Origin of the sequence: Nocardia sp. NPDC051756 (assembly GCF_040681495.1) — a bacterium.
GTDB lineage: Bacteria > Actinomycetota > Actinomycetes > Mycobacteriales > Mycobacteriaceae > Nocardia.
Genome location: NZ_JBFAYV010000006.1, coordinates 113599 through 228941, shown reverse-complemented (window position 1 = coordinate 228941; position 115343 = coordinate 113599). Strand labels below are relative to the sequence as shown.

Genomic DNA, 115343 nt, shown 5'->3' with positions numbered 1-115343 from the left:
CATCGAGGTCGCCGTTTCCGGCGCCGCCGGCCGACTAGCGCGGGCGCTGCTCCGGCTGCGCGCGGTCGACCGTGTACAGCGGGTGGGTGCCGTGCAGGCCCTTCAACTCGACGTCGCGTCCGGCGGTCACCGCGATGTCCGGTTCGCCGGAGATCGACTCGCGCACCGCCTCGCTGATCAGGATCTCGCCACCGTTCGCCTGCCCGGCGACCCGGGCCGCCATCGCCACGTTGCGGCCGAACAGATCGTCGCCGCGGCGCACGGACTTGCCCATGTGGATGCCGATCCGGACCCGGACGCGTTCGCGGCCGATGGGTTTGGACCCGTTGCCGAGGGCGCTCTGGATGTCCAGGCCGCAGCGCACCGCCTGCTCGGGTTCGGCGAACGCGATCATGAAGCCGTCGCCCTGGCTCTTCACGATGTGCCCGTCGTGCTTGGTGACGCAGTTGCGGATCAGCCGGTCGTGGCGGCCGAGCAGTTTGACCCAGGCCTGGTCGCCGAGCCGTTCGTTGAGCGCGGTGGAACCCTCGATGTCGGAGAACATGATCACCACGTGCCCGTCGGGCGTCAGGCCGGCCAGATCCGGTCGCTCGACCTGCGCCCAGCCGGCCAGGTTCTCGATCGAGGTGAGCACCGCGCCCCGGAAGCCCTTCTTGCGCAACAGGTTCGCGGTATCCCACACGGTCTTCACCGCTTCCCGGCCGCTGATCATCAGCAGTTGCCTGCTGTCGACCTTGCGTTGCAGCTCGTCGAGTTCCCGGCGGCTGCGCGTCAGCAGCACGAACAGCACCACCAGACCGACAGCCTCCACCGCGGCAACCGCGGCGAGCGCGAGCTCGATCATCATGGCATCCGTCGCAGGTAGTGGTCGGCCAGAGCGAGTCCGACCCTAGCCGACCGGAGCGGATTCAGCGCAGTCTGGCGACGCAGAACACCCGCGGGATGGACAGGCCGCCCGGGGTGAAGGTGAACGAACTCGTTGCGCCCTGGACGTTGTCGCACTGGTGGCTGGCGCCGACTACCCGCAGGACGCGGTATTTGGCGTCGCTGCCGCCGCAGTCGGTGGTTTCCAGGTTGGGCTTGATAGTCGTATCGCGGAGGCAGTCACCGGTTTTGGCGTTCTCCAGCGCTCGGGCGGTGTCGACTTCCTTGTGCGCCAGGCAGAAGATGAGGTCTGGTCCGAGCTTCGGGAATTTCTTGCCGTCGCCGATCTGTTTCAGCTCCCACGAGTAGGTGACCTCGGTGCCGGTCACGCTGTCGCAGGCGATGGAACTCAGTCCGCCGTCCTTGCGTTCGAGGACCTTGTAGATGGACTGCGGGTCGGTGCACGGCAGTTTGCGCACCGGGGGCACGCTGGAATCGGTCAGGCAATCGCCCTGCCGCGCGGAATTGCTGGCCTGCTGTGGGTCCGCGCCCTTGTCGCCTAGGCAGACCTGCTTGTCCTCGTAGTACGTGTATGTCACCCCGGCCACGTCTTTGCAGGTGTATTCCGAGCCGCTCAGCTTCTTCAACACAACGAACTTGGCCTCGGCCGACGAACAGTCGACCACGGTGAAATCCTCACCGTCCTGCTTCACGCAGTCGCCTTGCGCGACCGATTTCGTCGCCGCCCCGACCAGCGAACACCCGCTCACGACCAACGCAAGGCATGCCAAAACAGCACCGATCCAGTACCGCACGATTTCCTCCCCCTCCGCACACGGCGGATTCCAGCACAATCGTCGAGATTCAATCACGACCCACCGACAGGTGCCCAATCATGGTGGGGCAGGCCGGTGAATGTGGCAGTCGATCGCTATTTGATGGCGGGGAGGTCGCGGAGTTGCCTGCGGGAGTTGATGCCCAGTTTCCGGAAGATGTTGCGTAGGTGGGCGTCTACGGTGCGGGGGCTCAGGAAGAGTTTGGCGGCAACTTCTTTGGAGGTGGCCCCGTCGGCGACCAGGCGGGCGATGTGGATTTCCTGCACGGTGAGGGTTTCGGCGTCGGGGGTGGATCGGCTGCGGGTCTGTTCGCCGGTGGCGCGGAGTTCGGCGGCGGCTCGGCCGGTGAAGGCTTCGGCGCCGAACGCCGAGAAGGCTTCGTGGGCCAGCCGGAGTTCGGTTCTCGCGTCGCGGCGGCGACCCTGGCGGCGCAACCATTCGCCGTAGATCAGGTGGGCGCGGGCGCCCCAGACGGGGAGGTTACTGGAATCGAGAAGCGACACGGCTTTGCGGTAGGTGTCCTCGTCGTCGTCCACCAAAGCTCGTGCGTACGTTTCGACTCCGCGGCCCCATGGTTGATCGCCAGCGCCGGCCCGATCGGTCAGCGTCGTGAGAGCGGCTCGCGCGGTGGGTAATTCGCGGCAGCGCACCGCGGACTCGACGAGTTCCGGCAGCGCGAGGCCGGCCGACCCGAGACTGCCGGTGGCGACGGCTCGCTCGGCGGCCCGCATGGCGGCCGGATAGTCGGCGAGGCCGTTGTTCAGGATGGCGGTGGCGTGTTGCACGCTCAACGACATGTGCGGCCCGACTCCGGCGAACAGTTCCTCGGCTTCGGCGCGCCGACCGCGCAACGCCGCCAAGTGGATTCGCGGGTAGACGAGCGGGGCGGCGCCGGTGGCCTCCGCGATGGCCTCCTCCTCGGAGATCATCGCGGTGGCGGCGCCGAAGTCGCCGGCGTACGCGTTGACGGTGGCGAGCATGGCCAAGCCGATGGGCAGCATATGGAACGAGCCGAGCTCGCGGCCGGACTCGGTGGCCCGAGTGGCGATACCGCGCATGGCCTCGCCGTCCCAAAACTCCAGCGCCAGGAGGAATCCGAGGGTGGGCCACCGAGACCAGGCCGGGTCGGAGCCGTCGGCGACCACCGCGCGCAACAGCTTCGCGGCCGCCTGATGCCCCTCGACCACCAGTGCCACAACGCCATCCAGGATGACGTCCGCGCTCGTATAGGGTTCCGGGCTGGGTGGCCCGGTGCGCGCGGCGGCGACCACCGCGTCGAGACCTCCGGTGAGCGTGGCCATTTCGATCGCGTCCACGTAGCACTCTCGCGCGCGAACCGGTTCGTGCTCGGCCAGCTTGGCGGCGGCCCGGAGCAGATGATCGGTCGGCTGGTCCTCACCGCGGAAGCGGGCGAAGGAGATCCGGCCGCGCAGCAGATCGACGCGCGGATCGCCGGAGTCGAGCGTCGAGAGTAGTTCCGCGGCCACGCCGAAGTCACCGACCGACAGTTTCGCCTCGACCGCGGCGAGTACCCGCTCGGCGCGCATGCCGGGTTCGAGGGTCAGTGCGGCCGCGCGTTCCAGGAACGCCGCCGCGGCGGCCTGCCCACCCCGGGCCCTGGCGCGGGCCGCCGATTGGGTCAGCGCGGCCGCCACGTCCTCGTCGGGGCCCGCGCAGGCCAGCCCGCGGTGCCAGGCGACCCGGTCCGGGTCGGCGACCGGGTCACTCACCTGAGCCAGTGCGCCGTGCGCGCGGCGACGTTCGGCGGCGGTCGCCGCGTGATAGACCGCCGACCTGGCCAGCGGGTGGATGAACCGGACACGGGTACCGAATTCGACCAGCGGCACCTCGCCCGCGGCCGCGTCCTCGATGCCGAGGAGCGCCGCCGCGGCCCAGAGCAGGCCGGGGTCGCCGACCGGCTCGGCGGCGGCCAGCGTCAGCAGCAACCGGACCTCGGGTGACAGCGGTTCGAGGCGGGCCCGGAAGCTCCGTTCGGCGACGCGCGGCGCGGGCAGATCGAAACCGCCCGCCATCCCGGCCAGGCCAGCGGTACGCGGCAGTTCCACCAGGGCCAGCGGGTTGCCGCGGGCTTCGGCCAGGATGCGGTCGCGCACCCGCACGTCCAGCGACGCGGGCACCTCGCGGACCAGCACCGAACGCGCCTCGGATTCGCTCAGCCGCTCGACGTTCACCTGCGGCAATTGATCCAGTGCGGCCAGGCCTTCGCGCGCGGCGAAGACCAGCGCGACGCGTTCGGCGCCGATCCGGCGGGCCACGAAAGCCAGTGCGCGCGCCGAGGCGTGGTCGAGCCATTGCGCGTCATCGATGAGGCACAGCAGCGGTCGATCGGTCTCGAGCAGCAGGCCGAGGGCCGCCGCGCCGGCCAGGAACGGGTCGGGGGTTCCGGTCTCCAGGCCGAAGGCGATCCGCAGTGCGGTGCGATGCGGGGCGGGCAGCGCGTCGAGGTGTTCGAGCACCGGGGCGCAGAGTTGATGCAGGCTCGAATATGGCAGTTCGGTTTCGAACTCGGCGCCGGAAGCGCGCATGACCAGGAAGCCCGAGGAGGCCTTGGCCAGGTGTTCCAGCAGAGAACTCTTGCCGATGCCCGCCTCCCCCAGCACGACCACCGCGCCGCCGCGGGATTCGCGGGCCTCGTGCAGCAGCGCGAGGAGCCGCGCCGTTTCCGCTGATCGCCCGACCAAATAGCTCACGATCGGGCCTCGCCAACGCCCGGCCCGGTCATCCGCCGAAACGCGTCGTACCTCTGGTTCACCCGACGATCTTGCCGCGCCCGCGCCGGCCGCGCCACCCGGCCCCGATCTCCTACGCAGGAGAACGCCCTACGTAATAGGTAGGAATTACCGACGCGACCGAGTTCCCGCCGCCACGAAACTAACTGGTATGGGAACGCGATCGGTCACCACCCCGAACCCGGTGGCCGCTGATGCATCGCTTTCCTGCTCAGCATCTTTTCTCGAAAACATAACCCCGGCAACATAATCCGAAAGGTTCGCCATGGAACAGAACACCACCACCGATGCGACACTCGCCCACCAGCGACTACTCGACGGCTGGCTGACCATCTGGAACGGCGACTACTCCGCGCTCAACGACATCGTCGCGCCGGAGTTCGCCCTGCACGCCTCGATGTTGGACGGCGGCGATGGCAGCGCGGTGCGCGGGCCGGACGGCCTGGTCGGCTGGGTTGCGCAGACCCGCGCCGCGTTCACCGAGATGGTGTTCACCGTGGAGGTCGGGCCCATCATCGACCGCGACCAGCTGGCGATTCGCTGGATCGCCGTCGGCACCTACGGCGGCGGATTCCCCGGCGCGACGGTGCCGGTGGGCACCGCGATCCGCTTCACCGGAACGGACATTCTGCGCATCGAGCAGGACCTGATCGCCGAGTACTGGGTCAATTCCGACGTGCATGTGCTGCTCGCAACGCTCGGCGTTCAGTTCTAGCCGGCTCGGCTCGAAGGAGAAGGCAAATGTTCACCAAAACACCGCGTCGCGAACGCGCCGACCACGAGGCGTATCCCGCCGCCCGGTCCGTCATCATCTCGGCGTGGGCGGTGCCGGTCCTGATCATCGGCCAGTTCGCGATGGTTGCCGTGGTCCCGGTGGTCATCGCGCTGATCGGCACGCTGCGGGATGCGCGGCTGCGCCCGCTGCGCTGTTTCGCCGTCGCGCTGGCCGTGGCTTATGCTGTGCCCCTTGGCATCTGGCGGCTGCGGTCCGATCCGGCGCAGAGCCTGTCGAAGGACATCAATCCGTTCCTCGCCGCGCTCGTCGTCGTGGCCGCCGTCGCCCTCGCGGTCGCGCACCATCTGCTGCGCAGGCGCTACCGGACGGCCGCCAGCACAGATTCCGCGGCGGTCCAGAGTGAGACGAACACCTCCGAAGTGGCGGCCGACGAATCCGGGCGACCGCTCGACGGCCCTGGTCACGGGCCGGTTCCCGGCGTCTGATGGCAAATCGTTGGCCACCGGTTGCTCACCGGTGGTTTAACGGTGTGGCCGGAATCCGCTGTACGGTCGGGCATGACCTCCGAAGTGATCGCCAAGGCGAATTACCCAGGCGGAATTGCAGTTGCCCGGCGATCGACCGCCGACCGCGTACGGGCCTCGATTGTGCTGCTGTTGTCTGCGATACCGTCCGCGGCGTCGATGACGGTGTTGCTCTATGGGCTCGGCCGCGCGCTCGGCGTCGGTGTTCCGGGTGCGTTGCCTGCGGCGTGGTTTGTGGTGTGTTTCGTCTGGAGTGTGGTGTGTTTCCGGAGTCCGCCGCGTCGGTGGCTGCTGCGGGTATTTCGTTTGCGGCAGCCGACGGCCGATGAACAGGGCAAGTTGAGTTCCGCGTGGGAAAAGGTTGCGCACAAGGGCGGAGTTTCCGCGGCGTCGTACACACTGTGGGTGCAGGAGGCCGATCGGCAGTTCGTGGTGCCGCGCCGGATGATCACCATGTCGCCCGAATCGCTGCAACGGCTGAGTCCGCGGGAGTTGGAGGCGGCGATCGCGCATCAACTCGCGCAGCGGGTTCAGGGGCGAGCAGCGTTCTGGCAGTTGGCTTTCCGGCATTACAACCTGCCCGTTGTGTGGATCGAGCGGGCATTGCTGTCGGGTCTCGGTCTGGTCGCGGTCGGTGAGGCGATCGCTCGGCGGATGCCCGAGCGGAGTTCTCGGGTATTCGGGGTCGGCTGGACAGTGTTCAGCCGGGTGCTCGTCGCATGCCCGTCGGTCGCGGCGGCCACGGTGATCATCGGTCTCGCGCCAGCCCTGCTGTTGCGCTTGATACCCGAGATCGCGGCGCTGGCGGTGCGACCGGTCGTCGCCCGCAGCGAATACCGAGCCGACCAGATCGTGGTCGATCTCGGGTATGGGCCGGAACTCGGCGGTGTGCTGCAACGCACGGATGTGCCGCATCCCGCGCAGACGCGATTGAATCCGCTGTCGGTTTCGCTGTTCTCGTCGAAAACGGCACCGGACAAGAGGATTCGACGCATCCGCGATCGGCTCGACGAGCTGGCGCGGCGCTGGAATCCGCCCTCGGCATAGGGCCTAGAGCTGCTCGCCCTGCTCGCGCCGGCGGTCCAGGTCACGCTGCCGGGCCGCTTCCTGACGGCGAGCCTCCGCACGCTGCTGTTCAGCCCGCTCGCGCAATCCGCGCAGGAACGCCGCGTCGGCCTCCGGGTCCTGCGCGACGTAGCGGCCGGGCCGGTCGTATTCGGAATAGCTGGTCGTCGAGCGCGGACCGGACTCGTTCAGCGGTCGGCCCGCGAACAGCCAGAGCAGCGCGCCGATGGTCGGCAACAAGATGACGACGATCAACCACCCCATCTTCGGCAGATGCCGAATCCCCACGTCAGGACAGGTAATGATGTCGATCAAACAGTAGATCCACAACGCAAGCGTCAACAGACCCACAACCGCGTATGGCACGAAAACCTCCTCGTACGCCGGCCAACGACCTGTCCGTGCGGCGATTCGCGGCGAATCTCCCCCAACCGGCCCAGGCATGCCCGCCCGAAACTGGCAAAACAAATATTCAGCGACCCCGATCAACCCCCGCGGCCGCACCCCCGGCCACCCTATCCGACCACCGAACTTCGCGCGACGGGTGCGATGCGCGTCTCACCCGAACCGCTCGCCGCGAGTTCAGCGTCGCACTTGGCCCCAGGGGGTGCGGGTTAGGGCGAGAGTGGAGAGGAGGGTGAGGGCTAGTAGGGCGGCGCCGGTGTCGGTGATCAGGGAGGGGAGGGTGCCGGGCCAGCCGTATTCGGCTTGGGCGGCGGTGAACATTTCTGGGGGGACGGCGATCAAACCGGCTGCCTGGGTGGCGTTTACGGCGAGGATCAGCCAGAACAGCCAGGTTGAGGGGTGGCGGCGGAGGGCTAGGATGCCTATCGCGTTTCCGATCAGGTAAGCGCAGCCGACGAGGCGGAAGGCTAGTAGAAATCCTTCTGCGCCAGCAGGATCGGCGTTGGCCAGGATCATCATTTGGGTCAGGGTGTGGTGGTTGATGATCACGAAGGCCTGGAGTGCGGTGCCGATGGTGAAGACTATCGAGGCCGAACCTGCCAGTAGCAGAAGCGTGTTCGTCCATTTGCCCGGTGCCAAGGTTCGTGCCCGTTCATCTGTGATCGACGACATCAGATCCCTCCCGGAATCAGCTGATTGATCGATCCTGATCCAGTGGGGCGGGGGTGGGTATCGGGATGATCCCCTAACTCCGCCCTGAATTTCGTGGTGCCAGCCCGGATGACAGCGGGGTTTGACCGTGACGTGGCGGCATGGTTTTGACTGGTGGGTGTGGCCGGCATGGAGGTGTCGGCGGAACCGAGTCCAGAGGAGGCCGTCGTGGCGTGGAGTACTCGTCAGGTTGCCGAGCTCGCGGGGACGAGCCTGCGGGCGGTGCGGCACTATCACGACGTGGGGTTGCTGGACGAGCCGGAGCGAAAGTCCAATGGCTACAAGAGCTATGGGGTTACCCACCTGGTGCGGTTGTTGCGGATCAAACGGTTGCGGGATCTCGGGTTCTCGCTGACGCGGATCGCGGAGATGGGTGACGCGGACGAGCATCCGGAGCACGCGTTGCGCGCGCTGGATGGTGAGATGGCCGCGAGTATCGAACGGCTGCAAAGGATTCGGCGTGAACTCGCGCTCGTGCTGCGCGAGCCGACCCCGACCGATCTGCCGCGCGAGCTGGCGGCGGCGACTACGGCGGCGGATATCCCGGACACCGACCGGGCGCTGCTCGTCGTGCTCGCGCGCGTGCTCGGGCCGACGACGCTGCGGGCGTACGCCGAGACGTTGGAGGCCTACTACGCGGACCCGGGCGTGCTCGAACTGGACCGGCTGCCACCCGACGCCGACCAGCGGACCCGCTGCGAGCTGGCCGAACGCCTGCTGCCCGCCTTTCAGACGCTGCTCGCCGACCACCCACAACTTCGGGCACCGATCACCGACGCACCACACGGCACGCACTTCGCCGGCCGGACGATCAGCGCGGCCATCAAGGACCTGTACAACCCCGCACAAATCGATGTCATCCGTCGGATGGAGCAACACGTAGCCGCCGTCTGACCGCTACCTGGACTGCGGCACACCGACCCCGCCCGGCAGCGTTTGCCTCGCCGCCGAGGTGTAGTCGGCTTGGACTTTGTAGTACCGCTCGTCCGGGCCATAGGCGGCATAGAAGGCGAATCCGCGCGGTCCCGGCCCGGCGAACGGCGCGCCTTCCACAAAGCGGCTCAACACCGGATCGATCGCCGGAAAGCTCGCGGCGGTGTAGCGGGCGGGAAAGCAGATCCGCTGCACGCTCGGTTCGGTCCAGTTGAACGTCGCGTATACCGTGTACGGCCAGCCGAGAGCGGCCAGCTCATCCTGGTCGGCGGCGACGAAATCGAGGTCGCGCAGGATCGTGGCTATGCCGGTGGCGGTGAGCTGCCCCGGCGTCAGGATCTGGGTGTACAGATTCAGCGTTCGGTTAACGAAATCCACTGCCATCAAAGCGATTCCACCGCCACCCCACCGGCTCAACTGTTCGGCGTGGTCGCGCGCCGAAGCCGGCATGCCCACGAAACTCATGATCCGGTCCACGCCGATCAGATCCGGAAACGCGGTCCAGATCTTCTGCACGCCACGGTCGACGGCGAGGTCGATACCCACATCCACCGGCACCGCGGCCGAGACCTGCGCCAGCAGCTCCTCCATCGGGTGCCCGACGAAGTCGAGCAGCCCGGCGGCACGCAGCTTGCCGACCGGATCCCCCGCGGTCGGCAGATTCATGAACCGCGCACTGACCTGCCGGACCGGCGCCGGATGCGTCGTTGTGCGCACGGCCAGCCAGCCGTCGGCCCACATGCCACCGAGCGCGTCCAGTACCGCGTCGACAACCCCTGGGTCATAACGGGTTTCGGCCAGCCGCGCGAACTCACGCAGATCCCGCCGGAAGGTTTCCGCTGTCACACCGGATGCGCTCATGGGAACCACCTCGAATTGCAACGGGCAGTACAGGTGTGGGGCGCATCTACGATAGCGCTCGCGACGCCCGGACGGGACGGTACGTTTCCGCGATGGCAATGGTGTTCGACGGGGTCACCCGCCGACCCTTACGGGAACTGCGAGGTCGAGATCACGCCTTCGACACCGACCGGCTCCGGCGTGCGCGTAGGCAGCACGGGTCGCGCGTTGTCGCTGTAGCGCCGCTTGACCATCGCCGCGGCCTGCTCCGGGGTTTCCGGGCGCCACGGCCGGGTCGACAGCTTTTCCAGCACGCAGATCAACAGCATCTGCCGGGTGCGGGTGACCGGATGGCAGTTCATGCCGGCCTGGCCGAAGCCTTCGCCGGCCGCGACCTGTTCCTCGACCGGAACGGTCTCGGTGAGCACCCAGTACAGCTCGGGTCCGAGCAGGACGGACTCGCCGTTGCTGTCGTTGAACCAGCGGACCGAGTATTCGATCAGCAGTTCCGCGATCGGCCCGCTCTGGCGCAGGGCGTCGACGAAACGCGGCAGTCCCCCGCTGCCTTCGGTGTTGCGCTGGATGAGGGTCGCGATTCGATCCGCGACCTCACGTAGCTGTGTGATGTCCTGGTCCGGCCACTGCGGCAAAGTCATCAATTCTCCTAACACGTGCGATGGCGGTTTTCGCCGGCTCGGCCCATTCCCCGTCACCCGGCAAGAATTCAGCATGCATGCGCCAGTTGTCAATGGCGGATTAATAGCAGACGGGCATCACAAAATCGCCGGTCGCCGGCCGTGCCGTATTACAACGAAACCGCTTCGACGCCAGGATGTTTCCCAATATTCCGGACGCGATTTGCCGACGGAGAGCAACACATGCTTTTATTGCTACGTCACATTCCTGCCGCGCGGTTTGCCACTATCGGGACCCGGCGACCGCCGCGATGGCCGTTTGCGCATGTTCGGCCGCATGTTTTTCGTTGGCATAGAGCAGGCCGTAGGTGAACCCGTTCTCCCCCTCCGCCGTGCCGGCCGCGGTCGCCGTTCGCCAGAGGAAATCAGCCGAGACGACGCCGTCGTTGTGGTCGCCGAGCACGCGCTGAAGCCGCTTGTAGTACTTGATATTCGACTTCGCCTCCGCGCTCTTTCGCACCGGCTTGTGCAGTTCGGCGGCGTAGCGGGCGCGTTTGGCGGCCTTGCGCGCCCGGTGCAGGGACTCGTCGCGCCGATTGCGCACGGCCGCGGCCAGCCGCTTGTCGGCCTTGCCCGCGGCGCGGTGGGCGCGCTGCACGAGTTCGCGCTTGCTGATCCGAATCGTGAACGGCGGCTCCGACTTCCAGGATTGCAGCACGGCGAGCAAGGCCAGGTAGCGCGGCGAGTCCATGGCCTCGGCGAGCACGTTGCGGCCGGCCAGCTGCCGCTCGAGCAGCGTCGTTTCGATGCGCGCGGCCACCGGGCCGAGCACGAGTTCGGGCGGCAGCTCGCCGATCTTGCCGGCGAGTCGGGCGCGCTGCACCTGGCAGTCGCGGACCTCGCCGAGCAGTCCCGCGTACCACTTCAGCTCGTCCGCGATGCCGTCGATCGCGGAGCGGTCGAGCAGCTTGCCGAATACGCGCAGCGTGCTGCGTAGTCGCCGGGTCGCGACGCGGGTGTCGTGGATCGGATCCTCGCCGCGGCGCAGTGCGACATCGCCGGTGAAGATCGTGTCGATCTGCGCGGCCAGATAATCGTGGATCGCGCGCTGAGCCTTCGAGCCCGCGATGCGCGCGCTCGGCAGCGGCAATGCGCGCGAAAGTTTGGAGGGATATTTCGCCTTGGCCGCGCCTGCCTCGGCGAGCCGGTCCATCAGTACTGCGGGGACGGCATCGGTGTGCGGGCCGAGTTCGACCTCGATCTCCCGCCAGGCCAGTGCGTCCGTGTCGGCATCGACGGGTGCCGTGCGCACGACGTCGTCATCGATCTCGAGGACCAGTTCGCCGTCCGGGCCGAGCACGCGGTGCCGGTTGCGCAGCGTATGAATCGTAGTGATCGCGCGCAACTCCTGCCCCAACGCGGCGCCGGTGACGACATCGGCCAGCTCGCTCGGCATTTCATCGGACCACTCGGCGACCAACTCCATGCGCCCGTCGGCCTGCGGAACCTTGAGCTGCCAACCCGATTCGTCGGTACCGGCCCGGCGACGCAAGGTCAGATTATGCGTGAGCAGATCACGCGCGGCGGTGTCGAAATACGTGCTGGTGAGTTCGACCGACGTTTCCTCGACGTGCCCGCCGGGCACGATGTCGTCGATCGGCGGCAGCGTGAATGCCCGGTCGACCTCCCATTTCGTCTCGCGTTCTAATACATCCTTCATTCATATAGCCTTCCCGGCCTACCGCGCCCGAAACAGCGCGTCGATGCCTCCGTCAGCGGCGAGCGCGAAATCCCCTCGCCGCTAACGAAATCGGCACCGGTCAGGTGTCGGGGCGGGCGATATCGCCGCGCCACGCGCCGGTTTCGTGGTGCCTGCTCTCGATGAATTGCTTGAAGCGCTGCATATCGCCATTTACGCGGTGCTTCAGTACGCCGAGGACGTCGGCGGCGGTTTCCACGAAACCCTCGGGGTCGACCTCCATTTGAGCGGTGATCCGAGTGTGGGTGTCGTCGAGGCGGTGGAAGGTGATGACGCCGGCGTGCTGCGGGCCGTTGTCGGATTTCCAGGCGACTCGTTCGTCGGGGTGCTGCTCGGTGATGGTCGCGTCGAATTCGCGGGTCGCGGGACCGACGTGGATCTTCCAGTGGGTGTGCTGGTCGTCGAGTTGCTGCACCGCCTCGACGCCCTCCATGAACTCGGGAAACGACTCGAATTGCGTCCACTGGTTATAGGCGGTGCGGACCGGTACCTCGACGTCCACAGTGGCGGCCAACGTGCTGCTCATGTGTACCTACTTCCTTTTCTTGGCGTCCAGCGCTTTTGCCAGTTGGCTCTTGTTCATTTTCGAACGGCCTTCGATGCCGCGTTGACGAGCCTCGTTGTAGAGCTGGTCGCGGGTCGGGCCGGTCGGGGCGTTGCGTTGACGGGCACGCAGCCCGGCGCGCTGCTGCGGTTTCATGTCTTCCACCGACGACCGGCTGGCCGTCTTGGTCTGACCTGCCTGCGCGCGAATCTTGTTGACCGTGCGCGCCGCGATTTCCTTGGCCTCGCGGGCGCTGCTGCCCTGCGACTTCTCCGAATCACGAATGTGTTCGTACTGACGTTCCTGCTTGGCGGTCCATTCCTTCGGCATGATCACACCTCCTGTCCGCCGGATAACCCGCGGGCCCGGCGGCAAACAAGCGCGGGCCCCGCGGGTTCTTCGACGACTACTGGTCGTGCTGATAGCCGGCTTGCCGCGCCTCGTCCACCTTGGCTTCGGCGCGGGCCTTCTCCGCCGCCGCTTCCTTTTGCGCGGCTTCGCGTTCGGATTCGGCCTTGTCCTGCTGTGCCTGTCCCTCGCCCTTGAGGTTCTCGTCTCCGGTGACGACGCCAGCAGCCTCCTTGACCTTGCCCTTCACGCCTTCGACAACACCTTCGATCCCCTCGCGGGGTCCGCTTTCATGCTCCGACACCAAAACCTCCGACACAATCCGATGTACGGTTGACACCGGGCGCATACCCGCTGTCGAAGGCGCTAATCCGCCGCTAGTTCACGGCGGCGACGATGCGGCGGCGGCCGTATTGCCAGATCTGTTCGACGGTCCGGAATCCGGCCGCGCGCAACAGGTTCAGATGCTGATCGAAGGTCACGCCGTTGTCCGCGGGATGCTCCCACCGGCGGTTGTCGCGTTCGGCGACGGCGGCGGACAGTTCCGGTTCGGCGGTGATCGCCGTCCACCACTCGACCCAGCCCTCGCGATCGCCGACGCCCTCGCGTTCGACCTGACGGTTCCAGATCACGTCGTGCAGGTGGACGATATCCGTTGCCTGCGTGGCCATGTCGTCGCCGTTGAGCAGGATGCCGCCAGGGCGCAGCAGCTTGGCGGACTCGGTGTAGAGCGCGGCGAGCTGGTCTCGATCGAGCCAGTGCAGCGCGGTGGTGCTGACGATCGCGTCGACCGGTTCGGCGGGCAGCTCTGCGGTCCAGGCCGGGTCGGCGAGGTTGCGGTCGACGAGTTCGAATCCGTATGCGGTGCGGGCTAATTCGAGCAGCACCGGGTCGGCGTCAACGCCGATCACCCGGGCCCGGGGCAGCCGTTCGCGGATGCGGGCGCCGAGCGAACCGGGTCCGCAGGCGATATCGAGGACGAGCGGGTCGGGGCGGTCGGTGTTGGCGGCGACCGCGTCGGCGATGACCGCGAACATGGTCTCGCGGTCGGGTAGGTATCCCTCTTGCTGACGATCCCAGCGATCGATCCAGGTCTTGGCGAGGGTGGGTGTGAGCGACATGAGCAACTCCCGTTACTGTCATAATGTTCAACGACAGTAACGACTATAACGAGAGCGAGGTGACTGATCAAGTGCATTTAGACAGTCACACTTTGGCCGTGGTCCGGGACGGCGTCGAGCTGGTGAACGTCACCGTGCCCGGCGAACGCCGCGGCAGGCCGTATCCGCCCGCGGCCGACGAGGCAGAACTGCTCGACCGGTTGAACACCGTGGTCTCGGCCTACGGCTATCTCGTCCAGCCCGCGGACACCGACGGCATGGCCCGCGCGGCCGCCCAACTGCGGGACGTGTTCGACGCGGTCGCCGCCGACGACATGGACCGCGCCGCCAACCGGATCAACGCGATGATCACCGAATACGGCGCCCGGCCAACGCTTATCCGGCACGGCACGCGCCCCTGGCACCTGCACTTCCACGCACCGGATGCCGCGCTGGTCGACGGAATCGCCGCCGCGTCCGCGGTCGGCCTGGCCTTCGTGCTCGGCAGCGAACACGCCGATCGGATCGGGGTCTGCTCGGCCGACAACTGCGACCGCGTCTACCTGGACACCTCACGCAACGGCACCAAGCGTTTTTGCAGCACCGCGTGCCAAAACCGGTCGAAGACAGCAGCATTCCGCGCCCGTCGCGCGTCGACCACCTGAGCCGGTCGATGCGCGGGTGTCCGTTTCGATCTGGGTGACCGTAATACTGGCCAGGCCCGACCCGGGATGGTTTCGTCGGACGAGACCATCAGGTTGGAGCGAAAGGCCCTCGTATGTCCGTCGATTACCTACCGGAGACCGACACCGCAGTGCGGGTGGTCAAGCTCGGTGCGCACATCGGCGCACGGATCGACGGTGTCCGGCTGGGCGCCGACCTCGATGCGGAGACCGTCGCGACCATCCGCGCGGCACTGCACGAACACAAGGTGATCTTCTTCCGCGGGCAGCAGCACCTGACCGAGGACGGGCAGTACGAGTTCGCGGAGCTGCTCGGCAATCCGACCAGCCCGCATCCGACGCTCACCTCGGCGGGCGTGAAGAGCCTGGCCATCGATTCGAAGCATGGTCGTTCCAACGTGTGGCACACCGATGTCACGTTCGTCGACCGGGTGCCGAAGGCGTCGATCCTGCGCGCGGTCGCGCTGCCCAGCTACGGCGGCTCGACCACCTGGGCCTCGACCGTCGCCGCGTACAACGCGCTGCCGGAACCGCTGAAGCGGCTGGCCGAGAGCCTGCGCGCGCGGCACACCAATCAGTACGACTACGCCGCGGACACCGACGAGGGCCTGGACGAGAACGGCAAGGCCTACCGGCGCGAGTTCGAGTCCACCTACTTCGAGACCGAGCATCCGGTGGTGCACGTGCACCCGGAAACCGGCGAGCGTGCACTCCTGCTCGGCTGCTTCGTGAAGCAGATCGTCGGCCTGTCGAGCAGCGAATCGCACGCGCTGTTCCGGTTGTTCCAGGACCGGGTGACCCGCCTGGAAAACACCACCCGCTGGGACTGGTCGCTGGGTGACGTCGCGATCTGGGACAACCACGCCACCCAGCACTACGCCATCGACGACTACGACGGCAGCGAGCACCGCAGGCTGACCCGCATCACCCTGGCCGGGAACATCCCCGTCGGCGTCGACGGCTCGTCGAGCACGGTGATCGCCGGCAATGCCGAGTACTACTCGGCCATCGACCCGTTGAAAGGTGCGGCATAGCCGTTGCCGCCACCGTCCTGATTCGGTGCCGCGAACCCATTCCGAGTTGATTCGCACCATTCTGTTTGGCCGCCGGTAGCGGGGGGAATGCCAGCGCGGGATCGGTAATCCGCCGATTCGAACGCCGCGCGTCATCCAGAGCCGACCGCGCGACGTCGATTACTCTTTGACGGCTCGAGCCCGGTGACTACGCACAAACAGGTAACGACTTCGCCTGACGATGGGAATCGCGTGAATCTATGGAATTACGTCCGGGGACGGGGTGAGTTCCTGACGTTTCTCACATATCAGCATGCCTCCCTGGCGTTTCAAACGGTCCTGGTCGGGACGGTGATCGCGGTTCTCGTCGCGGTGGCGGTATATCGGCTCCCGCTGTTGTCCTCGCTCACCCTGACCTCCAGCCGGGTCGCGCTGACCATTCCCTCGCTCGCCCTGCTCGCGCTGTTGCTGGTCCCATTCGGACTCGGCGTCGTCCCGTCGTTCATCATGCTGGCCTTCTTCGCCGCGTTGCCGGTGATCGGCAATGCCATTGTCGGCCTGCGTTCGGTGCCTGCGTCGGTGATCGAATCCGCGCGCGGCATCGGGTTTTCCCGCTGGCGCATTCTGCTGACCGTCGAATTGCCGATCGCCTGGCCGGTGATTCTCACCGGCATTCGGGTGTCCACCCAGATGATCGTCGGCGTCGCCGCGATCGTCGCCTACGTCCTCGGCCCCGGCCTCGGCTCGCTGATCTTCAACGGGCTGTCCCGGCTCGGCGGCGCGAACGCCATCGAAATGGCTCTCACCGGCACCATTCTCATCGTCCTCATCGCGTTGGTGTTCGACGCGCTCCTCGTCCTGCTCGGACGCCTCACGATCGCAAAGGGACTGTCATGACGGAAGTGACCAGCCAGCCCGCTCCGGCCGCGGAGCGCAATGTGACCGGCGCGGCGATCAAGCTCGACGGGGTCGTCAAGCGCTACAAGGGTCAGGACAACGCGGCGGTCGAGCGCCTGGACCTGGAGATCGACGCGGGCGAGATCGTCGCGTTCGTCGGCCCGTCCGGCTGCGGCAAGACGACCACGCTGAAGATGATCAACCGGCTGATCGAGCCGTCCGAGGGACGGATCTTCATCGGCGGCCGCGATGTCACCCGCGAGGATCCGGACAAGCTGCGGCAGTCGATCGGGTACGTCATCCAGTCCGGCGGCCTGTTCCCGCACTGGACGGTCGCCAAGAACGTCGGCGCTATCCCCCGGGTGCTCGGGTGGGACAAGAAGCGGATCGCCGAGCGCACCGAGTACCTGCTCGATCTGGTCGGGCTCGATCCGGGCACGTTCGCCGATCGGCTGCCCAAGGACATGTCCGGCGGCCAGCAGCAGCGGGTCGGCGTCGCGCGCGCTCTGGCCGCGGATCCGCCGGTGCTGCTGATGGACGAGCCGTTCGGCGCGGTCGACCCGATCACCCGGGTTCGCTTGCAGGACAGCCTGATCGCGATCCAGCACGAACTCGGCAAGACCATCGTGGTGGTCACGCACGACTTCGAGGAGGCGACCAAACTCGGCGACAAGGTGCTGATCCTGTCCGAGGGCGGGCACATCGAGCAGTACGCGCGGCCGGAGGAGATCCTCACCGATCCGGCCACGCCGTTCGTGGAGGAATTCGTCGGGTCCGGCGCGAAGCTGGCCTATCTCACCGTGCAGCGGGTGCGAGATGTCGACTACGACAAGGTGATTACGGCACGGGTCGGCGAGTCCGCATCGGGTGTGATCGCCCGCGCGAAGGCGGCCGGGCACACCTGGGTTGTGGTGGTGGACGACGCGGGACGGCCGCGCTCGTGGCCGTCGCTCACGGAAGTGGCGACCAAGCCGGAGGTTTCGGACTTCCTCGATCGGCGGTTGCCGGTCGTAGCGCGCTCCTCGACGCTCAACGACGCGCTCGACGCGATGCTCGCCGCGAGCCAGGGCGCGGCGCTGGTGACCGACGGCCGCGGCGCGGTGGTCGGCTCGCTCAGCATCGGATCGGTGACCGAGACGATCCAGGCCAAGCTCGCCGAGGTGCGCTCGGCGGAGGCGGACCTGTCCTACGAAACCTACGTCGACGGAACCGATCCCGCGCCGACCCCGGTGGTCGCGGCCGACGAGGAGCCCGGATCGGGTGAGCCGTCATGAGTCGCCGCGTGCCGATCGACGTGTGGTTCGAACCGATCATCATCGCGGTCATCGGCATCGGCTACGTGCTCTGGTATCGGTCGACTACGTTCACGCCGACCGAAAAGGCGTCGCTGGGCTGGGACAACCTGCAAACCACGATTCTCGCGCACATCAAGCTGACCGTGGTGGCCACGCTGATCGTGGTGGTCGTCGCGATTCCGCTGGGCATCGCGCTGACCCGGCCCGCGTTGAAGCGGCTCGAACCCATCGCGGTGAACGTCGCCAATATCGGTCAGGCCGCACCTGCAGTCGGCCTGCTCGTCTTGTTCACCTTCTGGCTGGGCACCGGATTCCGCACGGCGATCGTGGGTCTGGTGGTGTACGCGATCCTGCCGATCTTGCAGAACACGATCGTCGGGCTGCGGCAGGTGGATCACCGCACGATCGAGGCATCGCGCGGGATCGGGTATTCGGGCAGCCGCACGCTGTTCCAGGTCGAGTTGCCGCTCGCGGTGCCGGTGATCCTGAACGGTGTGCGTACCGCGCTGGTGATTCTGGTCGGCACGGCGACGTTGAGCACGTTCATCGGCGCGACGAGTCTCGGCACGCTGATCACCACCGGGGTCACACTGTTCCTGCCGAAATTGCTCATCTCCGGGGCGATCCTGGTCGGGTTGCTCGCGTTGATCATCGATTGGCTCGGCCGGCTGGTGGAACTCGCCGCGACCCCGCGGGGGATCTCATGAAGTCGACCCGCGTTGCGTTGCTTTCCGCACTGCTCGTGACGGTGCTCGCCGGATGCGGGCTGGTCAGCTCGTCCGGGACGTTCCACGAGGCGCGGCTGCCCGGTGATGATCAGCCGCTGGATGGGGCGAAGCTGGTCGTGACCTCGAAGAGCTTCACCGAGGGTGTGCTGCTCGGCAAGATCACCGCGACCTACCTGGCCGCGGCGGGCGCCGAGGTGAAAGACCTCACGGGCGCACCGGGTTCCGCGTCCTCGCGCCAAGCCCAGCTCAACGGTGACGCCGACATTCTCTGGGAGTACACCGGCACCGGATGGGTCAACTATCACAACGAGACCGAGACGATCGCGGACCCGAACGAACTCTGGCAACGAGTCAACGCGGTCGAGAAGCGCGATCACGATCTCGAATGGTTGCCGCCGGCGAACTTCAACGACACCTACGCGTTTGCCGCTTCGACGCCGAATGCCGAACGGTTGCAGGTGAAGTCGCTCTCCGATGTGGCGAAGCTACCGGTGCCCGATCGGACGTTCTGTGTCGACGACGAATTCTTCAGTCGCTCGGATGGTTTCATTCCGATGTTGCAGAAATACGGTGTGCCCTATAACGATCCGAATGGTGTTCCGTCGGGGAACGTCACCCGGATGGATGCCGGAGTCGTCTATACCGCGACATCCAAGGGCGCGCCGTGCAATTTCGGCATGGTGTACACCACCGACGGGCGGGTCAAGAATCTGAATCTTGTTGTGCTCGACGATGATAAGAAGTTCTTCCTGCCTTACAGCGGCACCGCCGTAGTGCGCGGGGTGATCCTCGACCGTTACCCGCAGTTGCGGGGGCTGATCGGGACGATCTCCGAACATCTCACCGATCAGCTGATGCAGGAGCTCAATGGTCGCGTCGATATCGACGGCGAGGATCCGGCCGATGTGGCGTATGACTGGTTGAAGAAGGAAAAGCTGATCGCCTAGGGGCCGTGGTCAGGGTTGTCCCGGAGGCGAAGACCGCCCTCCGGGGTGACGACCGGGCCGGTCGGTGCTGCCTACTGTGCCTGCATGACACTTGGGCAGCACGTTGATCTGTCGGCAGCGGATCGGCGTCGAACGGCGCGGCGCGGGGTCGGTGTCTTCCTGGTCGGACTGGTCGTCTTCTCCGCGCCCGCCATGATCTACGCGGTGGTCGCGGAGAACGAGATCGCGATCCTGTTCCTGATGTGGGCGCCCGGCGTGGCGGGGCTGATCAGCCGGCTGATCTTGCGGGAAGGGTTCGGCGATATCTCGCTGCGGCTCGGTGGCCGGCGCACCTGGTGGGCGTTGTTGATCGGGCTCGGCTATCCGGTCGCCATCGCCGCGGCCGCCTACGGTGTGGGCTGGGCGAGCGGGCTGGCCGACTTCACTTCGCCCGCAGGCGCATCCACCGGATGGGTCGCATTCGGTGGCGAACTGCTCGTCGGGCTCGGGCTGGGCACGGCGATCGGATTGGTGTTCGCGCTCGGCGAGGAACTCGGGTGGCGCGGGTATCTGCTCACCCGGCTCATCGATGCGGGCGTGCCCCGGCCGATCTTGGTCAGCGGATTGATCTGGGCCGCTTGGCATCTGCCGTTGATCCTCGGCGGCAGTTACCTGACCGGCAATGGCGGATCCGTGCCGTTGATCGCCGCGCTCTTCGTGGTTCAGGTGACGGTGGTTTCGTACGTGTTCGCCCGGCTCCGGCTGGATACCGGCAGCATCTGGCCGGCCGTCGTGCTGCACGCGTCGTGGAACAGCGTGATCCAGAGCGTGTTCGACCCGCACACGTCGGGATCTCAGGCCTGGCTGTGGCTCGGCGAGCAGGGAGTGCTGACGCTCGCCGCCAATGTGATCGGCGTCGTGCTCCTCTACCGGCTTTCGGGCAGATCACCGCGGCAATCGCCGGCGTGAATCCGCCCGGCCGGCAACGACGATCAGTTCGACGCGGGGTCCGCGGCCGGGCTCAACAGCACCAGCGGGATTTCGCGGGTGGTCTTCTTCTGGTAGCCGGCGTACACCTTCTGCGCGGCGGTTACCCGCGGCCACAGGGCGGCCCGCTCGGCGGCGTCGGCGACCTTGGCGATCATCGGCACGCGCGGTCCGCTACGCACCGAGACCAGGACGTTCGGGTTGTCCCGCAGGTTCAGGAACCAGGCCGGATGCGTCGGGTCGCCGCCACGGGAGGCGACCACCACGTAGGTGTTCCCGTCGACGATCGGCGCGGTCAGCATCACCGCGTGCTCGCGCCCGGACTTGCGTCCGGTGGTCACGAGCTCGACCGACGGCATCCCGCCGAAGTCGTTGCCCAACTTCCCGCAACTGACCTTCAACAGCACTCGATGCGCCGTATTCATCGTCTTGAGAGCGAAATTCGATGGCATGAGGTCCTCACCACGCTGAACGCGACCGAGCTCTGACGTTCCCCAGACTACCGGTACCGGATACCTGCGCAATAGCCGGATCGAACTCCCCCGCGAGCGCTCATCACGGGGTCTTGCTGCCGGCGGATCGGATTGTTGCGTGGATGGCCAGGCCGTCGGCCATGCGTTGCATGGTGCGGCGCATGATTCCGCGCATGAGCCAGCCCAATCCCCAACGGGCGGTGTAGGTTCCGTACCAGTGGATGGTGGTGCCGCCGTCGGCGGTGGGTACCAGGTCGACTACGGCCTGGTAATCGCGGATGGCCCAGTTGAATTCGTCTTCGTAGGTGAGGCGTTTCTCCTCATCGAGGCCGATCAGGCGCTCCGCGGTGACGATTCGGCCGGTGCGGAACGCGCGGACCGTGCCGATCCGATCGTGGCCGTCGGGATCGAGGCCGCTGGAGCGTTCGGTGTCCAGCGCGTCGACGGTCGACCATTCGGGCCAGGTGCGGGCGTCGATGAGCAGGCGCCAGATGACGGCGGGCGAGGCGGCCGAGGTCGCGGTCGCGTCGTAGCTCTGCATGGCGGAGATCCTTTCGTTCACAGCCGGCACAGGCCGTCCGGGGCGCGAGAGTTGCTGCGCCGGTTCGAAACTAAGCGGGCGGCCGCGCACCATGAGTTCCAACGTGCCCGGAACCCAGCGGCGCACCGAGTTCTCGTCGGCGTGTGTCCGCATGACCGCATCGCCCGCTACGCACAGCACGAGGTGCAGGTCGGCCACTGCGGGCAGCGCGACATCTTCGGCCTCGGTGGCGTGATCGAACGTCTGCACCAGCAGCGACCGCCAGCTGGCGTCATGCCAGCTGCAATACGTGGGCCGCAGGTGGGCGGGCATATCGGCGAAGTCCGCGTACGGTGCCAGATCGAGGGTGGGCGAATCGAACACCACACCAGCGTAGGACGATGGGATGACTTCTACTGGACCTTGACCAGCTTGATCGTGCCCGCTCCGTCGGGGCTCGAAATGTAGTCGATCAGCACGCGATCGCCCGCTTTCAACGGAATGTCGCTGTCCACCACCGGATCTCGGGCGATGACTTCCTCGCAGTCCTCGGTGATCAGGACCCCGAAGCCCTCATACCTACCGGCGTACCACTTGTCGACGACCGCCCACATCCGTCAGCTCCCGCCTGTCGTGTTGCCCGTAGGCCCGACTGTAGTGGCAGGTCAGGGCAATTCCAGGGGGTTTGCCGTGGTGTGTCGGGCGGCGCAATCAGGTCGTTGTCCTCGATGCACCGCCGCCCTGGATCAGCGCGCGGAGTTCGTCGGCGAGTTCGTCGGTGGCGGCGACGATGCCACTCCAGCGGCGGGTGAGGTCGGTGTCGAAGACGATCGGGCGATCGAACGCGTCGAGCACGGTGCCGCCGGACGCGCCGACCAGGATCGTGGCGGCGGCGATGTCCATCAGGCGATGGGTGTCGCTACCAGCGTCGACGAAGGCATCGATGGCACCGGTCGCGACGAATGCCGCGTCCAGCGTGCTGCAACTGAGGATGCGGATTCGGCCGGCCGTCTCGGCAACTCGGGACCACGCGTCCCAATTGCGCGGGTGTGGGCGCAGCACGGAGACCGCCGCGCCCTCGACCATCCGGCGGCCGCTGGTGCGGAACTGACTGTGTTCACGGGTGGCCCACCAGCGCTCGTCGGTGTGCAGCCACACGGTCATGGCCTCGGTGAACTCGCCGTCGATGGCCACCGCCGCACTGAAACACGCCAGCGGGATACCCGCGGCGGCATTCGCGGAGCCGTCCACGGGATCGACGACCAAGGTCACCGCCGACCCCACATCCACCCAACCCCGTTCCTCGGACAGCACATTCACCCCGGCGGCGGTCGCCGCGGCGATGATCGCGTCCTCGACCAGCACGTCGATGAACATAGTCGGCGTTCCGTCGGCACCCTCCATTCTGATCGCGCTCAGTTCGGCGGGCGAATGCGTCGCCAGCGCGTCGCGGTGCGCGAGCACGGCCGCGTCCGCGGCGGCGAGCAGTGCCTTGTTCGCTTCGGCGCCAACGGGATTCGAGATGATCATGGATAACACTCCGGGGTTCGGGAAGAATCAGGACAGTGCGCGGCGGACCCACATCGCGACGCCTTCGACGGCCAGCACGACGGCGAAGACCATCAGCACGATCGTGGTGACGACGTCGAACTGGAGGACGCGTGCGGCGTTCATCAGATAGAAGCCGATGCCGCCCGCGCCGACGACGCCGAGCAGAGTCGCGGCGCGAATGTTGACGTCGAGCTGATAGAACACGTGCGCCGCCAACGCAGGCGCACATTGGCGCACCGTCGCCGCGATGAACACCTGCGGCCTGGTCGCACCGGCGGACGAAACCGCCTGCTGCACCCGCACATCGGACTCCTCCAGCGAATCCGCGATGAGTTTGCCGAGCAGGCCGACCGCGCCGACCGCCAACGCCAGCGCACCCGCGGGCGCGCCGAGTCCGGTGATGACGATGAAGATGATCGCGAAGATCAGGTCCGGGATGCCGCGCACGACGACGATGACGATCCGGAAGAACCGCGCGATGCCCGGCGTCGGCGCGACGTTGCGAGCCGCGAGCATGCCGATGGGCACCGCGAGCACCAGTCCGAGAAACGTCGCGGCAAGCGCGATCTGGACCGTGACGAGCAACTGCGCGAACAGTTCGCCGCCGATGCCGCCCGTGCTGGGCGGGACGAACAGACCGAGGGTGGTCCACATCGTGGAAATGCCGTCGGCCATGCGCGAGACATCGATCCCCGCGCCCCACACCGACGCGATCAGGATCAACGCAGTCAGCGCGAAGTATCCGGCGCGACGAATGCGCCCGGCAGACCACGGCGGACTGATCGGGTGCGGCTTGTCCACGGCCGCAACGGCTCCGCCGTCTACCCATCCGCCGGTGACTCGGTGCCGAAGCTTGCTCCACCATCCCGCCCGCGCCGGTGCCTGCGCACCGAGCATGGCCGAGCGCACCGCGCCGGAGATCGTCTCGATCACGATGCACAGCCCGACGATCAACAGCGCCAACGTGATTCCGCGCCGATAGTCCAGGGTCTTCATCGCCAGCGACAGTTCCATGCCGATGCCGCCGACGCCGACGTAACCGAGCAGCACCGAGGCCCGCAGGTTGATGTCGAACCGATGCAGCGCGGTCGCGATGAACGCGGGCATCGCCTGCGGCACAACGCCTCCGGTGATCTGCTGCGACCACGTCGCCCCGGCGGCGCGCAAGGCGTCCCGCGGCCCCGCCGGGGTGTCCTCGATCGCGTCGGCGTACATCTTGCCGACCATGCCGACGGAGTGGATGGCCAGCGCCAGGATGCCCGCCGCGGGCCCGAGTCCGAACAACCGCAAAAACACGATGGCCAAGACGATTTCGGGCAGCGCCCGCGTCACGACGATGACCGCGCGCATGGCCCAGCGCAGCCAGCCGTGCCGATTGGTGTTGCGGGCGGCGGCCAGCGACACCGGCACACTCAGCGCGACGCTCAATGCCGTTGCGCAGGTGACGATGGCGAGCGTCTGCGCGGTCATCCGCACGACCTCGCCGAACGGCGGGAAGTCCAGCGGGAAGATCCGGGACACGAAATCGGCGGCGTTGCCGATGCTGTCGACGAAGGTGGCCAGGTTGAGTTGCAACGAGGCCACCGACCACAGCGAGGCGATCAACCACACCGTGTAGACGGCGGTGACGCCGAGCGCGGTGCCCGACGGCCGCCGCAGCGTCGCCGGGGCCGGCGCGCGAACCGGCAGCTGAACAACCGTGGCGTTCATGCGAATTGGGTGGTCGAGGCGGCGACGCTCGAGTAGATCGACATCGTGTCGTGCCGATCGAGCGCGGAAACCTGCTTGTCGAGCACCACTCGGCCGGAGCGCAGGCCGACCAGGCGATGCGCCCAGGACACCGCCAACTCGACCTGATGCAGGCTGCACAGGACGGTCAGATTGTCTTCGGCGGCGACCTGCGCGATCAACGCCATGACCTGCGCCGACGACTCGGGATCCAGCGACGCCACCGGCTCGTCGGCCAGCAGAATCTTCGGCCGCTGCACCAGCGCCCTGGCCACCGCGACCCGCTGCTGCTGCCCACCGGAGAGGGTGTCAGCCCGCTGAAATGGCCGGTCCGCCAGCCCGACTCGATCGAGCTGCTCCATCGCGGCAGTGCGCACCGCCTTCGGGTACATGAACAGCCCGATCCGCGGACCGCGCAACGTGCCGAGCGCGCCGGTGCACACGTTCTCCAGCACCGACATATTGCCGACGAGATGGAACTGCTGGAACACGAAACCCACCCGGCGACGCAGCGCACGCAACTCGCTGCCGCGCGCCGAGCCCAGGTCCTGGCCGAGCACCGTCACCGTGCCCGCGCTGGGCAGATGCAGGCCGTCGAGCAGCCGCAGCAGCGTCGACTTACCCGATCCGGACAGTCCGAGCAGCGCGAGCACCTCCCCCGGATACACCTCGAGCGACACGTCGTCGAGTGCGCTGAGCTGCGGCCCGAAGTCCTTGCGCACGTGGTCGAGGCGGATCGCCGGGCGCAGGATGCGGTCGATGGTCGCGCCGAGCGCGACGTCCGCGGGCACGCCGGTCACGACTGGCAGACCTTCGCCTTGGTGATCTGGCAGACCTTGCGGACCCCGTCGTAGAGCGAATCCTGCACCACCGCATAGCCGTACGCGGCCTCGGGCAGCTGGCAGCTCTTCTCGTCGGTGCACGTCCCGGCCTGGATCAGCGCGGGCTTGTTCAGCATGTCGCGGAACACCGCGGTGAGCTTGGCCTGCAACTCAGGGGAGAGCGTGCTGCTCATCGCCACCGGGCTCGCGGCGATGGTCTCCGACTTCCACAGCACGGTGATGTCGCCGGCCTTGATCTGGTTCTTCTCCAGCAGGGTCTTGTCCACGATCGTGTCGTAGGCGAATCCCGCGTCGCACTGACCGCTGTTCACGGCCAGCACCGAGGCGTCGTGACCGCCGGCGAAGACCGGCGTGATGTCCTTCTCCGGATCGACGCCCGCCGCCTTCAGCCCGGCGGACGGGTACAGGTAGCCGGACGTCGAAGAGGGATCGACGAAGCAGACCGTCTTGCCGCGGAAGTCGGCCAGGCTCTTGATGTTCGAGCCCGCCTTGACGATGCCGTAGGACAGGTAGCCGGGTGCGGCGCCCGCCTGCTTGATCGGTGCGGCGATCGGCACCGTGGGCACGCCGCTGTCTTTCGCGGTGACGTAGGAGAACGGCCCGTAGCCGGCGAGCTGGATCTTGCCCGCGCGCTGGCCCTCGATCACGGCCGCGTAGTCGGTGGCGTTCTGGAATTGCACGCGGTGGCCGGTCGACTTCTCGATGGCGTCGGCGACCAGCTTGTACTGCTGTTGCAGGCTCTGCGAGTTCTCCGAGGGAATGGACGCGAACACCAGCGTCTGCGGATCCTCGGATTTGCCTGCGTCGGTTTTCACTGCGCTGCTACCGCAACCGGCCAGCGCCAGCACGGCGACCGCCGCGATCGCGGCCGCGGCGAACACCGGGCGAATCTTGCTACCCATGAAGTCTTCTCCTTCTATGCCCCGAGGTCCGGGCCTTGAAGAGGGGGCGGGCGAGACCGCACCGCAGGGTCGAGCGTCCGCGACCGCCGTGTCCCCCGCTCCAACCGCCAGTGAATCCCGGCGAAACGCCCAGGGGCAGGTGGCGCGAGTTGTTCACCACGGCGCGGACTGCTCGACCGCGATATCAGTGCGCCCGCAGCACCGAACGGACGACGGGACAGCCGTGTTCGCGGCTGATCAGCACGAGATCCGCGCGCTGGCCCTGGGCCAATGCGCCGCGATCGGACAGCCCGACCGCGGCGGCCGGGCCGCTGGTGATCAGCGCGATCGCCGCGTGCAGCGGCATGGTCGCGTTGTCCGCCAGATTGAACGCGGCGCCGAGCAGTGAGGAGGGCAGGTAGTCCGACGCCAGCGCGGTGACCAGGTCGAGTCCGGCCAGTTCCGCGGCGGACACGTTGCCCGAGTGCGAGCCGCCGCGCAGGATGTTCGGCCCGCCCATGACCACCGACATGCCGCGGACGCGGGCCTCGCGGGCCGCCTCCTCGGTGGTCGGGAACTCGGCGACATTGCCGCCGCGGCGAGCCAGGTCGGCGATCTCCACCGCGGATTCGGGGTCGTGGCCGAAGATCCGCACCCGGCCGGTTTCGGCCTGCCGGGCCAGCCAGTCCATCGATTCCTCGCGGACCGCGATGTTGCCCGCGCGGTCGCGGATGAGTTCGTCGACGGCATCGCGGGCCTGCTCGGCGTTCATTCCGCGCATGCCGACCATGTACTTCTCGTAGAACGTGCGATCGGCGTACTGCCCGATGCCCGGGGTGTGGTCCTCGTGCGAGATGACGGCCTGGGCGTCGCGGCGGATCCGGTCGGCGGCGACCTGCTGGTCGAAATGACCTTGCAGCGCGGCCAAACCGGCCGCCGAACGCACGTCCAGCCGGTAGAGCACCCGGTGATCGACCAGCTGGCCGACGCTGTCGCGTCCGTTCCATTCGGCGATCGCCCGGCACATCTGTAGCGCGGCGTCCACGCTGCGCCGATCCTTGGCCGACTCCTGGTCGGAGAACGAGGCGCCGTGGAAGACGGTGGTGACGCCGGCGGCGCGCAGCTTGCCCTCGAACGACATCATCGAGAACAGCCAGGGCAGTTCGGCGCCGGGGCGGGGCATGCGCTCGCGTTCGAGCCCGTCGGAGTGCACGTCCACCAGGCCCGGGGTGCAGAGGAGTCCGCCGCCGTCGACGTCGACCGCGGTGCCCGGGCGGGTGGGGCCGACCTCGACGATGCGGCCGTCGCGGACGACGATGCGCGCGTCGTCGAGCACGCGGTCGGCCAGCACGGCGCGGACGTGTCCGAGGACGTAGTCGCGCGGTGACTGCGGTAGCGACCAGGCGCGAGGCTGTTCCAGCGTGTGTGTCATGCCGCTGCTCCCAAAACTTCGGCGGGGGTGCCCTGTTCGGCGATCCGGCCGTCGCGGAAGCGGATCACCCGCGAGGCCAGCTGTCGCATCGCGGCCAGGTCGTGGAAGACGGCCAGGACGGCGACGCCGCGCGCGGACAGCGAGGCGATGAGGTCCAGGGCGCGTTCGCGATTGGTCGGGTCGAGGGCGGAGACCGGTTCGTCGAGCAGCAGCAGGCGAGGCGGATGGACCGTGCCTGCCGCGATGTTCACCCGTTGACGTTCGCCACCGGACAGGACGCCACAGTCGACGTCCCATAGGGTCTCGTCCAAGGCCAAGCGGCGCAACGACTCCACGGCCGCCGCGCGCGCCTCGCCGCGGTCGAGGCCGCGGCGACGGCCCGCTGCCGCAACCACTTCCAGCGGTCCGGTGCGCGGCGGGGCCGAAAGGAATTGGGAGACATAGCCGAGTTCGCGGCCGCGCAGCCGGGCCATCTCGCGGTCGCCGAGCGTGGTCAATTCCACTGGGCCGGTATCGGTTCCGAGGGTGACGGTGCCCGCGTCGGGCAGGTAGCTGCGGTGCACGCAGCGCAGCAGGCTGGATTTGCCCGCGCCGCTGGGGCCGGCCAACGCGACGTGCTCGCCGGCCGCGACGTCGAGGTCGACGCCGTGCAGCGAGGTCACGGTGCGGCCGTCGATGGTGTGCAGGGTGAACGTCTTGCGCAGTCCACGGACGGAAAGCACTGGGACGCCGGGTGATTGATCGTTCATGGTCACCTCCATGGCCATGGTCGGGTTCACCTGCGCGCGGACGCGACGAGGCGCTGGGTGTAGGGGTGGTGCGGGTCCTGGAACAGCTGGTCGGTGAGGCCGGATTCGACGACGCGGCCGACGTTCATCACCAGGCAGCGATCGGTGAGCGCCTCGATGACGGCGAAGTCGTGGCTGACCACCACGGCGGCGGTGTCGCGTTCGGCGAGCAGCTTGCGCAGCAGGTCGAGCACGCCGGCGGCGACCGAGGCGTCGAGGCCGGTGGTCGGCTCGTCGAGCAGCAGCACCCGCGGGTCGGTGGCCAGCGCCTTGGCGATCTGCACCCGCTGGCGCATGCCGCCGGAGAAGGTGTGGACGGCGTCGTCCATTCGATCCAGCGGCACCTCTACCTGTTCCAGCAGGTAGGCGGCTCGGTCGCGGATCTCGTGGTAGTTGCGCCAGCCGGCGGCGGTGAGTCGTTCGGCGATGTTGCCGCCTGCGGAGACGCGCATGGTCAGGCCGTCGGCCGGGTTCTGGTGGACCAGGCCGAGCGTGTCGATGCGCAGGGCGCGGCGGGCGGCGGCGTCGAGGCCGAAGACGTCGGTGCGGCCCGCGCCGACCGTGGTGAGGAACATCGTTCCCGCCGTTGCGGTTTCCTCGCCGACCAGGCAGCGCAGGACCGTGGACTTGCCCGAGCCGGACTCGCCGATCAGGCCGAGAGCCTCGCCCGGTGCGACGTCGAAGCTGACGTCCCAGGCCGCGACGACCGCGCCGGTGCGTGGGCTGATGGCGGTGCCGGTGTCCGGGCCGGTGCCGGGAACCGCTGCGGCGCCGCCTGGTCCGTGCACCTTGCCGACGCCGTGTACGGCGAGGGTCCAGCCGTCGGGAGTCGCGGGAACCGGACGGGTGGCGAGTTCCACCGGGTCGCGGCGGACCGCGTTCGCCGCGGCGCGGACGCGGCGAGCCGGGTCAGGCAGGAAGCGCAAGGGTGCGTGCTCGGCGTGCGTCGTCGCATCTACGTCGCCGGTGAGAGTTCTTGTGCACCATTCGATGTCGCTGCACGACTGGCGACCGCCCGGCGCCTCGACCAGGAACGTGTCCGCGGAACCGCAACGGGCGCAGCGTTGTCCGGCGTCGCCCTCGACCTCGAACGGAACGTCGTCGAAGGTCAGCGGCCGCACATCGGTGTAGGGCGGGACGGCGAAGATGCGCTTCTCCCGGCCGGCGCCGAACAGCGACAGATGCGGGGAATCGTTGAGCCGGGGCACATCCCAGCGCGGGATCGGCGTGGTGATCATGACGTAGCGGCCGTTCACCAGCACCGGGTAGCCGGTGGTCTTGGTGATGACGCCGTTGCGGACCAGGTCCTCGTAGAGGCTCACCCAGATCATCGAGTAGTCGGCTTCGGCGTGCATGCGGGCGCACTCGCGCACCGAGGTCTGCACTCCGCGTAGCGGTTCGGCGACCGGGACCTGCAAGACCAGGGTCTGGCCCTCGACCAGCGGCTCCTCGGGGATGCGGTGCCGGGTCTGCACGACGGTGCTCTCGCGGGTGTCCTGGGTTTGCGCGCAGTGCTCGCTGGCCACGATCAGCCGGCGCAGGTTGGTGGCGTTGACGCCGTCGTCGTCGCCCTGGTCGATGACCTTCACGGTGTCAGCGGTACCGAGCAGGCCCAGGGTGACCTGGAGGCCGCCCGAGCCCCAGCCGCGGGCCACCGGCATCTCCCTGGAGCCGAACGGGACCTGGTAGCCGGGGATGCAGACGGCGGCCAGGGTGGCGCGGCGGATCTCGCGTTTGGAGCCTTCGTCGAGGATGCCCGGGGTGATCGCGGCTTCGTCGATCGCCGCGAATACCGTTGCCATAGTGGTTGTTTCGCTGTGCGTGGCGATGCTGTTCATCAGCAGGTCCTTCCGATCGCGTCGGCGATCCGATCGCTCGCGTCCGCATCGAGGTCGCGCACCGCGCGTTTGCGGTCGATCATCGAGCGGAACGTGACGTAGTGCGGCAGCTTGAGGTGTTCGAGGAAGCCGCAGGAATCCAGGCCGTCCGTGGTCAGCAGCAGGACCTGCTCGAGCCCGTCGACGTCGCCGAAGCGGCGCCAGGCGATGTCGAGGTTGGCCATCGCGATGGCCTTGCGTTCGTTGTGGCCGAAGCAGAGGCCGTAGCCGACGTCGAATCGGCTGCGGTCCTCGTCGACTCCGTCGAGGTCCTCGATGGCTTCGCATTCCGAGGCGCGAATGTGGCCGAGCGACACCGGGTTTCCGGTGTGCGGGTGGGCGACGCGCAGCGGCAGCCGGCCGTGCCGGACCTCGCCGAGGGTGACCTCGTGCAGGTTGCCCTCGGGGCCGCGGATGGAGCGGTACCAGGTGCTGATCAGCGAGCCGGTTTCGGCGCGCGCCATGCTGGCCAGGATCGCCGAGCGTGGGGCGGGTGGGCGGGCCGGGTGTTTGGTGATGTCGAACGGCTCCGGGTCCGGCGCGTCCGCGGCCGGTCGGTTGTCGACCAGGAGGTCCAGCTCGCGCAGCAGGTCGGAGAAGCGGCGTGGGTGTCGTTGTGCGCCCGTGCGTTCGGCGTCGGACGGCTGATCAGCCTCGACGACGACCGGGGTCGGTTGCGCGCTCCGGTCGAGCATGCGGCCGGTGTAGTCGCTGGTGCGGCCGAGTAGTTGCGGGCCGTCCGGGGTGCGGTGGGCGGGGACGATCCGGCGCAGAACCACCATCTCGTCCGGGTCGATCGGTTCGCTCACCGCGAGGCGCGGCAGGGTCGACTGATGGGCGCGGACCAGGTGGGTGGCCTCGATGACGTCGCCTTCTGCCTGACGCAGTGCGTCCGCGGCGGTGTTCTCGTCGTACAGTCCGCCCTCACCCATCACCCGGTCGACGGCGAGGCGCAGGCGTCCGGTGATCTGCTCGGTGGTCAACCATGGTGCGGGGTCGTGGTTTCGCGCGCCGTGCACCAGGGACTCGGCGGCGAGGATCGCGTCCAGACCGCCGCGGGCTCCCGAATATCCCATGTCAGTTGACCTTTCGGGAATCGACGACGGTGGTGCGCGAGAGGCCGACCATGCCGCCGTCGGGATCTACCAGGAGGACGTCGATTCCGGCGGGGAAGCCGGCGACCAGTCGTTCGCGTACCGACCACAGCCCGGAATCGAAGCCCGCCGGGGCGAATTCGATCGGCTCGCGTACTCCGGGGCCGCTGAGTCGAACAGCGGGTCCGCCGGACAGTGCTGCGACGGCGCAGATAACGGTCGCGCCGGACTCGGGGGCAAGGGCGGTGCCGATGGCGACCGCGCCGAGTTCGGCCGCGGTGAGCGGGCGTAGTGCGGTCACATATTTCGCGGACTGCAAGGTGGCAGCGGGTGCTCCGGTGGCCACGGCGACGACGGTGTCCCAGCTGTCGTCGTCCAGGAGATGGATGCCGGTCTCCAGGTCGGCGAGGGACAGCACCGGGAGCAGGGCTGCCGGAAAGTCGGTGTGGGGCAATGTCACTGGAATGCCGGGGCGGGCGAACGCGTCCAGGACGGCGCGAAAGACGCGTTGCGCCTGGTCCGGTCGCAGGGCCGCGCCGAGGGCGGTCACGGTCATCAGGTCAACTCCTCGAATTGCACGATGGTGGGGGCCAATTGCGCCCATTCGCTGCGCTCGGCCGCCCGCTGGTCGTTCTCGACTCGGGCACACAGGTGCAGAACCCGATCGCGCTGTGCGCGTTCGGCTTCGACCTCGGCGGCGCAGACGGCCGCGGCGAGGGTCGCCCTGCGGTTGTCGCCCATCCGCATGGCCCACCCGCGGGTGCCGCCGAGCAGCACCTCGGCTCGGCAGGCCAGGACCGCGCCGAGGAAGAAGCGGTCGTGGGCGATCGGCTCACGCACCTGCGCGGCGATCGAACCGATTTCGGGCGCGGTCAGCACCGCGAACTCGACGCCGTCGGCCAGGCACGCGTCGGCCAGGTCGACCAGGTCGCGCTCCGGCGCCACCGCCAGTAGCTCGGCGACGCGTTCGCGACTGTAGACAGGGGAAGTCACTGCTGTACAACCTCTTTCAGATAGTTCGGATCGTCCGCGGAATGCGTCGGCGCGGTGCCGATCTCCATCACGACGCGCACCGCGTCGCCACGCATCCACGAGGTGCTGTAGGTGAGCGGGCGGCCGGTGTCGGCGTCGCGGTTGACCGACTCGACCACCCAGACCGGGGCGGCCGTGATCAGCTGCAACCGCTCCTGCACCTCGGGGGAAGGGATGTCGGAGGCGACCCGGCACCACGACCTGACCGCATGCACGTGGCCCATCTGGCGCAGCACCTCGTCGAGCGACTCCTCGACGCGCATGCCCGCGGCCAGATCCGGAACCGCCTCGTAGGCAACCCATTCCGAGCCGCACGCGGCGATCGCGTCATTGATGTAGCTCAGCCGCGTCATATGGTGTGCGAGCGTGCCGGGCTCGACCTCGAGCCGTTGCGCGCAATCCGCCGGGAGCGGTGCCAGCGCCGACTCACGGACGACAGAGCGCGGTATGGCACCCGCCGCCAGCACCGTGCGATGCCAGGACGGCCGCCGGTCGCCCGAGATGACGTAGTCGATCCGTTCGCTGACGAACGTGCCCGACCCGCGCACCCGGCGCACCCGCAGTCGGCGCTCCAGCTCCTGCACCGCGGCGCGGGCCGCGGCCCGGCTGACCCCGAAGCGCTCCATCAACGTGTGCTCGCTGTCGAGCCGAGTGCCGGGTCGCAGCCCCGCGATCTCGCCTTCCAGCTCGTCCGCGATAGCTCGGTACCGCTGCTCTGTCATGCCACGACAATGGCCGGACGGGTTGTACGGACAACTGCCCCGTAGGTAACCGGAACGGAAACTCCACTGAACGGGCGGGCAAGTTGTCTCGATGTTCGCGCGCGCAGGCTAGTGCGCGACGTCGGCCTCCGGGGCATCGAAATAGCCGAGCATGCGCGCAGATACGTGGATGTGGGCGATGCGCCGGGCCGCGCCGAGGGCGGCCTCGCCGAGGATGGTCATCACGGCGACACCATCGATCAGGTCGGCGCGGTCGTCGGCGCGCAGCGCGTGCTCGACATCCATTTCGGCGATGCCTTCGGCCGCGTCGAGGTAGGTCACCAAGGCTTCGGAGGCCCAGATCCCGTAGCCGAGCTGGGACATCCGGACCAGCACGCCGACCAGGGTGTCGATGGCCGAGGTGCGGTATTCGATGTTCCAGCCCTTGCTGCCGAACGCCGCGTCCACTTCGGCTCGGGCGCGCGCCCATTCGACGTCGTCGGTCTGCGGTTGCGGCTTGTCCAGCGCGCCCGCGACCACGCCCATCAATTCGAAGGTGGGTCGTTCCGGGCCGTCGGCCGCGGCGAAGACGTCGCCGACGGCGGCCACCGACAGGCCGCCGACCTCGATCAACGCACGGATCATCCGGAGTCGGCGCAGGTGTTCCTGGCCGTAGCCGGCTTGGTTGGGGCTAGAGAGTTCGCCGGGCATGAGCAGCCCTTCGCGCAGGTAGTACTTGATGGTCGCGACGGTCACGCCGCTGCGTTTGCTCAGTTCGGCGATCCGCATTCGTTCATCCGCGGTTTGCCCGTCTCGTGTTGTCGCTTCGGCGGCCATGTGGATAGTGTAGCTATCCGTTAATAGATAGTCGGATTATCCATTTCGAGGACGGTATGACACTCCAGTACGCAGGGACGTTTGCGCGGCAAGCGGTCCGCTGGCATCGGCCGCTGATGCTCTTCGCGGCGGTGAACGCGGCGTTCATCGTGATCGCGGGCATCGGCATGGTGGTCGATCACCGGTTGATCGCCGGGTCGCTCGCCTGGTTCAAGCCGTTCAAGTTCGCGGTGTCGTTCGCGCTGTACTGCACGACGTTGGCGTGGATGATTTCGTTGCGCCGCAAGCGGTCTCGCACCTTGTGGTGGGCGGCGACCGTTTTCGTCGCGTGCGGGGTGATCGAGCAGGTGCTCGCGGTGATGCAGGTACTGCGCGGGACGCGTAGTCATTTCAACGCGACGACCCCGTTCAACGCGGCGGTGTTGAGCGCGCTGGGAGCCACGATTCTGGTGTTGTTTCTCGCCACGGTGGTCATCGCGGTGCTGCTGGCGTTTCAGCGGCTCGACGATGCGCCGAGCCTGTGGGCGATCAGGTTCGGACTGGCGATTTCGTTGGTCGGGATGGGGCTGGCCGTGTTGATGAGCAATCAGCCCTCCGGCGTGGAGGGCGTCGTCGGCGCGCACACCGTCGGGGCTCCGGACGGTGGGCACGGTATGCCGTTCACGGGGTGGAGCACCGCGCATGGGGACCTTCGTATCCCGCATTTCATCGGGTTGCACGCACTACAGGCCCTGCCGTTGTTCGCTACCGCGCTGACCTGGCTGTCAACGCGAATCCCGTTGCTGCGCAATGAAGGAGCCCGCTTGGCGCTGATCTGCACGGCCGCAGCGGGTTACGCGGGAATCGTCGTGCTGACCACCTGGCAGGCGCTGCGCGGGCAATCGCTCGTTCGACCCGACGGCGCGACGATCACCGCGTTCGGGGTTCTCCTCGGCACCGTGATCGCTTGCGCCGCAATCATCGTCGCGACGACGGGCATTCGCCGGTCAGAGGAGTAGGTTGACCCAGCGTGCGGTGCGGACGAAACCGATGTTCTCGTAGACCTGGGCGGCAGGGTTTCCCGCGGTAGCCGCTAGCCCGAGCGCCGGCAGCCCCGCCTCGGCGGACGACCACAGGACGTGGCGCAGCAGCAGAGCACCGATGCCGCGGTAGGCGGGCGCGGGATCGCGGAACACCTCCGAGATCCACGGGCCCTCCTCCGGCGGGCTGCCGGGACAGTCCTGGGCGAGTACCGCGGCGACGCCTACGCCGCGGTCGGTATCGATCAGCACCGCACTGCTGGGCAGCAGCGGACCCATGAGGGTGCCTGCCATCAGCGCTCGCAGATCGTCGAACATGCTGACGTCGTGGTCGGGGTGGCCGGGCGGGTAGGCGGCGGCGCAAGCGGCGCGCAACTGCTCCGGGTCGACGGCGTCGGCGGGGCGCAGAGACAGGTTGTCCGGGAATTCGATTCGCGCAAGTGGTGACGAGAGTTCTTGCAGTCCAAAGGTATAGGTGTCGAACGCGCGCCGCACCGTCGCGCCGAGTTCGACCAAGTGCGCGCTCAGCGAGGCCTCCGCCGTCGCGCCCCAACCCGCCAACTCCCCCATGATGCGCGCCGCCGCCTCGGCAGGCGATGCCCCCTCGGCGAGGCACAGATCGTCCGCCCAGCGGAGATCCCGCCTGCTCTCCTCCGTGTAATAGGCGAGCGAATCTCCGCCACTGCCTCGCACGACCTCAGCGTCCACTGTCGACCCCAACCTCCCATGTGCACGGTTTCAGCAGCGACACTACGGCTACTTCCCCGCCGGGCGTCACCGACACCGCTCGGCCCCACACCGCCCGCGACCCCCCTGAGAATTGCGCCGGCGATTGTTCCGGCTGCGCGGGCCCGGCACTACTGCCAGGATGTGCCCCATGGTCGACAGCGCGAATCCCGATGTACCGGTCTCGAACAACGCCTTCGATTACGACGCGGAACTGCGGCACTACCATCAGCGGTTGCGCGCGGCCATCGACGTGGAACCCGGCGACCAGGTCCTCGACATCGGTTGCGGCACCGGCCAACTCACCCGCGCCGCCGCCCGGCTCGCGCACCGGGGTAGCGCGCTCGGCGTCGACATCTCGACCACGATGCTGGCGACCGCGGTCCAGCTCAGTGCCGCCGAGGACATCGACAACGTGCGCTTCGAACAGGCCGACGCGCAGACCCATCCCTTCCCGCCGGACCATTTCGACCTGGCCGTCAGCCGATTCGGCACCATGTTCTTCGCCGATCCGGTCGCGGCGTTCACCAATATCGGGCGCGCGTTGCGGCCCGGTTCACGGCTGGTGCAGCTGGTTTGGCAAGACGGAGGTCAGCAGGAATGGGTCGTCGCGATCCGCGCGGCGCTCGCGGGCGCGCCGATCAGCGCGCCGGAGGGCGGCGCGTTCTCCCTCGCCGATCCGGCGACGGCGCAGGGGGTTCTCACCGCGGCCGGATTCACCGACATCGAGGTCACCGATGTGTCCGAGCCGGTCTATTACGGCAAAGACCCCGAGGCGGGCGTCGATTCCGTGCTGGCCTTGCGCATGGCCGGTGAGTTGCTCAGCGAGTTCGACGCCGCCGAAACCGAGCGGGCACTCGACCGCCTCCGCGCCGTCATGACCGCGCATCACACCGCCGACGGCGTGTGGTTCGGCTCGCGTGCCTGGATCATCACGGCCGGAATCTGAGCCGCGACGGTCAGGGCCAGTACTGGGCGCGGATCTTGCGTTTGAACAGCTTCCCGGTGTCCTCGCGCGGCAGATTGTCATCGAAGACAACAACTTTCGGCACTTTGTAGCCGGCCAGGTTGGCGCGGATGTGTTCGCGCACCGCATCGGCGGTGACGCCATCGGCCTCGACGTGCGCGGCGACCGATTCGCCGAGATCACTGTCGGGGATGCCGAATACCGCCGCGTCCCGGACGCCGGGAAGTTCGAGCAGGCAGGCCTCGATTTCGGCGGGATAGATGTTCACGCCGCCGGAGATGATCATGTCGATGCTGCGGTCGTTGAGGTAGAGGAAGCCGTCGTGGTCGAGGTAGCCGATGTCGCCGATGTCCAGGAAGCCGTCGCGTTCCATGGCGGCGCGCTTGGCCGGGTTCTGGTGATAGGTGAAGTTGGGCCAGCTCGACGGTGGCCGCATGTAGATCTGGCCGGACTCGCCGGTGGGCAGCAGGTCTCCGGCCTCGGAGTAGATGCGGATCGCCGCGTCCGCGATCGGCGCGCCGACCGTGCCGGGGTGGTCGAGCCACTGTTTGCTGTCGCAGGCGACGCAGCCGCCGGTTTCGGAGCCGCCGTAGTATTCGCGCACGATCGGCCCGAGCCAGTCGATGATGCGGCGTTTGATTTCCGGTGGGCACGGGGCCGCGGCGTGCACGATGACCTTCAGCGACGAGAGGTCGTACCGGTTGCGGACCTCCTCGGGCAGGCGCAGCAGACGGACGAACATCGTGGGGACGGCCTGGAAATGGTCGATGCGGTGGGCTTCGATCAGCCGGAGCAGTTCCTCGGGGTCGAACTTCGGCATGATGGTCAGGTCGATGCCGGCCGCGGCGCTGACGAGGCACTGCACGTTGGGGGCGGTGTGGTAGATCGGCGCGGGCGCCAGGGTGCGCATCCCGGGTTCCAAGCCGAACGTGCCGAACACCAGGCGAGCGAGGGCCTGGCTCTGTTCGGGGGTGGTCGAATCGCGGATGATGCCCTTGGGCCGCCCGGTGGTGCCCGAGGTGTAGATCATCGATTGCGGTGCCTGCGTGGGTGGTTGGGACCACGGCTGCTGGTCGGTGAGCCAGTCCTCGTAGTCGAGGTGGCGGCCGGTCGGGGGCGTGGATTCGCGGCGCACCTCGATCACGGTCCGGTCGCCTGCGACGGCTTCGACGGTCGGGACCAGGTCGGTGTGGGCGAAGATGACCCGGCTGCCGCTGTCGTCGAGCAGGAAGGCGAGTTCGGCGTCCTTCCAATGCCAGTTCACCGGTACCGGGATCGCGCCGAGCAGTCCCGCGCCGAGGCTGGCCTCGACGAAGGCGACGTCGTTGTGCAGGTAGATCGCGACCCGGTCGCCGGCCGCAATGCCCTGTGCGGCAAGCCCACTGGCGACCCGCGCGGCGCGAGCGCGCAGCTCGGCGTAATCACGGACGGTCTGCCCACATCGGATTTCGGCCATTATTCCTCGATCATCGTTGCTCGAAACACGTGCTTCACCAGCATAATTCGATTCAGTCGGCGATTCGCGAGCTACGCCAGATCTCGAAGTTGTCGGCGAACTCGCCGCGGGCGAAGGCCGCGGCCTGGGCGACGGCCTCGTGATCGATGGCCGCGGCGAGTCCGCCGTCGGCGGCTTCGCGCAGTAGGCGTTTGGTCGCCGCCGCGGCGAGGGGGTGACGTGCGAACACTGCCGCGAGTTCCAAGGCCTGGTCCAGGGGGTTCTCGTGCACTTGCGAAACCAGCCCGAGTTGCTGTGCCGCGGCAGCATCGACCGGCCGGCCTTCGAGCAGCATTCGCAGTGCCGCGCCGGTACCGATCAAGCGCGGTAGCAGCCAGGTCGCGCCGCAGTCCGGCACCAGGCCCATCCGGATGAACGACGGAAGCAACATCGCCGAGGGTGAGGCGATCCGGACATCGCAGGCCAGGGCGAGCGACATGCCCGCACCAACCGCCGCACCGTCGACCACCGCGATGCTCGGTTGCGGCAACGCCCACAGCAGCGTCGAGGCCCGCATGATCTGCGACAACCCCTCGGCCACTTGCGATTCGGAGGTCACGCCGAGCGTCGCGATCTGGTCGAAATCGCCGCCCGCGCTGAATACGCCGTCCGCTCCGGCCAGGATCACCACGCGAACGTCGGGGTCCGCGGCGATCGCGGTCAACTCCCGCCCCAGCGCGAGCAGCAGCTCATCGGTCAGGGCATTGCGGCGCTGCGGGCGGTCGAGCACGAGTACGCACACCCCGTCCGGTCGACGCTCGACTCGAAGCCCCTCGTTGTGGCGCGTCTCCGGCATCATTGCACCTCCGATTTACGGGTCAGCTGACCTGTATCGCAGATTACAGGTCAAGTGACCTGTCGTCTATATAGTGATTCCCATGGCTCCCACCGCAGCGCGTAATCCTGCGCAAACGCAGCGCGACCGCAGCGACCAGACCCGCGCGCGTTTGATCGAGGCCACCATCAGTTGCATTGCCACCTACGGCTATCCGGCGACCACCACTCGACGGGTCGCCGAGATCGCCGACGCCTCATTGGGCGCGATCGCCCACCACTTCCCCGTCCGGCTCGACCTGATCAAGACCGCACTCGACGAGGTCGGGCAACGGATGGCCATCGACCTGCGCGCGCAAGCCGCCGCGGTCTCTGCCCGCACCGAAGGCCGCACCCCTGCGCTGCTCGACCTGCTCTGGAGCGCCTTCGCCAGTGATCTGTTCGGCGTATGGGTCAAAGTCTGGATCGCCGCAGCAGACGACCCCGCCCTCTACGACGCCCTGGCACCCCTGGAACCGGCCCTGTCCGCAACCTACGCCGCCATCGCCAATGATCTTGCCCCCGAACGCCTCCCCCGCACCGAATGGACCCGCCGAGTAGCCGTAGCCCTGGACGCCATGCGCGGCCTAGCCCTAACCCTCACCGTCCAACCCCGCCCCACCCCCGTCACCCACGACCCCTGGCCCACCACCCGAGCCGAACTAACCGCCCTCCTCGACCGCTGAAAAGCGCGCCGCCCCAGCGTCAGTCGACATGTGAGCGACCCATGAATGCCAGAAGTTGTTGGTGGACGGCGGCATTCGCGGGGGCAGGGTGTTGGGGGTCGAACAGGCCGGGGCGGCGGAAGGTGTCGAAGTCCATGGCGCGCACGGTGGTTAGTAGGTGGGCGGATGCAGGTTCATCGATGAGATGTTGCTGGTTGGTGGTTACGGCTAGGTCTATGCCGTGGACGAGGACCTCTGTCAGGTGAATGAGAGCGCCTAGGGGGCCGGGGACGGGGCCGAAGCCTAGGCGGATGGTGGTGTCGAGGGCGTCGGGGCGGTGCCAGGCGGCGCGGTCGAGGGTGGCGGCGGTGGTGAAGGCGGCTTGGGGGTTCGCGCCGAGCCAGTCGTCGTGGTGGGCGCCGCCGGGGTCGGTGTGGGTGAGTTCGGCGGCGAAGATTCGCATGCCGCCGACCAGGTGGTTGAGTTCGGTGCGGAGGTCCCAGCCCGCGCAGAGGGAGGGCTCGGCGAGGTCGGGTTCGGTGATGCCGGCGACGATGGCGCCGGTCATCGTGAGGGCGAAGTCGATGCGATCGACGATCGCGGGGGTGGTGATGTTCATGTTCGAGGTCCTAACGCAATTGTTGGCTGCGTTAGTGACTGTAGGTTCGGTGGCACACAAACGCAAGCCGCAACTGCGTTAAGCTGAGGTGGTGGCAGAGAAAGAGACTGCTCGCCGGCCGGGCGGGCGTAGCGCTCGCGTGCAGGCGGCGGTGCATCGGGCGGTGACCGAATTGGTGGCCGAGCGTGGGTATGGCAACTTCACCGTTGGCGAGGTTGCCGCAAAGGCGGGGGTGGCCGATTCGAGCATCTATCGCCGATGGGGCACGCTCGAGGCGCTGACCTCGGATGTTGCCTTGACTTGGCTCACCACCAACTCACCGATCCCGGACACCGGCAGTCTCGATTCCGATCTGCGCCGGTACGCGGCCGGCGTGGCGCGCGATGTCAGCGGACCCGACGGGCTCGCCGTCCTGCGCCTCCTCATCGCCCTGTCACAGGCAGGCACGGCGGGCGCGCAAGCCCGCGACCAGTTCCTGACCGAACGCCGCAGGCAACTCCAGCAGATGCTGGACCGGGCAGCCGCGCGGGGCGAGAACCCACCGGACGCCACCGATGTGCTCGACCACATCCTTGCGCCGATCTACGTCCGCACCCTGTTCGATATGGGCACAACGACTTCCGGCTACGTCGACAAACTCGTCGATCGGATACTCGCCGGCACCCGATGAGATCAGCTCTGCCGTAACCGCTTCGGCCCGATCAGGGCAGCACGGTCAGTGCGCCGTCGCGATACTGTTCGCGGACAACGTATCTGCGGACTTTCCCGCTGGAGGTCAGCGGCACCGAGCCTGCGGTCACCAAAACCACGTCGTCGAGCCGCAATCCGTTGTGCTCACCGACTGCTCGGCGCACGGCGGTGACGATCTCGTCCTTGTCGACCTCCTCGGCGTTGCGGTCCCGATTCAGTTCGGCGACTACGACCAGGGCGGGCTCGTCGCGATCGAGGAATTGGAATGCCACGCAGCGGTCAGGGCGCAGCGCGGGATGGGAGTCCATCGCGGCGGCTTCGATGTCGGAGGGGTAGTGGTTATATCCGTCGACGATGATGAGGTCTTTGCGGCGTCCGGTGACGTAAAGCTGTCCCTCGTGGACGAATCCGAGGTCGCCGGTGCGCAGGAAGTGGCCGTCGCGGCCGGTGATGGTGGCGGCGAAGGTGTCTTCCGTCGCCTCCGGTGCATCCCAGTATCCGAGCCCGATGCTGTTGCCGCGCAAGCAGATTTCGCCGACCTGACCGTCCGGCAGCGGGGTGTTCGTGTCCGGGTCGGTGAGGAGAAGTTCGTAGGCGTCGTTGAGTTCGCCGCTGGCGACCAAGCGGCGGCCGCCGCTCGAGACCGGCTCCACGCGCCCCTTGGCGAGCGCGGTGGGGTCCACCTCGACGGTCGTGAGCCCGCTGCCGCTGGGACCACCGGTCACCAAAAGGGTTGCCTCCGCGAGCCCGTAGCAGGGGAACAGGCTGTGCGCGTCGAAACCTGATGCACGGAAGTGGTCGGCGAAGGCCGCCATGGTGTCCGCGCGGACAGGTTCCGCGCCGCAGAGAGCCACCCGCAGCGGCGACAGGTCATAGGTCGCCACCTGTTCCGCGGACACTCGTCGCACACAAAGGGCGAAGGAGAAGTTCGGCGCAACGGTATGGGTCGCACCGAACTTCGACATCGCCGCTATCCACCGGGACGGCCGCTGCACAAAAGCCAAGGGCGACATACTGATAACGGTCGAGTCGCTGTACACCGGATAGGTGACCATGCTCAGCAGACCCATGTCGTGGAAGGTCGGCAGCCAGGCCACACCGACCCCGGCGCCGATCTGCCCGGTAACCAGCCGGAGGTTGGCGAGCACGTTGCCGTGCGTGAGCGCGACACCCTTCGGCTCCCCGGTCGAGCCGGACGAGTACTGCAAATGAGCGATGGTGTCGCTGGTGACGCCCGGATCGCGGTACCCGTCAGCCTCGGCCAGCTCAACGCGGTCGGTCACCACCGTGCGCAGCCCGGCGAATCCGTCGGCCTCGGCCAGCACCGGCGTCAGCAGCGGCTCGATGTCGGCACTGGTGAGCAGCAGCCGCGCGCCGGAGTTCCCGGTGATCGACGCCAGCCGAGCAAGACTGTCCGCCAGCTTGTTCGGCTGCGGCGGCGCAACGGGCACCGCGATCACACCGGCATAGAGGCACCCGTAGAAGCCGACCACGAATTCCAGGCCGGGCGCGTAGAGCAGCAACGCCCGATCCCCCGGCCTGGCGACCGACGCCAGATGCGCGGCCACCGCGCGCGCAGCGCGATCCAGCTGCGGGAAAGTCATGGTCGCCGTGACCTGGTCCCCGTCACCGAGGTGATGGAACCGGACCTCGTCGGGCGTGGCCGCCGCGCGGGCGGCCAGCATTTCCGCGAGGGTGGCGGGTTCGACCGCGAAATAGGTTGTCATGCTTGCACTCCTGACGTCCGGTGCCGGACAGTCGATTCGGCACTGGCTGATTCGGCCGGGCGCAGCGGATAACGACGAGGCACTCGGTCGCCGACGACGGCCCCGACGTAGCGGGTGCCGAGGCCGAAATGATGGACGTATCGCGCGGGCAGATCGACACCGTCGACCCCCGAAACCACCGCGCGCCCAGCCTGATCGGTGCTCAGCTCGATCGTGTCGGGCGAGACCGTCAGCCCGCTACCCAACCACTTGAGGTAGCTCTCCTTCGCGACCCAATGGTGCAGAAAGCGCCCAGGGTCCGCGCCCACTCGTTCCACCTCGCGCGGCGTGAGCACCCGCGGCGCCAACCCGGCCAGATCGAAATAGGCGTCCAGCGATTCGGCGTCGACCCCGATCGAGCCCAGCCCGGCGATGGCGATCACGGCGAGCCCACCGGTGTGCGTGAGATTGAATGCCGGTGCTGTGCCGGGCAATCCCGGCTTGCCGTGCTCCCCCACCGTGAAGACCAGATCCTCGGGCGGACACCCGACATATGCCGAGAGCACGCGTCGCATCGTCGCCCGGACACGAATGAAGTCGGCGGCGAACGCGGCAGTATCGAACCGGTCGCTGCGCGCCAGCTCCTCGGACGACAGCACCAGACGATCACCGGCCGAACACTTCCCGCTCAACCCGAACCACCACAGAGCGACACCGTCGGGCGCGATCGTCCGGCGCGGGGCGGTGTCGCCGCTCATAACGAGCCAAGCACGCAGTGCCGTACCCGCCGAAGCACGGTGTCGCGGTGCGTGATCGGGAAGAAATGCCCACCCGGCACCAGCCGAATATCGACGCCCGCCGAACCGCACTCGGCCCACGGCTCCAGCTCGGCCATCGACACGTGGGTGTCGGAACTGCCGCTGAGCACGGTGATCGGCACATCCAGCCGCGGCTCCGGCTCATATCGATAGGTCTGGTCGACCCCGAGGTCCGCCCGCATCAAACTCAGCACCTGCGCCCGCATCTGCGCGTCATCGAGGACCTCTTCCGGGGTGCCGCCGAGCCGGTAGACGATCTCCAGCAGCGTCGAATCGGACGCCATGCGCACCCACGGCAGCCGCGAAGGCTTGTGCGGCGCACGCCGTCCCGACACGATCAGATGCGCCGGCCGCGGCCCCGCGCCCGCACTGAGCCTGCGGGCCAATTCGTACGCGACGAGGGCACCCAGGCTGTGCCCGAACAGCACGAACGGTTCGCGCCATTCACCGTCCATCACGGCGAGCAGGTCGTCGAGCAACGGCCCGAGATTCTCGAAAGGCTCGTCGCGCATGCGTAATTCGCGCCCCGGCGGTTGCAGCGGCACGACGTCCACCTCGGGTTGCAACTGCTTACGCCACGGCAGGTACGTGGACGCGCCGGCCCCGGCATGCGGCAGGCAATACAACGTCGTCGCCGCGCCGCCGGGCGGCGGGTACGGCATCCACTTACGCGCGTCGATCGCGGGCGCGTTCATCGCCGGTGCTCCGCGGCGAGCGTCTGCACCGTGAGGTAGGCGGGTGGCGGCGGTGGCGGCGCGGCGGACGCGGCCAGCAGCGTAATGCCGTCCTGCTCACCGATTTCGGTGAACCCGGCGAACCGATAGGTGATGTACATGATCCGATTCCGTTCGGTAGGCACGTATTCCGCGACCAGCCGGGCGCCGTCGGCCTGCGCCAGCCGGACCACATGATTCAGCAATACCGTCCCCACTCCCCGCGAAATCACCCGGCACGACATCAGCAGCAGCTTCAGCCGCCACTGCTCGGCGCCGCGTTGCGCCAGCGCGAGCCCGACCTGCCCGTAAGTCCCGTACTTGTCTTCCAGCTCGGCCATCAACAGCACATGATCATCGGAATCCGCGTGCGCGGCAAGCTCTTCGGCCGAGTACATCACCCCGGTCGAGTTCAGCTGATTGGTCCGCACGACCAGCTCTTCGGCGCGACCGATATCCGCCGGACCCGCCGGGCTGATGGTGAAACGCATATCCAGCGTGGCCAGGAACTCGTCATTGGTACCGGAGAACTGATCCTCGGCCGACGAACGTTCGATACTCGCCCGATACATGTGCCGCCGCACCCGCGAATCGGCTGTCACCTGCTTCGGCTGGAATTCCGGTCGATTCGGCAGATCCGCCGCTTGTTCGGCATCTATACAAAGGACCTCCGGATGGGCGAACCCGACCTCGTCCCGCTCCAGCGCCTGATCATCGACGAACGCGAGCGTATCGATCCCGATATCGAGCCGCTCGGCGATCGTCGCGACCGAGGCGGATTTGTTGTTCCAGCCGATCTGCGGATGCAGAAAGTATTCGGCGATCCCCAGCTCGGTCAGCTTCGCGAGGGCGATCTCCGGATCGTTGCGGCTGGCGATGGAATGCAGGATGCCGCGCTCGTCCAGCGCGACGATCGTTTCCCGGATGCCCGGCTTCAGCTCGGTGACCGCGGCGTTCTCCAGCAGGATCCCCGCCCACAGGGTGTGGTCCAGATCCCAGACCACGCACTTGATGTAGCGGGGACGCTTACGCACGTCTGATGTCATCGGATTCCCTGGCCTCCCTGATCAATCGACCTCGACGACCCGAGCCTGATTGCGGCAGGCGTCGGTAGCGATGAGCACATGTTGCATCTGGGTGCTGCCCTCGATGATCTCCATCACCTTCGCGTCGCGCAGATATCGGCCGACCGGATACTCGTCGCTGCATCCGCGCGCACCGTGCAGTTGCACCGCGTCGTTGGCGGCGGCGACCGCCGAGGTGGCGGCGAATTGTTTGGCAATACAGGTCGCCATGATGGTGTCGGGACTACCGGCATCCTTCAATTGAGCAGCCTGGCGAACCAAAAGCCGCGCCGCCCGCGTATTGGTGGCGATGGTGGAGATCATCTGTTGCACGAGTTGGTGTTCGCGCAGCAGCGACCCGCCCTGATGCCGCGTGTTGGCGTAACTCACGCAGGCTTGCAGACACGCCTGCATGATGCCGACACACCCGGCGGCGACGCTGAACCTTCCGATGTCGAGCACTCCCGTCGCGATGGCCAACCCCATGCCCTCGGGCCCGATGATCGCGTCGGCCCCGACCCGGCAGTTCTCGAACACGATCTCGGCGACCTGGCTACCGCGCGTGCCGGTGATGTGCGCCACCGGAATTCGGCGAATCCCCGGACTCGCCGCGTCGACCAGGAACGCGGCCGGCCCGCGCTCGGTGCGGGCGAACACCAGCAGCACGTCGGCCAGTTGGCCACCGGTGACCCACAACTTGTGGCCGTCGATCACCCACTCGTCGCCATCCCGCTCGGCCGTGGCGCTGAGCGCGGCGAAATCGCTACCGGCCTCGGGCTCGGTGAGGCAGAACGCGCCGAGCACGGCGCCGGTGACCATATCGCCCTTCCACCGCCGCTTCGCCGTCTCGGTCCCCCATCGATCCAGCGCGTACAACGCCATCGAGTGCACGGTCAGCAGGCTGCGCATGGACGAGCAGCCGCGACCCACCTCCTCGTGCGCCCGCGCGAGCGCGATCATGCCCGCACCGGTGCCGCCGTCCGCTTCCGACAGCACCGCACCCCACAGCCCGCGCTCGGCGAACTCGGTCACCATGCCCGGGTCGATCCGCCCCGCACGATCGAACTCGGCCGCCCGCGGCGCAACCACCTCGTCGACGAAGGCGGAGATCGCCGTCCGCGACCAGTCGTGGCGCACCTCGGTCCGCACGGCCATCACGCCACCTCGGTGACCGAGCCACGACCGTTGCCGAGCCGGCCGACCAGGTCGGTCATCACGTCCACGGTGCGGAAGTTGTCCAGCGTCAGCTCGTCATTGGGGATCCGGGCATCGAGGTTCTGCTCGATGAACATGACCAGCTCCATCGCGAACAGCGAGTTGACGAAGCCGCTTTCGAAGATGTCGTGGTCGTCTTGCAGCTTCCCCTCGGGGAAGCGCTTGGCGACGAAGTCACGGAGTTCGGCACGGGCATCGGAGAACATAACTGCGGTCCTGTCGGTTACGGGGCAAATGGTTCGGTGTGCGAGCCCTCTGTTCAGGTGTACGAGAAGAAGCCCTGGCCGGTCTTCCGGCCGTGTAGTCCGGCATCCACCATCTTTTTCAGCAAGGGGCACGGTCGATACTTGCTGTCTCCGTAGAACTCCTGGAGGCCCTCGATGCTGTACAGGATGGTGTCGAGCCCGATGAGGTCCGCCGTTTCCAGCGGTCCCGAGGCGTGCCCGAAGCAGGACCGGAAGATCTCGTCGACCTCGGCCGCCGCGGCGACCCCGTCCTGCAACAGGAATATCGCCTCGTTGACCATCAGCATCAACACTCGGTTGGACACGAAGCCGGGCATGTCGTTGACCAGGATGCCGCGCTTGTCGAGGTCGGTGAGCAGTTGCATCGCGGTGGCGATGGTGGTCTCGGAGGTGTGCCAGCCGCGGATCACCTCGACGGTGGATTTCATCGGCACCGGGTTCATGAAGTGCATGCCGATCACCCGGTCCGGCCGGTTGGTCGCCCCGCCGATCTTGGTGATCGGGATGCACGAGGTGTTGGCCGCGAAAACCGTTTCGGGCGCACAGATCCGGTCCAGTTCCGGATAGATCTCGGCCTTGAGCGCCCAGTTCTCGGTGATGTTCTCGATGACGAACTCCGCCGGGCCGGCCTCGCCGATATCGGTGGTGTAGGTGACCCGCTGGGTCAGATCGCCGTACTTCTCGGTGTCGTGGCCGAACAGGCGCCCGGTGCGGGAGTATCGCACCACCTCCCTCTCCGCCCGGTCGAGCTGTTCGCGGGCGCGGTCCACGAGTACGACCGAAATCCCGTGCGCCGCAAGGGCTTGGGCCAGGCCGGTGCCCATGACGCCGGCCCCGATCACTCCGACGAGCTTCATGTCCGTGCCTTCCTTTCCGCTGTGGTCGTCGTGAGCAGGTAGTCGGCCATGTCCGCGATCGTCGGCGCTTCGAACAGCGCCACCGTCGGGATGACCGCGCGGAACTGCTGTTTGATCGAGTTGATCAGTTGCAGGCCGACCAGCGAGTTGCCGCCGGACTCGAAGAAGTTGTCGTGCGGGCCGACCTGGTCGACGCCGAGGGCCTGCTGCCAGAGTTCGGCGAGCCGGCGTTGGTAGTCCTCGCGGGTACGCTCGGGTGGCGCGGCGGTGATCCGCGGTGCCGATGAGGTGTTCTCGCGCAACGGATCTCCGCCGCCGACCCAGGCCTCGATGCGGTGGTGCAGTTGGCCCGCTGAGACGACCGCGCGGCGTGGGCCGCCCGCGATGAGGCGGTCGAGCACAGCGAGTGCGTCCGTGGCAGCGAACGAGTACTTGTCCAATGACTCTGCGACGCCGGAGTTTTCGCCGGGTTGCACGGTCGCCTGCCAGGTGTCCCAGCAGGCCGAGCGCCAGGCGGATCCGCCGGGCAGGCCGCGCATTGTGGCGAATTGGTCCTGGAAGGCGTTCGCGGCGGCGTAGGCGGCGAATCCGATACCGCCGAGGACCGCCGACATCGAGGACAGCAGGACGACGAAGTCGGGACGCTCGCCGCGGAGCGCGTCGGCGAGGGCGATCGTGCCGTCGACCTTGGCGCGGAAGTGTGCTCCGCAGATCTCCGGAGAGGTCTCGGCGATCGTGGTGAAGGCGTCCGGGGACAACACGCCGGCGGCGTGGATCACGCCGTCGATCGGTCCGAATTGTTTGCGGGCGTTGGCTATTGCGGCCGCTGTGGCGTCTCGATCACCGATATCGCAGGATCGCACGAGTACCTCGGCACCGGCCTTGGTCAGGTCGCGCACGGCGGTCGCCTTTGCCCGCGACGCTTCGCCTGCCTTGGCGACCGATTCCTCGTCGTCGAGATCCGGGAGCGGAGTCCTCGCGAGCAGTACCAGCTTCACCTCGGACGCTGCCGCGGCCAGATGCGCTGCCGCCTGGAGGCCGATACTTCCTGTCCCGCCGGTGATTACGTAGACGCCGCCGTCGCGCACGTACGGTGCGGGCGCGTCGAGCGTGAGCGGCCTGAAGCGTTTCACCAGTCTGCGCCGACCACGGCGAGCGATCGCGGTGTCGATGCCCGGCCAATTCAGCTCGGCGACAACGGATTCGGTCAGCTCATCCCACGAGCCGTCCTCGTCGTCGACGGGGGTGACGATGTCGAAGGTACGCACCGCCAGGCCAGGGTATTCCTGTCCCGTGGTCAGCGCGGGTCCGGTCACGGTCGTCTTGCCCGGATGCAGGTCATCCTCCGGATCGATGATCTGCGCGTGGTCGGTGACGACCAATATCCGGCATCCATCGATAGCCTGACTACCCAACTGACCGGCCAGTGCCATCAGGCTGTCGAACCCGAGACGTCGATGCGCGGCCGCATCGGCATGCGGATCAGTGTTCGGTCCACTCACCGACCACAGATGAAGAACGGTGCGCGGCAACAGGTCCCGATCGGAAAGCGCCGCGACGAGTTCCGCATAGTCGGCCGACACATCGGGCCGGATACGATAGCCGTCCGCGCCGGAAGTACCGAATTCGGTTCCCGGAGCGACGGATACCCAGTCGACGCCGTCCAGGATCTTGGCCAAGTGCCGGGCCAGTTCGGCACTGCACGTGTCGGGATCGATGAAGACGAGGTAGGGACCCTGCCGGTGCACGGCATCCTCGGATGCCGGAGCCGTGACCCACTGCGGTTCGAAGAGTTCCGTTGCCGCCGCGGCAACCGCCCTGACCGGCTGGGCCCGGCTATTCCCCGACTCCGGCCAGAACTGTTGGTGCTTGAACGAATACGTCGGCAGCGACAGCGACGTGCCCGACGAGCCGATGCGCGACCAGTCGACATCCACGCCGCCGACCCACAGGCGACCGAGCGTGCGGGCAACGATCATCTCGTCCGGATCACGCGTCGCCGAGCCCCGCAACGTCGGCAGCGCCGCGGCACCGCCGGACTGCACCAGCACCTGACTGACCAGGCTCGCCAGCTGACCGGCCCCGAGGTCGATCACCACACACGGATCCGACTCGGCAAGCGTGTACACACCCTCGGCGAACTCGACCGTCGAACACATCTGGTCCGCCCAGTAATGCGGGTCGCGCGCTTGCTCATCGGTGATCCACGTGCCGGTCAGGTTGGACACGAACGGAATTCGCGGCGCACGCAACTCGAGGCCGTCGAACAGGTCGATCAACCGCTCCCGCAACGGATCCAGCAGCGGAGAATGCATCGCGCGAGTAGTCGGCACCCGCCGCGCGGCGATCTCGTCCGCGGCGAGACGCTGTTCGAGCCCGACGATGGCGTCCTCGGTACCGGCGACCACAACCGTGTTGGGGCTGTTGATCGCGGCGCAGGACAGCTCCGGACCGAGATACTCGGCAACGCGGTCCGTGGCGGCCGCAACCGTGAGCATCGCGCCGGGCTCGGCCTCCGCGACGAGTTGCGCCCGCCGCACGACCAGCGGCAACGCAACCTCGACGTCGAACACGCCCGCCACGCAGGCGGCGGAATACTCCCCGAGGCTGTAGCCGAGCAGGCCGCTCGGTTCGACGCCGTAGCTCTGCCACATCCGCGCGGCGGCATAGCTCAGGGCGAACACCACCGCGTGCGCCAAGTCGATTCGAGTGACCGGCTCGCCGGCCGCGGCCGGACCGCCGCGCAAGGCCGCGAACGGGTCCGACGCCACCGGTGCCGCATCCGAATACAGGGCGGTGCGCAGGTCCGTGCCCAGCGATTCGGCCGCGACTTCGGCACAGTGATCGATCGCGTCCCGGAACACCCGATGCGATCGATACAGGTCACGGCCCATCCCGACGAACTGATCGCCGGTGCCCGGCAACACGAATCGCACGGTCGGCCGCGGTCCACGCGGCACGGTCGCGAGCGGCACCCGGCGCCCCACCTCGTCGAGCGCTTCGGCGGCGTCCAGGAGCGTCCGGAACGGGATCGCCGTGCGACAGGGCATGGAATTCCGCCCGGTCTGCAAGGTGGTGGCCACGTCGGCCGGGGCCAATCGCGGATGGCTGCGCAGATACTCCGACACCGCGTGCGCGGTGTTGGTCAGCGTCTCGGGCGAGCGTCCCGACAACGGCAGAATGTGCCAGCGCTCTTCGGGATCCGGCTCGGCCGCGTCGACCGGCGGCGCGGAAACGATGACATGCGCATTGGTCCCCGACCAGCCGAACGAACTGACCCCGGCGGTGGCAATGCGCTCGGCCTCGCGCGGCCACGGAATGTTCTCGTGCGGCAACCGAACCGGGCCGGCCGACCAATCGATCGCCGGATTCGGTTCCCGCAGATGCAGATTCCGCGGAATGGTGCCCCGGTTCAGCGCCAGAACGGTTTTGATCAACCCGGCCATCCCCGCGGCCCCGGTCAGATGACCGATGTTCGTCTTCACCGCACCCACGTACAGCGGCCGGGCTTCCGCCCGCGCAGCACCGAAAACCTCGGTCAACGCGCCGATTTCGATCGCGTCACCGAGCTGCGTCCCCGAACCGTGCGCCTCGACGAAATCGATGCTGTCGGCACTGATTCCGGCGTTCTGCTGCGCAGCACGGATGACGGCGACCTGCGCGGCCCGGTTCGGCGCGGTCAACCCGTTGCTCATGCCGTCCTGGTTCACCGCCGACCCACGCACCACCGCGAGCACCTGATGCCGCCGGGCTCGCGCATCGGAGAGCCGTTCGACGACGACCGCCCCACACCCCTCACCGAGCAGAAACCCGTCCGCTTCTGCGTCGAACGTCTTGCACCGCCCGTCCGCGGCGAGCATCCGCATCTTGCAGGCCTGCTGATAGGTGTCGGGATGCACGATCGCGCTGACCCCGGCGACCACGGCCCGGTCGCACTCGCCGTTGCGAATGCTGTTGATCGCCAGGTGCAATGCCACCAGCGACGACGAGCAGGCCGTGTCGACCACCAGGCTCGGCCCGCGCAGGTCGAGTAGATAGGACAGCCGGCCGGCCGCGACACTGGACGCGCTTCCCAGACCCACGTATGGGTCGTCCAATTCGCGGTGCCCGCCGTGGTCGACCAGCACGTTCGCATACCGGCTGTCGGCCATCATGCCGACGAACACCCCCGTGCGGCTCCCCCGAATCTGCTCCAGCGGGATCGCGGCATCCTCGAATGCCGCCCACACCGTCTCCAGCAGCATCCGCTGCTGCGGGTCCATCCGGATCGCCTCGCGCGGCGAGATGCCGAAGAACTGGGCGTCGAATCCGGCGAGGTCGTCTACGAACGCGCCCTTGGTCGTGTACGTCGTCTCCGCGGAATAGGGATCCGGATCGAAGAATTGCTGTGCGTCCCAGCGTTGCTGGGGCACGTCCGTCGCGGTATCGATGCCGTCGGCCAGGTTGCGCCAGAACAATTGCGGCGTGTTCGCCCCGCCGGGAAACCGGCAGGCCAGGCCGGCGATACCCACCACATGGTCATCGGAATCCAGTTCGCGCGCCTCGGGCTTCGATCCGGCGGTCTCGCCGATTCCACCGAAATCCGGTGCGGCGGTGGCTACTTGCGCGGCGGTGCCGACGAGTGCGGCACTCAACTGTTCGACCGTCGGGTGCTCGTACAGCAGGGTTTCCGGCAGGCTGCGCCCCAGCCACTCCTCCAGCTCACCCGACAGCCCTACCGCATCCGACGAGGTCAGACCGTACGCGGCGAACGTGGTGGTGCGATCGATCGCCGCCGGATTCATTCCGATGATCTGGCTGATCTTCTCTGCCACCCATTCCTCGATCGCCTGCCGATCGAAGTCACCGGACCCCACCCGATTCGTCTCCACCAATACCGCCCTTCAGACATCGGGGTCACGGCCTGAATGGGATTAGGAATAGCTCAGCCCCTGGTGGCCCCGAATCTAGCACCGACACACCCACCTCGCAACGCCGTTTATCGCATACTTCCTACCAGCACATTTGAATACAGGTCGTTTGAGACAAGGTATGCTTCCGCGCACGTCTGATCACATTGTCTCGTTATCGATGAAAGACGCAACCCCCCAATAAGGGGGCTACCGATTGCTGTCAAACCCCCCGATCGGGGGGTTTACAAACAACCTATCTGCTGCCATTAAGATAATGCAGAAAGAGCCCGTGACGTTAAATCGCAAAATGCTACGATGTGAGCAGCGTCACAGGCCCTTCAATGGTTACACACCGGTAGGTCGGCTACCTTGAAGACGGGGTGGGCTACAGGTTTTCCCATCCTGAAGCCGAGGTGTTATGAATTCGATTTAATTGATCAGAGGTCTACATTGCCTGAACTTTACCCGGGGGTAGTCATCCGATTACTCGGACGCTCAGATGCCCACGTCACCAGCAGTTTCCGACCGAAGTCGCGCGCAGCTACATTTTCGGCCGCCAGGTCACAGGACTAAGGATATCCAGTGGAAACTCAGCAGATCAGCTGCTCGACCGAAAGCATTTCGGCCACCTTTGCGGAGCGCACCGATACCCCGTTCGCCAAAACTCTGGACGGCTTGCGCACCAATCCGGATATGAAATTGTTCTGGGACTGCATCTGGACCCCGCCGGAAACGAAAGAGCAATTCCTGGAGTACGCCGGACAGTTACGCCGGTTCGCGACGCACAGCGGCGGATTACTCGGGCGCAGCCCGGACTTCCTGGCCGGTATCGTCTCCGCCTGGGCCGCCAACGCGGACCATTTCGGCGAAGGCGCGGACGCGATCCGGGAGTTTCACCGCGAATGCCGAGCCGGCAATTGGATCCTCACCCACGCGATCTCCGACATCTCCGAACGCGGGCGCATTTCCGAAGACCATCTGCTGAAAGTCGTGGCGCGCGACGCCGACGGTATCTACCTCAGCGGTTTCAAACAACTGGCCACCCTCGCGCTCTATTCCGATGTGCTGCTGATCTACCCCTACCGCCAGCTGACACCGGCCGAGGATTACACCGCGCTGTGCGTCGCCATCGCACCCGACGCCAGCGGCGTGACCGTGCATTCCCGGACCGGCTTCCGCGGCGCGCACGAGCTTCCGGACCAGTCCATCGATGTCCTCGACGAACAAGACGCGATCATCGAGCTGGACCACGCCTTCGTGCCCAACTCCCGGGTCTTCATCGACGGATCCATCGAGCGCTGCAACAACCTGCGCGCGGGCACCGGCATGACCCATCCCGCCTGGATCCAGGCGCTGGCCCGGATGGCCGCCAAGGCCGAAATGTATTACGCGCTCGCGCAACGCGTGCTCGACGGCGGTCAGACCTCGGTCAAAGAGCCGGCGGTGGTCCTGGCGAAGTTGCGCCGTTTCGCCGCGAGCACCGAACGCGATTTCCAGTCCGCGCTCGAATCCGCCACCTTCGACGAACGCTACGGTTTCTGGGCCGCCGAGCGCGGCATGCTGCTGCAAGGCATCGGCAACTTCACCGAGCGCATCGAGGGCGCCGCGACGCTGCTTTCGCAGATTGCCGGACTGGACCTGATCTGCCCGAAACCCGGCCGCACGACGCAGCACGGCCTGATTCCCGCCGCACCGCAGCTCTCCGATTGGACGTTGTTCACCAACCTTTCCTCGGGCGCCTACGGATATCGACAGAACAAATACGAGCTGGCCTTCGTCGGTGATCCCGATCGGCTCGCCGCTGGCTGACCGGCGCGAGCACAGACCGAAAGAGAGGTATGAACGACATGCTTAACCGGAATCGCCTGATCGAAGCGCTGGAGCCGTTCAGCGGATACGTGCAGTCGGCCGTGCTGTACAACCTGATCGAACACGGCGTGCTGGAACAGATCGTGGTGAACGGGGTCCCGGCGCGCAAGGCACTGGAGTCGGTGATCACGACACCGGAACGGGTCGAAGCGCTGCAACTGTTCCTGCGCACCGCGGGATATACCGACAACGATCGGGCCACCGACAAGCTCGTGCAGATCTGGGAGGCCCGCGGCTGGTATCAAATGATGATCGGCGGCTACGGCCGGACCTTCCTGGATATCGGCAACGGCTTCGCCGACCCCGCCGCGGTGCCGCGCGACGGCCGCATGGTCGGCGTCGGCAGCTGCGAAATCAGCGTGCACGACGCGATCCCGCTGATGTACCGGGTGCTCGACCAGCGGGGCAAGAGCTATCGCAGCGGTATCGACCTCGGTTGCGGCAGCGGCATCTTTCTCACCACGCTGGCCGAGAAGTACGCGGACATGCGGCTCACCGGAATCGAGCCGAGCCCCGAGGGCGCCGCGGCCGCGGTGGAATTCGTCGCCGGATCGGTGCACGCCGACCGGATCGACATCGTCAACGCGGACGCGATCGGCCATCTCGAGCAGACCGACGCGCATTACGACTTCGGCATCATCAGCTTCGTCATCCACGAAATCCTGGGTCAGGAAGGCGAGAACGGCGTCCGGAAGTTCCTGCGGACGCTGTTCGACAACAACCCGGGCATCGAACTGCTGGTCATCGATATCGACTACTGCTGGGACGACGCGGAGAAGATGCGCGACCCGCACCGCACCAACTACTACAACCACTATTTCCTGCTGCACCCGTTCACCGACCAGCGCCTGGCGCCCAAGCAGTACTGGGCCGATCTCTACGACAGCGCGGGACTGGAGGTGGTGGTGGACGACGTCGACACCCCCGGCCTGGACGAGACCGGGATCGTGACCGCAATGCTGTTGCGGGCCAAGGAAAATCGACATGACTGACTACACCGACAGCCAGGCGGTCTCCCGGCTCAGCTCGGGGCCGCGGACCTTCTTCCGGCTCCCCTACCGGCCGATCCGGGAGCTGACCGCCGAGGACGGGGTGCACGCGGTCATCCTCGGCGTGCCGATCGACGGCGCGACGGGCTATCGCAGCGGCGCCCGCTTCGGGCCGGAGGCGGTCCGCTCGGCGAGCACGCTGGGCCGATTGGGCAGCCGGGAACGCGATCTGGTCATCACCGACCTGCTCACCGTCGTCGACGGCGGCGACGTGCACATCGTGCCCGGCTACCACCTGCAAACGCTCGAGCTGATCGAGAGCAGCGTCAGCGCCGTGCACGAGATCGGCGCGCTGCCTATCCTGGTCGGCGGCGACCACAGCCTGGCGATCGCCGAATTACGCGCGGCCGCAAGGAAACACGGGCCGCTGTCGCTGGTGCAACTGGACGCGCACCGGGACGTGCTGGACAACTACTTCGGCATGAAGCACTTCCACGGCACGGTGTACCGCCGCGCCGTGGAGGAGGGCCTGATCGATCCCACGACCAGCATCCAGATCGGCATGCGCGGCAGCGTGCCCCGCGAGGACCTGGCCGACGACGGGCTCGGCTTCACCGTGATCCACTGCGAGGACGCACTGGACATCGGCCCGCGCGAACTCGGCCGGATCGTGCGGGACAAGGTCGGTTCGAACCCGGTCGCGCTGACCTTCGACATCGACTTCGTCGATCCCTCGTGCGCCCCCGGCACCGGCACCCCCGAGGTCGGCGGGCCCTCCTCGGCGTTCGCGTTGCGGCTGCTGCGCGAACTCGACCTGCCGGATATCCGCACGGTGTCGCTGGTGGAGATCTCGCCGCCGTACGACTCCGCCGACATCACCGCGCATCTCGGCGTCGCGGTGATCTTCGAAATCATGACCATGGCCGCTGCCGCCCGGCGGACCAAGACGCAACAGGATGGTCGTTTGCATGCCCGATAACATCACCGACCTGGAAGTCAAGGCGCTGGTCGACGGTGTCAACCTGTCCGACGGTCATCCGCGAATGTCGCTGTCCAGCACCCAATCCGAGATCGTCGCCGGCTTCCCTGAGGTCTTCGCACAGACCCGCAAGCTCCCGGTCGACGTGGTCGAGAAGAGCGCGCGCAACGCGTTCCTGTCCTCGATCGGGCAGCACAGCGCGCTGGCCGACGACGTCACCTTCCGCAGCTGCTACTCCTCCTCGACGGCAATCGACATGATCGGCAAGGCGATTCGCCTCGCCGACCGTCAGGTGGCCATGGTCGAGCCGACCTTCGACAACCTGCACGACCTGCTGGCCGGTCACGGACTCGCCATCCATTCGGTCGCCGAGTCCGAATTAGCCGGCGGCACACTCGAAGACGTGATCCCCGCGCACGGCGTGCTGTTCACCGTCTCGCCGAACAATCCGACCGGCGCCGTCATCGACGCCGACCGCCTGCACCAGATCGCCGCCGCCTGCGCCGACCGCGACACCGTGCTGGTCATCGACTCCTGCTTCCGCGCACAGGATCTGCGCGCCCAGTACGACATGTACGCCGTGCTCGGTCAGTACGACCTCGACTGGGCGACCATCGAGGACACCGGAAAGCTCTGGCCGCTACAGGAATTGAAGGCCGGGTTCCTGAATTGGAACCTCGGCAATCCGCTCCCGCTGGCCCGGATGTACTCCGATCACATGCTCTCGGCGTCGCCGTTCATCCTGCGGATCGTCGAATTGTTCGCCGAGGACGGCCGACACGGCGGCTACGACCGGCTGCGCGGCGGCATCCAGAGCAACCGCACGCTGGCCCGCGACCACATCAACCTGGCACCGGCCTATCCTGAATCCAGGATCTCCGTCGATACATTCCGGCTGCCGGAAGGCGTCGAGGCCAGCGCGCTCTACACCGAACTCGGTGAGATCGGGGTGCACGTGCTGCCCGGCGAACTGTTCTACTGGGCCCAGCCGAAACTCGGCACCGATCTGATCCGAATCTCGCTGGCGCGCGATCCGGAAGCCGTCGTCACCGGCTGCCAACGCGTGGACCAGCACCTAGAGGCATGGAGGCGTGTTGTCATCAGGTGATCGAGCAACGGTGGTCCTGTTACAGGCGAAGCAATCGCTCGGCACGGTCGGGCTGGCCGAATTCGGCTCGGCGGTCACCGCCACGGGTGCCGAACTACGGATTCTGCGCACCGGCGAGGTGCCGCTGATCCGCGAAGGCGATGTGGCACTGCACGATATCGGCGACGAACGGATCGCCGGCGTCGACGAGTGGGCGTCGCTGATCCCCGCCGGCACCACCGCGATCGTCACCAATGACGAGTACTTGCTCGGTGTCGCCGCGCAGCTGTGCGGCGACCTCGGCCTGCCGACGCCGATCCCCGCGGGCTCCTTGGAGAACTACCGGCACAAGGGTGTCATGCGCCGGACGCTCGAGGCGGCGGATATCCCGGTGCCCGAGACGCTGATCGTCGCCGACGGCACCGTCGAAAAGGCAGGCGGCTGCACCGGATTCGCCGACGACGAGCTGGTCATCGTCAAACCCGCCGCCGAGGCGAACCTGCGCGGGATCCGGACCGAGAAGTTCGGCGCCGTCGACCTCACCGCGCTGAGCGACGATCTGGTCGAACGGTTACTCGACGGCCCGCAATACCATTCCGAAGTGCTCGTCGTGAACGGCACTGTGACGCACCTGTTCTCAGGCCTCTACATTCGCTCGCTGCTCGACCTCACCCGCGGCGGCGGCTCCGGCTCGGCCAGGACCGACCCGGCGACCGAGGCGAAGCTGGCCGACCTCGCGATCCGGACGTGCACCGCCCTCGGCCTCGACGGGACGTTCACCGCGCACGTCGAATACCTCTCCAGCGGTGACGCTTTCGAGGATGTAGTGGTCAGCGAGGTGTGCGCGCGGGCATCCGGCGGCGAGGTCCCGTTCCAGTCCCGGATCATCACCGGCATCGATCTGGAGCTGCTCAACCTCCGGGTGCAGGCCGGGCTCGGCTGGGACGAGCCGAAGGCCGACGCCGACGCCTCGGGCGGGTGGATGTGGCGGGTCGGTCAGCCGATCGCCGGGGCCGAACTCATCGAAACCCATGCCGTCGAAGCGACATTCGATCGCATCCGGCTCGGCGGACGAGCGCGGCTCACCGGCCGCACCGACGCCGTCCTCGCCGCACTCGAGCTGCTGGCCACCGCGAACGAGGTGCCGTGAGTGTCGACTGAGCGCAGACCCATCGACCGGTCCCGGCGGCGCGGGAAACCGTTGACCGACTTCGCCTTCCAGGAATGGCGGGTGCCGACGCTACCGCCGCCGTGGGAGCTCACCCCGGTCACGCCGTCTACCCCGGCCGAGATCGACCAGGTGGTCGAGTGGATGGCGCAACCGCACGTGCAGTTCGCGATGCACAAGGACTGGGACCGGGCCGGCTGGCAGGCCGAGATCGAATTCCAGTTCTCCGACAACAAGACTCGCCCTTTCCTCGTCGGACAAGACGGGCAGCGGGGCGGCTACGTCGAGCTGTATCACGCCGCCTTGGACGTGGTCGCCGACTATTACGACACGCCGGAACACGACATGGGCATGCACGGCTGTATCGGCGAGCCCGACTATTTCGGGTACGCCCTGCCGTTCTGGGTCGCGCTCATCGCCGGCGTCTTCGAGACCTACCCGGAGTGCACCGGCGTGATCTCGGACCCGTCCGCCTCGAATCAGCTGGTGCGCACGCTGGACCGTAGCGTCTGCAAGGTGGTGGACGGCCACGAACTCGGCGAGATCGACCTGCCGCACAAGCAGGCCGCGCTGTTCCGGTTCGAGCGCGAAAACTTCTATGCCGCAATGCAACGCCAAGGGGGTGTCGACGTTGTCCTCCGTGAACTCGGTGGTCACTGATCCTGTTCGCTGGTTCCTACTACACGGCCCACTCCGGCTGCTGCCCGACTCGATGCTGGGTGACGAGAACGATGTCGGCCGGCTCTTCCTCCGCCCACCGGCCAAGGGCGACCCCTACCGGGCAATCCTCACGAAGATCGGCGCATCGGCCGGCGTGCACGACAGCGCGGCCGGCCTGGTGGTCACCGGATACGAGGAAAGCGAGGAGATCCTCCGCAGCAACGACTGGTCAGCCGACCAGCCCGTGGCGATTCCGCCGACCGCCGGCTTCTATCGCTGGCTGACCAAGCGGTCGGTGCCCATCGCGCTCGACGCCCCCGCACTGGTCTTCATGGACCCGCCCGAGCACACACGTCTGCGGAAATTGGTCTTCCCGATGTTCACCCACCGCGCGGTGACCGGCTCGGTCGACATCATCACCAAGCACACCGACGCGGTGCTCGCCGAACTCGACGGCCGCGAAAACATCGACCTGGTCGCCGATTTCGCCCGCAAGATCCCGATCCGGGTCATCTCCGACTTCCTCGGCATCCCCGATCTGGGCGACGACATGCTCGACTCGCTCGGCGGCCACGGCGCCAAACTGCTCGACGTCGGCATCACCTTCCCGGAATACCGGCGCGGGATGACCGAGGCGCGCAAGTTCACCAAGTTCGTGGCGGACTGCACCAAGGATCCGGACCTGCTCCAGGAGGGCTTCCTCAAGGACTGCGTCCGCAAGCACGCCGAGGGCGAACTCACCTTCGGCGAACTGCTCACCCTGGTCGGCTTCGTCTTCGCGGCCGGCTTCGAGACCACGGTCAGCTTCATCGCGAACTCCATTGTCACCGTGCTGGAACACGGCCTCGGCACCGAGGTGCTCGCCGACGGCCGCCTGACCGACCCCTGGTTCGAGGAGCTGCTCCGCTACGACTCCCCCATCCAGCTGACCCATCGCACCGCACGGGTGGAGACCAAGATCGGTCATCGGGTCGTCGCGCCCGGCACCGGGGCGTTGATCTGGGTCGGCGCGGTCAATCACGACGCGCGCGCCTATCCGAACCCCGGCCGGCTCGACGTCGAAAATGTCTCGGCGCGAACGAGTATGAGCTTTTCCACCGGCGTGCACCGGTGCCTCGGCTCGTCCCTGGCGAAGGTCCAGGGGCAGGTCGCGGTCGGCAGCTTCCTCTCCGCTTACCCGAACGCCCGGCTGCTGCCGGGCCGGCAATGGCGGGATTCGATTGTCCTGCACGGACATATCCGAGTTCCCCTGGCGTTGACCAGCGGACGCTGATGGGCGCCGTCACGGTGGATCCGGCGACGCTCTACTGCCTGGGCGCCTCCACCGACGCGGTCACCGTCGCCGATGAGCTGCGGCAGCTCGGGGTCCGTGTCGAACCGGCGCCGCCGGGAACCGCGCTGACGCACACGATGATCGCCCTCGCCGCGCACGACCTCACCGAAACCGAACTGGCCGAAACCGCTTCCGCGACAACGGATTCCTGGGTGCATCTGGTCTCGTCCGGACCCAACTACCCGCACATCCCCGCGCTCGCGCGGAACAATCTGGTGACCAGAAGCGCACGGGCCTACGCGCCGTCGCTGTCGGAGTATGTGATCACTCAGCACGTACTGCACTGCGCCAAGGACGTATTCGACGATGTGCCGAAACCCTTCCACCGGCGCGCGGCCCTCGTGGTCGGGTACGGCGCGTTCGGCCACACCATCGCGGCGACGCTGGCCGAACTCGGCGTCGCGGTGACCGTGGTCCGTCCGCGTTCGCGCACCGCGCATCCCTTCGGCAGCACCGAGGCCACGCCGCTCGACCGCCTGCCGAACCGATTCGCGCACTTGATGGTTGTCGCGCTCCCCGGACTGCCCGAGGTCACCGACTTCATCGATGACGCGCTGTTCCGCTGCCTGCGCCTGGACGGCCATCTGATCAATCCGGCGCGATCGTCGCCCGTCGACCTGGTCGCGCTACTGCAATGGCTGGCCACCGGCACCGGCCGGCTCACCACCGACGTCGAGACCGACGACCGCGCCGAACTGTTGCGCCCCTGGGCCGACAAGGGACGTGTCACGCTGACCCCGCACATCGCCTGGCGGCCGTGGGACGGCGATCCGCTGTATCACCGAGATTGGGCGGCGATCTTCACCACCGGAACCCGTGCTCCGTCGACAATGAGGGAGCAGTCCCTGTGCCTCGACCCGCGGACGATCGCCACGGACTACCTGATTCCCTGACCACCCGTCCCACTGGAGGCCCGATGCCGTTCTGGTTGATAGCGATCACCTTCGCCGTATTCGTCTTCTACACCGACGATTACATGATCGCGGGCGTGCTCCCGGAACTCGCCGCCGACCTGGGTATCTCGGAATCCACGGCGGGACAGCTGGTTTCGGCCTACTCGCTGGTGCTGGTGCTCGGCGCGCCGCTGATCGCGTTCGCCTCGGCCCGGCGCAGCCGGCTCGGCGTCTTCGTCGGCGCCTCCGTCGTGTTCACCATCGCGAATCTGCTCGCCGCCGTGGTCGATTCGTTCTGGCAGCTGATGATCCTGCGGGTGATCGCCGCGGCGGCGGCCGCCGCCTGTCTGCCCGCGATGTTCGCGCTCGCGCCCACGCTGGCCCCGCCGGAGAAGCGCAGCGCCTACATCGGGATCGTGTCCACCGGCATCGTCGGCGCGCTGGCTGTCGGTGTCCCACTCGGCACCCTGTGCGCCAGCATCTTCAGCTGGCGGGGCAACTTCGTCGCGTTCGCCGGACTGAGCGTGCTGTCGATGGTGCTGCTGTTCTGTGTTCGCGGACAGTTGAAAGTACCGGGCGAGTTGGTCTCGGCCCGAACGCATCTCACGGCGTTGGCGAGCAGGCCGGTGCTGACCGTGTTGCTGGGCAACACGATCCTGCTCGGTGGCGCGCTGATGATGTTCACCTACTTCGGCCCGTTCGCGGCCGACTTCTCCCATTCGTCACTGCGCGAACGTGGTCTGCTGTTCGCGGTGGCGGGTGTCGCCGGCCTGATCGGCTCGGTGGCCGGCGGCATCTACGTGGACAAGAAGGGCGCGTCGACCGCGCTGCGCATCGGCTTCGGACTGTTCCTCAGCACCATGATCGTCTTCGCCGTCCTGACCATGTTCGCGCCCATCTCGATGGTGGTGCTGGTGGCGCTGACGCTGGTGTGGTCGTTCTCGCTCTACTGGAACACCCCCGCCATGCAGACGATGCTGCTCGACGCCGCACCGGATTCGGCCACCCAGGTGCTCGCGCTCAATTCGTCCTCCACCTATCTAGGCGTCACCCTCGGCAGCATCGCCGGCGGCATCACCCTGGCGTTGTTCAGTCCCTTCGCCCTTCCGATCGCCGCCGCGGCACTGAGTGCGGTCGCCCTCCTCGTCATCGAGGTCCTCGGGCGGCGCGCGCCGGCGACGGAACGGCTCCAGCACGACTCGGCGGAAAGGACCACCTCATGACCGGCACATACCCACCGGCCCCGCGGCTACCGCGACTGCTACAGACCGTCCTGCACACCAAGCGGCACGCCCAGTTCCTCAGCGCGCAGGCGCGCCGCTTCGGCGATGTGTTCACCGTGCGGCTGCTGCCGCCGTATCCGGGGCGGATCGTGGTGTTCTCCCGGCCCGAGCACATCAAGGAGATCTTCGCCTCCGACCCGGCGGATCTGCATGCGGGCGAGGCGTACCGGGAACTCGCGATGATCATGGGCGAGCATTCGGTGCTGCTGACCGACGGCGGCGAGCACGCCCGCGCGCGCAGGCTGCTGATGCCCGCGTTCAACAACGCGGCGCTCAACGGCTATCGCGCCCTGGTGGAGGACATCGCCAAGACCCAGGTGGAGCGGTGGCACGCCGGGACGACCGAGCACATCCTGCGCCGCATGGAGGATCTCACGCTCGACGTGATCACCCAGGTGGTCTTCGGCGTCGCCGACGAGCAGCGCCGGGACGCGCTCACCCCGCAGCTGCGCCGGGTCACCGATATCAGCCCGGTGGTGCTGCTCGGCTGGAAATGGCCGTGGCTGCAACGCTTCGGGCCGTGGCAGCGCTTCAGCGCCACCCTGAGCGGCATCGACGAGCTGCTCTACGCCGAAATCGCCGGCCGCCGTGCCCATCCGGAGATCGATCAGCGCGCCGACGTGCTGTCCCGGCTGCTCGCGGTCGGCTCCGGCAACGATCCCGCCACCGAACCGCTCACCGACGCGGAACTGCGCGACCAGCTGGTCACGCTGCTGCTCGCCGGGCACGAGACCACCGCGTCGGCGCTGTCCTGGGCGCTGCACGAATTGGCCGCCGCGCCGGACGTGCAGGATCGGGCCAGGCAGGCGGCCCGCGACGGGGACGACAAGTATCTGGAGGCGGTGGTGAAAGAGGCGCTGCGCCATCGCATGGTGATCGGCCGGGTGCAGCGCCAGCTCACCCGGGACCTCACCATCGGCGGCGTAGCGCTGCCCCGCGACACCCGGGTGTCCACCTCGATCGTGCTCGCACACCAGAATCCGGCGAATCATCCTGCGCCGGAACGCTTTCAACCGGACCGCTTCCTCGACGGCTCGGTCGCGCCGAACACCTGGCTGCCGTTCGGCGGCGGGGTCCGCCGCTGCATCGGGGCCGGGTTCTCGCTGATGGAGGGCGCGGTCGTGCTGCGCGAGGTGCTGACCCGCTATCAGCTCGCGTTGCCCGGCGCGCCCGAGCGCGGACGGGTCCGCAACATCACCAATGTGCCCGCCCGCGGTGCGCGCATCATGGTCACCGCGTTGAACTGAGCGACGGATTCAGAAGGGCAACACGGGAACCGCGTCGAGCAGGGCCTGCGTGTACGGGTGCTCCGGATGCTCGAGCACCGTCTCGGCGGCGCCGCGCTCGACGATCTCCCCGTCTTTCATCACCAACAGCTGATCGCACAGCTGCTGGACGACGCCGACATCGTGCGAGACCAGGATCAACGACAGCCCGAACTGTTTCACCAGATCCCGCAGCAGCTCGATGATCTGGGCCCGGGTGGACGCGTCCAAGGCGGAGAACGGTTCGTCGCCGACGAGTACCTTCGGATTCGGCGCCAGCGCGCGGGCGATCGCGATGCGCTGCCGCTGCCCGCCGGAGAACTCGTGCGGATACCGCACCGCCGCATCGGGTTCCAGCCCGACCGCGACGAGCAGCTCGGCCACCCGGTAGTCGTGACTGCCCGGAATCCGCAGGCACTCCAGCGGTTCGGCGATCGAATCGCCGACGATCATCCGCGGGTCCAGCGAACTCAGCGGATCTTGCAGCACCACTTGCACTTCCCGGCGGAACCAGGCCAGGTCGCGACCGACCACCGGCTTGCCCTGATACCGGACCTCGCCCGCGTCGGGCCGATCGAGGGCCAGCAGCAACCGCAGCAAAGTCGACTTCCCGGAACCGGATTCGCCGACGATGCCCAGGTGGCTGCCCTCGGCGAGCGACAGGCTGACCTCGCGCACGGCGCGACGAATCGGCGGGGAACGCCGCAGACTGGTCCGCGGCAGCCGGAACGACCGGCTCAAACCCGTTGCCTCGAGCAGGATCACGACACCACCTCCGGTGAACCGCTGTCGGCGCCGAGCTTGCTCGCCCGCCGAAACGACGTGGCCCGCGCCAACTCCAGCAGCGTGCGCAGATACGGATCGTCCGACCCGTGCAGGATCTCGGTCAGGTCGCCGTCCTCGAGCACCTGGCCCTTCCCCAGCACCAGCACACGCTGTGTCACCTGCGCGAGCACCGCGAGATCGTGCGTGACGAACAGCAGCGCCGAACCCTCCTCGTCGACCAAATCCTTGAGCAGCGCCAGGATTTCGGCCTGCACCGTGACATCCAGGGCCGTCGTCGGCTCGTCGGCGATGAGCAGCGCGGGCTTCGCGGCCAGGGCCATCGCGATGCCGACCCGCTGCCGCTGCCCGCCGGAGAGCTGATGCGGAAACGCGCGCACGATGTTCGCCGGATCCGGCAGCCCGACCCGGGCGGCCAGCTCGGTCGCCGCGGCCAGCGCCTGCCGCCGGCCCATACCCTGGTGCAGCCGAAGCGGTTCCGCGATCTGCTTGCCCACGCGCATCAGCGGATTCAAGGCCGACAGCGGCTCCTGGAACACCATGGCCATCCGGCTGCCGCGGATCTTCGACAGCGCGCGATCGCTGCGCCCGATCAGCTCGACGCCGTCGAGCAGGATGCTGCCGCGCACCCGCGCCTCCTCCGGTAGCAGACCCATGATCGCCAGGGCGAGCAGGGATTTGCCGGATCCGGAGACGCCGATCAGCCCGAGCCGGGCGCCGGCCTCGATGCCGAAGTCGACCTTGTCCAGCAGGACCCGGCCGTCGATCTCGACCGTCAGGTCGGTCACCTGCAGCAGCGTCATGGCGTCGGCACCCCTTTGCGCAGCCGCGGATCGGTGACGCTGCGCAGGGCGTCACCCAGCAGATTGAAGCCGAGCACGGTGAGCGCCACCGCCAGGCCCGGCCACACCACGAGCAGTGGGCGCACCTTGATGTAATCCTGTTGCGCGCGCAGGATGCCGCCCCAGGACGGCGCGGACGGCGAGCTGCCGTAACCGAGGTAGGTCAGCGCCGCCTCGGCGAGCACGGCCAGGGCCATCACCCAGGACAGCTGCACGATCAGCGTCGGCGCGATCGCGGGCAGCAGGTGTTTGCGTACGATCCGCGCGGTGGACGCGCCCGCCGCCCGCGCCGCGAGCACGAAATCGCTGGTCAGCACGCGTGCTACCTCACCGCGGGCGACGCGCGCCACCGCGACACCGGAGCTGATGCCGATGGCGACCGCGACGGTCAGCATCGATCCGCCGTAGACCGCCGCGAGCACCATCGCCAGCAGCAGGGCCGGGAACGCGATCATGATGTCGATCAGCTGCACCACCACCGAGCCGACCGCGTGCGGGGTCAGCTGCGCGGCCAACGCGAGGAGCAGGCCGAGCGTGCCCGCGATCCCCGCGACCGCCAGCGCGACCGCCAGGGTCTGCCACGCGCCGGCCAGCAACTGGCTGAACACGTCGTGCCCGACCCGGTCGGTGCCGAGCAGATGTCCGCCGCTGAACGGCAGCAACCAGGCCTTGCTGGGATTGGTCGCCTGCGGGTCGTACGGCGTCCACCACAGCGCGATCAGGCTGGCCACCACCAGCGTGCCGACCACGGCGAGGCCGAAGATCCCGCTCGGGCGCCGGATCAGCGCGCCGAGCGCGACCTGCACCGCCCGCCGCCTGCGCAGCCATTTCGGTCGGTTGACGGCGTGAATCACAGCGTGGCCTCCAGCCGCGGGTCGATGAGCCGGTGCACGATGTCGACGGCGAAGCCGATCGCCAGCACCGCGCTGACGATCAACAGCACCTCGCCCTGGACCTTCACCAGGTCGCGGTTCGCCACATCGGACAGCAGCATGCTGCCGACACCCGGCAGGGTGAACACCCGCTCGATCACCACGGCCCCGACGATCAGGACCGCGAATTGCAGCCCGAGGATCGAGACCACCGAGGGCGCGGCATTGCGAAAACCGTGCCGCACCAACGCCTGCGTCCGGGTCAGTCCCTTCGCCCGCGCGGTGCGCAGATACTCCGAATACAGCACGCCGAGGATCGCCGAGCGGACGAAGCGGAACAACACCGCGCCCTCGGAGATGCCCAGCGTCACGCACGGCAGGATCAGGCTGCGGATCGCGTCGCCGGGATCCGCCCAGCGATCGGCCGGAAAGCCCTGTGCCGGGAGGAATTTCAGTTCCACCGCGAACACCAGGATCAGCAGCATGGCCAGCCACAGGCCCGGCACCGCGATGCCGAGCTGGGACAGCGCGTTCGCCGCCTCCCCGGTCCGGCTGCGATGCCGCACGGCCGCCCAGGTGCCGAGCGGGATCGCCAGGCCCAGCGCGATCAGCAGCGAGCCGAGAATCAGCGGGCCGGTCACGGCCAGCTTCTGCTCGAGTTCCGCGCCGACCGACGTCCCGTTCAGCTGGGAATGGCCGAAGTCACCGTTGAACACCCCGCCGATCCAGGACAGGTACTGCTCGGGCAACGACCGATCCAGGCCGAGGTCGGCGCGGATGGCGGCGATCTGCTCCGGTGTCGCCTGCAAACCGGCGACGGTGGCCGCGACATCGCCGGGCAGCAAGCGCAGCATCCCGAAGATGAGCACGCTCGCCACCGCTAGCGACACCAGCAACAGCCCGGCTCGCTGGATCAGATACCAGAGCAAAACACCTCCGTCACTTGGCCACCGCAAGCTTGGTCGCCGGGAACCGGTTGTTGGTCTCGTGCTGCGGGACTCCGTAGATACCCTTGCGCACCACCGTATTCAGTTCGACCAGGAACAACCAATCGCAGGGTGCGTCCTGGGAGATCTGCCTGGTCATCTTCTTCAGCAGCTCGTTGCGCGCATCCTCGGTCTCCGCGGTCAGCGCGTCCTTGTACCACTGCTGCACCTGCGGATTGTTGTAGCCGAAGTAGTAATCGGCGCGGGCGTAGTTGTTCACGTCGTGCGCTTCGGCGTGATTGACCACGCTGAGCTCGTAATCGTGATTCTTGTACACCTTCGACAACCAGGTCTGGAATTCCACCGAGCGGACGTTCAGTGTGATGCCGACGTCCTTCAGGTTGGAGACCAGGACATCGCTGAGCGCGGTGACGTAGTGGTTCGGGAACTCCAGCGTCAGCGTCAGGCCGTTGCCGTAGCCGGCGGCCGCGAGCAGTTTCTTGGCGTTGTCCGGGTTGTACTGGTCGATCGAGGTCAGATCCTCGTACCAGGGATCCTGCGGCGGCACCGGGCCGCCGATCTGGATGCCCGCGCCGACCGCCTTGATGATCGCCTTCTTGTCCAGCGCCTGCCGAATGGCATGGCGCACATCCGGATTCGCGAAGATCGGGTTGGCCTCGTTGAACGCGAGGGTGTACTCGTCGGTGCTGTTACCGCGCAGGATGTCGAACTTGTCGTTGCCGGTGAACGTCGACAGGAGCGTCGGGTCGGTCGCGGTCTGGATGTCGGTCTGCCCGGTCAGCTCCGCGTTGTTCGCGGTGTTGCCGTCGATGATGTAGTGGAACACCACCTTCGCCACCTTCGGCGTGGGACCCCAGTAGCCGTCCACCCTGGACAAGGTGAGGGTCGAGCCGCGGTTCCACTGGGTCACCCGGAACGGCCCGGAACCGTTGTCCGCGCCGTCCAGGGCGGCGAAGTCGGTCCCGGTCTTGTAGACGATGCCGCCGCGCTGGGTCAGATTCCACAGCAGGTTGGTGTCGCGCTGCTTCAGCTTGATCGTCACGGTGGCCGGGTCCGGCGCCGAGACGTCGGCCACGGCCGTGAAGTCCTGCGCACGCAACGACTTCGAGCCCGGCGCGGTCACCTGCTGCAACGACCACACCACGTCCGCGGAGGTCAGCGGGGCGCCGTCGTGGAACTTCGCGTTCTGCACCAGATGGAAGGTGTAGGTCAGGCCGTCCGGCGACTGGTCCCACGAGGTGGCCAGCCCGGGCACGATCTTGTCCTTGGCGTTTCCGTCGACCGTGACCATGCCCTGGTAGACGTTGTCGAGCAGCGCCTGATCGAGGGCGACGCCGGCCGTGGTGAAGGTGTTCAGGCTGACCGGTTCCAGCGCGAAGCGGACGTTCGCCGTGCCGTTCAGGTTCAGCTGATCGTCCGGCGGCGTCGCGGACTGGGTGGCATTGCTCGCATCCGTTCCGACCTCACCGCCGGTCCCGCACGCGACGCTCCATAGGCAGACCGTAAGGGCCAGCGCGACAACAGCAATCGAACGACCGCGCCTCACATCGCACCCCGGCGGGCGCGACGAGACATATTACGAGACTGCAATTCGGTACTCCTGATCTCGGTGCGGGGAGGAACGAGCGAGCGGGTGCGCCGCCGTCCGGTGCCTTCGGTTCAGCGAATCTGCTTCTGCGGCATACCTTCACGGAACGTTGCGTGTCCCGGCGGCGCGGCGGGCGCGCCGAATGGGTTGAGCCAGACCCGCAACAACTCACGGGCGACCTGATCGGTGTCGACAAAGGCGGTGCGGGCGTGCACGACGACATTATTGTTGAGGAATTGTATATCACCGGGCCGGATCTGCATGGTGACCTTGTGCTCCGGCCGGTCGGCGATCGACTCAAAGGTTTTGAGCGCCAGCCGTTCTACCGTGGACAGGTCCAGATCGAATCGCTCGGCGGCCGATTCGATGAAATGCCGGACGTAATACCGGCAGGTGAGCCTGCCCTCGTGCCAGGCGTAGACGGAATTGCGGTAGTACGGCCGCTCCCCGTCGGCCTGCTCGTCGCGCCGGTCGTAATAGAAACCGGCGTAATACAGGCCGAGCAGCTCCCGATGATGACGGAGCAGTTCGTTGTGGATGGTCACCGAACTGGTGATGCTGCTGTCGCCGCCCTTGCCCGAGGAACGCAGGCACAGCAGGCCGACGATGTCGGAGCTGTCGGTGTGGAACGGCAGCGCCTCGCTGGTCTGGTAACCGCGGGTGGAGGCGTTGAGCAGGCCGCCGTTGCCATAGTTCTTGACCGGCACCATGATTTCGCCGAGACCGTTCTGGGTCACCGCGGGGCCGAGATGCGCGCAGAGTCCCCAATACATGAGTTCGATATCGGAGCGCGCGAGTTCGGACGCGATCGGAAAGCCGCGCAGCACCACGAATCCGCGACCGTCGACGAGTTCGCGGGACACGGCGGCCAGTTTGGTCGCGAGGCGATCGAGCGGAAAGTCTTCGCGGGTGATCGCGCCGAGCTCTTTACCGGTCTGCCTGCTGTGCCGTAAGGCCGCGAACAACTCGCTCACATCATCCGGGGTCAGCGGCGTCGTCCACTGATCCGGATCGGTGTAGTCACTGCTCTGCCACGCGGCCGGGCCGGTGAGGATTTCGGTGCAGACGGGAGACGATGGGTTAACCATTTCGTTCGATCATTCCTATCGCGAGCGTAGGTACGTCACCAGTGGACGTCTGTCGAGACCGACCTCGGCGGGAATCAGCAGTTCTGCTCCGCGGCCGTGATCGCAGGTGAGCAGAAGCTCCAGCGCGAGATCGCGTTGAACCATGCTGCCGCCGACGCCGACCACGGCGGGCAGGACCGAAATCAGTCGCCGCGTGGCCTCTTCCGGATTCGACTGGCAGTAGTACGAGAAACTTTCGGCCACGCCGACCGCGGTGCGCCGGGTGCCGATCAGATGTGCCGCGGTATCGGTTGCGTCCGCGCCGATTTCCTTCGCCAGCTGGGTGGCCAGGTCGTGCAGATCGGCGCCGATGACGGCCAGCAGGACATGCAGATCGACGAACGCCGAATTCGAGGCGCCGCGAATTTCCAGCGCCTTGTCGGCCACCGCGGCGAAGTCGTCCGGCCCCGCGATGCCGGCCAGGCGCAGCCGCCACAGCAGCGAGACGGCATCGCAGAATTGCATGGCCGAGCACTCGGTTTCCAGCACCCGGGTGACCTCGGCGGTGAGCCCGGCCAACGCGTCGTGGTCGGCCTCGGCCATCGAGTTCAGCGCGTGATGCCAGCTGAGATGGGTTCGCAGCAGGCAACTTTCGGAGTTCCACCGACTGCGGGTCGAGGACAGCAGCGCCGACACGGCGTGGTTGTCCCGCGACTCGAACAGTGCGTGCGCACAGGCGTGCACCGCCCACGGGTTGTCGTCCGGGGCCAGCGCCAATGCTCGGCTACCGGCCGTGTACGCCTTGGCGAATTCGTTGTTCTCGCCGTAGGCGAAGGCGAGCATCGCCAACAGGTACGGGTAGGTCTCGGTCGTCCCCTCGGTCAACAGCGGGCTGGACGACAGCCGCGTGAGCAGCGTCTCCGTCGCGCCGGTCAGGAAATCGACCTGATGTCCGGCGGCCAAGGCGAGTTCGTCGGTCGGGAATTGGCGCGAGATTTCCAGCAGGGTGTCGCCGGCCAGGCCATAGGCGCCGTGCAGCAGGTGCCGGATCGTGTCGAGGTGAGCCGACTCCAGCAGGGATACCTGGGTCGAATCTATTCGGCGCAGCGCCTCGATCACGTCGACCGGCGGCCGGACGCCACCGAGCAAATACATATAGGCCCGCAGGATCACCACAATGGGTTGCTCGGTTTCGTCGCGATCCAGGTCGTCCAGTGCGGTCACCATGGTGCGATCGAATCGGAGCAGGCCGTTCAGCGATCCGGTGACGGCCGTGGCCACCCGGTCGCTGTACGACGACAGCGCTACACCATTCATATCCACCTAACTCTCCGCGGCCGGAAGTCCGCCGAGGTAGAGCTCGCGGATGCCCGGCCGAGCCTCGCGTGCCCACGCGATCGCGCTCGCCACTTTGTCCATATCGATGTCGAAATAGGGCTGCGACATATCCGTCAGGCCGAACGACGGCGGCAGGAAATCGACGTCGGCGAACAGCTTTTCGAATTCCGACACCGCGGTGTCCAGGCTGGTTTCCTTGTTCCAGTAGGACTCCATGATGCGGTCGGATTTCAGGTAGAACGCGTCGATGAATCCGTCCAGCCCCGCGCCCGGCGCCACGTCGGCCTTCGGCAGCGGAGCGGTTCCCTCGCCGCGGGCGGCGGCGAGTTCGGTCACCTGGCGCAGCCGGTTCTCGGTGCGCATGGTGCCCGTCACCTGATTGACCTGCCACACCCGGAACCACGCATTCCAGAGCCGATAGTCGGTGAACGAGCGGAAGGCATTGCCGACGATGAAGTCGTTCTCCTCGATCAGGCTGGACTGCATGTGTTCGATGTCGTCGAAGGTCTTGGGCGTGAATCCGCCCTCGAACTGATCGATCAGCCGTTCGGCCAGGCGATCCACCACGACAGCGGTGTTCTGCATGCCGCGGGAGAACAGTGGATCGATGAAGCCGGCCGCGTTCGAGGTGAGACACCAGCGGTCGCCGACGGTCTGCGTGGAGGTGTACTGCAACCGGCCCGCGCTGATCCAATCGCGCTCGTTCTCGGCTCCCTCGAACTGTTTGCCGATCTCCGGGTAGGTCTCCAGGAAATCGTCGAAGGCCTGCTGCGGGTTCGCGATCGGCTTCTCGTCGCCGTCGTCGATCCGCCAGGTGATGCCGACGCTGCACAGCGGGTTGGTCGATTTCGCGTTGTTGTCGAACGGGATCACCCACATCCAGCCGCCGTCGAAGACGTGATGCAGTGTGCCCGTATGCCATTCGCGTGGTCCGTGCACGGCGGTGATCTCGTCGAACGGGATGACGCCGGTCATATGGGTGAAGATCGACTTCGATTGGGTCCGTAGGCCTTCCGTCGTGCGCAGGCCGAGGGCCGTGGCGAGCGGCGAATTGCGGCCGCCGGCGTCGACGACGTATTCGGCCGAGATCTCGGTTCCGTCATCGCCTTCGAAGCGCACGCCCTGTTCGGTGATGTCGAGGTTGCGCGTGCCGACGCCTTCCAGCAGGACGGCGCCGTAGTCGACGGCGCGCAGCGCCAGCCAGTGGTCGACGTCCGCCCGGTACAGGTGCGACTCGGTTTCCACGATTTCGGACAGCGGGAACTGGTGTACACGGTCGGCGATGCCGCCGGGCTCGTGGTAGATGAAGCCGAAGTTGTTCTTCATGCCGCAGGTGCCGACGGACCCGATGAGGTTGTCGAACGAGGAGAGGACGGCCAGTTCCGGCACCCGGTATTTGATGCTCATCAGTTTGTAGAGCTTCGAGGTGTTCGGGATGGTCGATTCGCCGATGGCGAATCGCGGGTGCGGTTTCGGATCGACCAGGCAGGTGCGCAATCCGGCGGCTTGCAGGCACAGCGACAGTGAACTGCCGGAGAGCCCGGAACCCAATATCAGGACATCGAAGTTCCGGCTCATCGCTGCTCCCCCGATCCCCTATTGATCGGAGTCTGCTGATGATATTGCATCTGCCAGCGATTATCCCGGCGGATATACACCGTAGAAATGGCGGCATATATTCCGTCCAGACCTACGCGCTTCTGATACATTTCATAGAAGACGATATAACCGTCCGGACCCAATGGTCGTTCATGGAATTCGAGGATTTGATAAGTCTCGATCGGCGGCGCTCCAGCGACCGCGTTCAGCGCGATCTGCCGCGAGAGCGAAGAGTGCGGGGACGGCACGGCCAGCACCGCATCATCGGCGAGCACACCATCGTAGAATTCCGCGCCGGTACCGGCGCTCAGCGCCCGCCACTGCTCGAATTCGATTTCGGTCGGACTCGGATCGGCCGCATTATCGCCGACCGGTTTCCCGGCGTTTGTTTCCGCTTGTGTAACCATGAGCACCCGTCTAATTCCCGCGAGGAGACTGCCGGGCCGCCAGGGCCCTCCTCTGGGCCGCCGATAGTTTATCTTCCGTTAGGAACAGTATCACGGCCAGCGCATCCCAGGCAACAGTCCCGAGTTGTATAGAAGGCCAAATGATGATTCATCAACAAACTATTCATGATGTCACGAACCGGTGCGCCATCGGCGGTGTTCGGGTACGGTCGAAGTGGTTCATCCATACCCGTGTCTTCTGCCGGAGCACGTTTCGAACAATCAGGAGGGAGAATCGTTGGAGCGACTCGGCGACAGCAATTATGCGGACGACGCATTGGCTGTTCATCATGATCCCGCTGCAATGTCCAGTGTATCGCTCGCACTGCGGAACAGTGGTCGAGATGTTGCCCTCGTACCCACAATGGGCGCCTTACACGACGGCCATCTCGCATTGGTCGAGCAGGCCCGGGAAAGTAAATCCGAGGTCATTGTCTCGATATTTGTCAACCCATTACAATTCGGGGCAGACGAGGACTTGGACAAGTATCCGCGGACGCTGGAGGCCGACCTCGCGTTGCTCCGCGAGGCCGGCGTGCGTTCGGTGTTCGCACCATCGCCCGCGGGCATGTATCCGCAGGGCCCGCGCACGACCGTGGTGCCGGGACCGCTCGGCACCGAACTCTGCGGCGCGACCCGGCCGGTGCTGTTCGGCGGGATGCTCACGGTGGTGGCGAAGCTGTTGCAGATCGCCAAGCCGACCGTCGCCTACTTCGGCGAAAAAGACTATCAGCAGCTGATTTTGATCCAGCAGATGGTGCGGGACCTGAACTTCGGCATCCGGATCGTCGGGGTCCCGACCGTGCGCGAACCGGACGGATTGGCGCTGTCCTCGCGCAACCGATATCTTGCCCCGGCCGAACGGGAAACGGCCGTCGCGCTGCCGACGGCCTTGCAGGCGGGTGCGCGGTCGGGTGCGGCCGGCGCCGCCGCGGTACTCGATGCCGCCCGCGCGGTTCTCGATGCCGCCGCCGGCGTCGAGGTCGAATATCTCGAATTGCGCGACCCCGAACTCGGACCCGCGCCGGAATCCGGTCCGGCCCGGCTCCTGGTCGCGGCGCACCTCGGCAACACCAGGCTCATCGACAACATATCCTTGACCCTGAACGACATTCAGGGAACGTGAAACGGAAATACAATGTGCACTTGTATGTTTCTTCTCGACCGACAGAATGAGCGATTCGTTGCCGTCGAAGCCAGAGACCAATCGATCTATCGACCGCATGGTTTCGAGGCGGCCCGTAAACTCGGGCTGGAACACCGCTTTTCCTATGGGCCGCACTGGCGGGTCAACCCGTATCTGCGCGAACGGGTATTCACGATCCAGGCCGCGAACAACCCGGCACTGGCCGACGTCGAGGGTGGGCTCGACATCGACGGCGGAACCTGGCTGGCATTCAATCGCCGCACCGGCGTCTATTGCCGCATCTTCTCCGCCGGCTGGGACGACAACACCCGCACCGACAGCGAATTCCTCTCGCCGAGCGGGCTGCCGATAGACGGCGCGACCGCCGATTCGGCTCAGCACGCGGTCGAACTCCTCGAAAAGGGTTTGTTGCCCGCGCTGGACAGTTCGCGACAGTTGCCCGGATTCCAGCTCGTTGTCGCCGATTCGCGCGACGCGTTCGTGGTCGCGTTCGACGGCCGGGATTCCGTGACCACGACTCCCCTGGCCGCCGGCCGACCGCACGTGCTCACCACGAACGACGAATTCGGCAAGCAGTTGCAGACCCGAGCGGAGAGCAGCCAGGCACCGACCGAGATATTGACCTCGTGGGGCCCGTGGCTGTCGGCTTTCACCGCCACCGGAACCGACTACGGGAACGAGCGCTGGACCGCCGACGCCAATTCGGCGATCCGTCCCCCTTACTGCAATACCGCCGGCCCGGACCGGTACCAGAACGTCAGGCTTTTTCCCGAGACCGATCCGAGCCAGGCCGCCTGGACGAAAAGCGTCTCGCTCTACTCCGCCGGAAAAACGGGCGCGGAGTTGTTCGCCTACAACGAGCGGCAGTTGTTCGACTACCAACCGCTGCCGACCGAGGTGCGCCGGATGGGCTTCCCGACGACCACGGACGACTTCTTCGTCGTGATCGCGAACGAGAATTCCTGAGCCGAGGTGGCCGGCGTGGACGGGGTCGCTACCAATCGCCATTGTCGAACTCCGCGCGGACCGCGGCCACCGCGGCTTCGATCCGGCTGGTCACCTTCAGCTTCGCCAGAATGCGACTGACGTATTCCTTCACCGTCTCCGGGCTGATGTAGAGCCGGGAACCGACCTCACGATTGGACAGCCCGTCGACCACCAGCCGCAGAATCTCCCGCTCCCGCTTGGTCAGCGTCGAAAGCCGCTGCCGCACTTCGTAATCCTTCGCGACCCGGGGGCGCACGCGCGGGGAAAGACACTGCCGCACTTCATAATCCACCGTCACATCGGTGTGCACCCGATCCGGTTGCGGCGCCATCGCCAGCACCGCACCCGAGATCAGCACCTCCAGCACCTCCAGCACCGCGAACACCCCGCGGTCGAGCGCCACCACCGCGTCGACCTGGTCGATATCCGCCTTGGCCGCACCGTGATCCACCAGCAGGGTGATCATCGGCGCCTGCGCCAATTCGCGCAGCCGAGCCACCGTCTCGGCCAGCCCGTCCAGGCGCGCCGCCGAGGCGTCGAGCACCACCACATCCGGGCGCCAGCGCACGGCCCGATCCACCACATCGGGCCACGCACAGGTACCCGCCAGCGCGAAACTCTCGCTGACCGCTACTGCATCCTCGAAATCCGTTCTGGCGAAAGGTAAATCAGAGGCAACCAACAGCGTCCGGGGCTGGACCACACCGGGACTGCGCAACTCGATCCGCCGGCGACGGCCGTTACGGAGCTGCTCTTCCTGAATCGAACCGAACCCGAGCGTCATGGCGGACCGTCAGCCGCATCGACGCGAGAAATTTCCAGCACCTTCCCAGGGGTTCGACGTTCTTCCGGCGTTCGATCGTCCCCAGGCGCGCGGTGTTCCTCACCAGACGGACCGAAGACCAGACCCTGCTTCCAGCCGCTGCGCTCGAACATCCGCATGACTGGAGTGGCGACGAAGGTCGTGACGATCGTCATCAACGCGAGAATCGTGTAGAGCTGGCCGGTGATCAGGCCCGCGGTCAGGCCGATATTGAGCAGGATCAGCTCCATCAATCCACGCGCATTCGCCAGCGCACCCATCGCGCCGGCCTCCCGCCAGCCCATCCCCTGCCACCGCGCGGTGAGTCCGATCGCGCCGAACTTGCCCGCGAACGACACCACCATCACGACCGTCGCGACCAGCAGCACCTTCGGCTCGAAGATCAGGCTGAGCTTGGTGTTGAGCCCGGAGTAGATGAAGAACGCCGGCAGCAGCAGGTAGGCGACCAGCGGTTCGAACCGATCGCGGATGGTGTCGAGCAACTCGCCGCGCGGCATCACGGCACCGGCCACGAAGGCGCCGAACACCGAGTAGATGCCGACGTAATCGGTGAACCAGCTGCCGAGCAGCACGACCAGCAGCACGATGATGAGCGGCGTAACCGCAAGGCCGCCAGTGCGTTCGGTATCTCCGCTGCGTGGTTTCCAGGTGTCCAGCCGGGCCAGGAAGCGCCGCGCGACGAACATCATGAACAGCAGATAGCCCAGTCCGCCGAAGATCGCGAGGAACGCGCCGGACATGCTGTCCTTCGTCGTGGCCACCACCGTGGCCAGGAGCACCCAGGCGCAGGCGTCGTCGAACGCGGCGCAGGACAGCGCCATGGTGCCGAGCCGGGTGTTCAGCAGACCCGAGGCGTAGATGATCCAGGCCAGCATCGGGAACGCGGTGATGGCGACCGCCGACGCGACGAACAGCGCGCCCTGCACGGTGCCGACCTTTTCGGTGAAGTAGTCGCCGTGCTGGCCGACCATCCACGCGCCGACCGCGCCGCCGAGCAGCAGCGGAACCGCGATCCCGGCCAGCGAGGTGGCGCCGGCCTTGCGCAGGTGCGACTGGAGGATCTCCAGCTTGAACGAGGCGCCCACGAGGAACATGTACAGAACCAGACCGAGCTGACCGACCACGTAGATGGCGGTCAGGTTCGGATGGGTGATCGAGGCCGTGCCGACCTTCAGCGTGGTCGGGAACAGCCACTCCTGCGCGGACGGCCAGATCGCCCCCAATACCGATGGCCCCAGAACGAACCCGGCGGCCATGATCGCCACCACCTGGACCTGCCCGAGACGCCGGAACACCGGCCAGAGCAGGCGACAGGTCACCAGGATGAACGCGACCTGCAAAAAGAAATGTGTCGTGATTTCGAGCAAAGAGGGCATCGGCAAACCTCGCTGAGGTCGAAGACGTCCACCTCCGCCGGGGCGGAGGTGGACCGTCGGCTACTGGGCGGGAATCGGTAGAACCTGCACGGTGGACCGTGCGATCGCCACCAGCTTGTTGTCTTCGGTGTGTGCCTCGGCGTCGATGTAGATGGCCGTGCGACCCGGCTTGCGCACGGTCGCGGTCAGCCGCAGCCGCTGGCCGGGGAAGATCGCGCGCATGAAGTGCGTGGTCAGTTCCAGCGTGGTCGTCGGGCCGCGCGCGGTCAGGTAGCTCAGCGGGCCGATGAGGTTGTCGAACATCGCGGAAATGAAGCCGCCCTGCACGATTCCGACCGCGTTCGCATAGCTCGGCGGCGCCGCGGCCGTCGCGGTCAGCGACTTGTTCGGCACATACTCTTCGAACTGCATGTCCATGTCCTTCGCCGAGGGCGGAGGCAGCTGGAGGGTGACGCCGGGCGGGGTAAAGCTGCGAAAGAGCTCGATCGTGTATTCCAGGACCTTGTCGTTCCCGGTGATCGTGGCCTCATCGCTCATCTGTGCCTCCTCCGTTGCCGCGGCTGTGTTCCGCGGCGCTCAGAAATGATTCCCACATCGTGTTGAAACCAGGCGCGTGCTGGACGGCATGTCCAGCACCTGCCAAATGCACGCGCTCCGCGTCGAGCAGCGTGGCGAGACCATCGCACACTTGCTCGAGCGCGGGGTTGTGATCGCCGGAAAAAATCAGCGTCGGTACGCCCGCCTCGGTGATCGTCTCGAACCGCGGCGTGGCCTCGCGCGGGGAACGCAGCTTGCGGCCGAATTCCATTGCGTGCCTTATGTCGTCGCCGACGTTGGCCAGCATGCTCGGATCCACCCCGGACACCGCGAAGAACTCCGCCTCGGCCTGCTTGTCCTCCGGATGCTCGGCGAACCGATCGGACAGCGTCGCCAGCGCGCGCACCGATTCGTCGTCGGCGGCCGCGACCCAGAACGGGGCCTCGATCACGGTCAGCGACCGGACCAGATGGGGCAGCCGCTCGGCCGCGAGGACCGCGCTCAACCCGCCGTAGGAGAAGCCGATGAGATGCGCGCCGCCGGGGATTTCCTTGATCAGCTCGGCCAAATCGTCTGCGTCCGCGAGGAAGTCCTGCCAGGGCGCGGCCGGACTCGGCGGGAAGCCGCGGCGATTCGGCACGATCAGCGACCAGTTCTGCGCGAGCTGCTGCTGCGCGGCCCAGGTCATCGCCGCGGGCATGCCGCCGTGCACCAGCACGATCGGCGGGCCGGTGCCGGACCGGTGAATGACCAGTGGTTCCAATGTCATAACCGCTTAGTTCCTTCTGAAGTCATGGCCGCCTCCTTGTCCAGGGCAATGGCCGCGTAGCGCTCCGGTGTGAGCTCCTGGTAGACGCGCTCGCCCGCGTCCCGCACATAGATCGGCTCCCCTTCCCGCAGCGCGAAACCGTCGCGTTGCAGCGCCAGCTTGGCCAGTTTCAGCGTCGCCGTGGTTTCCAGCGTCGGACGGATCCGGATGAAGACCGGCCGTGCGTAGGGCGGCAACGCCGCATCGAGGTGCGCGGCCAGCGCCTCGCCGTCGAATCGAGCACCGTCGGCGAGCACGATGGCCGCCATCCCCGCGCGGCCTTCGCGGCCAGGTATCTCGACGCCGTACACGCTGGCGGCGGCGATGCCCGGCCACCGGACAAGCTGTTCCTGCACCTCGGTGGTGGACACATTCTCGCCCTTGTACCGGAACGTGTCACCCAGGCGATCCACGAAGAACAGATTCTTCTTGGCATCGATGCGGAACACGTCGCCGGTGTTGTACAGCGCGTCGCCCTCGTGGAAGGCGTTCGTGACAACCTTCGCGCGCGTGGCCTTTTCGTCGCGATACCCGCCGAACGGCGTGCGCTTGCGGATCGGCCCGAGCAGCACTCCGGTCTCGCCCGGCCCGCACGGAACCAGCCGTCCCGCGTCGCGGACGAAATCGTCGCGCTCGAAGTCCCATTTCGCCAGCTTGCCGCCGAGGCGCAGCTTGCCGACCGACCCGACTTCCCCGGCCAGGTTGATCGTGGCGATATTGCCCTCGGTGGACGCGTACATCTCGACGATGCGCGGTATCTCGAACCGGGTCTGCATCGCGGTCCAGATATCGGCCTGCAACCCCTGCCCGACCATCACCCGCACCCGATGCCCGCGTTCGCGATCGTCGGACGGCGTGTTGACCAGGTATCGGCACATCTCACCGATGTAGTTGAAGCCCGTCGCCTCGAAGCGGTGGATGTCGTGCCAGAACGTCCCCGCGGAGAACCGGCGGCCGAGGGCCAGCGTGGCGCCGTGCGCGAGCACGCTGGACAACGCGATCACCAACGCGTTGGTGTGGAACAGCGGCAGGCAGTTGTAGACGACGTCGCCCGGTTCGAGCCGCCAGGCGAGTGCGCCGGTGACCCGGCCGATGGTGGTCAACCGCTGGTAGCTCATCACCGCGGCCTTGGGCAGCCCGGTCGTTCCGCTGGTGAAGATGTAGGCGCCGGTGTCGCTGAGGGCGTGGGTGGTGGTCTCGACCGGATCGGTGGACGTCGCGCTCTGCACGAACCGCAGCAGACCAGCGGCGTCCCCGGCCGGCACCTTCCGATCCTCGTCCACCAGGCAGCGCTCGATCAGCCCGGGCGCCAACCGATTTCGCACCGCGAGGAACGCAGGCAGGCACTCCGTCCCGATGATCATCTGGTTCGCGCCGCACACCGAGATGGCGTGCGCGAGCCCGTCGCCGCGGGCCCGGGTATTCACCAGCGCCGCAACGACTCCGAGCTTGCCCGCGGCCAGGTAGTGCCAGACGAACTCGGGCCGGTTCTCCATCAGCAGGGCGAGGGTATCGCCCTTACGCACGCCGGCGGCCCGGTAGGCGTGGGCGATCCGGTTGACTATGCGATTGGCCTGCGCGTAGTCGAATTGCTGGTCCTCGTAGAGCAGGAACGGGCGCGCCGCGTGACTCGCCTGCCTGCTTCTGCGCTCGAGCTCGACGGCCAGCGTGCGGTTCGACCCGGAGCCTTCGAGCAGGCCCCGGGCGAGCGTTGTGTACGACTGGATTCGATGAGTCAGCGACACCCTATGCGCCCTCCGAAAGGTTCGCCGCGCCGGCCGGTTTCACGGCCGTCATTGCGGCGAAGTACTTTTCCCGCGCTTGGTCGGCGAGACGGTCCCAGCGCTCCCAGGTCATCGGAGTCGGCTCCCGATCGGGGACGACCCGGTACTGCGACAGATCCTCGACGCCCTTGTACTGCGCGAGGATCTCGTCGTCGACCAGCGCGTTGCCAGTGAACTTTGCCGGATCCTGTTCCAGCACAGCGAGAATGGCGTCGACGACGATGTCCTCGGTGCGCCAGTCCGCGGGGCTGCCGATGCCGAGGTTCTGCGTCGCCAGCGTGCCGATGAGCGTGCGCGTCCAGATGGCGTTGCACGCGATGCCCGACCCGGCCAGCTCCTGGGCCAGGCCGAGCGCGAGCATGGTGGCGTTCAGCTTGGACGCCATGTAGGCGACCTTGCCGCCGACATGCTCGGTCACGGCCGGGTCGAGCGGCGGGCTCAGGTTGACGATGTGACCCCACTCCCGTTGCCGCATATGCGGAAGGCAGTAGTGCGCGAGCAGGAACGGCGCGCGCGAATTGATGTCCATCACCAGGTCGAACCGCTTCTGCGGGGTGGCCTCGACCGCCTGGATCCACATCGCGCCGGCATTGTTGATCAGGAAATCGACCCGGCCGAACTCCTCGATCGTCCGGTCGACGACGTGCTTCAGGTCCGCGTCGGCGCGAACGTCGCACCGCAGTCCCAGCGCCCGGCCGCCGAGCGCCTCGATCTCCCGGACCGTGTCCGGCACACTGCCCGGCAGGCGGCCGCCGCTTTCCATGGTCTTCGCCGCGACGACCACCGCCGTGCCCCTGCTCGCCAACGCAAGGGACAGCGCCTTACCGATACCGCGGCTACCCCCGGTAACGATCGCTACTCTGTCCTCGAATTGCGTCAAGTTCCTTCTCCTGGTTGGTTATTGCGCCGAAGCCTGCAAGGCCGGTTCGGCCGGCGCCCGCACCGGCAGCTCGATCCGGGCGGCGATTTCCCGCTCGAACGAGTCCGCCCAGGACTCCAGCCGATCGACATTGCGCCGCATGTCCCGGAAGGTCTGCTCGGCGGTCTTGTCGGTCAGCAGGTCCAGGTGCAGCTGCGCGCAGATCGGCACCTTGCTGTACTCGACGAACAGGTACTTGTCCGGCTGCGGGGCCTGCGCCGCGAACGCGCGCAGGTTCGACTGCATCCGGGTCTGGATGCCGTGGAATCGGGACGCGATCGGATGGAACTCCGCCGCCGCGTCCGGGCTCTTGAGCAAGCCGCGGAACAGCATCTGCGACGGCAGCGCCCAGTAGAACGAGGTGTCCCACATGACCTTGGTGAACATGGCCGGCGCGTGCCCGAAGATCGGGTAGTTGCCGTTGTACATGGCCAGGTAGTTCGGCCAGAGGTCGTCGAGCAGCAGCTTGTTGTAGGTCTGCGCGACGTCCTGGGTCAGCTGGCCCTTGCGGTCCAGCTCGATCATCCGCGTGGTGATGGTGTTGGTGTAGGCGATGTAGTCCGAACCCGGGCTGTAGAACGCGTCCAGGAAGACCGCCGCTTCACCGACGCAGGACCACCGGTTGTGCGAAAACACCTGCGTCGACGCGTAACTCGCGTTGCGCAGCACCAGGAAGTCGAGCAGCTCGGCGTTCTCGGTGAACTTGGCCAGCGTCGGCTCGTGCTCGGCAATCCATTGCTTCGCTTTGGTTTCCGTCGAGTAGGTCCGGAACGGATGGATCGCCTCGTCGGTCACGATGCCGATGCTCGTGTTGCCCGAGGACAGCGGGATCATCCACACCCAGTACCCGGTGCCCATCAGGTGATTGGTGGAAAACCACCGGCGCTCCTGGGTTTTCGGCTGCCAGGTCGGGCTCTTGGCCTGCGCCATCACCTCGACGTCGTACTCGCCCTTGAGCCGCCACCAGGCCGCGTTGATCTTGTGCGGACTCGGAGCGCCGAGGCCGAGCTTGCGCTGGATCAGCTTGTGCCGCCCCGAGGCATCCGCGACGAAGCGCGCCCGGACCGTGTGCTCGAGCCCGCCGACCTCGTAGTGCACCACGTGATCGTCGTCGCCGTCGGCCAGCTCGACATCGGTGACCTTGGCCTGCTCGATCAGGTCGATGCCGAGATCCTTGGCGCCGTGGCGCAGATCGCGCTCGAAGATGCCGCGGTCCACCTGGTAGGACGGCACCCGGGGGAACCGTCGCGCACCGATCTCGGGCCGCGCCTCGAACGGGCCGTGCTGATCGCCGAAGAACAGGCGGAGCCCGAGCTTGTGCAGGTGCTGCTTGTTGAAATACCCGGTGAGGCCGAGCTGTTCGGTGAAGTAGTGCGCGCCGCCCTCGACGGTCGCCTCCCCCACCTTGTAGGCGCCGTCGGGGATGTCGCCCGCGGTCCGCTCCAGCACCAGCACCGTGAGGTCGGGCATGGTCCGCTTCAGCTGCCGGGACAGGGTCAACCCTGCCAGGCCGCCACCGCACACCACTACGTCGTAACGTTCGACCGGTTTCATCATTTTTCTCCGTTCGAGCTACTTGCTCAGTCCTCGATCACGAGGCTGGTGAAGGTCGGGAAGCTGTCCTCGGCGGACAGTTCGTCGGCGATTGTCCGCATCACCTGTGCGCTGGGGTTCTGGATGAACAGGTGGCCACCCGGCACGGTGGTGAGTTCGAACCTGCCGCTGGTCAGCTTCTCCCAGCCTTGGAGCTGATCAACCTCGAACAGATGGTCGTCGGCGCCGCGCAGAACCGTGATCGGCGCCCGCAACGCGACACCGTGTTCGAACCGGTAGTCGCCGAGCATCTTCAGATCCGCCCGGACCGCCGGCATCATCGGCTTGACCGATGCCTCGTCCTCGACGGGTATCGCGAGCAAGTCGTTGTCCCGCAACACCTCCAGCACCCGGCTGTCGGATTCGCGATCCATGTCGAAGCCGTCGCGAATGTGCTTGAGGTTGCGCACGTAGCTTTCCACCAGCGCCGGCGACGGCCAGCCGCCGATGATCAGCTTCAGCGGGACTTCGGCGTAGTTCTGCTCGAGGTACTTGGTGAGCTCGTAGGCGAGCAGGCTGCCCATGCTGTGCCCGTAGATCGCGAAGGTGCGGTCCAGGTGCGGCAGCATGGCGTCGGCCAGCTCCTCGATGAACGCGGGCATCGAGTCGATCGGCACCTCGTTGACCCGGTCCTCCCGACCCGGGTACTGGATGCCCACCACCTCGACGGTGTCCGGCAGGAAGTTCGGCCACGGCGTGAACACCGAGGCGCCGCCACCGACGAACGGGAGCGCGAACACCCGCAGCGAGGCCGTGCTGGAACGTCCCTTCACGGTATGGATCCAGCGTTGCGTGCCTGCCGCTTCCGCCGCCGCCGCGATCATCGCCGACCCGTCGCCGAACACCTGGGCCAGGACCTCCGAGGCGAGCTCGACAAGCGTCGGTCCGCGCATCAGGCCCATGGTCGGGAAGTCGATGTCCAGATGCTTGGCCAGCGCGTTGCGGATCTGACCCGCCATCAGCGAGTCCATGCCCAGGTCGGTCAGCGCGACATCGTGCGCGAGCCGGTCGATCGGCATGTCGAAGATCCGGGAGATCTGCTGCGAGAGCGCCTCCACCAGCCGTGGCTGCCGGGAACCCTCGTCGAGCTCGAGCAGTTCGGCCCGCAGTCCCTCGGTGCCACCGGTGCTGGCGGAGCCGACGCTGTCGGCCAGGGCCAGATGGGCAAGCCGCGGCGAGCTGCGGATGATCGGCATGACCTGGTTCATCTTCGCCCAGTTGACGCCGAACACGCTGGTGCTGGTGACCCCCTGGGCCAGGCAGCGACCGATGAAGTCGAGTGCGTGGTCCGGCGAGATCGGTGTCCAGCCGAGTCGAGCCAGGGTGTCGAGCTTGTTCCGGGCGACGAACCCGACCTCGGCCATCGCACCCCAGTTGATCGTCAGCGCAGGCAGTCCGCGCTCCCGGCGATGCGTGGCGAGGGCTTCCAGGAAGCCGTTGGCCGCCGCGTAATTCGCCTGGCCGGGGGTGCCGACGTTCCAGCTCATCGAGGAGAACATGACGAACGCGTCGAGATCGAGGTCCAGCGTGTGGTTGTGCAGGTGCCAGGCGCCGTCCACCTTGGGCTGCACGGTGCGCAGGAACTGCTCCTCGGTCATGCCGGCCAGCGGTCCGTCGGTCAGCACCATTGCGGCGTGGTAGATCCCCCGCAGCGGCGGCAGCTCCGCGATCCGTTCCAGCAGCCCGACCACCTCGGTCTCGATGGAGACGTCGGCGCGTTCGAGCACCACGTTGACCCCGAGGGTCCGCATCGCCTCGATCGGCTCCTCGTTCTCCTCGTCGATCTGCGCGCGCCGCCCGACCAGCACGACCGTGCGGGCGCCCTTCTCCACCAGCCACTCCGCGGTCCGCAGGCCGAAACCGGTGTAACCACCCGTGATCAGGTAGGTGCCCTCGGCATCGACCACATCGTCACCGCTGGAGGTCGGGTGAATCAGCAGCTCGGTGTCGGGCTGGTACTCGACGACGATCTTGCCGATCTGCTTGGCCGTCACCATGTACCGGAACGCGGCGGCCACCTCGGTGGCGTCGAAATCGGTGTGCGGCAAGGCGGGCAGCCTGCCCGCGGAAACCGCCTCGAGCACCTTGGTCATCGCCTCGCGGCACAGCGCCGGGTCTTCCTCCAGCAGTCGATCGATGTCGATCGCGGAGTAGCTCAGGTTGTTGCCGAACGGCTTCAGGCCCAGCTTGTAGTTGTCGTAGATGTCCTTCTTGCCGATCTCGAGGAAGCGTCCGCGTGGACGCAGCAGCTCGAGGCTCTTCGGAATCGTCTCGCCCTGAAGCGAATTCAGCACGATGTCGACACCGTCGTAACGCTGCTTGATCTCCTGGGCGAAGTCCAGCGAACGCGAGTCGAAGACATCGGCGATCCCCAGCGAGCGCAGGTAGTCCCGCTTCTCCTCGCTGCCCGCGGTGGCGACGACTGTCGCACCGAAGGATTGGGCGATGTGCACCGCGGCCAGTCCGACACCGCCGGCGGCGGCGTGCACCAGCACCCGGTCGCTCGCACGCAGCCTGCCCACTTCCACCAGCGCGTACCACGCGGTCAGGTAGGCCATCGGCAGCGTCGCCGCCTCGACATCGGACAGGCTCTCCGGCGCCGCGTAGACCCGCCGGGCGTCGGCGACCACCAGGTTGCCGAAGCAGCCGCGGGTGAAGGCGACGACCCGATCGCCGGGCGCCAGCCCGTCCACGTCCGGTCCGACCTGGGTGACGATGCCCGCGCATTCCACGCCGAGGTTGTTCTCGTAGAGACCACCGAAAGTCGCACCCGCGGAGAGCATTCCGAGGGTCAACATGATGTCGCGGAAGTTCAGGCCGGTGGCCAGCGGCCGGATGGCCACCTCGCCGCGATCGAGGAAGGGCAGCTCCTGCCGTTCGTAGCGCAGCTGCTCGACCCCGGGCTCGGTGGGCACCGCCAACGCGAACGGGGTGTCGTCGGAGACGCGGGCCGGGATCGCGACCGAGGCCTCGAACTCGGCCAGCGAGACATGCTCGAGGCGATCGATGAAGCGGGTGTCCCCGCGGAACGCGATCTCCTCATCGGCCGTGTCCACGTGCAGCAGTTCGTCGAAGAGCTGCGTGGCCCGCTGCGCGGCCGGAGCCGCCGGGTCGAAGTCGAAGATCTTCGCCCGCAGGCTGCTGTGCTCGCTCAACAGCACCCGCAGGATGCCCCAGCTCGGAACCTGACTCAGCGCAACGTGTTCCGCCCGATCCAGGACGTGGGCGCCCGAGGTCGCGATCCACAACCGCGGCGCCTGCGTCCATTCCAGCTCCTCGACCGCCTGGGCCAGCGCGATCACGCTGTAGGCCCCGTCGGACTCGACCGCGGGCAAGGCCGCGGTGGTCAGCTCGGCCTCGGCGAAATCGAGGTTCCACAGGTGCAGGACGCCGGCCACGTCACCGTCGTCGGTCCGCACCAGCTCGAGCACCCGTTGCAGATCCGCGCTGCTGTTGGCGCGCACCCGGAAGTTGGTGGCGTCGATCTGCTCGAATTCGTCACCGCGCGTGACGATCACGCCGGACGCGCCGGCCTCGGCCAGCAGGGCGGCGTAACCGTCGCCGACACCGTCCGCGTCCGCGAGCACCACCCACGGCGCCTGCGCGATCCGCGGCTGATGCGGCTCCAGATCAACGGCTTTGGCCCGGGCCAGGATCACCGAGTTACCGGTCTCCTCCGGCGTGGCCATGTCCGAGAAGATCTGCACGCCATGGAAACCGACGGTGGGCAGGAACTCGCGCCACGTCGCCTCCCGCATCAGCGGGTAGTCCGGCCGCAGGCCGTGGTCGGCGAAGGCCCACCAGCCCTCGGTCATGCCGAAGGTCAGATCGACCCAGTGCGGCGGCACCGTCGCCTCGACGACCAGCAGCAGACCGTTCGAGGTCAGCAGGCGCTGGGCGTTCTCCAGGGTGGCGGACAGACTCGCGGTGGCGTGCACGACGTTCGAGGCAACGACGATGTCGTAGTAGTGCAGGTCGAAGCCCTGCTCCTCGATGCCCTTCTCGATATCGAGAACCCGGTAATCGATGAAGTCGTATTCGCTGAACCGGTGCCGTGCCTTGCCGAGGAACAGGTGGGTGATGTCGGAGTACACGTATTCCGCACGGTCAGCGGGCAATTCGGACAGCACATACGGCGTGGTGCCGCCGGTGCCCGCACCGATCTCCAGCACCCGGATGGGGCGGTCGCTCGGCAGATCGCGCACGCACTCCGCGACCACGTTGCTGACGATCCGGTTGGCCTTGCCGAAGGAGAACGACGGGCCGTAAAGGTCGGCGACCGACTGGAATTCGTCCTCCGGGAAGATCAGCTCGATCGGGTTGACGTCGTCGCGCAAGACCGCGTCCAGCTCCGTACCGCAGCGGCGCAGCACCGCGAGTTCGGGCTCGTACAGATCGGGGTACTTGGCCTGCACTTCGGCGAGCATCGCCGCGGTGTCGACCCGGTCGGGTACGACCAGCACCCGCCACGCGTCGTCGTCCTGCTCGACGATTCCGTGCAGCGCAAGCAGTTCCAGCACGCGGCCGAGGTACCGGTGATGCTTGTCGTGCACCCCCATCTCGGCGGCGATCTCGGCCAGGCCGAAGTTGCGGGCGAGCACGAACTGCATGCCCAGCTTGTAGAACGCCTCGGTCACGTAGCCGATGCACAGCTCGTTCATCTCCGCCTCGGCGACCGCGTGGTAGTCGCGGTTGACCGACCAGTTCCGCAGCTCGTCGATCAGCGGGGCGACAGCGGTGTCGAGATCCGCCGGTGCGGGCAGGAACTCGGCGGGCGTGCGGGTCTTGGTCCGCATCCGCTCCGGGTGCCAGCGGAATTCGTAGAGCCACTGCAGCAGGGCGTCGCCGTCCTCGGCGGTCGTGGTGATCGACTTGCCCCGGAAACCTTCGAGTTCTGCTACGAGCGTCCCGTCCTCATTGACGATCCACAGATCACCGTGGCAGTACGCAATGTCGTCGCTGACTTGCGCGCGCCCGTAGCAGTACACGCGGCCCTTGGCTTTGCCGTAGAAGCTGAGCCGCTTGACCTCGACCGGAAGGTAGAGCGTCTTGTCCTCGCTGTTCGGGTCGTTGCCCATCGAGATGGACAGCGACTGGAAGCAGGAGTCAAGGACCGCCGGATGGATCGCGTGCCGGGGCGCCTCGTCCGCGAGGGCGGCCGGCGTGTCGATCCGCCCGAGCGACTTGAGTTCGGCGTACCCGAGCTTGGTGATCGCCTTGAAGGTCGGGCCGAGCATCAGGCCGTTGTTGCGGAGCTTGGCGAAGACCTTCGCCGGCTCGATCTCGAACGGGCACTCCGCCTCGAGCTCGGCGAAGGGCACCGGAAGCTCGGTGTCGGGCGCGCCGCGGCGTAGGGTGCCGACCGAGTGCAGCGTCCAGTCCTTGTCGCCGTCCTGGCGGCTGAACACCGAGTAGTGCATCGACTGGGTCAGCACGACCTGTACGACGGGCGCCGGGCGGTCGTCGAAGACGAACAGCGCGCGGCGGAACTCGACCTCCTCGAGCGTGTACAGGCCGGCGCCGAACGCGTCCTGCGCGCAGCCGAGCACCATGTCCAGGTAAGCCGCACCGGGGAAGACGATGGGGCCCTGCACGCGGTGATCGTCGAGCCAGGGGAACCGGTCCGGGTCGAGCACGATCTCCCAGACGTGCTTGTCCGGCTCGTCCGCGACCCGGCCCTGATCACCGACGAGCGGATGGCTGAGCGCCGGGAAGCGCCGCTCGCGCGCCGAAGTCGATTCCAGCCAATAGGTTTCGCGCTGCCACGGGTAGAACGGCAGCTCCACGCGCCCGTCGATCCCGGCGAACAGGGTGGCCCACGAGGGCTCGATTCCGGCCACGTACAGCGCGCCCAGCGAGGACAGCAGGGTGGCGCGGTCGCTCTGCTTGCGGTGCAGCGACGGGACGGCGAGACCCTCGACGTGGCGCTGCTCGAGCAGCTCGCCGATGGCGGTGGCGTGGATCGGGTGCGGGCCGAGTTCGATGAACGCCAGGTGCTGATCCTCGATCAGGCGATCGATGGTCGGCGCGAACTTCACCGGCTCGCGCACGTTGTGCCACCAGTATTCGGCGTCGAGCCCGCCGGTCGGCACGATGTCCGCGGAGACCGTGGAGTACATCGGAACCGTGGCCGGGCCGGAGGTGAGCCCGTCCAGCGAGGAGATCAGCTCGTCCTTCAGCGGATCCATGTGGTGGCTGTGGAACGCCACGCTGACCTGAAGCATGCGGGCGAAGATCTTCTCCGCGCTCAGCTCGCGCTCGATCTCTTCGAGGGCGTCCGGATCACCGGCCAGGGCAACGGATTCCGGGCCGTTGAGCGCCGCGATGGCGACGCGTCCGGTGTAGCCGGCGACCCGCTGCTCGACCTCGGCGAGCGGCAGGCCGACGGCGAGCATCTTGCCCTTGCCCGAGGCCTGCTGCTGGACCCGGCTGCGGTGGAAGATGACCCGCACCGCGTCCTCGAACGAGAGCGCGCCCGAGACGTAGGCGGCGGCTACCTCACCGATGCTGTGACCGACCACGGCGGCGGGGACGATGCCCCAGCTCTGCCACACGGCGGCCAGACCGAGCTGCACCGCGAACACGGCGGGCTGGGCGATGAAGGTCTCGCCGATCCGGCTGTCGGCTTCGTCGCGAGCGAGTTCCTCCGACACCGTCCAGTCGGCGTACTTGCCCAGTTCGGCGTCGATGCGCTGCACCGTCTGCCGGAACACCTCGTTGGTCGCGAGCAGCTCGCGCGCCATGCCCCACCACTGCGGGCCCTGGCCGGAGAAGACGAACGCGATGGCTTGCGCGGCAGGCGCTTTCACGCCGGTGCGGACGGCCTCCGGGGCCGAACCGCGGGCAACCTCACGCAGGGTGTCGCGCAGCTCGCCGGTGGACGAGGCGGCGACGGCGAGGCGATGGTCGTAGTGCGCCCGCGACTTGGCCTGGGTGGCCGCGATGGCGGGCAGCGCGGTGCTCGACTCCTCCAGGAAGTCGGCGTAGCTCTCGGCGTAGGCCCGCAGGGCGTCCTTGGTCTTCGCGCTCAGCGTGAACAACACCGGCTCTTGCTCGGCGGCCTTGTCCTGCTCCGCTTTTGCGTCGTCCGGCTGCGCGATCGCATCCGGCGCGCCTTCCAGGATCACGTGCGCGTTGGATCCGCCGAAGCCGAAGGAGTTCACGCCAGCAAGGCGCGGCCGGCCATCCGGCCACGACTGCCGGGACTGGGCGAGCTCCAGACCCAGGTCCTTGAACGGGATTTCGTGGTTCGGCACCGCCCCGTGCAGGTTCGCCGGGATCACTCCGTTCTGCAGAACGAGGCATGCCTTGATCACGCCGGCGATGCCCGCCGCCGACTCGAGGTGGCCGAGGTTCGACTTCACCGCGCCGACGATGCACGGCCCGTTGCCATTTCGGCCGATGCCGAGCGCCTTGCCGAGTGCGCGCGCCTCGATCGGGTCGCCGACCGCGGTGCCCGTGCCGTGTGCTTCGACGAAGCCGATGTCGGAGGCCGCGACGCCGGCGTCGCGGCAGGCGTCGGCGATCATCTGGGCCTGCGCGTCCTCGCTCGGGACGGTCATGCCGTTGGTGCGGCCGTCCTGGTTGGTCGCGCTGCCGCGGATCACCGCGTAGATGCGGTCACCGTCGGCGACGGCCGCGGACAGCTTCTTGAGCACGATCGTGCCCGAGCCCTCACTGCGGATGTAGCCATCGCCGGTCTCGCTGAACGACTTCGAGCGACCGTTCGGCGACAGGAAGGTCCCCTGACTGAAGCCGATGGTCGCCTCGGGAATGAGCAGCGTGCTGACGCCGCCGACCAGCGCCATCGACGCCTCGCCGGAGCGAATGCTGCGACAGGCGAGGTGGATCGCGATCAACGACGACGAGCAGGCGGTGTCCACCGTCATACTCGGGCCGCGCAGGTCGAGCAGGTACGAAACCCGGTTGGCCACAATGCAATTGGTGACACCGGTCATCGTGTGACCGCCGATGAGGTAGCGGTTCTCCGGGTTCAGCTGGATGATGCCGTAGTCATGACCCGAAACACCAGCGTAGACAGCGGTTTTCGTGCCCGCCAGGTCTTCGGGCACAATTCCGGCGTCCTGCAACGCTTCCCAGGTCGTCTCCAGGAAGAGGCGCTGCTGCGGGTCGATCCGCGCGGCCTCGTGCGGCGTGATGCCGAAGAATTGCGCATCGAAGGAGGAGACGTCGTCGAGGTAGCCGCCGTCGCGGGTACGCAGGTGGCCGGGGCGGGCCGCGTCGCGATCGTAGAAGGCGGTGCCTGTCCACCGATCCTCCGGGACCTCCCGAACGGCATCCCGTTCGTCCAGCAAGAGTTGCCAGAAATCGCCTACATCGGAAACTTGCCCGGGGAATCGGCAACCGATTCCCACGATGGCAATGCCCTCGTGAGCGGTCGATTCGGCCTCATTCGAGGAGCTGTGCACAGAATCCATCGCATTACCTTCGTTTGTGAACACACATCTATCGACCACGCGGGCAACGTCGAAGTTGTTGCCCTCGAGTCGATCAGGATCCGTATCGACCATTCCCGCTCAGCGTGGCGATGCGCGCAACCGCGGCATCGATCGCAAGAGCGAGGCGATATCGAGCAGGCTGATTTGATTGTCGAGTTTCCGACCGGTTGCCGATATTGTGCGGACGGTCATGTTCCCCCCTCGAGGAACACGGCACTCCCCTTATTGCCGACTGCGATGTCGGCCCCCTTCGAACGAGACCTCGGCGGTCGGGCCGAGCCGTTCGAGCCCCGAGCAAGCGGCGAGTCATCGGCTATGAGCCGGCTGGACCGGTGAACGCGGGCAGGCATCATGGCGCTGGAAGTCGTTCTAATCGCGCTGAACTTCCACATGATCGGTGCCCACCTCACGCCTAGTGCCCAGATCCGCACTCATGTACCGAATTTAACTACCACAAGCACTCATGTCAACACATTCGTGTGCATCGGTGTGCGTCCATGCTCCGCAGATGCGCATCGTCGTGGACGATACTGCGACCCAGAGTGTGCCGTAAGGGCATGATCTTGCTATTGCGACCATGCATGAGTGGTGATGCGTGGGCACGATGACCATCTCTGCGCAAACAAGTGGTACGATCCTTCCCATGGGCGACGAATTGGGCGCCAGCGAGACCGTGAAGCGTAATAAAGTCGAGTCGGCTGGACAGCGGTTCGGACGGCAGCTGAAAGCGTTCCGGCAGCGAAATCTTCCCGATGATCTGGTAACTCACCAGCACATCCACGACCTCGGCGGTCCGACGCGCAATGTTCAGTCCCGCATCGAAAGCGGGCAGGTGGACACGATCAGCGCGACCACCGAGGCGAAGTACAACCGTGCGCTCGAGGCGCTCGGTCTGCCGGCCGGGAGCGCGACCTCGGCCCTCTACCACGGCGGCGTGCTCATGCCGCCCGCCGCCGAGCCGCCGCCCGCACCTGTGGCCACGCCGGACGACGACGATGTCGAGAGCGGCGTCAGCGCGTTGCAGAACCTGACCCGCAAGCACCGCTCGGTCGTGGATCTGGTCACCGAACTCGACCGCCTCGGCATCGAATTGAAGCGGGCGCGCAGCCACACCGAGGGCTACCAGCTGATCTTCCCCAAGACGGCGATCGACCGGCTGCTGCATGCCTTGCAGAACACTGCCGAGCCCGGACCGGCCGGCCACGAAGCCGACGGAGACGACATTCTCTGATACGGCGTTTCCGTCGTGTCTCCGACAGTATTTGAGACACAACATATTCGAGCACGTGTCACGTACCGGTCGGTGTCTCCCGAACCCCAGCTCAGCTAGGCCGACGGCCGTATCCGACTGCCTCCGCACACACCCGGACGCGGCCTGAAATTCGCTCGGGGACTTGCTCTTTCAACATTCGACTTGAAGTCATTCCAGACTCGCCAATCCCCCACATACGAGCAGGTCAAGGGCGTAATCTAGGGGCCATGACGGGAAAACTACGGCTACGTGAAGTCCGGGTGACAGGTAGGGTATAAGCCAGCCCGGCAAGTCGATTATGGCGAGTCGACGTGTGTCGACATGCGGGTCACTGAAGTTATCCGGACAATGGAGAATGTCGCGCTCCCCGTTGAGCGGATGACTTCGACGAACAACATTGCGCCGGCGGCAACGATGCCGCTGTTGCGCGCGATAACAAGGTGTGATCTCCAGGTGCTCGGGGGAGGAAATCGTGAACACAGACGATCCGCATTCCACCGGCCTTGTCGCAGCAGCTCGGACCAGCGTTTATGCCGACGAGCCGGACCTCACTGGCGCGGATCGCCTCGTTCGGACGAGGGGGCTGGTGAAATGTTGAAACTGTTCCGCCGCAAGGTCTCCGGCCTCGGATGGAAGCCCACCCGAGGCAAGATCTCCACGCGCGCCCGACTGCAGGCCGTGGTCGACAGCCTCGAACTGCCTGCCGACTGGACCATCGAAGAGTTCATCGCGTCGGTCGAGCGCACCCGTGGGCGGCGGATCGTGCGCCTGCTGCTGCCGCCGACCGCGCCGGTCGGACTGTGTGGCCTGTGGCTGGCCTGCAAAGGCTACGACGTGATCTTTCTTCGGCAATCCTCCGATCCCGCGGTCGAACTGCACGTAGCTTTGCACGAGGTCAGTCATATGTTGCTCGACCACGGACAAGATACGTCGCTCTCCGCGGTGGAGTGGTCGACCCTGACGAGCGGAGTGGCGCTGAATCACGAAATCGACCTCTCCACAGTGCGGGCCGCGCGCGGAGCCTCCAGCTACGCCTCCATCGAAGAGTACGAGGCCGAGCTGCTGGCGACCCTGATCGGCTTCCGCGCCAGGACCGTCGGTCCGCGGCGCGACCCGATGCTGAAAGAGCTGTAAAGCATGTGGCCACATGACCATCTGCCCGCCGGGATCACCATCTCCGCGACGGTGTTCATCGTTGTCATCACGCTGATTCGGCTCGCCCTGACCCTGCACACCTCCGTCTTCGGGCGAATGATCAACACCCTGCTCGGCTTCGACGCGGCGGCCGCCCTGCTGCGCGAACCGATCTTCGCCCGCCAGGTGGCGAAATTCGTGCCCGGCGGCCTGCCCTCGGTGTTCGACACCTGGCACTGGCTGACCGTGACGGCCTGGGCCTGTGGGCTCGGGATGGCGCTGCTGCACGAGAACGGGCCGGTGCGCTACCGGTCCCAGTTCAAGATCGTCATCGGGATCTCGGCGGCGATCGGGCTGGCGTTCCTGTTCCTCAGCGCGCCCGCCCGTAACCAGGGCATGACGTCCATCGCGGAGTACGGCGGCTGGCGATACGGCATCTACATCGGGCTGTATTCCGCTCTGCCCGTTATTGTTTCGGGTTACTACTACATACTGAAGGTCCGCGGCACGGTGTGGCGGACGACCACGCTGTGGGAGCGGATCACCGTCGCCGCCCTGGTCTGCTTCGGGGTGGCCAGCTCGCTGCCCGTGTGCATGATGGCGGTCTCGGTCGCATTGGACGCGGTGGGCGCGGGCAATGCGTTCACCCGCAACACCTACAACCTCGTCGCCGACGGATTCGCCTCCGGTGAGCCCGGGCTGTTCGTGTTCGCCGCACTTGTCACGGTGTACGTGCCGTCCGCGGTGCAGGCCGTCGTGCAGCAGCTGCGGCTGGATCGCGAATCACGGGCCGCGCGCCGGATGTATCCACTCTGGCGGGATCTGACCTCGGCCGCGCCGCAGGTCGTGTTCCAGCTGAAACGTGCGGACAACTGGAATGTTTCGCCGCAAGAGCGGCTGCACCGGCGGCGGATGGAAATCCACGACGCGGCCGAGATCGTCGCCCGATATGTACTGCCGCTGCCGAATGCGATCGACGACCTGATCGAGGCCACGGTGGACGAGGACGATCAGGAAGAGCTCCGGATGGTCGCCGAGCTGTTCCTGGCGGCCAAGCGGCTCACCGACGCCGGCGGCGAACCGGCGGGCGAACCGGCCGCACGCGGGGCGGACGTGCCGGACGAGCAGACGCTGCTGCGGTTGTGGCAGCCGACGAAGGCGCTCATCCACACGGCCGGGCACGGCTCCGATCGCCGAACACCCATCAGCGCAAGACGTTTCACCTCCGGCATGGTCAAGTCGGGCGCCATCACCGTGCCGGCGCCCAAGCCGGCCCGCAAGTCCAATGACCCGGCCGGGCTGGCCGAACCGGGCAATCGTTTGGCGGTGTGACCGGGCGGTCCCTCGCATGCACGCGCATGAACATTTTTCTGTACGTCGTGCGTTCTATTGTGGTGTAATCGTCTCGGTGCTCTTTGCCGAATCATTCGCTGGCAAATGTGCTTTACCGAGGGTCGAGGGCGACCCGTGTGCAGGCAGCACAGCGCACCGGCTGCCGAAAAGCGTTTAAGCAGTGAGAGGGAACCATGGCATCGAGCGACCGCGTGAGCCCGGAACAGCCGAACGTCCTGATCGTCGGCACCGGATTGGCCGGTGTCGGGATGGCGATCAAACTGCTGGAATCCGGTGAGCGCAACTTCGTCGTGCTCGAGAAGGCCGACGGCGTCGGCGGTGTCTGGCGGGACAACACCTATCCGGGCTGCGCCTGCGACATCATGTCGATGATGTATTCGTATTCGTTCGCGCCCAATACCGACTGGACCCGGATGTACGCCGGGCAGCCGGAGATCCTCGATTACATCCGGCGCGTGGTCAAGGATTACGAACTCGAACCGTATATCCGCTTCCAGTCCGAGGCGGTGTCCTACGAATTCGACGACGGCAGCGACCGGTGGGTGGTCCGCACCGCGGACGGCGACGAGTACCGCCCGCGCGCCGTGATCGCCGCGCACGGTGCGCTGCACAAGCCGCACATCCCGGAGTTCAAGGGGCGGGAGACGTTCACCGGTCCGGTGTTCCACTCCGCGCGCTGGGATCACTCGGTGGACCTGACCGGCAAACGCGTCGCGGTGATCGGCACCGGGGCCAGCGGCATCCAGCTGGTCCCCCAAATCGCCGATGCCGCAGCACATGTCGAGGTGTATCAGCGCAACCCGCACTGGGTGCTGCCGAAGCTGGACCGCCCGGTCACCGGGGCCGAGCAGCGCCTGTTCAAGCTCTTTCCCCGCGCGATGAAGGTCTACCGCAATGCCGCCTTCTGGCTGCACGAGGCGCCGGTCTACGGCTACTTCCATCCCCGCTGGAACTTCCTGCTCAAACGGATGGCGCTGCATCATCTGAAGAAGCAGGTCCCCGACCCGGAGCTGCGCGCGCAGCTCACCCCCACCTACACCTTCGGCTGCAAGCGAATCCTGTTCTCCGGCGACTTCTATCCGTCGTTGTCCCGGCCCGACGTCGACCTGGTGACCGCAGGCATCGAGGAGTTCACCGAGACCGGTATCCGCACCGCCGACGGCGAACTGCACGAGGCGGACGTGGTCGTGCTCGGCACCGGCTTCTCCACCGACAACCGCTGCGCCGGTGAGCACATCGTCGGCCGCGACGGGCTCACCATCCAGGACGCCTGGCGCGACGGCATGGAGGCCTACCTCGGCATGACCGTGGCGGGGTTCCCGAACTTCTTCATGATCATGGGCCCGAACTCCGGCGGCGGCGCGCAATCGATCCTGTTCCTGATCGAATCCCAGGTGCGCTACATCGTGCAATGCCTGCGGATGATGGACGATCGGGGTTCGACGCGGCTCGAGGTACACGACACCGTGCAGCGCGATTTCAACAACTGGCTGCACAGCAAGCTCGACCGATCCGTCTGGGTCTCCGGCGGCTGCCACAGCTGGTTCCTCGACCACACCGGCCGCAACCGCCAGTCCTGGCCGGGCACCGGCACGAGTTACTGGCGTGCCACCCGCCAACCGAAGGCCGAAGCCTTCCAACTGTCCTGATCTCGCCGGGAGCGGGAACTCACTGTCCGGAGGTCTGGCGGTCGGCTAGGCGGCGACGGACGGTGTCCAGTCGGCTGACGTAGCGCGGCCAGCCGAAGCCGGAGGCGGCGTGCGCGGCGGTCGTCTCGTCGACCAGGGTCGCCGCTGCCGTGAAATCGCCCTCCGCCCAGGCCAGCGCGGCGGCGACCGGGAGTGCGGCGAGCCAGGTGGTCTGGCCGTGGGCGGAATCGTCGAGTACGCGATCCAACAGGTCGCGCGCCTCGTCCAGCACGCCGCGCTCGATCAGCACGTCCGCGAGATCTATGTCGGCCGTGCCGATTTCCTCGCCCATGAGGCTGAGCGCGGTGCGGCAGTGCACCTCGGCGGCGTCGAGATCGCCTGCGGCCGCGGCGATCCCGGCCCGAACCTGTTCGGTGAGGGCGAGGATGTGGCTGTCGTCGAAGCGCTTGGCGTAGTCGTCGGACTCGGCGGCGCACGCCGCGGCCTCGGCCATCTGCCCGACGCCGAGCAACGCCTTGGCCAGATTGCTGAGTCCGCGGGCCAGGCCGTGCTCGTCGCCCTCGGCGCGGTCGATGTCGGCGGCTCGCCGATAGTTCTCTGCCGCCGATCGCGCGTCACCGGCGAACAATTGGGCGGAGGCGCAGGCATCGATGCACGCGGATTCGCGCTGGAGGTTCCCGGCCCGGCGCGCGTACTCCGCCGCCGTGAGCAAGGTCCGGATCGCGTGCCGATAGCGTGCGCGTTCGATATCGATGCAGCCGCGGCAGTAGTACACCGAGATGGCCACGAGTCCGCTGTCGGACGGGTCGATCAGGGTCGCCGCCTCGTCGAGCAGATCGGCGGCCTCGTCGAGTTTTCCGATCATCATCCAGTGAAAGGCCCAGCGGCTCAGTGCTTCCGCGCGGTCGGTCGCCGGGATATCGGCTCCGGTCAACAGCGGGGCGTAATAGTGCCCGGCTTGCGCGTACCAGGACCGCATCAGCCACGGCCGGTGCATGGCGATCGCCAGCTGCACCGCGGTGGCGGCGGCAGGCGTGCCGGGTGCCCGATCCAGGGCCTCGGCGATGTTCGGCCACTCGGCGAAGACCGCCGCGGCCCCCTCCGCGCTGCCGTCACCATGCGTCTCCCCGGCGCTGCGCACGTGCTCGAGGCACCATTGCGCATGCCGCGCGCGGGCGGCGGAGAGTTCGCCTTCGGCCGTCAGCTGACTCTGCGCATAGCCGCGAACGGTCTCGAGCAGCAAGCAACGCCGGTAGGTGCCGTCGGTCTGCACCGCGATCAGGTTGCGGTGTTCCAGCTCGGCCAGCGCGGTGGCGATCCGGTCCTGGCCGAGGTCGGCGGGCAGCACCGCGGCGACCGCGGCCGGCGGGAAGCCGCCGGCGAAGACCCCGATCCCGCGCAGCACGGATTGCGTTGTGGGGTCCAGGATCTGGTAGCTGCAATCCAGCGCCATCCGGAGCGAGGTGTGCCGGTCGCTGACGCCGTCCCTGGTGCCGCCGACCAGCAGTCGCAGCGTGTCCACGATGCGTTTCGCGAGTTGACTCATCGAGAGCGTGCGGGTGAGACCCGCGGCCAGTTCGATGCCGAGCGGCAGCCAGTCGACCGCCGCGCAGATCGCGACCGCGTCGGCTTGGACGGACTCGTCGAGGGTGATTCTGGCCCGATCGGCGAACAGCGTGAGGCTCGCCCGGCGATCCAGCGGGTGGACCAGCTGAACGACCTCCCTGGGACAGCCGAGCGGCCGCTGCGAAGTGATCAACGGAGTGAGGGCAGGCGCGGCCGCGGATAGTGCGGCGACGATGGCGGCGACGTCATCCGCCAGATGCTCCGCGTTGTCGATCAGCAGCAGTGCCCCGTTCAATTCGGCGGCCAGCAAAGGTATTTCGTCGCCCGGCGCGGCATCGACGCCGGCGGCCTCGGCGATGGCCTGCCCCACCAGATCACCCTGCCGCACCGCGGCCAGCTGAACGGTGACGACCCGGCGACCGCCGCGCGCAACCACGCGAGCGGCTTCCACGGCCAACCGCGACTTACCGCATCCGGGCCCACCGGTGAGCGTGACGGGTGCCGAGTCGGCCAGCTGACGAAGCAACTCGGGCAGCTCGCGATCCCGCCCGAGAAAGGATGTCAGTGGACCGGGAATGTCGGCGGCAGTGGATGTTTCGGCGTCAACCGGAGACGGGACAGTGCGACCGGGCAACGCCAAACGGAGCAGCGGATCGTGCCGCAGCATCCGCTGCTCCAGCGTGGCGGTCTCCGGCGTCACCGAGCCGATCGGTCACCGCCCGGCGCAAACGGTCGAGGCTGCTCAACGCATCCGCCTGTCGCCCGGTCCGATACAGCGCCAGCGCGTACAGCCTCCCCAGCGTCTCGTGCACCGGATGCGCGGCGACCAGCCGCGACAACTCGGTAACCACCTCATCGGCATCACCGGACTCCACCGCCGCCGCGATCCCGGCGGTGGTGAGTTCCAGACGCCAGGTGTCCAGCCGGCGTGCTTCGGCGACCAACGGCGCGGACCGCACATCCGCCAGCGTCTGCCCACGCCAGTGACCAAGCGCCGCAGCAACTTCCGCCCGCACCGCCGCATGATCGCCGGTCAACTCCGCGGCCCGCACCCGCGCGGACGCCGACTCGGCGGCAAGCAGATCCGACATGGTCGCGGTACACCGATACCCCGCAGCGGTCCGCTCGACCACATCGGCCTGCGCACCCAACGTCGCACGCAACCGGGACACGACACTCCAAAGGCGTTCCGCCGGCCGCCCCCTGACCTCGTCACCCCACAGCCCCTCCGCCAGCCGGCTATCCGGAACAGCCAACCCCCGCGCAAGCGCAAGACAAACCAAGGCCGCCCGCTCCAGCGGCCGATCCACCGCGATCACCACGCCGCCGGCGCGCACCACCACCGGACCCAAGATGAGTACTTCCATGGCCGACCGCCGTCAGCTCGCGGGTTTCGAGTCGTCTTCGGCGCGGGGAAACGGTTGGTACGACGCGGCTTCGCCGAGCATCGCCTCGGGGCTTCCGGCTACCGGGCCGAATCCGGCCACGGCGGAGACCTCGGGAACGTCTTGTGGATCCGGCCGGGGGTTGCGCCGGGTGACCAGCCACCCGAAACCGGCCGCCAGTGGGAAGATCGCGACGCCGTAAACCGCTGCGGGGATGGCCATTTCGGTGCTGTCCAGGACGCTGATCGCGATGGTGATGGCGATGACGCCGTTGTGGATGCCGACCTCCATCGAGCAGGCGATCGCCTGACGGCCCTCGACGCCGAGCACGCGCGGGACGAGGTAGCCGACGGTCAGGCTGATCAGGCAGAACAGGATCATCGCCACGCCGATCGCCCGGACGTACGGAACGATGTCGGCACGCTGGTCGATGATCGTCGCGCCGATCACCAGCGTCAGCGTGAGCGCGGAGCCGATGCGTACCGGCTTGTCCATCCGGTCCGCGAAGTTCGGCGACCAGCGCCGGACCAGCATGCCGAGCACGACCGGTATCAACACGATCGCGAAGACCTGAACGACCTTGCCGAACTGCAATCCCACCGTGGCCGCGCCGTCGGGGTCGAAGTATTCGATGGCGAAGTTGGTGATCAGTGGCACGGTGCCCACCGCGATCACCGAATTGACCGCCGTGAGCGACACATTCAGCGCGACGTCGCCGTGGAAGAGGTGGCTGAACAGATTCGCCGCGGTCCCGCCCGGCGACGCGGCGAGCAGCAGCACCCCGATGGCGAGCACCGGCGACGGGTCGAACAGCAGCACCAGCCCGAAGGCGATCGACGGCAACACCACCAGCTGGCAGATCAGCGCGATGGCAACGGCCTTGGGGTTCTTCGCGATTCGAGTGAAGTCCGCGACGGTGAGCGAGAGCCCCAAGCCGAACATGATCACAATCAGAACCAGCGGCAAACCCACCGAAATAAGCGCAGAGTCCATGGTGTCCTCACCATTCGATCGAACCCGTCGACAGACCAAAGACGCTGCCACCGGCCTGTCTCGGCGCCGCCGATACTCGCCCTCGCGGCGCTACGCGCAGAGACCAACTCCGAACCTGCCAGAAGTGCTGGGGCGACGCAAGATAGCGCCGGGCCGTTCTGCGGCTACTCGGTGACCGCCCGCAGCGCCATGTCCAACCGGGGATAGCACCCCACCCGCGCATAGGCGCCGGTCAGTTCGAACGCCCGTTGCGCCGGCCGGGTCGACACCACGACCGCGAACCGGCGCCGGTTGTCGTCGGCCCGTTCGGCGGCGCGCACGAGCACATCGACCCCGGCGAAGCCCAGGAACGCGACCTCGCTCATGTCCACCACCATCGCCGGAGTGCGTTCGCTGTCGCGCACAACACGATCCAGCAACGGCGCGGTGGCCAGGTCGAGTTCACCGATGACGGACAGCAAACGCAGACCCGGTCGCGGCGTCTCGCCCCGAATGCGCAGCTGCCCATGCGAGAACACACCGACCATGGATGGTGGATGGTTATGCGACAGCAGCCGTCGAGACATTCGCGGCCGCCGCGGACTTACCTGATTCGCCATGCACAACGCTCCGGGTCAGCGCCGAACGGACCTGCCGCCCAGCGTGATCGGGTGTAGCCCCGACCCGGGCCCCGCCGAGGCGGGAATGCGCGAGCCAACAACTACCGTTGGCTCGTGTCTGAACCTGTCCGCAAAAGTACCCGCGTCCGCGTTCGAACACAACAGCGACTGGTCAGCATCGGCGCCGAGCCCGCCGATGTCAATGCTTGACTCGTTCCAGAAGACCGGCAAGACTTCCAGGCGTGCCTACGGCCACCGAATTCCAGCAGATGCTGCGGGGAGTTTCGTTGCGCGTGACCGCTCCGCGGGTCGCGGTGTTGAGCGCGGTGCACGAGCATCCGCACGCCGACACGGATTCGATCATCCGCGCCGTGCGCTCCCGTCTGTCGGCGGTGTCGCACCAGGCGGTGTACGACTCGCTGCACACGCTCACCGCGGTCGGCCTGATCCGGTGCATCCAGCCATCCGGCCTGGTGGCCCGCTATGAGACGCGGATCGGCGACAACCACCATCACGTCGTCTGCCGGACGTGCGGTGCGATCGCCGACGTCGACTGCGCGATCGGCGAGGCCCCCTGCTTGACCGCGTCCGATGACAGCGGCTTCGTGATCGACGAGGCCGAGGTCATCTACTGGGGTTTATGCCCCGAGTGTGCGGCCGCGCAGGCCGCCTCCGTCCGTCCCTGATCGCAGCCCGCATCACAATTCAGGAAGGAATGTCGTGACCGACAGCCCCACTCCAGGTTCCGAGACTCGCAGCGAAAGCGAGAGCGAGAACCCGGCGATCCCGTCCCCCACGGTCAAGACCGATCAGCGCCCGCACACCAACCGCGACTGGTGGCCGGAGCAGATCGACGTCTCGGTGCTGCACGCCCACTCGCCCAAGGGCAACCCGCTCGGCGCGGACTTCGACTACGCCGCGGAGTTCAGCAAGCTCGATGTCGACGCGCTCAAGGCCGATGTCGCGGCGGTGCTGACCAATTCGCAGGACTGGTGGCCGGCCGACTACGGCAACTACGGCGGCCTGTTCATCCGGATGAGCTGGCACGCGGCCGGCACCTACCGCATCGCCGACGGTCGCGGCGGCGGCGGTCAGGGCGCGCAGCGGTTCGCGCCGCTCAACAGCTGGCCGGACAACGCGAACCTGGACAAGGCGCGCCGGCTGCTGTGGCCGGTCAAGCAGAAGTACGGCAATAAGATCTCCTGGGCCGACCTGCTGGTGTTCGCCGGCAACGTGGCGCTCGACTCGATGGGCTTCCAGACCTTCGGCTTCGGCTTCGGCCGCCCCGACATCTGGGAGCCGGAGGAGATCTTCTGGGGCCCGGAGGACACCTGGCTCGGCGACGAGCGCTACAGCGGCGAACGTGAACTGTCCGGCCCGCTCGGCGCCGTGCAGATGGGCCTGATCTACGTGAACCCGGAGGGCCCGAACGGGCAGCCCGATCCGGTCGCCTCCGCCCGCGACATCCGGGACACGTTCGGCCGCATGGCGATGAACGACGAGGAGACCGCCGCGCTGATCGTCGGCGGCCACAGCTTCGGCAAGACGCACGGCGCGGGCAACCCCGACCTGGTCGCCGCCGAACCCGAGGGCGCGCCGATCGAGCAGCAGGGCCTGGGCTGGAAGAGCGCCTATGGCACCGGCAAGGGCAAGGACGCCATCACCAGCGGGCTCGAGGTCGTCTGGACCTCCACGCCGACCCAGTGGGGCAACGGCTTCTTGCAGAATCTGTACGGCTACGAGTGGGAGCTGACCAAGAGCCCCGCCGGCGCGTGGCAGTGGAAGCCGAAGGACGACGCGGGCGCGGGCACCATCCCCGATCCGTTCGGCGGCCCCGGCCGGACCCCGACCATGCTCACCTCGGACCTGGCCCTGCGCGAGGATCCGATCTACCGGGAGATCACCCAGCGCTGGCTGGAGCACCCGGAGGAGCTGTCGGTTGCCTTCGCCAAGGCCTGGTACAAGCTGCTGCACCGCGATATGGGCCCGGTCAGCCGCTACCTCGGGCCGTGGGTGCCGGAGCCGCAGCTGTGGCAGGACCCGGTGCCGGACGTCGACCACACGCTGATCGACGAGCAGGACATCGCCGCGCTGAAGAGCAAGGTGCTCGAGTCCGGCCTGTCGGTCCCGCAGCTGGTCAAGACCGCGTGGTCGTCGGCGGCGAGCTTCCGCAGCACCGACAAGCGCGGCGGCGCCAACGGTGCGCGCATCCGGCTCGAACCGCAGAAGAGCTGGGAGATCAACGAACCCGCCGAGCTGGCCAAGGTGCTGCCCGTGCTGGAGCAGATCCAGCAGGACTTCAACGGCTCCGCGTCCGGCGGCAAGAAGGTCTCGCTGGCCGACCTGATCATCCTCGCGGGATCCGCGGCGGTGGAGAAGGCGGCCAAGGACGCGGGCCACGAGGTCACCGTGCCGTTCGCGCCGGGCCGCACCGACGCGTCGCAGGAAAACACCGACGTGGAGTCGTTCGCGGTGCTCGAACCGCGCGCCGACGGCTTCCGCAACTATGTGCGGGCCGGCGAGAAGGCCCCGCTCGAGCGCCTGCTGCTCGAACGGGCCTACCTGCTCGACGTGACCGCGCCGGAACTGACCGTCCTGATCGGCGGCCTGCGCGCGCTCGGCGCGAACTACGGCGGCACCGAGCACGGCGTATTCACCGACCGCCCAGGCACGTTGACGAACGACTTCTTCGTCAACCTGCTCGACCAGAACACCGAGTGGAAGGCCTCGGAGTCGGCGGAGAACGTGTACCAGGGTTACGACCGCACCGGTAAGACCACCTGGACCGCCACCGCGAACGACCTCGTCTTCGGCGCGCACTCGGTGCTGCGCGCGGTGGCCGAGGTCTACGCCCAGCAGGATGCCGGGGCGAGGTTCGTCAACGACTTCGTCGCCGCGTGGGTCAAGGTCGTCAACAACGATCGCTTCGACCTCAGCTGATCTCGCTCGACGAAACCAGGCCTGCCGTTCGCGGTCGGCCTGGTTTCGTCTTTCCACCTACCTGCTCGGTGGGCGGAGAAACTTCAACGCGGCCTTCATGATCGGGCTCGGGACTCGATCACGCATGCTCAAAGCCGCTGCGGCGGCTTTGCTTCGAGCTTCGGTGCCGCGGCCGAACACCTTGTTCAGCGGGCCGCCCGACGGTTCCAGGTCGACGTGCAGCGGCGGCCTGCCTTCGGCCGCACCCAGCGCGTGCGAGATGACGATGCGCTGGATCTCGCTGGTGCCTTCGAAGATGGTGTACAGCTTGGCATCTCGGTACCACTTCTCGACCGGGTGGTCACTGATGTAGCCCCAGCCGCCGAGAGTTTGGATGGCGCGTTCGGTGGCCTTCACCGCCACCTCGCTGGCGGCCAGCTTCGACATCGAACCTTCGCCTCGTTCGAAGGGCACGCCGTTGGCGGCCATCCAGGACGCACGCCAGGTGAGCAGTCGGGCGCCGTCGATCTGGGTGGCCAGGTCTGCGATCGGGAACGCGATGCCCTGGTTGTCCAGGATCGGTGCGCCGAAGGCTTGCCGTTCCTTCGCGTAGCTGGTCATGTATTCCAAAGCGGCCCTGGCGATTCCGAGCGCCTGCGCGGCCACCATCGGACGTGTCTGTTCGAAAGTACCGAGGGTGACCGAGCCGGACCTGCCGCCGGTGCGGACCGCCTCGCGCCGTTTGGCCAGTGCGTGTTCGAGCTTGTCTACCCCACCGAGCAGATTCTCCATCGGCACCCGCACGCTGTTGAACTTCAACTCCGCGGTGTGCGAGGCGCGGCAGCCCAGCTTGTCGAGCTTGCGGACCAGCTCCAATCCCGGTGTGCCGCCGGGTACTACGAACAGCGCCTGACCGCGATGCCCCAGTTCCTCGTCCACGACCGCATTCACCACGTGCACATTGGCGATACCGCCGTTGCCGATCCACATCTTGTGACCGTCGATGATCCAGTCGTCACCGTCGCGCACCGCCCGGGTGCGCAGATTGCGCACATCACTGCCACCCTCGGGCTCCGAGATCGCCAGCGCCGCGAGCTTCAAATCCCCAGGTGTACCGAAACATTCAGGCGCCCACTGCAACATCTGCTTCGGTGTCGCCGCCTGCCCGATCGCCGACAAGGCCAACGCGGGCATCACAATCGCCAATCCGATGCCCGCGCACCCCCAGAACAACTCCTCCATGAACATCGGCAGCGACAACCCCGTCGGATCCCCGATGAGGTCCCGATAGAACAGCGGACTGTAGAACCCCCGCTCCGCCGCCTCCTGCAGCACCGGCCACGGAAACTCCTGCGCCCGGTCGTACTCGGCCGCCACCGGCCGAACGCACTCTTCCGCGAATTCGTGCGCCCGCTTGGCCAGATCATGCTGCGCCGCGGTCGGTGTCAGATCGAAAGTCACGACTCGGCGATACCCCACCACGCCCGAACTACTCGTATTCGATTCGCATTGCGGACCGTTGAGTACGGTCCAATGCCGCCCACGATGCGATTACACAGGTCAGGCGGTTATCGCACCCCGCCTCGACCTGCCGCACCGTGCTTGCTGCCCAGCGCCACACCGGCGACTCGGCCGACGGATGCGGGTCGGAACGCGAATTGAACGCGAGTAATTGTTCTTGTTAGAAACCTCCAGACAGCGAGGTCGACCCCCGATCCGCCGGCAGACCACGCGCTTATCGGAGGAGTCGAACAATGAACGACACTACGCCGTTTCGACCGCTGTCCCGTCGAGCGTTCATCGGGGCCGCCGCGGTGACGCTCGGTGCGGCGAGCATCCGGCCGGGTCGTGCGGGCGCTGCCGCCGCGAATCGGGTGGCGGTGCTCGGCGGGGGCATGGCGGGGCTCACCGTCGCGCATGAACTGATCGAACGCGGCTTCGAGGTCACCGTGTACGAACGCAAAGCGCTCGGCGGGAAGGCACGCAGTATCCCCACCGACCTGCCCACCGCGGGCGGGCGCGGCCCGCTTCCGGGCGAGCACGGATTCCGGTTCTTCCCGGGCTTCTATCACAATGTGCCCGACACGATGCGCCGAATCCCGTTCCCCGGCAACCCGAATGGCGTGTGGGACAACCTGGTGAACGCGCCGTCGGCGTTCGTCTCGGTCGCGGGCGAGAACATCATCGCGCCGTTCGGCCTCACCCCGGAGCTGCCGTCGGTGCTCACGCCGCAGGACATCGCCCAAACGCTGATCGGCGGCACCCGGATCGGTCTCCAGGTGCCGCCGCTGGAAGCCGCGGAGTTCGGCACCCGCATGCTCATGTTCCTCACCAGCTGCGACGAACGCCGTTACGGCCAATGGGAATACGTGTCCTGGCTCGACTTCGTCCGCGCGCCCGGCAAATCCGAGGCCTACCGACGCTTCCTGTCCAAGGCCCTCACCCGCGCCCTGGTGGCCGCCAAGGAACAGGTCGCCAGCGCGCGCACCATCGGCAATATGGCCGACGCGTTCCTCGCCACCCTTGTCCTGCAAGGCAATGACGGCGCACCCGACCGGGTCCTCAACCTGCCGACCAACGAGGCGTGGATCGACCCGTGGGTGGCACACCTGACCCAGCTCGGCGTCCGCTTCCAGACCCAGGTGACCGTGGAATCGTTGCAGGCCAACGGCGGTCGCATCGCCTCGGCCCACGCCCGCGACAGCAACGGCACAACCGTGCGGATCGACGCCGACTGGTTCGTCTGCGCCATGCCCGCGGAACGCGCTCGAACTCTGTGGGACGCACCGATATCGGCACTCGATGCAAACTTGGCCCGAATGCACGGACTCACCACCGACTGGATGAACGGCATCCAGTTCTACCTCACCACCGACGCCCCGATCATCGAGGGCCACTTGGGCTTTCTGGATTCCCCCTGGGCGTTGAGTGCCCTCAATCAAGCCCAATTCTGGAAGCAGCGCGACCTCCCTCGCGACTACGGCGACGGCACCGTCCACGACATCCTCTCGGTCGACATCTCCGACTGGAACACCCCGGGCATCCTGTACGGGAAACCCGCCTGCGACTGCACCCGCGAGGAGATCGCCGCCGAGGTCTGGGCACAACTCAAAGCCGGGCTGTACGGCGACAACAAGACCTTGTTACGCGACGACAGCCTGCACTCCTGGTTCCTCGACCCCGCCATCCAGTGGTCCGCCGCCGACCGCACCAACACCAACGACGAACCACTGCTGATCAACACCGCAGGCTCCTGGGACCTACGCCCGAGCGCGCAAACGAACATCCCCAACCTGTTCCTCGCCGGCGACTACGTCCGTACCAACGTCGACCTCGCAACCATGGAGGGCGCCAACGAATCCGGCCGCGCGGCCGCCAACGCACTCCTCGATGCCGCCGGCTCCTCGGCAGCCAGAGCCCGAGTGTTCGAGCTGTACCGCCTACCGCAATTCGACGCCGCCAAGCAGATCGACAAGCAGCGTTACGAATCCGGGCTACCCAACCTCCTCGACACCTTCTGATCGACCTCCGTCACATGCGCGACGTCGGCCGCCGTCGCTTCCCGATGATCGAATCGCGCACCCTCGAGATCGAGTTCGGGCAGTACCCGGGTCAGCCGGCTCGGCAACCACCACGCCACCCGGCCGAGTACCAGGATGACCGCGGGAACCAGGGTGAGCCGAACTATGAAGGCATCGATCAGAACGCCAACGGCGAGCGTGAATCCCAGGGCCTGCACGATCTGATCCGGCGACCACGCGAACCCGCCGAACACCGCGACCATGATGGCCGCGGCCGCGACGATCACCCGCGCGCTGCGCGAGTACCCACTGGTCACCGCCACGGAAGGCGCTGCGCCACCGCGTCGTTGCTCGCTGATCCGGGTGGTCAGGAACACCTGATAGTCCATGGCCAGGCCGTAGAGCACGCCGGTCACCAGAATCGGCAGCACGCAGATCAGCGGCCCGGGTTGGTCGACGCTGAATACGTCGGCCAGCCAACCCCATTGGATCACCGCCGTCGCGCAGCCCAGCGCCGCGCCGACAGTCAGCAGGAATCCGGCCGCCGCGATCAGCGGGACGAAGATCGATCGGAAGAACACGGTGAGCAACACCAGGGTCAGCACGACGACGATCGACAGATAGATCGGCAGTGAATCCCCCAGCTTTCTGGACGTGTCGATCGCCAACGCGACGTCCCCGGTCACCGAGACGCGAGCACCGCTGTCCGCCAACGCATCCGGCGCGGTGTCGCGGATCCGGTCGACCAGGTCCCTGGTGGCCTTGCTGGACGGCCCGGTCATCGGGATCACCGTGATGATCGCCAGATCATTACCGGCGTCGAACTGCGGCGGCAGCACCGCGACCACGCTCGGCAGCGCCTGAAGTCGTTGCGCGACCTGCGCACTCGCGTGCGTGCGGTCGGAACTGCCGGTGAGATCGACGGAGACGATGAGCGGGCCGTTGACGCCGGCGACGAAGCCGGAGGTGAGGATGTCGGCCGCCTTGTGCCTGCCGAGGCTGGGCGACGTCGTCTCGTCGTTGGGCAGCCCGGTGGCCATGCTGCCGATCGGCAGCGCGAGTACGCCGAGCAGGCCGACACAGACCACGATCACCGCCACCGGGTAACGCGCGACGAAGCGGATCCACCGCCCGTCTCGACCGCGAGACACTTTGTCGGACACTACATTCGGTGTGATCCGCTGGTCCGCGATGCCGAGCAGCGCGGGCAGCAGGGTCAGTGCGACCAGCACCGCGACCGCCACCGCGATCGACGCCGCCAGGCCCATCCCGCTGAGAAACGGTATGCCGACCACCGCGAGGCTGGCCAGCGCGATCAGCACGGTGGCCCCGGCGACCACGACGGCGCTGCCCGCGGTCGCCACGCTACGCCCCGCAGCCTCCGCGCGCGTGGCACTGCCGGCGATCTCCGCGCGATATCGGGACAGGATCAACAGGGCGTAGTCGATGCCGACCGCCAGGCCGATCATCGTCGCGAGCACCGGTGCGGTCAGGTGCAATTCGACCACCGAGCTGGTCACCATGATGACGAAGGTGACGACGCCGACCCCGACTATCGCGGTCAGCATGTTCAACCCCGCCACCAGAACCGCGCGGAACGTCGCGGTGAGGATTACCAGCGCGATGACCAGCCCGACCAGTTCGAGCGGCGAGGTAGGTATCGGCTCTTCCCGCGCGGTGCCGCCGATCTCGACGACCAGCCCGGCGTCGCGCAGCGGATCCACCGCACGGTCCAGCCCGCTGCGGTCGGCGGCGGTCAATTCGCCGGAGGTGATGTCATAGGTCACCACCATCATGGCGACCCGGCCGTCCAGCGAGATCCCGCGGTTCTGCGGATCGAGCGGACTACGCACGGCGGCAACATGATCGAGCGCGCCGATCGCGCCGACCGCCTGACCGATCGCGGCCGCGTCGGCGGGGTTCGTCACCCGCCGGCCCGGCGCCGCCTGGATCGCCACCCGCGCGGTCGCTCCCCCGGCGTGCGCTTCCGGCATCCGGGACTTGATCAGCTCGATGCTCGACTGCGCCTCCGTGCCGGGCACGACGAAACTGTTGGTCGGGCTGCCGCCGTGGACCAGTGCGAGCACACCCGTCGCGATCAGGAGGATCAACCACCCCGACACGACAGCCCACCGATGCCGGAAACACGACGCACCGAGGGTGTACAGCAGGCGGGCCATAAGCAGTGCTCCTAAGGGTGAGTCGGATCAACGTCGCGGGGTGCGGGGGTCACGGCGTAGTTGCGCACGGCTCGTTCGGCCAGTGCGTCGGCGAAGCGGGGGCGCAGCAGAATGCCGGAAACGATCACGGCCAGCGGCAACAGGCTCAGCGGATCGGCCGACGGGGTGAGCGCTTCGGCGCTGTCCCGGAAGATACCGCGGTTGGTCAGGGCCGCCCGGAGCTCGCCGAGCACCGCGCGTCGACGCCCCGTCCTGGAGGCGACACCGAGGCTGATCGCGGCCAGGCTGTGCGTGCGCACTCCGGGACGGCCGACCTGTACGCCGGCGGGCAAGCTGTCGCCGCGGGCCAGTCGCACGCCCAGCACCGGCAGGTCGACGCCGCTGGCCGCCGCGTTGAACGGCTCGACCGTGCGCGGATTGCATTCGATGTACTGCGGTATGCCGTCCTCGTGGAAATAGTCCATGGTCAGCCCGCCGTGCCACGCCAGCGCATCACCCAATAACGCAATGTGCTTGCGCGGCAACGCGTGATCCACGCTGACCCGGGCCGCCGCGCTGCCGCCGATCCCGATCGCCCGCTGCTCGGAGGTATGCACCGCGGCCAGCCGCCCGTGTTCGAACATCCCCTGCACCTGGGCGTAGTCCCCGCGCGCCGGGCGTTGCGCGAGCAGCGGACCGCGCCGGGCGAGGTCGTGCGGCGCACGCACCCGGCTGCGTTCGTCGGTGACCAGGCGCACGCCGTTGCCCGCGGTGCCGAAGGCGGCCTTGACGTAATACGGATATTCGAAGGACTGCCGGTCCTCGGCCAATTGCACCCAGTCCGGTTGCGGCAGCCCGAGATCATCGGCGAGCCGGGCGAATTCGAGCTTGCTCGCCACGCGGGCGACGCTGGCCGCCGATGAGATCGCCAGCGGCAGGCCGATCGGGAACAGCGAACGCCGACCCGCCAACAGGACCACGTCCTCGTGCGTCGAGAGCACTGCATCGAACGTACGGTCCCGGGTGACCGCGTCGAGTGCCCGGGCGAATCCCTCGGGATCGGCGCCCGCGGCCGGACCGCGGTGCACGCGCTTCAGCCATATGCTCCAGCGGCCGAGGGCAAAGGCATTGGCGGACAACGCTTCCAGGTGGTATCCCGCCGGGCCGAGCACGGTAAGGAACTCGCGTGCGGTAAGGCTGGAAACTTCGGTCAGTAGCACCCGCACCGGTGCTGCGTGGCCCCGGACTGGTGTCGACATATGATCCCCATCTGACGTTTCGTGCGCTGGTGGTACGATTCTCGCCAGTATTCGATACCACCGAGTATCGACTGGCGGGAGGTTGGTGTCAATGCCACGACCGGAAATTCGGCGTCGGCTCAGTTCTGCGGAGATGCGCAGTCGAATCCTGGCCGCAGCGGCCGCCGAATTCGCCCGCAACGGATTCGATCGCACCAGCCTCGACGAGGTCGCCGCGGCCGCCGGCTTCACCAAAGGTGCGGTGTACTCCCGGTTTTCGAGCAAGGACGAGCTGTTCTTCGCGTTGCTCGAGGAGCAGGTCATCGGGCGGATCGCCGCGGCGAAGGCCACCCTCGAACAGTCGATGGACGATGCCGGCGGCACGCATCCGGCCGCGGCGATCGGCCGCCAGATCAACGACGCGCTGGTCTCCGAGCAGGATTGGCAGATCCTGTTCGTCGAGTTCTGGCTGCGCGTGGTGCGCGACCCGCGCATCGCCGAGCAGTTCCGGGTCCTGCGCCGCCAGCTCCGGCAGACGATCGCCGACTTCGTCGAGGCGGAAGCGTTGCGGCGCAACCTGACCCTGCGGATCAGTCCCTATGAGATGGGGATCGTCGCCCTCGCGTTGTCCAACGGGTTGTCCATCGAGGAGATCCCCGACCAGGGCACAGTGCAGCAGGATCTGTTCGGCCGGATCCTGCAACTGGCCTGTGCCCCGGAGGAGTCCGACGTCAGCCCAGCTTCGTGAAGCCGCCACCGGTGTAGGTGGCCTTCGCCGCGAACCGCTGCAACTTTCCGCTGGAGGTCAACGGCAGCGTGCCGGCAGCGACGAGCACGACGTCGCTGGGCCGTAGCCCGTGTTTCTCCCCGACCGCGGCCCGCACGGCGCGGTCGATCTCGCCGGCCTGGACCTGCTTGACCCCGTCCGCGGCCTCCGCGACGGTGTCTACGATCTGCCAGCCTCGATCGATCTCGGCCACCACCACGATTCCCGCGTTTGCCGCTCCGTCGACCTGGAACGTGACGCATCGGTCGAGCCGGAGTGCGTCGTGGCCGGCCATCACGGTCGCCTCGATATCCGTCGGATAGTGATTGTGCCCGTCGACGATGATCAGGTCCTTCAAGCGACCGGTCACATACAGCTCGTCGTCGAGCAGGAAGCCGAGGTCACCTGTCCGCAGGAAACTGCCGTCCCGGTCCGGGAGCTGGACCCCGAACGACTCCGCCGACAGCTCGGGCGATTCCCAATAGCCTTGGCCGACACTGTCCCCGGCGATGCAGATCTCGCCGATCTGCCCGTCGGGCAGGGCGCGCAGCGTGTCGAGGTCGACGATCGCCATGGTGAAGCCACGGTTGGTCCGGCCGCTGGACACGATCTCGCGCCCGTTGTCCTCGTCCGGGACGAAACGGTGCGCGGCCAGCTGTTCCGGATTCGCCGTGCGCGTGCGCACGCCACTGCCGAGCGGGCCGCCGGTGACGAACAGGGTCGCCTCGGCGAGGCCGTAGCAAGGGAACAACGACCGCGCGTCCAGCCCGGCCGGCGCGAAGTGCGCGGCGAACTTGGCCATAGCGGCAGGGCGGATGGGTTCAGCGCCGCAGAGCGCGATCTTAAGGTGCGACAGATCGAACTCCGCCACCCGTTCCGCCGAAACCCGCTGCACCGCAAGCGCGTAGGCGAAGTTGGGGGCGGCCGTGATCACCGCCTTGTACTTGGCCAGGGCGGCGATCCAACGGGCCGGCTGCTGGACGAACGACAGCGGCGACAGCTTGACGATGGTGGAGTCGCTGAAGATCGGCTGGGTGACCGCGGAAAGCAGCCCCATGTCGTGGTAGGTCGGCAACCACGAAACGCCCCAGCTCTGCCTGCCGAGGTCGGCGTTGTCCCGCACAAGCGCGTTGTTGCTCAACACATTGTGATGGGTGAGCACGACACCCTTCGGCTGGCCGGTGGAGCCCGAGGAGTACTGCAAGTAGGCCACCGAATCGGCCGCGATCACCGGCAACGCGATATCGGTCGCCGCGCTGCGGTCGATGGTATCGGTGGCGAGCGTCTCCAGCCCGGCGAACCCGTCGAATCCCGCTGGGATGGCGGCCAATTGGCCCGCGATGTCGGCGGTGGTGAGCATCAGGTGGGCGCCGGCGTTGGCCCGGATGGCGGACAGCCGGGCCAGTGAGCTCTCCAGCTTGCTGATCTGCGGCGGCGCGACCGGCACCGCGATGATGCCGGCGTACAGGCAGCCGTAGAAGGCCTCGACGAAGTCCAGGCCGGGCGCGTACAGCAGCAACGCCCGGTCACCTTGGCGCGCAACGGTACCGAGCCGAGCGGCGATGGCGCGGGCGGCGGTGTCGACCGCGGCGTAGGTCAGCGTCGACGTCTCGTTCTCGCCGTCGCCGAGGAAGATGAACCTGGTGTCATCGGGTTGGCGCAGCGCCCTGGCGGTCAGCAACTCGACGAGGGTACTGGCGGCGTCACAGTCCGGATCGTCCACTTGGCTTGTGCGGCCGGTATTTTGCAGTTCGATGGTCATTGCGTGGCACTCCTGGAGCTGTCGAGAGGTTCGGCGCGCGTGGCTTCGGTCCGAATCAGTTTGCGCGCGATATGGTCGAGCACGCTGGCTCGTTGCGAGACGACGAAGAAATGGCCGCCCGCGACGAGCCGCACGCCGACCGGCCCGGCGGCACAATCGCGCCAACCGGACAGCTCGCTCGGCGATACCTTCGGATCCGCGGTGCCGCCGAACACCGTGACCGGCAGGTCGAGCGGCGGCCCCGGCCGATACCGATAGGTCTCGTTCAACGCGAAATCCGCACGGAGCAGCGTGAACAGGTTCGCCCGCAGCGTCTCGTCCGCCAGCACCTGATCGGGCGTTCCGCCGAGACTCCGTACGACATCGGCGAATTCGGCCTCCGCTGCTTCGTGGATGAGCGGCACCCGCGCGGGCGCCTGCGGCGCCCGCCGGCCCGAGACGAACAGATGCACCGGCCGTGGGTACCCGTCGGCGCACAACCTGCGGGCCAGTTCATAGGCGATGAGCGCGCCCATGCTGTGCCCGAACAGCGCGAACGGCGCACGCCACTGACCCGCCATGGCCGCGAGCAGGTCGTCGACCAGCGGATGCACATCGTCGAACGGCCGGTCCCGGAACCGCATTTCCCGTCCGGGCGGTTGCAGCGGCACCACCGAGATCTCCGGCGGCAGTACGCGGCGCCACTCGAGGAATCCCGAGGCGCCCGCGCCCGCGTGCGGCAGGCAGTACAGCGTCACCTGCTCCGCTGGCGCGGCCGGCGCGGGATA

General features: G+C 67.2%; 100 protein-coding genes (1 of these 100 running past the window's edge). 35 read left to right on the top strand and 65 right to left on the bottom strand.

What is annotated here, in order from left to right:
* Positions 1–34 precede the first annotated feature (34 nt).
* The 3 genes from AB0M22_RS27380 to AB0M22_RS27370 form a co-directional block, all read right to left on the bottom strand.
* Entirely contained in the window at positions 35–847 is an 813-nt protein-coding gene (locus AB0M22_RS27380) for an adenylate/guanylate cyclase domain-containing protein (RefSeq protein ID WP_364732582.1), read from the bottom strand.
* Between the two features lie 61 nt (positions 848–908).
* Positions 909–1577, bottom strand: a complete 669-nt coding sequence (locus AB0M22_RS27375; protein ID WP_364732579.1) for a hypothetical protein — start codon at positions 1575–1577, stop codon at positions 909–911.
* Between the two features lie 218 nt (positions 1578–1795).
* The gene (locus AB0M22_RS27370) at positions 1796–4411 is read right to left on the bottom strand and encodes an AAA family ATPase (RefSeq protein ID WP_364732577.1); all 2616 of its coding nucleotides are present in this window, start codon (positions 4409–4411) and stop codon (positions 1796–1798) included.
* 304 nt (positions 4412–4715) lie between these two features.
* Between AB0M22_RS27370 and AB0M22_RS27365 the strand changes: the two genes are divergently transcribed.
* The 3 genes from AB0M22_RS27365 (at position 4716) to AB0M22_RS27355 (ending at position 6757) form a co-directional block, all read left to right on the top strand.
* A complete protein-coding gene (locus AB0M22_RS27365) occupies positions 4716–5165 on the top strand; it encodes an ester cyclase (protein ID WP_364732575.1) in 450 nt (149 codons plus the stop codon).
* 26 nt (positions 5166–5191) lie between these two features.
* Positions 5192–5671 carry a hypothetical protein gene (locus AB0M22_RS27360; protein WP_364732572.1) on the top strand — a complete coding sequence of 160 codons (480 nt, stop codon included), beginning with the start codon at positions 5192–5194 and terminating at the stop codon, positions 5669–5671.
* Between the two features lie 72 nt (positions 5672–5743).
* Positions 5744–6757: a hypothetical protein gene (locus tag AB0M22_RS27355; RefSeq protein ID WP_364732569.1), complete on the top strand. Its 1014-nt coding sequence runs from the start codon at positions 5744–5746 to the stop codon at positions 6755–6757.
* A gap of 3 nt (positions 6758–6760) precedes the next feature.
* On the opposite strand, the gene AB0M22_RS27350 is transcribed toward AB0M22_RS27355, so the two are convergent.
* Entirely contained in the window at positions 6761–7141 is a 381-nt protein-coding gene (locus tag AB0M22_RS27350; RefSeq protein ID WP_364732567.1) for a PLDc N-terminal domain-containing protein, read from the bottom strand.
* A gap of 216 nt (positions 7142–7357) precedes the next feature.
* Positions 7358–7852: a hypothetical protein gene (locus AB0M22_RS27345; RefSeq protein ID WP_364732564.1), complete on the bottom strand. Its 495-nt coding sequence runs from the start codon at positions 7850–7852 to the stop codon at positions 7358–7360.
* Positions 7853–8020: 168 nt separating this feature from the next.
* On the opposite strand from AB0M22_RS27345, the gene AB0M22_RS27340 reads away from it, so the two are divergent.
* The gene (locus tag AB0M22_RS27340) at positions 8021–8785 is read left to right on the top strand and encodes a MerR family transcriptional regulator (RefSeq protein ID WP_364733993.1); all 765 of its coding nucleotides are present in this window, start codon (positions 8021–8023) and stop codon (positions 8783–8785) included.
* 3 nt (positions 8786–8788) lie between these two features.
* Here the strand turns inward: AB0M22_RS27340 and AB0M22_RS27335 are convergent, their stop codons facing one another.
* The 7 genes from AB0M22_RS27335 to AB0M22_RS27305 all read right to left on the bottom strand — a co-directional run bounded on the left by AB0M22_RS27335 (position 8789) and on the right by AB0M22_RS27305 (position 14071).
* A complete protein-coding gene (locus AB0M22_RS27335) occupies positions 8789–9685 on the bottom strand; it encodes an aromatic prenyltransferase (protein WP_364732562.1) in 897 nt (298 codons plus the stop codon).
* A gap of 128 nt (positions 9686–9813) precedes the next feature.
* The gene (locus tag AB0M22_RS27330; RefSeq protein WP_364732560.1) at positions 9814–10320 is read right to left on the bottom strand and encodes a hypothetical protein; all 507 of its coding nucleotides are present in this window, start codon (positions 10318–10320) and stop codon (positions 9814–9816) included.
* 265 nt (positions 10321–10585) lie between these two features.
* The gene (locus AB0M22_RS27325) at positions 10586–12019 is read right to left on the bottom strand and encodes a CYTH and CHAD domain-containing protein (protein WP_364732557.1); all 1434 of its coding nucleotides are present in this window, start codon (positions 12017–12019) and stop codon (positions 10586–10588) included.
* Positions 12020–12119: 100 nt separating this feature from the next.
* Entirely contained in the window at positions 12120–12584 is a 465-nt protein-coding gene (locus AB0M22_RS27320) for an SRPBCC family protein (RefSeq protein WP_364732555.1), read from the bottom strand.
* A gap of 6 nt (positions 12585–12590) precedes the next feature.
* Positions 12591–12932 carry a plasmid stabilization protein gene (locus AB0M22_RS27315; protein WP_364732553.1) on the bottom strand — a complete coding sequence of 114 codons (342 nt, stop codon included), beginning with the start codon at positions 12930–12932 and terminating at the stop codon, positions 12591–12593.
* A 76-nt stretch (positions 12933–13008) separates the two neighbouring features.
* Positions 13009–13254: a CsbD family protein gene (locus tag AB0M22_RS27310; RefSeq protein ID WP_364732550.1), complete on the bottom strand. Its 246-nt coding sequence runs from the start codon at positions 13252–13254 to the stop codon at positions 13009–13011.
* 73 nt (positions 13255–13327) lie between these two features.
* On the bottom strand, positions 13328–14071 hold the full coding sequence (locus tag AB0M22_RS27305) for a class I SAM-dependent methyltransferase (protein ID WP_364732547.1): 744 nt from the start codon (positions 14069–14071) through the stop codon (positions 13328–13330).
* A 71-nt stretch (positions 14072–14142) separates the two neighbouring features.
* Here AB0M22_RS27305 and AB0M22_RS27300 point away from each other — a divergent pair, with 71 nt between their 5' ends.
* The 7 genes from AB0M22_RS27300 (at position 14143) to AB0M22_RS27270 (ending at position 20561) form a co-directional block, all read left to right on the top strand.
* Complete coding sequence (locus tag AB0M22_RS27300; protein WP_364732545.1) at positions 14143–14715, top strand: CGNR zinc finger domain-containing protein; 573 nt, start codon at positions 14143–14145, stop codon at positions 14713–14715.
* A 113-nt stretch (positions 14716–14828) separates the two neighbouring features.
* Entirely contained in the window at positions 14829–15767 is a 939-nt protein-coding gene (locus AB0M22_RS27295) for a TauD/TfdA family dioxygenase (protein ID WP_364732542.1), read from the top strand.
* A 231-nt stretch (positions 15768–15998) separates the two neighbouring features.
* Entirely contained in the window at positions 15999–16643 is a 645-nt protein-coding gene (locus AB0M22_RS27290; RefSeq protein ID WP_150401229.1) for an ABC transporter permease, read from the top strand.
* Positions 16640–17917 carry an ATP-binding cassette domain-containing protein gene (locus AB0M22_RS27285; RefSeq protein WP_364732538.1) on the top strand — a complete coding sequence of 426 codons (1278 nt, stop codon included), beginning with the start codon at positions 16640–16642 and terminating at the stop codon, positions 17915–17917. The genes AB0M22_RS27290 and AB0M22_RS27285 overlap by 4 nt, the downstream gene beginning before the upstream one ends.
* Complete coding sequence (locus AB0M22_RS27280) at positions 17914–18645, top strand: ABC transporter permease (protein WP_364732535.1); 732 nt, start codon at positions 17914–17916, stop codon at positions 18643–18645. Before AB0M22_RS27285 ends, AB0M22_RS27280 begins: the two co-directional genes overlap by 4 nt.
* Positions 18642–19613 (top strand): glycine betaine ABC transporter substrate-binding protein, encoded by a 972-nt coding sequence (locus AB0M22_RS27275; RefSeq protein ID WP_364732532.1) that lies wholly within the window; start codon positions 18642–18644, stop codon positions 19611–19613. Before AB0M22_RS27280 ends, AB0M22_RS27275 begins: the two co-directional genes overlap by 4 nt.
* Positions 19614–19697: 84 nt before the next feature.
* A complete protein-coding gene (locus tag AB0M22_RS27270; RefSeq protein WP_364732529.1) occupies positions 19698–20561 on the top strand; it encodes a CPBP family intramembrane glutamic endopeptidase in 864 nt (287 codons plus the stop codon).
* Between the two features lie 23 nt (positions 20562–20584).
* Here AB0M22_RS27270 and AB0M22_RS27265 read toward each other — a convergent pair whose 3' ends face one another.
* The 15 genes from AB0M22_RS27265 to AB0M22_RS27195 all read right to left on the bottom strand — a co-directional run bounded on the left by AB0M22_RS27265 (position 20585) and on the right by AB0M22_RS27195 (position 34335).
* Positions 20585–21031 carry a nitroreductase/quinone reductase family protein gene (locus AB0M22_RS27265; protein ID WP_364732526.1) on the bottom strand — a complete coding sequence of 149 codons (447 nt, stop codon included), beginning with the start codon at positions 21029–21031 and terminating at the stop codon, positions 20585–20587.
* 103 nt (positions 21032–21134) lie between these two features.
* Positions 21135–21956, bottom strand: coding sequence for an SRPBCC family protein (locus AB0M22_RS27260; RefSeq protein ID WP_364732523.1), 822 nt, complete (start codon positions 21954–21956; stop codon positions 21135–21137).
* A 29-nt stretch (positions 21957–21985) separates the two neighbouring features.
* Positions 21986–22186 carry a hypothetical protein gene (locus AB0M22_RS27255; protein ID WP_364732520.1) on the bottom strand — a complete coding sequence of 67 codons (201 nt, stop codon included), beginning with the start codon at positions 22184–22186 and terminating at the stop codon, positions 21986–21988.
* 97 nt (positions 22187–22283) lie between these two features.
* Positions 22284–23102: an inositol monophosphatase family protein gene (locus AB0M22_RS27250; protein ID WP_364732517.1), complete on the bottom strand. Its 819-nt coding sequence runs from the start codon at positions 23100–23102 to the stop codon at positions 22284–22286.
* 27 nt (positions 23103–23129) lie between these two features.
* Positions 23130–24833: a phosphonate ABC transporter, permease protein PhnE gene (gene phnE, locus AB0M22_RS27245; RefSeq protein ID WP_364732514.1), complete on the bottom strand. Its 1704-nt coding sequence runs from the start codon at positions 24831–24833 to the stop codon at positions 23130–23132.
* Positions 24830–25642 (bottom strand): phosphonate ABC transporter ATP-binding protein, encoded by an 813-nt coding sequence (gene phnC, locus AB0M22_RS27240; protein WP_364733990.1) that lies wholly within the window; start codon positions 25640–25642, stop codon positions 24830–24832. The genes phnE and phnC overlap by 4 nt, the downstream gene beginning before the upstream one ends.
* Before the next feature lie 5 nt (positions 25643–25647).
* Entirely contained in the window at positions 25648–26595 is a 948-nt protein-coding gene (locus AB0M22_RS27235; protein WP_364732511.1) for a phosphate/phosphite/phosphonate ABC transporter substrate-binding protein, read from the bottom strand.
* Between the two features lie 184 nt (positions 26596–26779).
* Complete coding sequence (locus tag AB0M22_RS27230; RefSeq protein WP_364732508.1) at positions 26780–28006, bottom strand: alpha-D-ribose 1-methylphosphonate 5-triphosphate diphosphatase; 1227 nt, start codon at positions 28004–28006, stop codon at positions 26780–26782.
* Positions 28003–28755, bottom strand: a complete 753-nt coding sequence (locus tag AB0M22_RS27225; RefSeq protein ID WP_364732505.1) for an ATP-binding cassette domain-containing protein — start codon at positions 28753–28755, stop codon at positions 28003–28005. Before AB0M22_RS27225 ends, AB0M22_RS27230 begins: the two co-directional genes overlap by 4 nt.
* Before the next feature lie 26 nt (positions 28756–28781).
* On the bottom strand, positions 28782–30632 hold the full coding sequence (locus AB0M22_RS27220; protein ID WP_364732502.1) for an alpha-D-ribose 1-methylphosphonate 5-phosphate C-P-lyase PhnJ: 1851 nt from the start codon (positions 30630–30632) through the stop codon (positions 28782–28784).
* A complete protein-coding gene (locus tag AB0M22_RS27215) occupies positions 30632–31747 on the bottom strand; it encodes a carbon-phosphorus lyase complex subunit PhnI (RefSeq protein ID WP_364732499.1) in 1116 nt (371 codons plus the stop codon). Before AB0M22_RS27215 ends, AB0M22_RS27220 begins: the two co-directional genes overlap by 1 nt.
* 1 nt (position 31748) lies before the next feature.
* Complete coding sequence (gene phnH, locus AB0M22_RS27210) at positions 31749–32321, bottom strand: phosphonate C-P lyase system protein PhnH (protein WP_364732496.1); 573 nt, start codon at positions 32319–32321, stop codon at positions 31749–31751.
* Complete coding sequence (locus AB0M22_RS27205; RefSeq protein ID WP_364732494.1) at positions 32321–32758, bottom strand: phosphonate C-P lyase system protein PhnG; 438 nt, start codon at positions 32756–32758, stop codon at positions 32321–32323. Before AB0M22_RS27205 ends, phnH begins: the two co-directional genes overlap by 1 nt.
* Positions 32755–33519, bottom strand: coding sequence for a GntR family transcriptional regulator (locus AB0M22_RS27200; RefSeq protein ID WP_364732491.1), 765 nt, complete (start codon positions 33517–33519; stop codon positions 32755–32757). The genes AB0M22_RS27205 and AB0M22_RS27200 overlap by 4 nt, the downstream gene beginning before the upstream one ends.
* A 108-nt stretch (positions 33520–33627) precedes the next feature.
* Entirely contained in the window at positions 33628–34335 is a 708-nt protein-coding gene (locus tag AB0M22_RS27195) for a MerR family transcriptional regulator (protein WP_364732488.1), read from the bottom strand.
* A 56-nt stretch (positions 34336–34391) separates the two neighbouring features.
* Here AB0M22_RS27195 and AB0M22_RS27190 point away from each other — a divergent pair, with 56 nt between their 5' ends.
* On the top strand, positions 34392–35333 hold the full coding sequence (locus tag AB0M22_RS27190) for a hypothetical protein (protein WP_364732485.1): 942 nt from the start codon (positions 34392–34394) through the stop codon (positions 35331–35333).
* Here the strand turns inward: AB0M22_RS27190 and AB0M22_RS27185 are convergent.
* Positions 35322–36047 (bottom strand): GNAT family N-acetyltransferase, encoded by a 726-nt coding sequence (locus AB0M22_RS27185; RefSeq protein ID WP_364732482.1) that lies wholly within the window; start codon positions 36045–36047, stop codon positions 35322–35324. The two genes, AB0M22_RS27190 and AB0M22_RS27185, sit on opposite strands and share 12 nt — an antisense overlap.
* A gap of 184 nt (positions 36048–36231) precedes the next feature.
* On the opposite strand from AB0M22_RS27185, the gene AB0M22_RS27180 reads away from it, so the two are divergent.
* A complete protein-coding gene (locus AB0M22_RS27180; protein ID WP_364732479.1) occupies positions 36232–37029 on the top strand; it encodes a methyltransferase domain-containing protein in 798 nt (265 codons plus the stop codon).
* A gap of 10 nt (positions 37030–37039) precedes the next feature.
* On the opposite strand, the gene AB0M22_RS27175 is transcribed toward AB0M22_RS27180, so the two are convergent.
* Both AB0M22_RS27175 and AB0M22_RS27170 read right to left on the bottom strand, forming a co-directional pair.
* Positions 37040–38503: an AMP-binding protein gene (locus AB0M22_RS27175; protein WP_364732476.1), complete on the bottom strand. Its 1464-nt coding sequence runs from the start codon at positions 38501–38503 to the stop codon at positions 37040–37042.
* A 52-nt stretch (positions 38504–38555) separates the two neighbouring features.
* On the bottom strand, positions 38556–39338 hold the full coding sequence (locus tag AB0M22_RS27170; RefSeq protein ID WP_364732473.1) for an enoyl-CoA hydratase-related protein: 783 nt from the start codon (positions 39336–39338) through the stop codon (positions 38556–38558).
* Positions 39339–39420: 82 nt separating this feature from the next.
* Here AB0M22_RS27170 and AB0M22_RS27165 point away from each other — a divergent pair, with 82 nt between their 5' ends.
* On the top strand, positions 39421–40041 hold the full coding sequence (locus tag AB0M22_RS27165) for a TetR/AcrR family transcriptional regulator (RefSeq protein WP_364732470.1): 621 nt from the start codon (positions 39421–39423) through the stop codon (positions 40039–40041).
* 19 nt (positions 40042–40060) lie between these two features.
* On the opposite strand, the gene AB0M22_RS27160 is transcribed toward AB0M22_RS27165, so the two are convergent.
* Positions 40061–40639, bottom strand: a complete 579-nt coding sequence (locus tag AB0M22_RS27160) for a TIGR03086 family metal-binding protein (RefSeq protein ID WP_364732467.1) — start codon at positions 40637–40639, stop codon at positions 40061–40063.
* 91 nt (positions 40640–40730) lie between these two features.
* Between AB0M22_RS27160 and AB0M22_RS27155 the strand changes: the two genes are divergently transcribed.
* A complete protein-coding gene (locus tag AB0M22_RS27155; protein ID WP_364732464.1) occupies positions 40731–41309 on the top strand; it encodes a TetR/AcrR family transcriptional regulator in 579 nt (192 codons plus the stop codon).
* A gap of 31 nt (positions 41310–41340) precedes the next feature.
* On the opposite strand, the gene AB0M22_RS27150 is transcribed toward AB0M22_RS27155, so the two are convergent.
* The 8 genes from AB0M22_RS27150 to AB0M22_RS27115 are packed head-to-tail and all read right to left on the bottom strand — an operon-like array spanning position 41341 to position 52818.
* Positions 41341–43056 (bottom strand): fatty acyl-AMP ligase, encoded by a 1716-nt coding sequence (locus AB0M22_RS27150; protein WP_364732461.1) that lies wholly within the window; start codon positions 43054–43056, stop codon positions 41341–41343.
* Positions 43053–43793: a 4'-phosphopantetheinyl transferase superfamily protein gene (locus tag AB0M22_RS27145; RefSeq protein WP_364732458.1), complete on the bottom strand. Its 741-nt coding sequence runs from the start codon at positions 43791–43793 to the stop codon at positions 43053–43055. Before AB0M22_RS27145 ends, AB0M22_RS27150 begins: the two co-directional genes overlap by 4 nt.
* Positions 43790–44548: an alpha/beta fold hydrolase gene (locus tag AB0M22_RS27140; protein ID WP_364732454.1), complete on the bottom strand. Its 759-nt coding sequence runs from the start codon at positions 44546–44548 to the stop codon at positions 43790–43792. Before AB0M22_RS27140 ends, AB0M22_RS27145 begins: the two co-directional genes overlap by 4 nt.
* Positions 44545–45612, bottom strand: a complete 1068-nt coding sequence (locus AB0M22_RS27135) for an HAD-IIIC family phosphatase (protein WP_364732452.1) — start codon at positions 45610–45612, stop codon at positions 44545–44547. Before AB0M22_RS27135 ends, AB0M22_RS27140 begins: the two co-directional genes overlap by 4 nt.
* Before the next feature lie 21 nt (positions 45613–45633).
* Positions 45634–46785, bottom strand: coding sequence for an acyl-CoA dehydrogenase family protein (locus tag AB0M22_RS27130; RefSeq protein WP_364732449.1), 1152 nt, complete (start codon positions 46783–46785; stop codon positions 45634–45636).
* Positions 46785–47051 carry an acyl carrier protein gene (locus tag AB0M22_RS27125; RefSeq protein ID WP_364732446.1) on the bottom strand — a complete coding sequence of 89 codons (267 nt, stop codon included), beginning with the start codon at positions 47049–47051 and terminating at the stop codon, positions 46785–46787. Before AB0M22_RS27125 ends, AB0M22_RS27130 begins: the two co-directional genes overlap by 1 nt.
* Positions 47052–47104: 53 nt before the next feature.
* Positions 47105–47947: a 3-hydroxyacyl-CoA dehydrogenase NAD-binding domain-containing protein gene (locus AB0M22_RS27120; RefSeq protein WP_364732444.1), complete on the bottom strand. Its 843-nt coding sequence runs from the start codon at positions 47945–47947 to the stop codon at positions 47105–47107.
* A complete protein-coding gene (locus tag AB0M22_RS27115; RefSeq protein WP_364732441.1) occupies positions 47944–52818 on the bottom strand; it encodes an SDR family NAD(P)-dependent oxidoreductase in 4875 nt (1624 codons plus the stop codon). The genes AB0M22_RS27120 and AB0M22_RS27115 overlap by 4 nt, the downstream gene beginning before the upstream one ends.
* 603 nt (positions 52819–53421) lie before the next feature.
* Between AB0M22_RS27115 and AB0M22_RS27110 the strand changes: the two genes are divergently transcribed.
* Genes AB0M22_RS27110 through AB0M22_RS27065 form a run of 10 tightly spaced genes read left to right on the top strand, consistent with a single transcriptional unit; the run spans position 53422 to position 64347 of the window.
* Positions 53422–54648 (top strand): 4-hydroxyphenylacetate 3-hydroxylase N-terminal domain-containing protein, encoded by a 1227-nt coding sequence (locus AB0M22_RS27110; RefSeq protein ID WP_364732438.1) that lies wholly within the window; start codon positions 53422–53424, stop codon positions 54646–54648.
* 29 nt (positions 54649–54677) lie between these two features.
* Positions 54678–55700 carry a methyltransferase domain-containing protein gene (locus AB0M22_RS27105; protein WP_364732435.1) on the top strand — a complete coding sequence of 341 codons (1023 nt, stop codon included), beginning with the start codon at positions 54678–54680 and terminating at the stop codon, positions 55698–55700.
* Positions 55693–56676 (top strand): arginase family protein, encoded by a 984-nt coding sequence (locus AB0M22_RS27100; protein WP_364732433.1) that lies wholly within the window; start codon positions 55693–55695, stop codon positions 56674–56676. The genes AB0M22_RS27105 and AB0M22_RS27100 overlap by 8 nt, the downstream gene beginning before the upstream one ends.
* Positions 56666–57784, top strand: coding sequence for an aminotransferase class I/II-fold pyridoxal phosphate-dependent enzyme (locus tag AB0M22_RS27095; RefSeq protein ID WP_364732430.1), 1119 nt, complete (start codon positions 56666–56668; stop codon positions 57782–57784). The genes AB0M22_RS27100 and AB0M22_RS27095 overlap by 11 nt, the downstream gene beginning before the upstream one ends.
* Positions 57771–58913 (top strand): hypothetical protein, encoded by a 1143-nt coding sequence (locus AB0M22_RS27090; protein ID WP_364732427.1) that lies wholly within the window; start codon positions 57771–57773, stop codon positions 58911–58913. The genes AB0M22_RS27095 and AB0M22_RS27090 overlap by 14 nt, the downstream gene beginning before the upstream one ends.
* Positions 58914–59591 carry a GNAT family N-acetyltransferase gene (locus AB0M22_RS27085; RefSeq protein WP_364732424.1) on the top strand — a complete coding sequence of 226 codons (678 nt, stop codon included), beginning with the start codon at positions 58914–58916 and terminating at the stop codon, positions 59589–59591.
* On the top strand, positions 59581–60864 hold the full coding sequence (locus AB0M22_RS27080; RefSeq protein WP_364732421.1) for a cytochrome P450: 1284 nt from the start codon (positions 59581–59583) through the stop codon (positions 60862–60864). Before AB0M22_RS27085 ends, AB0M22_RS27080 begins: the two co-directional genes overlap by 11 nt.
* On the top strand, positions 60864–61817 hold the full coding sequence (locus AB0M22_RS27075) for an NAD(P)-dependent oxidoreductase (RefSeq protein ID WP_364732419.1): 954 nt from the start codon (positions 60864–60866) through the stop codon (positions 61815–61817). Before AB0M22_RS27080 ends, AB0M22_RS27075 begins: the two co-directional genes overlap by 1 nt.
* A 23-nt stretch (positions 61818–61840) precedes the next feature.
* Positions 61841–63040 carry an MFS transporter gene (locus tag AB0M22_RS27070; RefSeq protein WP_364732416.1) on the top strand — a complete coding sequence of 400 codons (1200 nt, stop codon included), beginning with the start codon at positions 61841–61843 and terminating at the stop codon, positions 63038–63040.
* Positions 63037–64347 carry a cytochrome P450 gene (locus AB0M22_RS27065; protein ID WP_364732413.1) on the top strand — a complete coding sequence of 437 codons (1311 nt, stop codon included), beginning with the start codon at positions 63037–63039 and terminating at the stop codon, positions 64345–64347. Before AB0M22_RS27070 ends, AB0M22_RS27065 begins: the two co-directional genes overlap by 4 nt.
* Before the next feature lie 9 nt (positions 64348–64356).
* On the opposite strand, the gene AB0M22_RS27060 is transcribed toward AB0M22_RS27065, so the two are convergent.
* The 9 genes from AB0M22_RS27060 to AB0M22_RS27020 all read right to left on the bottom strand — a co-directional run bounded on the left by AB0M22_RS27060 (position 64357) and on the right by AB0M22_RS27020 (position 73808).
* On the bottom strand, positions 64357–65130 hold the full coding sequence (locus tag AB0M22_RS27060; protein WP_364732411.1) for an ATP-binding cassette domain-containing protein: 774 nt from the start codon (positions 65128–65130) through the stop codon (positions 64357–64359).
* Complete coding sequence (locus AB0M22_RS27055; protein WP_364732408.1) at positions 65127–65951, bottom strand: ABC transporter ATP-binding protein; 825 nt, start codon at positions 65949–65951, stop codon at positions 65127–65129. Before AB0M22_RS27055 ends, AB0M22_RS27060 begins: the two co-directional genes overlap by 4 nt.
* On the bottom strand, positions 65948–66844 hold the full coding sequence (locus tag AB0M22_RS27050) for an ABC transporter permease (RefSeq protein ID WP_364732406.1): 897 nt from the start codon (positions 66842–66844) through the stop codon (positions 65948–65950). Before AB0M22_RS27050 ends, AB0M22_RS27055 begins: the two co-directional genes overlap by 4 nt.
* Positions 66841–67791 (bottom strand): ABC transporter permease, encoded by a 951-nt coding sequence (locus AB0M22_RS27045; RefSeq protein WP_364732403.1) that lies wholly within the window; start codon positions 67789–67791, stop codon positions 66841–66843. Before AB0M22_RS27045 ends, AB0M22_RS27050 begins: the two co-directional genes overlap by 4 nt.
* Positions 67792–67801: 10 nt before the next feature.
* Entirely contained in the window at positions 67802–69355 is a 1554-nt protein-coding gene (locus tag AB0M22_RS27040) for an ABC transporter substrate-binding protein (RefSeq protein ID WP_364732400.1), read from the bottom strand.
* Between the two features lie 113 nt (positions 69356–69468).
* On the bottom strand, positions 69469–70485 hold the full coding sequence (locus AB0M22_RS27035) for a TauD/TfdA family dioxygenase (protein ID WP_364732397.1): 1017 nt from the start codon (positions 70483–70485) through the stop codon (positions 69469–69471).
* A gap of 15 nt (positions 70486–70500) precedes the next feature.
* Positions 70501–71787, bottom strand: coding sequence for a hypothetical protein (locus AB0M22_RS27030; RefSeq protein WP_364732395.1), 1287 nt, complete (start codon positions 71785–71787; stop codon positions 70501–70503).
* Positions 71788–73380: a tryptophan 7-halogenase gene (locus AB0M22_RS27025; RefSeq protein ID WP_364732392.1), complete on the bottom strand. Its 1593-nt coding sequence runs from the start codon at positions 73378–73380 to the stop codon at positions 71788–71790.
* The gene (locus tag AB0M22_RS27020) at positions 73377–73808 is read right to left on the bottom strand and encodes a nuclear transport factor 2 family protein (protein ID WP_150401184.1); all 432 of its coding nucleotides are present in this window, start codon (positions 73806–73808) and stop codon (positions 73377–73379) included. Before AB0M22_RS27020 ends, AB0M22_RS27025 begins: the two co-directional genes overlap by 4 nt.
* A gap of 343 nt (positions 73809–74151) precedes the next feature.
* On the opposite strand from AB0M22_RS27020, the gene panC reads away from it, so the two are divergent.
* Both panC and AB0M22_RS27010 read left to right on the top strand, forming a co-directional pair.
* Entirely contained in the window at positions 74152–74973 is an 822-nt protein-coding gene (gene panC, locus AB0M22_RS27015; protein WP_364732388.1) for a pantoate--beta-alanine ligase, read from the top strand.
* Between the two features lie 24 nt (positions 74974–74997).
* Positions 74998–75960 carry a hypothetical protein gene (locus AB0M22_RS27010; RefSeq protein ID WP_364732385.1) on the top strand — a complete coding sequence of 321 codons (963 nt, stop codon included), beginning with the start codon at positions 74998–75000 and terminating at the stop codon, positions 75958–75960.
* Between the two features lie 28 nt (positions 75961–75988).
* Here AB0M22_RS27010 and AB0M22_RS27005 read toward each other — a convergent pair whose 3' ends face one another.
* From AB0M22_RS27005 to AB0M22_RS26970, 8 genes are read right to left on the bottom strand one after another with little or no spacing between them, the layout of a single operon-like run.
* Positions 75989–76765: a response regulator transcription factor gene (locus AB0M22_RS27005; protein ID WP_364732382.1), complete on the bottom strand. Its 777-nt coding sequence runs from the start codon at positions 76763–76765 to the stop codon at positions 75989–75991.
* Positions 76762–78180, bottom strand: a complete 1419-nt coding sequence (locus AB0M22_RS27000; protein ID WP_364732379.1) for a cation:proton antiporter — start codon at positions 78178–78180, stop codon at positions 76762–76764. The genes AB0M22_RS27005 and AB0M22_RS27000 overlap by 4 nt, the downstream gene beginning before the upstream one ends.
* Positions 78181–78240: 60 nt before the next feature.
* Positions 78241–78717, bottom strand: coding sequence for a PaaI family thioesterase (locus tag AB0M22_RS26995; RefSeq protein WP_364732376.1), 477 nt, complete (start codon positions 78715–78717; stop codon positions 78241–78243).
* A complete protein-coding gene (locus AB0M22_RS26990; RefSeq protein ID WP_364732373.1) occupies positions 78707–79486 on the bottom strand; it encodes an alpha/beta fold hydrolase in 780 nt (259 codons plus the stop codon). Before AB0M22_RS26990 ends, AB0M22_RS26995 begins: the two co-directional genes overlap by 11 nt.
* Complete coding sequence (locus AB0M22_RS26985; RefSeq protein WP_364732370.1) at positions 79483–81270, bottom strand: long-chain-acyl-CoA synthetase; 1788 nt, start codon at positions 81268–81270, stop codon at positions 79483–79485. Before AB0M22_RS26985 ends, AB0M22_RS26990 begins: the two co-directional genes overlap by 4 nt.
* 1 nt (position 81271) lies before the next feature.
* Positions 81272–82189, bottom strand: coding sequence for an SDR family oxidoreductase (locus tag AB0M22_RS26980; RefSeq protein WP_364732367.1), 918 nt, complete (start codon positions 82187–82189; stop codon positions 81272–81274).
* A gap of 18 nt (positions 82190–82207) precedes the next feature.
* Positions 82208–83782: an NAD(P)/FAD-dependent oxidoreductase gene (locus AB0M22_RS26975; protein WP_364732364.1), complete on the bottom strand. Its 1575-nt coding sequence runs from the start codon at positions 83780–83782 to the stop codon at positions 82208–82210.
* 26 nt (positions 83783–83808) lie between these two features.
* Positions 83809–92259: an SDR family NAD(P)-dependent oxidoreductase gene (locus AB0M22_RS26970; protein WP_364732361.1), complete on the bottom strand. Its 8451-nt coding sequence runs from the start codon at positions 92257–92259 to the stop codon at positions 83809–83811.
* 616 nt (positions 92260–92875) lie between these two features.
* Between AB0M22_RS26970 and AB0M22_RS26965 the strand changes: the two genes are divergently transcribed.
* The 4 genes from AB0M22_RS26965 to AB0M22_RS26950 all read left to right on the top strand — a co-directional run bounded on the left by AB0M22_RS26965 (position 92876) and on the right by AB0M22_RS26950 (position 97668).
* Positions 92876–93511 carry a hypothetical protein gene (locus AB0M22_RS26965; RefSeq protein WP_364732359.1) on the top strand — a complete coding sequence of 212 codons (636 nt, stop codon included), beginning with the start codon at positions 92876–92878 and terminating at the stop codon, positions 93509–93511.
* A 612-nt stretch (positions 93512–94123) separates the two neighbouring features.
* Entirely contained in the window at positions 94124–94666 is a 543-nt protein-coding gene (locus tag AB0M22_RS26960) for a hypothetical protein (RefSeq protein ID WP_364732356.1), read from the top strand.
* 3 nt (positions 94667–94669) lie between these two features.
* Entirely contained in the window at positions 94670–95998 is a 1329-nt protein-coding gene (locus AB0M22_RS26955; RefSeq protein WP_364732353.1) for a DUF6545 domain-containing protein, read from the top strand.
* 194 nt (positions 95999–96192) lie between these two features.
* Complete coding sequence (locus AB0M22_RS26950) at positions 96193–97668, top strand: NAD(P)/FAD-dependent oxidoreductase (protein WP_364732351.1); 1476 nt, start codon at positions 96193–96195, stop codon at positions 97666–97668.
* Positions 97669–97687: 19 nt separating this feature from the next.
* Here the strand turns inward: AB0M22_RS26950 and AB0M22_RS26945 are convergent, their stop codons facing one another.
* The 4 genes from AB0M22_RS26945 to AB0M22_RS26930 form a co-directional block, all read right to left on the bottom strand.
* Complete coding sequence (locus tag AB0M22_RS26945; RefSeq protein ID WP_364732348.1) at positions 97688–99934, bottom strand: hypothetical protein; 2247 nt, start codon at positions 99932–99934, stop codon at positions 97688–97690.
* Positions 99837–100601 (bottom strand): AfsR/SARP family transcriptional regulator, encoded by a 765-nt coding sequence (locus AB0M22_RS26940; RefSeq protein ID WP_364732345.1) that lies wholly within the window; start codon positions 100599–100601, stop codon positions 99837–99839. Before AB0M22_RS26940 ends, AB0M22_RS26945 begins: the two co-directional genes overlap by 98 nt.
* Before the next feature lie 12 nt (positions 100602–100613).
* On the bottom strand, positions 100614–101612 hold the full coding sequence (locus AB0M22_RS26935; RefSeq protein ID WP_364732342.1) for a bile acid:sodium symporter family protein: 999 nt from the start codon (positions 101610–101612) through the stop codon (positions 100614–100616).
* A 164-nt stretch (positions 101613–101776) separates the two neighbouring features.
* Entirely contained in the window at positions 101777–102139 is a 363-nt protein-coding gene (locus AB0M22_RS26930; protein WP_364732339.1) for an STAS domain-containing protein, read from the bottom strand.
* Positions 102140–102453: 314 nt separating this feature from the next.
* Here AB0M22_RS26930 and AB0M22_RS26925 point away from each other — a divergent pair, with 314 nt between their 5' ends.
* Together AB0M22_RS26925 and katG are read left to right on the top strand one after the other, a co-directional pair.
* Positions 102454–102897 (top strand): Fur family transcriptional regulator, encoded by a 444-nt coding sequence (locus tag AB0M22_RS26925; RefSeq protein WP_364732336.1) that lies wholly within the window; start codon positions 102454–102456, stop codon positions 102895–102897.
* A 34-nt stretch (positions 102898–102931) separates the two neighbouring features.
* Positions 102932–105151 carry a catalase/peroxidase HPI gene (gene katG / locus AB0M22_RS26920; protein WP_364732333.1) on the top strand — a complete coding sequence of 740 codons (2220 nt, stop codon included), beginning with the start codon at positions 102932–102934 and terminating at the stop codon, positions 105149–105151.
* A gap of 57 nt (positions 105152–105208) precedes the next feature.
* Here the strand turns inward: katG and AB0M22_RS26915 are convergent, their stop codons facing one another.
* Positions 105209–106591, bottom strand: coding sequence for an acyl-CoA dehydrogenase family protein (locus AB0M22_RS26915; protein WP_364732330.1), 1383 nt, complete (start codon positions 106589–106591; stop codon positions 105209–105211).
* A gap of 293 nt (positions 106592–106884) precedes the next feature.
* On the opposite strand from AB0M22_RS26915, the gene AB0M22_RS26910 reads away from it, so the two are divergent.
* Entirely contained in the window at positions 106885–108651 is a 1767-nt protein-coding gene (locus AB0M22_RS26910; RefSeq protein ID WP_364732327.1) for an FAD-dependent oxidoreductase, read from the top strand.
* On the opposite strand, the gene AB0M22_RS26905 is transcribed toward AB0M22_RS26910, so the two are convergent.
* Together AB0M22_RS26905 and AB0M22_RS26900 are read right to left on the bottom strand one after the other, a co-directional pair.
* A complete protein-coding gene (locus AB0M22_RS26905; protein ID WP_364732324.1) occupies positions 108612–110831 on the bottom strand; it encodes an MMPL family transporter in 2220 nt (739 codons plus the stop codon). The genes AB0M22_RS26910 and AB0M22_RS26905 overlap by 40 nt on opposite strands.
* A gap of 11 nt (positions 110832–110842) precedes the next feature.
* Entirely contained in the window at positions 110843–112069 is a 1227-nt protein-coding gene (locus tag AB0M22_RS26900; protein WP_364732322.1) for a hypothetical protein, read from the bottom strand.
* Between the two features lie 91 nt (positions 112070–112160).
* On the opposite strand from AB0M22_RS26900, the gene AB0M22_RS26895 reads away from it, so the two are divergent.
* Positions 112161–112796, top strand: coding sequence for a helix-turn-helix domain-containing protein (locus tag AB0M22_RS26895; protein WP_364732319.1), 636 nt, complete (start codon positions 112161–112163; stop codon positions 112794–112796).
* On the opposite strand, the gene AB0M22_RS26890 is transcribed toward AB0M22_RS26895, so the two are convergent.
* Both AB0M22_RS26890 and AB0M22_RS26885 read right to left on the bottom strand, forming a co-directional pair.
* The gene (locus AB0M22_RS26890; protein WP_364732317.1) at positions 112780–114576 is read right to left on the bottom strand and encodes a fatty acyl-AMP ligase; all 1797 of its coding nucleotides are present in this window, start codon (positions 114574–114576) and stop codon (positions 112780–112782) included. The two genes, AB0M22_RS26895 and AB0M22_RS26890, sit on opposite strands and share 17 nt — an antisense overlap.
* Positions 114573–115343, bottom strand: partial view of an alpha/beta fold hydrolase gene (locus AB0M22_RS26885; protein ID WP_364732314.1) — the 3' portion only. The gene runs 33 nt beyond the window's last position; the window shows 771 of its 804 coding nt (coding positions 34–804); the start codon falls outside the window, past its right edge; it ends in the stop codon at positions 114573–114575. The genes AB0M22_RS26890 and AB0M22_RS26885 overlap by 4 nt, the downstream gene beginning before the upstream one ends.

What these genes read in the sequence shown, in the direction of transcription:
- AB0M22_RS27065 (WP_364732413.1), top strand. Translation starts at nt 63,037, where the DNA reads ATGACCGGCACATACCCACCGGCCCCGCGGCTACCGCGACTGCTACAG.
- AB0M22_RS27145 (WP_364732458.1), bottom strand. Translation starts at nt 43,793, where the DNA reads ATGAGCGGCGACACCGCCCCGCGCCGGACGATCGCGCCCGACGGTGTC.
- AB0M22_RS26895 (WP_364732319.1), top strand. Translation starts at nt 112,161, where the DNA reads ATGCCACGACCGGAAATTCGGCGTCGGCTCAGTTCTGCGGAGATGCGC.
- AB0M22_RS27160 (WP_364732467.1), bottom strand. Translation starts at nt 40,639, where the DNA reads ATGAACATCACCACCCCCGCGATCGTCGATCGCATCGACTTCGCCCTC.
- AB0M22_RS27330 (WP_364732560.1), bottom strand. Translation starts at nt 10,320, where the DNA reads ATGACTTTGCCGCAGTGGCCGGACCAGGACATCACACAGCTACGTGAG.
- AB0M22_RS27105 (WP_364732435.1), top strand. Translation starts at nt 54,678, where the DNA reads ATGAACGACATGCTTAACCGGAATCGCCTGATCGAAGCGCTGGAGCCG.
- AB0M22_RS27100 (WP_364732433.1), top strand. Translation starts at nt 55,693, where the DNA reads ATGACTGACTACACCGACAGCCAGGCGGTCTCCCGGCTCAGCTCGGGG.
- AB0M22_RS27345 (WP_364732564.1), bottom strand. Translation starts at nt 7,852, where the DNA reads ATGTCGTCGATCACAGATGAACGGGCACGAACCTTGGCACCGGGCAAA.
- AB0M22_RS26910 (WP_364732327.1), top strand. Translation starts at nt 106,885, where the DNA reads ATGAACGACACTACGCCGTTTCGACCGCTGTCCCGTCGAGCGTTCATC.
- AB0M22_RS27280 (WP_364732535.1), top strand. Translation starts at nt 17,914, where the DNA reads ATGAGTCGCCGCGTGCCGATCGACGTGTGGTTCGAACCGATCATCATC.
- AB0M22_RS26955 (WP_364732353.1), top strand. Translation starts at nt 94,670, where the DNA reads ATGTGGCCACATGACCATCTGCCCGCCGGGATCACCATCTCCGCGACG.
- AB0M22_RS27200 (WP_364732491.1), bottom strand. Translation starts at nt 33,519, where the DNA reads ATGACAGAGCAGCGGTACCGAGCTATCGCGGACGAGCTGGAAGGCGAG.
- panC (WP_364732388.1), top strand. Translation starts at nt 74,152, where the DNA reads ATGTCCAGTGTATCGCTCGCACTGCGGAACAGTGGTCGAGATGTTGCC.
- AB0M22_RS26890 (WP_364732317.1), bottom strand. Translation starts at nt 114,576, where the DNA reads ATGACCATCGAACTGCAAAATACCGGCCGCACAAGCCAAGTGGACGAT.
- AB0M22_RS27255 (WP_364732520.1), bottom strand. Translation starts at nt 22,186, where the DNA reads ATGTGGGCGGTCGTCGACAAGTGGTACGCCGGTAGGTATGAGGGCTTC.
- AB0M22_RS26975 (WP_364732364.1), bottom strand. Translation starts at nt 83,782, where the DNA reads ATGAAACCGGTCGAACGTTACGACGTAGTGGTGTGCGGTGGCGGCCTG.
- AB0M22_RS27035 (WP_364732397.1), bottom strand. Translation starts at nt 70,485, where the DNA reads ATGGTTAACCCATCGTCTCCCGTCTGCACCGAAATCCTCACCGGCCCG.
- AB0M22_RS27355 (WP_364732569.1), top strand. Translation starts at nt 5,744, where the DNA reads ATGACCTCCGAAGTGATCGCCAAGGCGAATTACCCAGGCGGAATTGCA.
- AB0M22_RS27285 (WP_364732538.1), top strand. Translation starts at nt 16,640, where the DNA reads ATGACGGAAGTGACCAGCCAGCCCGCTCCGGCCGCGGAGCGCAATGTG.
- AB0M22_RS27135 (WP_364732452.1), bottom strand. Translation starts at nt 45,612, where the DNA reads ATGACATCAGACGTGCGTAAGCGTCCCCGCTACATCAAGTGCGTGGTC.
- AB0M22_RS27130 (WP_364732449.1), bottom strand. Translation starts at nt 46,785, where the DNA reads ATGGCCGTGCGGACCGAGGTGCGCCACGACTGGTCGCGGACGGCGATC.
- AB0M22_RS27270 (WP_364732529.1), top strand. Translation starts at nt 19,698, where the DNA reads ATGACACTTGGGCAGCACGTTGATCTGTCGGCAGCGGATCGGCGTCGA.
- AB0M22_RS27005 (WP_364732382.1), bottom strand. Translation starts at nt 76,765, where the DNA reads ATGACGCTCGGGTTCGGTTCGATTCAGGAAGAGCAGCTCCGTAACGGC.
- AB0M22_RS26995 (WP_364732376.1), bottom strand. Translation starts at nt 78,717, where the DNA reads ATGAGCGATGAGGCCACGATCACCGGGAACGACAAGGTCCTGGAATAC.
- AB0M22_RS26970 (WP_364732361.1), bottom strand. Translation starts at nt 92,259, where the DNA reads ATGGATTCTGTGCACAGCTCCTCGAATGAGGCCGAATCGACCGCTCAC.
- AB0M22_RS27010 (WP_364732385.1), top strand. Translation starts at nt 74,998, where the DNA reads ATGTTTCTTCTCGACCGACAGAATGAGCGATTCGTTGCCGTCGAAGCC.
- AB0M22_RS27190 (WP_364732485.1), top strand. Translation starts at nt 34,392, where the DNA reads ATGACACTCCAGTACGCAGGGACGTTTGCGCGGCAAGCGGTCCGCTGG.
- AB0M22_RS27055 (WP_364732408.1), bottom strand. Translation starts at nt 65,951, where the DNA reads ATGACGCTGCTGCAGGTGACCGACCTGACGGTCGAGATCGACGGCCGG.
- AB0M22_RS27380 (WP_364732582.1), bottom strand. Translation starts at nt 847, where the DNA reads ATGATGATCGAGCTCGCGCTCGCCGCGGTTGCCGCGGTGGAGGCTGTC.
- AB0M22_RS27275 (WP_364732532.1), top strand. Translation starts at nt 18,642, where the DNA reads ATGAAGTCGACCCGCGTTGCGTTGCTTTCCGCACTGCTCGTGACGGTG.
- AB0M22_RS26905 (WP_364732324.1), bottom strand. Translation starts at nt 110,831, where the DNA reads ATGGCCCGCCTGCTGTACACCCTCGGTGCGTCGTGTTTCCGGCATCGG.
- AB0M22_RS27180 (WP_364732479.1), top strand. Translation starts at nt 36,232, where the DNA reads ATGGTCGACAGCGCGAATCCCGATGTACCGGTCTCGAACAACGCCTTC.
- AB0M22_RS27305 (WP_364732547.1), bottom strand. Translation starts at nt 14,071, where the DNA reads ATGTCGCTCACACCCACCCTCGCCAAGACCTGGATCGATCGCTGGGAT.
- AB0M22_RS27125 (WP_364732446.1), bottom strand. Translation starts at nt 47,051, where the DNA reads ATGTTCTCCGATGCCCGTGCCGAACTCCGTGACTTCGTCGCCAAGCGC.
- AB0M22_RS27170 (WP_364732473.1), bottom strand. Translation starts at nt 39,338, where the DNA reads ATGCCGGAGACGCGCCACAACGAGGGGCTTCGAGTCGAGCGTCGACCG.
- AB0M22_RS27175 (WP_364732476.1), bottom strand. Translation starts at nt 38,503, where the DNA reads ATGGCCGAAATCCGATGTGGGCAGACCGTCCGTGATTACGCCGAGCTG.
- AB0M22_RS27020 (WP_150401184.1), bottom strand. Translation starts at nt 73,808, where the DNA reads ATGGTTACACAAGCGGAAACAAACGCCGGGAAACCGGTCGGCGATAAT.
- AB0M22_RS26935 (WP_364732342.1), bottom strand. Translation starts at nt 101,612, where the DNA reads ATGGACTCTGCGCTTATTTCGGTGGGTTTGCCGCTGGTTCTGATTGTG.
- AB0M22_RS26990 (WP_364732373.1), bottom strand. Translation starts at nt 79,486, where the DNA reads ATGACATTGGAACCACTGGTCATTCACCGGTCCGGCACCGGCCCGCCG.
- AB0M22_RS27320 (WP_364732555.1), bottom strand. Translation starts at nt 12,584, where the DNA reads ATGAGCAGCACGTTGGCCGCCACTGTGGACGTCGAGGTACCGGTCCGC.
- AB0M22_RS27150 (WP_364732461.1), bottom strand. Translation starts at nt 43,056, where the DNA reads ATGACAACCTATTTCGCGGTCGAACCCGCCACCCTCGCGGAAATGCTG.
- AB0M22_RS27195 (WP_364732488.1), bottom strand. Translation starts at nt 34,335, where the DNA reads ATGGCCGCCGAAGCGACAACACGAGACGGGCAAACCGCGGATGAACGA.
- AB0M22_RS27095 (WP_364732430.1), top strand. Translation starts at nt 56,666, where the DNA reads ATGCCCGATAACATCACCGACCTGGAAGTCAAGGCGCTGGTCGACGGT.
- AB0M22_RS26930 (WP_364732339.1), bottom strand. Translation starts at nt 102,139, where the DNA reads ATGGTCGGTGTGTTCTCGCATGGGCAGCTGCGCATTCGGGGCGAGACG.
- AB0M22_RS27250 (WP_364732517.1), bottom strand. Translation starts at nt 23,102, where the DNA reads ATGATCATCTCGAATCCCGTTGGCGCCGAAGCGAACAAGGCACTGCTC.
- AB0M22_RS27230 (WP_364732508.1), bottom strand. Translation starts at nt 28,006, where the DNA reads ATGACACACACGCTGGAACAGCCTCGCGCCTGGTCGCTACCGCAGTCA.
- AB0M22_RS27220 (WP_364732502.1), bottom strand. Translation starts at nt 30,632, where the DNA reads ATGAACAGCATCGCCACGCACAGCGAAACAACCACTATGGCAACGGTA.
- AB0M22_RS27140 (WP_364732454.1), bottom strand. Translation starts at nt 44,548, where the DNA reads ATGAACGCGCCCGCGATCGACGCGCGTAAGTGGATGCCGTACCCGCCG.
- AB0M22_RS27000 (WP_364732379.1), bottom strand. Translation starts at nt 78,180, where the DNA reads ATGCCCTCTTTGCTCGAAATCACGACACATTTCTTTTTGCAGGTCGCG.
- AB0M22_RS26940 (WP_364732345.1), bottom strand. Translation starts at nt 100,601, where the DNA reads ATGGAAGTACTCATCTTGGGTCCGGTGGTGGTGCGCGCCGGCGGCGTG.
- AB0M22_RS27360 (WP_364732572.1), top strand. Translation starts at nt 5,192, where the DNA reads ATGTTCACCAAAACACCGCGTCGCGAACGCGCCGACCACGAGGCGTAT.
- AB0M22_RS27215 (WP_364732499.1), bottom strand. Translation starts at nt 31,747, where the DNA reads ATGGGATATTCGGGAGCCCGCGGCGGTCTGGACGCGATCCTCGCCGCC.
- AB0M22_RS27070 (WP_364732416.1), top strand. Translation starts at nt 61,841, where the DNA reads ATGCCGTTCTGGTTGATAGCGATCACCTTCGCCGTATTCGTCTTCTAC.
- AB0M22_RS27120 (WP_364732444.1), bottom strand. Translation starts at nt 47,947, where the DNA reads ATGAAGCTCGTCGGAGTGATCGGGGCCGGCGTCATGGGCACCGGCCTG.
- AB0M22_RS27365 (WP_364732575.1), top strand. Translation starts at nt 4,716, where the DNA reads ATGGAACAGAACACCACCACCGATGCGACACTCGCCCACCAGCGACTA.
- AB0M22_RS26960 (WP_364732356.1), top strand. Translation starts at nt 94,124, where the DNA reads ATGTTGAAACTGTTCCGCCGCAAGGTCTCCGGCCTCGGATGGAAGCCC.
- AB0M22_RS27265 (WP_364732526.1), bottom strand. Translation starts at nt 21,031, where the DNA reads ATGCCATCGAATTTCGCTCTCAAGACGATGAATACGGCGCATCGAGTG.
- AB0M22_RS27340 (WP_364733993.1), top strand. Translation starts at nt 8,021, where the DNA reads ATGGAGGTGTCGGCGGAACCGAGTCCAGAGGAGGCCGTCGTGGCGTGG.
- AB0M22_RS27025 (WP_364732392.1), bottom strand. Translation starts at nt 73,380, where the DNA reads ATGAGCCGGAACTTCGATGTCCTGATATTGGGTTCCGGGCTCTCCGGC.
- AB0M22_RS27295 (WP_364732542.1), top strand. Translation starts at nt 14,829, where the DNA reads ATGTCCGTCGATTACCTACCGGAGACCGACACCGCAGTGCGGGTGGTC.
- AB0M22_RS27315 (WP_364732553.1), bottom strand. Translation starts at nt 12,932, where the DNA reads ATGCCGAAGGAATGGACCGCCAAGCAGGAACGTCAGTACGAACACATT.
- AB0M22_RS27335 (WP_364732562.1), bottom strand. Translation starts at nt 9,685, where the DNA reads ATGAGCGCATCCGGTGTGACAGCGGAAACCTTCCGGCGGGATCTGCGT.
- AB0M22_RS27165 (WP_364732470.1), top strand. Translation starts at nt 39,421, where the DNA reads ATGGCTCCCACCGCAGCGCGTAATCCTGCGCAAACGCAGCGCGACCGC.
- AB0M22_RS27325 (WP_364732557.1), bottom strand. Translation starts at nt 12,019, where the DNA reads ATGAAGGATGTATTAGAACGCGAGACGAAATGGGAGGTCGACCGGGCA.
- AB0M22_RS27235 (WP_364732511.1), bottom strand. Translation starts at nt 26,595, where the DNA reads ATGGGTAGCAAGATTCGCCCGGTGTTCGCCGCGGCCGCGATCGCGGCG.
- phnE (WP_364732514.1), bottom strand. Translation starts at nt 24,833, where the DNA reads ATGAACGCCACGGTTGTTCAGCTGCCGGTTCGCGCGCCGGCCCCGGCG.
- AB0M22_RS26950 (WP_364732351.1), top strand. Translation starts at nt 96,193, where the DNA reads ATGGCATCGAGCGACCGCGTGAGCCCGGAACAGCCGAACGTCCTGATC.
- AB0M22_RS26900 (WP_364732322.1), bottom strand. Translation starts at nt 112,069, where the DNA reads ATGTCGACACCAGTCCGGGGCCACGCAGCACCGGTGCGGGTGCTACTG.
- AB0M22_RS27225 (WP_364732505.1), bottom strand. Translation starts at nt 28,755, where the DNA reads ATGAACGATCAATCACCCGGCGTCCCAGTGCTTTCCGTCCGTGGACTG.
- AB0M22_RS27075 (WP_364732419.1), top strand. Translation starts at nt 60,864, where the DNA reads ATGGGCGCCGTCACGGTGGATCCGGCGACGCTCTACTGCCTGGGCGCC.
- phnH (WP_364732496.1), bottom strand. Translation starts at nt 32,321, where the DNA reads ATGACCGTGACCGCCCTCGGCGCGGCCCTGCGACCGGACCAGGCGCAA.